Source organism: Paraburkholderia sp. RAU2J (genome assembly GCF_003634845.1).
GTDB classification, from domain to species: domain Bacteria; phylum Pseudomonadota; class Gammaproteobacteria; order Burkholderiales; family Burkholderiaceae; genus Paraburkholderia; species Paraburkholderia fynbosensis.
The window spans coordinates 1,948,516-2,063,424 of sequence record NZ_RBXG01000001.1 but is presented as its reverse complement, the minus strand read 5'-3'; the positions used below and the strand labels follow the sequence as shown (position 1 = coordinate 2,063,424).

The window sequence follows — 114,909 nt, the reverse complement described above, 5'->3', positions numbered from 1 at the left end:
ATGCAGACGGATGCATTCTGCGTCGGCCATCGCCGCAACCGGCCCGCGCGCGACACGTGGTTTGTGCCGGGCGCTCGCATCCATAAGGACGAACCGCTCGACTCGACACTGGGCGCATTCGCGCCCATTCACGCGCTGCCCTCTGCGGTCCTCAATGCCAAAAGACAGAAATCCCAACAGTAATGGCAAAATCAGCGCACACTACCTCATTGCTCCTGTGAGGAGCAAAAAACGCCAATTGGGAGTCCATCATGGCAAAAGGTCAGATGCGCAGTAACCGCGAAGTGAAGAAACCGAAGCAGGAGAAGAAACCGCAACCTGCCACGTCGCCGTCGGGCGGGACACCGATTCGCGTAGCACCGAGCGTTGCGGCAACCCAGAAGAAGCACTAAACGCGAGCCGGCCCGCCTTCACAAGGCGGGCCGCTTTACTTCTGCTTGACTTCAGCTTGACTTCCGCGTTACTTCGCCGCCCGCAGCGGCTACCTGGAAATATCCTCCAGCGCGACATCGCGTGTTTTCGGTCCCAGCGTGCCGATGGCGATCATCACCACCGCCATCGCGCCGGAAATGAACACGAACACCCCGTTCACGCCAAAGCGGCTCAAACACCCCGCGATCACGAACGCCGAGAACACCGCTGAAAGCCGGCTCCACGAATAGACGAATCCCACCGCCCGCGCGCGAATGCTGGTCGGAAACAGTTCCGCCTGATACGCGTGATAGCTGTATGAAATGATGTTGCCCGCCAGCACGAGACACACGCCGAGACTCACCAGCAACACGGTCTCGCGCGCCTGGCTGAAGGCCAGCCCGCACACCACGTTCACCCCCGCCATGAAGATGATCACCGTCTTGCGCTCGAAGCGGTCGGCGATCAGCAAGCCCAGCAGCGGCCCGAGCGGCGCGGCGAGCGCGATGACGCTCGCGTACATCAGGCTCGTCGTGACCGTGATGCCTTGCTTGATCAGCAACGTCGGAATCCAGTTTGCGAAGCCGTAGTAGCCCATGGTCTGGAACACGTGGAAGATGATCAGCATCAGCGTGCGCCGGCGATAGGGCGGCGCGAGCAGATCGCGAAACGCCGCACGCGCGCGCACCGGCTCGGGCGACGCGGGCTGCGGCAGCGGCCGGCCGTATTCGCGCTCGACGCGCGCTTCGAGCCGCTTCATCACCGCGTCGGCTTCCCCGATGCGGCCTTTTTGCGCAAGCCAGCGCGGGCTCTCCGGCAAACGCAAGCGGATCCACCACACCACGATCGCGCCGACCACGCCGGTCAACACGACGAGGCGCCAGCCGTCGAGGCCGAAGTAACGGTGCGGCACCAGCAGATATGACAGAAACGCGACGATCGGCACCGCGCAGAAGCCGACCGCCTGCGAGCACGCCGACGCGCGGCCGCGAATATGCTTCGGCACGAGCTCGGAGATGTACGTGCCGATCGTGACGATCTCGACGCCAATGCCGATGCCCGCGATGAAGCGCCACAGATTGAGCCCGAACGCGGTGTCCTGAAAAGCCATGATGATGTTGGCCGCGGTGTACCACAGCAGCGACCACGTGAAGATGGCCCGTCGCCCGAAACGGTCGGCGAGAAAACCGCACGCCGCCGTGCCGATGAACAGGCCCGCAAACAACGCGGCGATGAAGCTCGCGACGCCGCTGGTGCCGAACAGACCATGGGTAGTCGCGGTGAGAATGCCGCTGCGCACGAGTCCCGGCGCAATGTAGCCGGAGAACATCAGGTCGTACAGTTCGAAGAAGAGGCCGAGGCTCAGCAGCATCACCAGCTTCCAGATCGAACGGGTGGCGGGCAGGCGATCGAGCCGCGCGGAAATGCGCGCGCCTTCCAGCGCGATCTGCCCGGCGTGGTCGGCCGCCGCTGCGCCTGCGCCTGTATCCTTGTCCGTGTCCGCGGGCAGGCCGCCCAGTGCGGCGGCATCGCCGAGTGCCGTCGCATACACCGCTTGATTCGACGATTTCATCGCCTGTCTCCAATCCAACGCAAATGATTGCGGAACGCCGGTCTATCGCCGGATGAAATTTGAGGGGACTACATTGGCGGCGCCGGACAGCACACCGCGCCTCGACCGTCGCGCCGCGTTTGCCCTATCCGGCACCATGCGCAGGTCACGCCGCTTCGCGCGGCGCCCGAGCCGCACCACCGCCCAGCGCCGCGATCTGCGCGTCGTCATAACCGAGACCGCGCAGCACGTCGGCGGTGTGCTCGCCGATCTTCGCGATCGGCTGACGCGGCTGCAAACGCGCGCCGTCCATCGAAATCGGCAGCAAGGGCATGGCGGTCTCGCTGCCGTCGTCGAGCGTCAGGCGCGCAAGCCCACCGCTTTTGTTCAGATGCGGATCGTCGAACAATGCTTCCGGCTTCGTGATCGACGCGAACGGAATATGGTCGCGCTCGAACAGCGGCACGAGCGCCGCGCCTTCGAATCGACACAAGGTTTCGCCGAGCGTTTTCAGCAGCCACTCACGCGCCAGCACGCGATCGTTGTTGGTCGCCAGACGCGGATCGGCAATCAGGTCGGCGCGGCCGAGAATCGCGCACAACGCGCGCCACTGACCGTCGCCGGTCGCGGCGATGAACATCTGCTCGCCGTTGGCGAGCGTGAACACGTCGTACACGGCCCACGCGCTGATGCGCTCCGGCATCGGCGCGGCGGGCACGCCGGTCGCGGCGAACTGCTGCATGTGCTGCGCGCACAGCAGCACACAGTTCTCGAACAGCGCGCTCTGCACTTCCTTGCCGCGTCCGCTCGCATGCCGTTCGTGCAGCGCGGCGAGCACGCCGATCGCGCCGAACATGCCGCCCATGATGTCGTTGACCGAACTGCCCGCGCGCAGCGGCCGGCCGACCGGTCCGGTCATGTACGCGAGGCCCGCCATCATCTGTACGACTTCGTCGAGCGCGAGGCGGTGTTCGTACGGGCCGTTCAGAAAACCCTTGTGCGACACGTAGATCAGCTTCGGATTGCGCTCGCGCAGTGTCGCGTAATCGAGCCCGAGACTCGCCATGCGGCCCGGCTTGAAGTTTTCGACGAACACGTCGGCGGTATCGACGAGCCTGTGCAGCGCGGCGAGTCCCGCTTCGCTGTCGAGATCGAGCGCGACGCTCTTCTTGTTGCGATTGAAGGTGCGGAAAAAACCCGCACCGGTGCCGAGCAGACGGCGCGTGCCGTCGCCGCGCGGCGGCTCGACCTTGATCACTTCGGCGCCGAGGTCGCCGAGAATCATCCCGCAGGTCGGGCCCATCACCATATGCGACAACTCGATCACGCGAATACCCGCGAGCGGCAACGCGCCCTGCTGCGGCGCGGACGACGCGGAATCGGAAGTGGACGAAAGCGGAGTCATTGCAGCACCTGCGGTTAGGAAGCGGGTTAGAAAGATGCGCATGCCTGACGGCCGGCGGCGAACTGCTTCGGCAAACCGGCGCGTGCCAGGTAGCCGTACAGCGGCTCGCCGGGCAACGCATCGGCGAGCACGGCGCGCGAGGCGAGCAGCTTCGTGAGATCGATACCGGTGTCGTAGCCCATGCTGTCGAGCATGAACACGAGGTCTTCGGTATTGACGTTGCCGGTCGCGCCCGGCGCATGCGGACAACCGCCGAGGCCGGCCAGCGACGCGTCGAATTCGCGGATGCCGTGTTGCAGGGCAACCAGCGTGTTGGCGAGGCCGAGGCCGCGCGTGTCGTGGAAATGCAGCGAGCGCAGCCGCGCGCCCGCGACGTCGCGCACCAGTCCGATGATCTCGCCGACCTGGCGCGGCGTCGCCTCGCCGGTGGTGTCGCCGAGCGCGATCGCGTCGGCGCCCGCCTGCAGCGCGGCGCGCGCGATCGCGGCGATATCCGCGTACAGCACCGCGCCTTGCAGCGTGCAGCCGAACACCGTCGACAAACCGGCGATCAGTTCGACGCGCCGCATCCCGCCGTTCGATGCGGCATCGATCGCCTCGCGCATCGCAGCGAACGCGTCGATCATGTCGGCGGGCGTCTTGCGTACGTTGGCGAGGCTATGCGCGGCGCTCACCGATATCGGCGCGACGATCCGGTGTACGCCGCTGTCGAGCGCGCGTTGCGCGCCCTTCAGATTCGGCACCAGGGCCGTCACGATCAGATCGTCGTAGCTGAGCGCATGGGCGATGACTTCACCGGCATCGGCCATTTGCGGCAGCAGTTTCGCGGGCACGAACGACGCGACTTCCATATGCCGCACGCCGGCTGCATAGGCGGCGTCGATCCAGCGCCGTTTGAACTCGGTGGGCATCGTGCGGGCGATGCTTTGCAGGCCGTCGCGCATGCCGACTTCGGTCACGACGACGCGCTCCTGGGTGTCACTCATGGTCTTTGATCCCGGTGTCGGATTGCGCTGGAGAGGCGGAAATGAAGCAACTGGATGAGAGCGTGCCCGCGCACGGGCGCGCGCGGAAGTCTGCGTTGACGACGCCGTCCATCGCGGCTCGCGATGGCAGCGCCGGCCTGCTGGGCGGGCGTTTGCGCGCCGGGAGGGGAAACCCTTAAGGGGTTTTCAGAAGAGGTGTGTGCGGGGATTCAGGGGGTCATGCTGAGCCGCAGCGGACAAGCGGCGTGCACGATCAATGTCGGCGCACGCGTGGTCACGAAGCGCGCGCGCCTGCCATGTGAGTGCGGTGAAGGCGCGATCCACGCGTCAGACCGCGCCCAGCAAATGCGTCAGCAGATGTGACGCCGCCAGCGTCAGCGCATTCCGATCCCGCATACAGATCACGAAGCGCCGCTCGGCCCATGCCTCGCGCAACGGCACGGCGACGATGCCGTATTCATCGGCGGCATGGCCGGGCAATGCCTCGAGCGGCAGGATCGCCACCGCGAGCCCGGCCTGGATGAAGCGATAGGCGGCATCGAACGTCGACACGTAGGTTCGATAGTTCAGCTCGCCGCCCTTCTCCACCGCGATGCGCTGCATCAGCGCATTCACCGACGCATTCGACGCGAGTCCGAGGTGATCGAAGGCGAGCGTCTGCTCGAAGCCGACGGCGGCCTCACCGGCAAGCAGATGCGCGCGCGGCACGATCAGCGCGAGATGATCGGCGCGATACGGCAGGACGTCGAGACTGCCCATCGGCACGACGTCGCGGCAGATGCCGAGATCGGCCACGCCCTCTTCCAGACCACGCACGATTTCGCCACTCACTCGCTCCTCGACATCGACGCGAATTCCCGGATTGGCCTTCAGGAACACCGACAAGGCCTCGGGCAAGAACTCCACCATCGACGACACGTTCGCCAGCACCCGCACATGTCCGCGCGCGCCGGCCGCGTACTCGCTGAGTTCGGCCTGCAGCCGTTCATGGCCGCGCATGATGAGCCGCGCATGGCGCAGCAGCGCCTCGCCAGCGGCGGTCGCGCGCACGCCGCGCTGGCTGCGCGAGAGCAACGCGACATCGACCAGCGCCTCGAGATCGGCGAGCCGCTTGCTGACCGCCGACGGCGCGATGAACTCGCGTTCGGCCGCGCGTGCGATCGTCCCTTCCTCGCACACGGCGATGAACAAGCGCAGCGTCACCTGATCGATCTGCCACATGAGCGGGCGCGCTCCCGAAATTTGCAGTGGCAAAATTATGCCCGAGGAAGGCGCGCGTCGAACCGATCCCAGGGTATCCACGGCCGGTGCGCGAGCCGGATGGCGCAGGCTCGCCGGGGCGCGGGCTTACGGGGCTCGATCCGGCGCAAAAGCGGCTTTCGGCAAGCTCGCGCGGCCTTGCCCGCGCCTGCCGGTCTGGCTATGCTGACGGACGCGCCGATTGCCGCCTTCGCACGAGCAACGCCGCGTGGGCGCAAGGCTCTGCGTACGAGCGGCAAGATGGCAAGAGCGGCAAGAGCACCACGAACACGAACGGCACGAGCCGACGAACCGCCGCGAAACGCCGCGACGCGCCGCGAACTGCGAACCACGCACCACAAGCCGCCGCAACGAAACGATTCACCCTGCGTCACGAACCTGAACCACCGCTCAAGGGCTTTCCCATGTCGACCACCAGTCTTTTCTTCACGGCCGCGGGCGTCGGCCTTGCGATTGCCGCGCCGGTCGGCCCGATGGGCATGCTGTGCATCCGCCGCACGTTGACGGGCGGCCCGCGCGCGGGACTGGCGATCGGCTTCGGCATTGCAACCGGCGATGCGCTCTACGGCCTGATTGCGGCGCTGGGCCTCGTCGGTATTTCGCAGTTCATGCTTGCCTACGATCGCCCGCTGCATCTGCTCGCGGGTCTGTTCCTGCTCTATCTCGGCGTGCGCACGCTGCTGCAGAAGCCTTCCGCCGACACCTCGAACGGCAACGGCAACGGCGACGGCAAGCTCGCGCAGGTGGGCCGCGCGGGCGCCTTGCGCGCATATGCGAGCGCCTTGCTGCTCACGCTGACCAATCCGCAAACCGTCATCATGTTCGCCGCGCTGTTCACGACGCTCGCGCCGCGCGGCGCCTTCTCCCCGGCCATTGCGCTGACCACGGTGGGCGGCGTGTTCGTCGGCTCGATCGCGTGGTGGTGCGTGCTCGTGAGCGTGGTGTCGCTAGCGCGTCACGCGATCGGCAGCCGGCTGCGCCTCGCGATCGACCGCGTGGTCGGCTTCACGCTGGCGGCGTTCGGCGTCGTCGAGATTCGCCGCGCGCTTTGAACGGGACTCGCCACGGAACGCGCAGCGCGCTCGCGCTCGACCGTATTCCGTACGCAAGCGCGGCAGTTTTGCGACAATAGCGGCTTTCGCCGCGCCGCGGCGGCCCGTGGCGCGCCTGCGGTGCACCTGTGCCGAGCCGCACTGCGCGCCGCTGCCTGGGGCGCGTGGCGGCCCACACGCGCCGGCCGCGCCGTCCGATCCTTCCACCCATCCGACCGTCAGCGGTCTGCTCAATGGCACTTCCCCACATCGAACTGCTGTACTCCGTCTCCGGCCTGTTCGTCGGCTTTCTGGTCGGATTGACGGGCGTCGGCGGCGGCTCGCTAATGACGCCGATCCTGGTTTTGCTGTTCAACGTGCATCCGGCCACCGCGGTCGGCACCGACCTGCTGTACGCGGCCGCCACCAAGGCGACCGGCACGCTCGTGCACGGCCTGAAGGGTTCCGTCGACTGGCAGATCACCCTGCGCCTCGCCGCCGGCAGCGTGCCTGCCGCGACGATCACGCTGGTCCTGCTGCATCGCTACGGGATGGACACGCCGGGCGCGAGCCGGCTGATCCAGATCGTGCTCGGCGCGGCGCTGCTGGTCACGGCGGTGGCGCTGGTGTTCCGGCCGCAGCTCGCGGCGCTCGGCGCGCGCGGCCAACGTGCGCCGAACCAGGGACGCACGCTCGCGCTGACCGTGCTGACCGGCGCGATACTCGGCGTGCTGGTGTCGCTGACGTCGGTAGGCGCGGGCGCGATCGGCGTGACCGTGTTGCTGCTGCTGTATCCGTTGCTGCCGACCACACGCATCGTCGGCTCGGACATCGCGCATGCGGTGCCGCTCACGCTGCTGGCGGGCGCGGGTCATTGGCTGCTGGGTTCGGTCGACTGGTCGATGCTGGCGTCGCTGCTGGTGGGATCGCTGCCGGGTATCGCGATCGGCAGCTACCTGTCGTCGCGCGCGCCGGATGCGCTGCTGCGCAACCTGCTCGCGGCCACGCTGACGCTGGTGGGTGTGCGGCTCGTGATGGCGTGATGCATCGGCGCAGGCGCTGATGTGAGGGCCGACCCAAGGGGCAATTGACGCGCTAACCTCGGCATCGGCCGAGCCGGCAAGCTGAGCCCTAACGTCAGCATCGACGTGAGCGCCAGCCGGCGCCGACATCAACAGAGCGCCGCCCCCGCCTCTACTTGAAGAATCTGCTGGTCAGATCGGCTTCGAACTGCCTGATCCATTGGCCATCACTGTCGCGATACGACTGCGTCCAGCCGGCGCGCCGCACGGTGACGAGACGTTCGTGCGCGGGCTCGCCGGCCTTCGCGCAGGCACTGATGTCGAAGTGCACCGGCGCGAAGCCGTGCCGCGCGCACACCAGCTCGAAAGCCGCCCGATCGCCGATCGGCAGATCGGTGTAGCGCAAAAACGTGGTTCCCATGACATTGACTCCGATTCCCATGCGTCCACAGTACGCTTCGCGCGACGTCAGTTCTGTGTCGCAACGCACGGAGAAGTCTTCGCAGCATCGACGGCAGCCAATATGCCACCCGGAAACCATCAGCGCGGTTCCCAATAAGCATCGCGCCAAAAAATCAGGGCAAAAAAGGCCCCGGCATTGTGCCGGAGCCTTGGGACACACCTGCTTCACGATCGCGCACGCCGTGTCGAGCCGCCGCCGCCCTCTTGCACCCGCGAGCCACCGCGTGCATCGGTCAAGTCCGCCGGGCGCAGCCGGATTCGTGCCGCGCGCGCATGACAGACTGATTACTGTTGCATCACGGTCAGCTTGTTCGACACCGACTTCACGCCCTCGACGCCCTTCGCGGCTTCGCCGGCGGCATCGATCTGGCCTTGGTCGGGCACCGTGCCCGACAGCGTCACCGCGCCAGAGCGAGCACGCACGGAAATGTTCGACACGTCGAGGCCTTGCGTCTTGGTGAGGGCGCCCCGAACCTTGCGGCCCAGTTCGTTGTTCGCCCGCTTGCCGGCCTTGACCGTTGCCGCCGCCGACGACGGCGCATCGTTCGACTGGGCGTAGACGTTGCACGCCAGCACCATTGCCACGACCGAACCCAGCGTTTTCAGATAACCGACAGATTTCATGGTTTCTCTTCTCCTTGGTTTCAACATTGGACCGCGTGTACAAGCGGTTTCGTTACGACTACCGGCGGCCCTGCGCGAGGGGACACGCAGCGAGGTGCGTCCCGGCGCCGGCCGGCTTTGGCTGCAACACGTATGCGAGAGGCGGGAGAAACCGGCTGCCGTTTGCCGCATGCGATGACGGACATGCCTGCGGTACGGAACCGGCAAGCCGCGACGTTCGAGAGCGTGCCCGGTTCTGGTGTGGTGCCGGGTCACGCCGCGCAAACCCTGGTTCGCGGCAGCGATCCTCAATTTAATCCAGGCGGCCCGGAAGCGCAAAGGTTTAGAGGCTGTTGCGAAATTAGTTAAACACCGGTTTGAGACGCGTCCAGCAAATCAAGGCACAAGCGAGAGACAGGAAGGCCTCGTGAACATGAGCATGGCGTTCGTAGCGAATCTTCAGGCGTCGAAACGAGTGAAGCCATGCAATCGAACGCTCGACTGGCCAACGCGTTTTGCCCAGACCACTGCCGTGAGGCGAACCGATTTTTGCGAGCACCGGCGTGATGCCGCGTTCCCGCAAGCGCTGCCGATGAGGCTCGGAACTGTAGCCTCGGTCGCCCTGAACGATTTGTGGTTTATGCAGGGGACGCCCCCGCTTGCCCCGAATGTGCGGAATGGCCTCGACCAACGAATCAAGCTGGGTAATGTCGTGGCGGTTTGCGCCGGTCAGGATGACCGCGAGCGGGATGCCTTGCGCGTCGACGATGAGGTGGTGTTTGCTCCCGAGCTTGCGCCGGTCCGTGGGATTCGGGCCGGTTTTTTTCCCGCCAGCACGGCACGAATCGATGAGCTGTCCACGAGCGCTCGGGACAAATCGATTTCGCCACGACGACGCAATTCGGCCAGCAGCGTTTCGTGGATGCGTTGCCAGACGCCTGCTTCCTGCCATGCGACGAGCCGTCGCCAGCAGGCAGTGCCTGAGCCGCACCCCATCTCCTGCGGCAGCAGATTCCACGCGATGCCTGAGCGTAGTACGAACACGATGCCCGTCAGCACAGCGCGGTCGGGTGTCGGCTTGCGCCCCGCATATTGTCGATTGCGAGGTGCTCGCGCAGGCAGAAGTGGTTCGATAAGTGACCACAGTTCGTCGTCTATGAGTTCTTTAGGCATCGCTTCCTGTCAGGCAAAACAAGACAGAAAGTTAACACCAAGTCAGAAAAGTTAACAGACCAGAAAATTAATTTCGCAACAGCCTCTTAGTCATCCGCGCGGCATGCGGCGGCGTCGGGTGTGGGACTTGCCACGCATTTGCGACGCATTTGCGCGACGCATTCGCCACGCATGTGCCAGGCGTGTGACAGCCGCGCCGTCCGGGCAATGAACACCTCCGGCATGCACACCGCCTGCACGCCATGTTCATACTGCGGTCACACCGCGTTCACCATTTGTTACGGGTTTGTCGGCGTCTGGCGCCACCGCGCGTTTCGCCGTCCTATGAATCTCAGGTACCATCGGCGCGACGCGCGCGACCGCGCGGTTTGCACGATATCCGCCACGGCCGGCACGCCTGGCCTCGCTCGCTCCGAGCGCCTCGCTCAGGTTCGTGCGCCGCCCCTGTCCACTTTCGACCGTAGCCCTCACGTCATCCGATGAAGCCCGCCACCGGCCGCAAAGGCCCTCCCCGTCTCGTCGCCCGGTTTGTCGCAATCTCCTGGCGCGACCTGGCGGTCTCGTTCGGACCGCTCGTGCTGCTCGTCGTCGTCGCGATCTGGGCCGCCGTGCGGCTGATCCAGCCCGCCCCGCCCAGCACGCTGACGATCACCACCGGCCCCGTGGGCAGCACCTTCTGGAACGCGGCGCAGAAGTACAAGACGATTCTCGCGCGTAACCGCATCATGGTGAATGTGCTGGCCTCGGAAGGGTCGCTGCAGAACCTCAAGCGGCTGTCGGACCCGCAGGCGAACGTCGATGTCGGCTTCGTGCAGGGCGGTGTGGCGCCCGGGGCGGTGAACAAAAACCTGATGTCGCTCGGCAGCGTCGCGTATGTGCCGCTGGCGATCTTCTATCACGGCCCGCCCGTCATGTGGCTGTCCGAGTTGAAGGGCCAGCGGCTGGCGGTCGGCGCCGAGGGCAGCGGCACGCGCGAGCTGGCGCTCGCGCTCCTCAAGGCCAACGGCATCGTGCCGGGCGCCGCGACCAAACTGCTGCCACTATCGGGCGATGCCGCCGCCGACGCGCTCATCTCAGGCAAGGTCGACGCGGCCTTCCTCGCCGGCGATTCCGCGCAGCCGGCGGTCATGGGCAAGCTGTATCGCACGCCGAACGTGCGTTTCTACGATTTCACGCAGGCCGAGGCGTACACGCGCCGCTTTCCGTATCTGACCCAGCTGAAAATGCCGATGGGGTCGTTCGACCTCGGCAAGAATCTGCCTTCGGCATCGATCGGCATCGTCGCGCCGACCGCCGAGCTGGTGGCGCGCGACTCGCTGCATCCCGCGTTGTCGGATTTGCTGATCGAAGCCGCGCGCGAGGTGCACGGCGGCGCGAGCATCATGCAGCGCGCCGGCGAATTCCCCGCGCCGATCGCACACGACTTCCCGCTCAGCGACGACGCCGCGCGCTACTACAAGTCGGGCAAGAGCTTCCTCTACCGGACCCTGCCGTTCTGGGTCGCGAGTCTCGCCGACCGGCTGCTGGTGATCGTGGTGCCGCTTGTCGTGCTGCTGGTGCCGGCCTTGCGCGTCGTGCCGGGGCTCTATGCGTGGCGGGTCAAATCGCGGATTTATCGCTGGTACGGCTCGCTGATCGCGATCGAGCGCAGCGCGCTCAGCGAACATTCGCCCGCCGAGCGCGCGTCGTTGATCGAACGGCTCGACGCGATCGAGGAATCGGTCAACGGATTGAAGATGCCGCTCGCGTATGCGGATCAGTTTTATGTGCTGCGCGAGCATATCGGCTTCGTGCGCCGGCGGCTGACGCAAAGCCGCGAGGGCCAGCGTGACGAAGCGGAGGATGCGGACGACGGCCGGCCGGACGACGAATCGCGCGAGCAAGACGCGCGCGGCCCGGCTGCGGCCAGTGGCGGCGAAGTCGCGCCGCTCTCGGCCCGTGGTGAGGCCAATGACACGCATCAGACACATGAAGCGGCGGAACTCGGCGCGACGCCCGGCCCCGCTGCCGACCCGGCCAACCCTGGCGGGAGCGCCGCCAAACCATATTGAACGGTGCAAGCCGTGGCTGCACCGCGTAAGATCATCACAATTTTGACGTTGTAGCGAACGCATCGTCAGACAGGCAATTCGGGAGACATTTATGACCGTTGGCATCGACGCCAAGCAACCGCTGTGGTTTTACGACTTCGTCTCGCCGTTCACGTACCTGTTGCTCGAGCAACACGACAAATGGCCCGGCTTCGACTTTGCATTCACGCCGGTGGTGCTGAACGACCTGTACGCTCACTGGGGACAGCGGCCCGCTTACAGCGTGCCCGCCAAGCGCACCTTCATGTACCGGCACGCGCTGTTTCGCGCGGAACAGCTCGGCATTCCGTACAAGATGCCGCCGGCGCATCCGTTCGATTCGATGAAGGCGCTGCTGCTGGCCACGGCCGCGAACGGCGACATCAGCTTCGTGCGCGAGATTTTCCGCTTCATCTGGCGCGAAGGGCGCGATCCGTCGAACGATGCGGACTTCGCCGAACTGTGCGAACGCGTCGGTATGCCGGACGGCCCGGAGCGCATCAAAAGCGAGGCAGTGAAAGCGCAATTGCAGCGCAATACGGCCGATGCGATCGGGCTCGGGGTGTATGGCGTGCCGACCTTTCGTCTGAACGATCAGCTGTTCTGGGGCGAAGACGCGCTGCCGATGGTGCTGTACTGCGCGCGCACGCCGAACTGGCTCGAATCGCGGGAAGTGAAGCGGATCAGTTCGCTGCCGTCGGGGCTGGTGGACTAGCTGGCGGAGCGAGGGGGGCGACGCGCAGGCTTCAGGCGGCTGGCGGCGTGGTTTGCCGTTCCTGGCGCCTGCGTCGCAGTCTGCTCGGCTTCGGGCTTCGGCTTCGGCTTGGGGTTCAACCGAATCGCACCGAAACAACCCCCGCTGATGCCGGCCATACCGCGCCTGCTATGCCGCTACACCGCAAACGGGCCTAAGGTTATAACCTTTGCGCCCCGCGCGCGGGCCGTGTCGCGAGCCGGCTTCGTGCCGCGCTTCATCCGGGCCGCTCCGCCCGCACCGCCCCGCTCAAACCATGGATGACGACGACACCGCCGCCTCACTCGATATCTGGCTCGTGCGCGTGCTGCGCACGCTGCTGGTCGAGCGCAGCGTCACGCAGACCGCGCTGCGTCTGAATCAGACCCAGCCGGCCATCAGCACCGCGCTGCGCAAACTGCGCGAGACGCTGAACGACCCGATCCTCGTGCGCGGCAAATCCGGCATGGTGCCGACCGAATATGGCGAATCGCTGCTGGCGAGTGCGCAACGCGTGCTGCGCGAAGTCGATTTCGTCGCGACGCCGCATGGCGACTTCGATCCCGCCCGCTCACGCCGCACCTTTCGCGTGGCCGCGCCGGATTATCTGAACGACTTCTTCATGCCGACCGTGATCGCGCAATTTCGCGAAGCGGCGCCGCATGCGCGGCTCGAAATCGAATCGCTGGGTCCGCTGCTCGATCACTCGGCCGCGCTCGACGCCGGCGAACTCGATCTGGTGATCGGCAACTGGCCGAAACCGGATGCACGGTTCGAGCGCAGCGATCTGTTCTCCGATACCGTCGTGTGCCTGATGCGCGCCGATCATCCGCTGACCCGCGCGCCGCTCACGCGCGACGCGTATCTCGCCGCGCCCCATCTCGCGCCGACGCCGTACAGCGGCGCGCGCGGCGGCGCGATCGACACCGGTTTCGCGCGCGCGCACGCCGAGCGGCGGATCGTCGCGACGCTGCCCTACTTTGGGCTGGTGCCGCAGACGCTGCTGCAATCGGATCTGATCTTCACGACGACGCGCCGCTTTGCGATGCACTATGCGGACATGCTGCCGCTCGCGGTGGTCGAGGTGCCGATCGCTTTTCCGCGCATCAAGTGCTATCAGCTATGGCATCCGCAGCCGGACCGGCCGAGCGATGTCGGCTGGCTGCGGGCGTTGATGTCCGAGGTATCGGATGGACTGGTCGCGCAGAAGGTCAGGCGCGTGAAGCGGCCTCGGCAAAAAGAAGAGCCGGGCAAGCCGAAGTGAAGGTTTTTTGCGGCAATCACGTTTGGCTTTGCACGTCCGCATGTGCCGCGCTCTCGTGAATGCCTACGGCGGTGCGCCGCCTCGTCAAACCGTCGCGCAGATCTTTTGCGTCGCGACCTGCGCCACCACCTGGCGGGTCCTGATCTGCAGCAACTCCGCGCACACCGCAACCGCGATCGCCGGCGGCGCCTTGTCGACGATGCCGTCCACGCCGATCGGACACGTCATCTCCACCAGCCGATCCGCTTGCACGCCGCGTTGGAGCAACCGCCGCTCGAATTTCACCCGCTTGGTCTGCGAACCGATCATGCCGAAGTAGGTGAAATCGCGCCGCCGCATGATGCGTGCGGCAAGCGAGAAATCGAGCGCGTGGTTATGCGTCATCACGAGAAAGTAGGCGCCGGGCGGCGCCGCATCGACGATTGCATCCGGCGTGTCGGTCGCTTCGATCTGCACGTTGGCGGGCGTCTCGTCGGGGAACAGTTCGTCGCGCTCGTCGACCCACTGGACGAGGCACGGCAAGCTGCCGAGCAGCCTGACGAGCGCATGCCCGACATGCCCCGCGCCGAACAGCACGATATGCATCGGCGCCGGACGCGGCATCTGCGCGGCGCTGCGCCGGCCGATCTGAACGGACGAGAAATCGTTCATGGCGAGCCTCCCTGTGTGTAGATTGTGCACGCGCGTCGTGCCGCGCTCATTGCCGCGCCGCCGCAGCGGCGCGCACCGCGCCGACCGCCTTGAGAATTTCCTCGCTGGTCGCCGGCGCATTCAGCGGCGGATTGACCTTGTGATCGCCGACCGCCGACACCGCATCGCGCACCGCAAAGAACACCGAGAACGGCAGCAGCAACGGCGGCTCGCCGGTCGCTTTCGAACGATGGATGCTGTCCTCGGCATTGCGGTTCTTGAAAAGGCGCACACGGAAGTCCGGCGGCGTATCGTTCACCGTCGGAATCTTGTAGGTCGACGGCGCGTGCGTCATCAGCTTGCCGCCCGCGTTCCACCACAACTCCTCGGTCGTGAGCCAGCCCATCCCCTGGATGAACGCGCCTTCCACCTGGCCGACGTCGAGCGCCGGGTTCAGTGACGCGCCCACGTCATGCAACGCGTCCGCGCGCAGCACGCGCATTTCGCCGGTCAGCGTGTCGATCACCACTTCCGACACCGCCGCGCCGTACGAGTAGTAAGAGAACGGCCGGCCTTGCAGCTTCGACTGATCCCAGTAGAGCTTCGGCGTCGCGTAGAAGCCATCCGACCAGAGTTGGACCCGCGCGATGTAGGCCTTCGCGATCACCTCTTCGAACGGCACGACCACGTCGCCGACCACCACGCGCTCGTGCGCGAAGCGCACGTCGGCGGCGTTCACCTGTCCGGCGCCGAAACGCTCGGCGGCGAATGCTGAGAGGCGTTCGCGCAACTGGCGCGCGGCATCCTGCGCGGCCTTGCCGTTCAGATCGGACCCGGTCGATGCAGCGGTGGCCGACGTATTGGCGATCTTGCTGGTGTCGGTCGCCGTCACGCGAATGCGCTTGAAGCCCACGCCCAGTTCATGCGCGACCACCTGCGCGACCTTGGTGTTCAAGCCCTGGCCCATTTCGGTGCCGCCGTGATTCACCAGCACCGAACCGTCGGTGTAGATATGCACGAGCGCGCCGGCCTGGTTGAAGTGCGTCACGTTGAACGCGATGCCGAATTTGACCGGCGTCAGCGCGAGGCCCTTTTTCAGCACTTCGTTGTTCGCGTTGAATTCGTCGATCGCCGCGCGGCGCGCGCGGTATTCGCTGGTCGCTTCGAGTTCGTCGATCAGTTCGTGAATCACGTTGTCTTCGACGATCTGGCCATACGGCGTCTGGTTGCGCTCGGTCTTGCCATACAGATTGCGGCGGCGCACGTCGAGCGCATCGACGCCCACCGAGCGCGCGACGTTGTCCATGATGTATTCGATCGCGAACGCGCCTTGCGGGCCGCCGAAGCCGCGGAACGCGGTATTCGACTGCGTGTTGGTCTTGCCGCAGAAGCCGTCGATGGTCACGTCCGGGAGCCAGTACGCGTTGTCGAAGTGGCACAGCGCGCGCGTCATCACCGGGCCGGACAGGTCGGCGGAAAAGCCGCAGCGCGAGGTCATGTCGACGGACACGCCGTCGATCACGCCCCGGTCGTCGTAGCCCACTTCATACGTGTAGTGAAAATCGTGGCGCTTGCCGGTGACCATCATGTCGTCGTCGCGGTCGGGGCGCAGTTTCACCGGGCACAGCAGCTTCCACGCGGCGAGCGCCGCGCAGCACGCGAACAGGCCCGATTGCGATTCCTTGCCGCCGAAGCCGCCGCCCATGCGCCGGCATTCGACCAGCACGTTGTGGGACGCCACGCCCAGCGCGTGAGCGATCATGTGCTGCATTTCGGTCGGGTGCTGCGTCGAACAGTAGACGTGCATGCCGTCGTCGTCCTTCGGCACCGCGTACGAAATCTGCCCTTCCAGATAGAACTGCTCCTGGCCGCCGAGCAGCATCTCGCCGGCCTCGCGATGCGCGGCGCGTGCGATCTTCGTCGCGGCTTCACCGCGTGCGAGCTTCATCGGCGGCAACACGTGCTGGTTCGCGGCGCGCGCCTGCTGCGCGGTCAGAATCGCCGGCAATTCCTCGTAGACGATCTCGGCGCGGCGCGCGGCAAGCCGCGCGGTTTCGTGCGAGGTCGCGACCACGATGAAGATCGGCTGGCCGATGTATTGCACGAGCCCGTCGGCGAGAATCGGATCGTCGCCGTGGACGATCGGGCCCACGTCGTTGACGCCGGGGATGTCGTCGGCGGTGAAGATGGCGACCACGCCGGGTGTGGCGCGCACCTTGTCCACCGAGATCGACACGATCTTCGCATGCGCTTTCGACGACAGCCCGAGCGCGGCGTGCAACGTGCCGGCGAGCGTCGGGATGTCGTCGGTATAGGTGGCGCGGCCGCTCACATGCAGATGCGCGGACTCGTGCGGACGCGACACGTGGACCTGGGTGAAGTCGTCGAGATCCTGAAGGTCTTTCAGGAACGGCTCGGCTTGCTGATTCATTGTGATGTTCTCCGTATCCTACGTAGGCTGACCGCGGATCAGGCGCTCGCGGCGGCAGGCGCGCTCGCGGCGGCGACCGCGCGCACGTCGAGCGTGCTCTTGGGCAGCGGATTGTGCGGACGCGTTTCGAGCCAGAAGCGGTACAGCGTGTTCTTCGCGGCTTCGAGCCGGTAGTCGCTGGTCGCGCGCATGTCGGACAGCGGCGCATAGTCGTTGCCGAGCGCGAGCATCGCGGCCTGCGCGGTGGCTTCGTGCCATTCGGCATCGCCCAGCACGGCTTCGGCATGCGTCGCGCGTTTGGGTGTCGCGGCCATCCCGCCGAACGCGACGCGCGGCTCGCGAATCAGCTTGCCGTCGGCGATGAACGAGAACGCGGCGCACACCGCCGAGATATCCGAATCGAAACGCTTCGAGAGCTTGTAGGTGCGAAATTGCAGATTCGCGCGCGCGCCGGTGCGCGTTGGCACTTTCAGCCCGACGACGAACTCGTGCTCCGCCATGTCCTTCTTCTGATAAGCGAGGTACAGGTCTTCGAGCGGCATCTCGCGCTCGATCTCGCCGCCGCGCACGATCACTCGCGCGCCGAGCGCGATCAGACCCGGCATGGAATCGCCGATCGGCGAGCCGTTGGCGATATTGCCGCCGAGCGTGCCGGCATTGCGAATCGGCAGCGAAGCGAAGCGCTGCCACATCTCGGTCAATTCGGGGTACTGCTTCGCAATCTCCGCATAAGCCTTCTCGACGCTCACGCCCGCGCCGATCTCGATCCACTCGCCGTTGGTTTCGAGCTTCTGCAATTCGGCGATCTGGCCCACGTAGACGAGGTGGCCCAGCTCGCGCATCTGTTTCGTGACCCACAGGCCGATGTCGGTGCTGCCGGCGAGAATGCGCGCGGCCGGTTGGGCTTCCTTGATCTTCGCGAGCGCAGCGACGCTGCGCGGGGCGTCGAACTGCTGGCCGGCGTGCTCATAGTGGAAGGTGTTCTCGCGCGCCAGCGTGGCGAGCGTGGCGGCGAGCGCGGCGACGTTCACCGGCGCTTTCGGCGCGGGCGCGTCGAACATGCGCACGGCCGCATCGACGATCGGCCGATAGCCGGTGCAGCGGCACAGGTTGCCGGTCAATGCATTGCTGATCGCTGCGCGCGACGGCACCGTGCGGTTCGCGCAACCCTGCTCGTGGCCGTGCTTCTCGTACAGCGACCACATCGACATGATGAAACCCGGCGTGCAGAAGCCACATTGCGAGCCGTGGCATTCCACCATCGCCTCCTGCACCGGATGCAGCGAACCATCGGGCTGACGCAGATCCTCGACGGTGTAGAGCGCTTTGCCGTCGAGCGTCGGCACGAACTGGATGCAGGCGTTGACCGTCTTGAAGTCGACGCCGCCCGCTTCGTTGCGCTCGCCGAGCACGACCGTGCACGCGCCGCAATCGCCTTCGGCGCAGCCTTCCTTGGTTCCGGTGCAATGCGCGTCCTCGCGCAGATACTGCAGCACCGTGCGGGTGACGGGCGCGTCCTTGATCTCACGGATCGCGTTGCGGTGATAGAAGCGAATCGGCTCAGTCATGTCTCTTACTCTCGGATTAATCTCGAATGTTCTGTGTCCGTGGGGACGTGCTGCAGCGATGGTTTGAAAGCTATCACCGTCAATAAAGGCAACCCATAGCGTGGATCGCATGGGGGACATATTCGCCAGGCGATATAGAGGGTCGTTTGGGAGCGGGTTGGCTTATGTTGGAATGAGCTTTTTGCCGTGTATTGGTTCTTTTTGCAGAATATTGGTCATTGCCAATCATGGCATGCTCCGCTCGCCAGACAAAAATACGGACACTGAACAGGCGAAATCCGGCCACTATGTGGGTTCGCGACGCTGACCCGACGGTCAGCAAATTATGCAAATGCAGCAAAGGAATCGGTTCCATGGGAAAATCATGCCTTCCCGCCGAATTCAAGTCTCGTTTTCCCCATGTCCACTGACTCCGCGCCACCTCGCAGCGAATTTGCGACGACCCTGCAGATCATTCCGGTCGTCTTTTTCACCTTTCTTTGTTATCTGACGATCGGCATTCCGCTGGCGGTGCTGCCCGGCTATGTCCACGGCGACCTCGGCTACAGCGCGGTGCTGGCCGGCGCGGCCATCAGCGTGCAATACCTGGCGACGCTGGCCTCGCGCCCGCTCGCCGGCCGCTGCGCCGATACGCTGGGGCCGAAGCGCACGGTGTCGATCGGTCTGCTGGGTTGCGGCGCGAGCGGCGTCCTGCTGCTGCTCGCCGTGTTGTGCGGCGATTGGCCGGTGCTGAGTCTCACACTGCTGGTGTTCAGCCGGCTGGTGCTCGGCTTCGGCGAAAGCCTGTGCGGCACCGGCGCGATTCTGTGGGGCATCGGCCGGGTCGGCACGAGCAACAACGCCCGGGTGATTTCGTGGAACGGCATCGCGACGTATGGCGCGCTGGCGATCGGTGCGCCGCTCGGCGTCGCGATCGCACACGCGATCGGCTTTGCCGCGCTCGGCATTCTGGTGATTGCGCTGGCCGCGCTCGGTTTCTATCTGGCTCGCCAGATCGCGCCGGTACCGCTCGTCCACGGCGAGCGGATGTCGTATCGCAGCGTGTTCACGCGGGTGCTGCCGCATGGCATCGGCCTTGCGCTCGGCTCGGCCGGGTTCGGCTCGATCGCGACTTTCATCACGCTGTTTTATGCGGCGAAGAACTGGCCGAATGCGGCTTTGTCGCTCACGGTGTTCGGCACGCTGTTCATCGGCGCGCGCCTGCTGTTCGCCAACACGATCAAGACCTACGGCGGCTTTCGCGTTGCGATTGCCTCGTTCTCGTTCGAATGCGTCGGCCTGCTGATGTTGTGGCTCGCGCCCGAGCCGCATATCGCCCTGGCCGGCGCCGCGTTGACCGGCTTCGGCTTCGCGCTGGTGTTTCCGGCGCTCGGCGTCGAAGCGGTCGGACTCGTGCCACCTGCGAGCCGCGGTGCGGCGCTGTCGGCGTACTCCGTGTTTCTCGACCTGTCGCTCGGCATCACCGGGCCGCTGGCCGGTTATATCGCCGGGGAATTCGGCTATGGGTCGGTGTTCCTGTTCGCCGCGGTTGCTGCTGCGGCGGCGGTCGTGCTGTCGACCGTGCTCTATCTGCGCAACGCCAAGGTGACTGGCCAGCCCGCCGCGCTGTGACAGAATTGTTTTTTGCCTGCGCTTGGCGCAGGCAAAAAACTACTTTCCTTCCGACAACCCGCGTTCGAGCGCCGCCACGCCGGCCGGCAAATCGACCTTCACGCCGAGATCCACCATCGTCCTGCCGAGCGCATGCACGGTGCGGAAAAGATTGTGTTCGCGGCATTGCTCGCCCATCTGTCCGATCCGGACGATCGGCAAACCAAACGAGCCCGAAATTTCCACCTGATGTTGCCGCGAAATATGCGAGCAGACATCCGCGGGAGTCAAACCGCCCGGCACTTCGATGCCGACCACCGAGTTCAGGCGGCATGCTTTTGGCGCATACAACTGCAAGCCGAGCGCCGTCACGCCGTCCTGCAACGCCAGCGAACATTTCAGATGCCGTGCGAAACGCTTTTCGAGCGTCTCCGCGCACACCAGCCGCAACGCCTCGTGCAACGCGAGCACGCCCGAGACCGGCGCGGTGTAGTGATAGCCGGCGTTATGCCAGAAGTTCTCCGCGAGCGATGCATCCAGGCACCAATGCGCATTCGCTGCGGTGCGTCCTTTGACGCGCGCCCAGGCCGCATCGGAAAACGCGATCAGCGACACGCCCGGGATCGACGACAAACCCTTCTGCCCGCCCGTGATGACCGCGTCGATGCCCCACGCGTCCATCTCCAGCGGCATCGTGCTCAGCGTGCACACCGCGTCGACGATCACCAGCGCGCCGGAGGCTTTCGCGAGCGCGGCAATATCCTTCAGGTGGTAATTCCACACCGTGTTCGACGTCTCGCCCTGCACGACCGTGACAACTTCGGGACGCTCGCGGCGAATCGCATCGGCGATCTGTTCGAGGCTCGCCACCGAGCGGTCCGCGACTTCGAGCGTGCTCACTTTCGCGCCCACACGCCGGCCCATTTCGCCCATGCGGTCGCTGAAGAAGCCGTTCTTGATGCACAGCACGCGCGTGCCTTCCCACGCGAGGTTGGAGATCGCCATCTCCATCGCGGCCGATCCCGGTCCCGCCACGCCCAGCACCCACTTCGATTGCGTCTGGAACACGTAGCGCGCCATCGTCTTCACCTGAGTGATCACCTTCACCATCGCGCCGCCCAGGTGATTGATCACGATCGTGTTGGCCTTGGCCACGGCGGCGGGAATCGGCACGGGGCCGGCGCCCATCATCAGAAGCGGCTCTTCGGGAAGGATGGCGTCGAGCGATTCGACAACCGGACAGGGCACTACGGAAGCAACGGCAGAAGGTGATGAAGTCGGCATGATCGGTACGTGAATGTCAGGGTGCGGAGGAACGCGTGGCCTCACCGTCCATGACGCCGGTGAGGCCACTCGTCCGATCATTCACTGATCCACGCGATTGCGCAAGTTTTTTGACTATGCCTGATGAGGCGACGGCGCCAGCGGCACCGCCGCCTCCTGCGTCATTTCACCTTGGTTTTGTCGAGCTTCTTGCCGGTCGCCGCGTTGAAGCGCTCCACATACTCCTCCATCAGCTTGCGCAGCGCACGGCCGATTTTCCGGTAGTCGGCCTCGTTGAGATTGGCGAGCGACACGCGCCCCGACGGATGCTGGGTCCCGAAGCCTCGGCCAGGCAGCAGCACGACCCGCGCTTCGCGCGCGAGTCGGAACAGCAACTCGGACGGCTCCGTGTTCTTGTAAAGCCACTCGACGAACTCACGGCCATACGCCCGCTCGCCGAGGAATTCGACGTCGAGAATCGTGTAGTAGTCGACCTGGTTCGGATCGTCGTCCTCGAACGAGATGCCGACCTCTTCGTAAAGCGCGCGCTTGCGGCTGCGGATCAGGCGCTTCAACGCGTTCTTGTAGGCGTCGGGCGTGTCCATCAGCGAGAACAGCGAAAACAGCACCATCTGCACCTGCTGAGGCGTCGACAAACCCGCTGTATGGTTCAGCGCGACGGTGCGGCTGTCGGCCACGAGACGGTCGATGAACTTGAGCTTGTCCGGCTCGGTCGTGATCGACTCGTAACGCTCGTGCAACTGCTTCTTCGCGTCTTTCGGCAACTCGGCGATCAGCCTGTCGAGCACGTTGTCGCGATGCGTGGCGATCGTCCCCAGACGCCAGCCGGTCGCGCCGAAATACTTCGAATACGAGTACACGAGGATGGTGTTCTTCGGTGCGAGCGCGAACAGCGACACGAAGTTGTCGGCGAAGGTGCCGTACACGTCGTCGGTGAGCAGAATCAGATCCGGCCGCTCTTTCACGATGTCGGCAATGTACTGAAGGCTTTCGTCGTCGATCCTCACCGACGGCGGATTGCTCGGGTTCACGAGGAAGAACGCCTTCACTTTCGGATCGCGCAGCTTGTCGAGTTCCTCCTTCGAGTACTGCCAGCCGTTGGCGACATCGGCTTCGAGATTCACGACGTTCAGCTGGTAGTCGTTCAGACGCGGAATCTCGATGTACGGTGTGAAGATCGGCATGCCGAGCGCGATCGTGTCGCCCGGCTTGATCAGGTGATTCTCGCGCATCGTGTTGAAGATGTACGTCATCGCGGCCGTGCCGCCTTCCACCGCGAAGACGTCGAACTCGCCGATGAACGGCTGATCGCCGATCATCTCGCGGCGCAGATACTGCCCGACGATCAGTTCGGATAGCTTGAGCATGCGGTCGGGCACCGGATAGTTCGACGCGAGAATCCCCTCGCACATTTCATACAGGAAGTCGCCGGCCGAGTAGCCCAGCTGATCGCGCACATACGACACCGCACCGCGCAGGAAGTCGATGCCCGCGACGCCCTTGTTCTCGCGCAGGAACAGATCGAAGCGTTCCGTCAGGCCTTCGCGCTTCGGAAACCCGCCGATGCCTTCCGGCATAAACGCAAACGAGCGCTCCGATTCGCGCATCGCAAAGAGGCCGAGTTGCCAGAACCCGTGACGCGGAATGGTCGCGAGAAAGTTCGGATTGCCGCGCCCGGCGTTGAGCATCGACGCGTTGGCGGGCCGCTCCACGGCGCCGCCGCCGGCGGCCTTGATCAACTCGTCCTTCAGTTCGAACGGGCTGAGCGCGGACAGTCCGGGTTGCGCCATGTCCCCTTGTTTCTTGTCGCTCTTCTCTTTTGCCATGATGGGTTCTCCAATGAGCCAAGTGAAAGACACCGGCGTATCGAACCATTGCCTGGTTGCAGCCGGCGTAACAGAGATCGATGGATGCGCGCGCTACACGTGCGCCGCACGTGTGAGCTGCACGCCCTCTACACGAGCCCGACCACGAGCGGCCCGAGCAAGGTCAGCGCGACATTCGCGATCGCATAGGTGATCGCGAACGGCACGGTCGGCACCGCGCTTTCCGCCTTGTCGAGCACGCCGCCGAAGGCCGGGTTGGCGCTGCGCGAGCCCGACAGCGCCCCGGCCAGAAGCGCCGCATTGTTGTACTTGAGCACGTAGCGGCCGAACAGCATGGTCAGCAGCAGCGGGAACAACGTTACGAACACGCCGAGCAGGAAGATCGTCACGCCGCTCTGCTTGACCGTCACCACCGCCTGCAAGCCGGAGTTCAGGCCCACCACCGCGACGAACGCGGCGAGCCCGAAGTCCTTGAGCAATTGCGACGCGGCCGACGGCATCACGCCATACATCGGATGCTTGCCGCGCATCCAGCCGAACAGCAGCCCGGCCAGCAGACAGCCGCCACCCGAGCCGAGCGTGAGCGGAATGCCACCGACGTTGAGGACGATCAGCCCGATCAGCAAGCCCAGCACGAGGCCGACGCCCATGTAGATGAAGTCGGTCTTGTTGCTGTAGGGCAATTCGTAGCCGGCGGCGTCGACTGCGCGCTTGGTGTCTTTCGGCGAACCGTAGAAGGTGATGACGTCGCCGTGCTCGACTTTGGTTTCCGGCAGAATCGGCAGCGGCTGGCCCGCGCGCGTGATGCTCTGGATGTAGACGCCGTGGCGCATGTCGCGATCCACGAGTTCGCGCGCAGCGGCGAGCGTCGTGTGGTTCATGCCCTTCTTGGTGAAGACGCCTTGGCGTGTCTGCATGACGACGCCGACGTCGCCGGTGCTGGCGACTTCATTGCCGTTCGCGCCGAAGGCGACCACCGCCTCGCGGCGGCCCACCACCAGCACCACGTCGTCGGGCTCGAGCATCAGATCGGGCGTCGCCTCGAGCGTCTTGCCGTCGCGCTTGATGCGCTCGATCGTCAGGTAATCCTCATGCAGCGTCTCGACGGCCTTCACCGTCTTGCCCGCGCTGACGTCGATCTTGTACGCCCGTCCCACCAACTCCGGCAGCGCGAGAATCTGCCCCGGCCCGCGTGCCGGCGCACCCGCCGCCAGTTCGCGTTCCGCTTCGATCGAGGCCTCCCGCAGACCTTGCCCCATGAACTTCGGCAGGATGTTCACGCACACGATGATCGCGCCGAGCGAGCCGAACACGTAAGTCACCGCGTAGGCAATCGCCACGTCCGATTGCAGCGACTTGACCTGATCGGCCGGCAGCCCGAGGCGCGCGATCGCATCGCCCGCCGTACCGATAATCGCCGATTGCGTCAGCGCGCCGCCGGCGAGTCCGGCCGCGAGTCCCTTGTTCAGGTGGAACAGCTTCGCGCATACCACCACGGTAACGAGCGCGCTGACGGCGAGGAACACCGCCATCGCGATCTCACGCAGCGTCTTGCGATTCAGCGAATTAAAAAAGCCAGGACCGGAGTCGTAGCCGACCGCGTAGATGAACACGGCGAACATGACCGACTTCACACCGTTGTCGATCGTCACGCCCGCCTGGCTGATCACCACCGCCGCCAGCAACGAGCCGCCGACGCCGCCCAGCTGGAACTTACCGAAGTTGATCTGCCCGATGAAGTAGCCGACCGCAAGCGACAGAAACAGCGCAATCTCGGGGGATTTCTGAAAGATATGGTGTAGCCAGTCCATCGTGCCCTCGCTAATTAATTGGCGATACTGAGTACTGGGTGCTACCTGCGCATGCGCTGCGCGGCCATGTCCTGCTCCGCTGGTCGCGTGCTTCATGCCACATGCCTGATGCCACAGCCGCCGCGCAAGGCCTGGTCCGCCGCGCGCGGCCATGCGCTCGCCCCTCTGGCCGCGCCGGGTCGACCTGCCTACGCCTACCCGACTTTGCCCGCGAGGCCCACCACCACAGGCCCCATCAGAGGCAACAGAATGTTCGAGAGTGCGTAGGTGATCGTGTAGCCGATCACCGGCGTCGAGTTGCCGGTCACGCCCACCAGTGCGCTGATGGCCGGGGTGCTGCATTGCTGCCCGGCGATGGCGCCGAGCAGCATCGGCGCTTCGAGCTTCAGGAACATGTGGCCAATCCACAGCGACAGCAGGCCCGGCACCAGCACCATCAAAACGCCTGCAACGGGCAGCGCGAGGCCGTACTCGCGCACCAGCTTGATCGCGTCCGGCCCCGCCGACAAACCCACAGCGGCGATGAAAGTGGCGAGGCCGAAGTCCTTGAGGATTTGCGCGGCCGCCGACGGCAGCGAGCCGACCAGCGGATGGCGCGAACGGATCCAGCCGAACAGCAGGCCGGACAGCAGACAGCCACCGCCCGTGCCGAGCGCGATCGACACGCCGCCGATCTGTCCGCCGAGACGGCCGATCGCCATGCCGACCAGCACGCCGAGGCCGAGATAGACGAAGTCGGTTTTCTCGGTCGCGGGGAGCACGTAGCCGAGCCGCTTCGCGCCGCGCTCGACATTGGCCTTCGCGCCGACCAGCGTCAGCACGTCGCCGCGATTGAGCTCGGTGCCGGGCAGCGCGGGCACCGTGGTTTCGAGCCGTGTGACGGCTGCGATGTAGACGCCGCGGCCATCCTCCGGTTTCGCCTGGTCACGCACCTGCGCAATCGTGCGGCCATGCAGGTCACCCCGCGTCAACACGACGTCGAGCTTCTCGGCGAAGACCTGGCCGAAGCCCGCGCCATCCACCTCTTCGCCGAGACCGGCCGCCGCCGCGACCACCGCTTCGCGCCGCCCCGCCACGAGGGTGAGATCGCCTGCCGCGAGGCGCAATGGCGGTTCGACCGGCATGTTCGCGCCGTTGCGCTGAAGCTGTTCGATGGTGAGGTTGAAGCCGTGCTGCTGTTCGAACTCCCGGATCGTGACGCCGGCCGCCGCGCTCACCCGGAACACGCGGCCCACGAGCGCCGGCGCCGCTGCCCGCTGCCCCTCGCTGAACGCCCCCTCGCCGCCGAGCTTGCGCCACACGCGCTCCGCTTCGTCACGCAGATTGATACGCAGCAACAGCGGCGCGAACTGGCTGGTGAACAGCACGATGGTGACCAGGCCGAATAGGTAGCTCACGCTGTAGGCGGTCACGATGTTGGCCTGCAGGCGCAAGGTTTCGGCGTCGCCGAGACCGAGCTTGCCGATCGCCTCGGACGCCGTGCCGATCACCGCCGACTCCGTCGCGGCGCCCGCGAGCAAACCCGCCGCCGTGCCGATGTCGAGTCGCAGCACGCTCACCGCGATCATGATCAGCACGAGCACCGACACGATCTCGATGATCGACAGCAACCCATAGCGCCAGCCCCGGCCGATGTTGGCGAAAAACTGCGGGCCGCCGGTAAAGCCGAGCGCGAAGATGAACAGCGCGAACGCGATGTTCTTCAGATCGGGAGCGAGGCGCGCGCCCGTCTGACCCAATATCAATGCGACAATCAAGGTGCCGCATACGCCACCGAGCTGAATCGGTCCCACCCGAAACGAGCCAATAAAATATCCAATTGCAAGGCTTGCGAACAGCGCGATCTCCGGTTGCGATTTCAGCAATTCACCGATCATGTTGTCTCCCCGATTAACGGGTTTGTTAGCAACACACTGAAGACACTCACTGGGAATTCGAATAAACCCCGCTGACCGGGGTGGATCAGGCAATCCAACGGCCGCTGGTGCGAGCTAGGCGAACGCGGGTTATGGCAAGGGAATGATGCAGCAGGCATTGCGGCGGGAACGCCGGGCCGCAGCGAAGGGGCAAGAAAGTTTTTCCGCTGGCTCGACAGTCACGCTTTCCTCGCGAAGTTGCCTAACGCTGTGAAAAAAACATTATTTGCTGACAGCCTATTTCTTACAGCATGATTTGTCATGCTTATGGATTGCCTTTTAATAAATATTGTAGTTCGGCACCCCTGTCAATATTATTTTCATTTCGGCAAGTCGAGTTCACGAAATACGATCCTGGGTAAAGACGAATGAATAGGGTGGCGGGCACTTCGTCCGAAGGTAACTATTCCGAGGGGTAATTTATACTGGCTGTGAGCGGCCGTGCCCGTGAATCCGCCTCTTCAAAGCCGAACCGTCTTCTTCGGAGTACCGACATGCGCATGATCCTGTTCAGCAGCCGCCAGTACGACAGCGACACGTTCACCGAAGCTAATGCCGCCCACGGCTATGAGCTGCATTTCCAGGAGTCTCATCTCGACACCGAAACGGCGATCCTCGCACTTGGCTACGAAGTGGCGTGCCCGTTCGTCAACGACAACGTCGACGCCGCCGTGCTCGAGCGGCTCCATGCAGGCGGCACGCGTCTGATCGCGCTACGCTCCGCAGGCTTCAATCACGTCGACCTCGCGGCGGCCGAACGGCTCGGCATGACGGTCACACGGGTGCCGGCCTACTCGCCGCACGCGGTCGCCGAACATGCGGTCGGGCTGATCCTCGCGCTGAACCGGCGTCTGCCGCGCGCCGCGGCGCGCACCCGCGAAGGCGACTTCTCTCTACATGGGCTGCTCGGTTTCGATCTGCACGGCAAGACCGTGGGTGTGGTCGGCACCGGCATGATCGGCCGGGTGTTCGGGCGCATCATGGCGGGCTTCGGCATGCGCGTGCTCGCGCATGATCCCGGCGCGCCCGCCGACGACCTGCTCGCGCTCGGCGCGCGCTATGTACCGCTCGACACGCTGCTCGCCGAATCCGACGTCGTCAGTCTGCACTGTCCGCTCGTGCCGGCCACCTATCATCTGATCGACGGACCCGCACTCGCGAAGATGAAACGCGGCGCGATGCTGGTCAACACCGGCCGCGGCGGACTCGTCGAGGCCAATGCGCTGATCGGCGCGTTGAAGGACGGCCAGCTCGGCCATCTCGGGCTCGACGTGTACGAGGAGGAAAGCGGCATCTTCTTCGAGGATCACTCGAATCTGCCGTTGCAGGACGACGTGCTCGCGCGGCTGTTGATGTTCCCGAACGTGACCGTCACCGCGCACCAGGCGTTCTTCACGCGCGAGGCGATGAGCGAGATCGCGCAGACCACGCTCGGCAACGTCGCGGCATGGCAGGCCGGCACGCCGCGCAACGCGGTGCGTGCGGCGGGGTAGGCTGGGGGCGTGTCTTGTGTGTTGAGGGCTTGGTCGTGCATCGAGCGACTCATGCCGGGCGTCATGCCCAGTGCTGCACTGGCAGGGCCGCCGCGGTGGGTCGCAGGTCGACGCGTTGGAGTTGGGGGGCTTGCGCATTTAGCCGCGCGTCGTGCGCCTCGTGGCGTGGTGCCCCGCACCCCGTGCAGCATCGACACCATCACACACCGAGCTATACGCCTTTATCACCGGCCGGCGGGATCGCGCGAATCTCGGTACGGGCATCGTCCGCCGCGCCGCAGACTTCGCGCAGCAACGCCGCTTCGCGCTCATGTACTTCCACCGGACACCAGCGCGCGCCCGCATCGGCCAGATAACGCGCGCGATGCTGGCCATTGCGAAACGCCACCACCCCTTCGCGCTCCAGACCCAGCCAGCCGAGCAACCCCGGCGCGCGGCGCATCGAGATCGTCACGTACGGCATCTGCGGAATGCGCTCGCTCTCGGGATCGAGAAACTCACGAATGCCGCGCACCTTGCCCGAATGCCATTCGGCAACCGGTTTCAGCACGTAGTCCGTGTTGTCGCGATCCGCGCAGACGAGCAGCTTGCGCATGTCGACCAGCACGACCTGATGCCGTGTGCCGTCGGTGACGAAGACGCGCTTCAGGCGTACATGGTCGTACCATGAGTGTTCGTGCAACGGCACGATCCAGACGGTTTCGGCACGCCCCGAAGGAAGTCCATCGGGAGGACTCGCCAACATGGCGGCTGGCGGTGGATTGGACAAGGGCAAAGGCAGGCTCGATAAGCTGGCAAACCAACGCCAGCGCGTGAATAGAGCGCCCACGCTACGAGTCGACTGTGAAAGATGCATGACAGGCCACGGAATTAATTGCTCTGCATGAGCACGCTGCACAAACGCCCGACACGCACGGGCGGACCTTGACCATAGAAGACGATGATAACCCCTCAAAATTTCAGTGAGTACGTGCGCATCGAAGCCGACGAGGACAGCGGCGTCGCGACCATCATTCTGGAGCGGCCCGCGCGGCGCAACGCGCTCGACCGTCCGGCCGCCGAAGCATTGAGCGCCGCGTTCAGCCGCTTCGAAGCGGAGCCGGCCTGGCGCGCGGCAGTGCTGTTCGGCGCGGGCGGCACGTTTTGCGCGGGCGCGGACCTGAGCGCGCTCGCCGACGACACCCGCCGCAACGAACTGCATGCCGACGGCAGCGGCCCCGGTCCGATGGGTCCGACGCGAATGAGCTTCAGCAAGCCGGTGATCGCGGCGATTGCGGGTTACGCGGTGGCGGGCGGCCTGGAACTGGCGGCGCTATGCGATCTGCGGGTCGTCGAGGACGATGCGGTGCTCGGCGTGTTCTGCCGGCGCGTCGGCATTCCGCTGATCGACGGCGGCACGATCCGCTTGCCGCGATTGATCGGGCTGTCGCGGGCACTGGATCTGATCCTGACCGGGCGCGCGGTGAGCGCCGACGAAGCGCTTGCCATAGGGCTTGCGAATCGCATCGTAGCGAAGGGCGCGGCGCGCGCGGCGGCCGAGCGGCTGGCTGCGGAGCTAGCTGCATTTCCTCAGGCGGCATTGCTCGCCGACCGCCGCTCGGCGCTGGAAAACAGCCCGCTCGACGATCTCGCTGAAGCGCTTCGGCGCGAAGGCGCCGGCGGATATCGGGCAGTCTTTGAAGAAGGGCTCGCCGGGGCGGCGCGGTTCATCAACGGTGTCGATTGAGGTGGGTCAGGCCCGTGGGGGCGATTTGCGCGATCCGCCTGATCCGCCGCCTCCTTTTCACAAAAAACAACATCCCTCTCGACGATCTGCATCGCGGTTTTGACTTAGGTAGAATCCCCTACTGCTTCCCCCGCACAGCGCTGGCGTTCTCGTCCCGAAAACGCGCGCCTGCCGCGCGACACTCCTCGTCGCGCCGCTTCACGCTCCGTCACCATGCCTTTACCCCTGCTTGCCCTTGCCGTCGCCGCGTTTGGAATCGGTACCACCGAATTCGTGATCATGGGGCTGCTGCCCGACGTCGCGCGCGATCTGTCCGTGTCGATTCCGGCTGCCGGCATGCTGGTGTCGGCCTATGCGCTCGGCGTCACGATCGGCGCGCCGATCGTCGCGATCGCGGTCGCCAACATGCCGCGCAAGAAGGCGCTGATGAGTTTGATCGGCGTGTTCATCGTCGGCAATCTGCTGTGCGCGGTTGCGCCGGGTTACGCGGTGCTGATGGCCGCGCGCATCGTCACGGCGTTCTGTCATGGGGCGTTCTTCGGCATCGGCTCGGTGGTGGCCGCGGGGCTCGTCGCGCCAAACCGCCGCGCACAAGCCATCGCGCTGATGTTCACCGGCCTCACGCTCGCCAACGTGCTCGGCGTGCCGCTCGGCACGGCGCTCGGCCAGGCCGTGGGCTGGCGCGCGACCTTCTGGGCGGTGACGGGCATCGGCCTCGTCGCGGCGGCCGCGCTCGCCGTGTGCCTGCCGGCGAAGATCGAGATGCAGAAGGCGAGTCTCGTCCACGAGTTCAGCGTGCTGAAAAACCCGCAGGTGCTGATGGTGCTCGGCATCAGCGTGCTCGCGTCGGCGAGCCTCTTTTCCACCTTCACCTACATCACGCCGATTCTCGAGGACGTGGCCGGCTTCACGCCGCACGCGGTCACGCTGGTGCTGCTGCTGTTCGGCCTCGGGCTGACGGTCGGCAGCACGCTCGGCGGCAAGCTTGCCGACTGGCGGCTGATGCCGTCGCTGGTCGCGTTCCTGCTGGCGATCGTCGTGATCCTGACCGTCTTCGCAGGCACGATGCACGCGCAGATTCCGGCGATGATCACGATTTTCGTGTGGGGCATCCTCGCTTTCGCGATCGTGCCGCCGCTGCAGATGCTGATCGTCGATCGCGCGAGCAGTGCGCCGAATCTCGCATCCACCTTGAACCAGGGCGCCTTCAACCTCGGCAACGCGACGGGTGCATGGCTCGGCGGGATGGCGATCGGCGCGGGCGCGCCGCTCACGGCGCTGCCGTGGGTCGGCGTGGCGACCTCGATCGGCGCGCTGCTGCTGACGCTGTGGTCGGTGTCGATCGACCGGCGCGCGCAGAAGATGGCGGTGGCGGGTTAAGGTCACGCACATTGCGGACTGTTAGCCTTGCGCCTGCGCAAGGCGCCTGTGGCGAGCGTTCTGTCTTGCCCCTTTGCGCAGCGCCCGTTGGCGCGCGTGCCGCAAGCCCCGCACCATGCCAACGCCCGTCAGCCGTAGTAGCATCCCGGCCGATGAAAGTCATCTTCACTCGCGATTTCCTCGCCCTGATCCTCAGCGTCGCCGTCGTCGGACTCGGCAGCGGCGCCACGCTGCCGCTGACCGCCCTCGCACTGACGCAAGTCGGCTTCGGCACCGACGTCGTCGGCCTGCTGAGCGCCGCGCAAGCGGGCGGCGGCCTCGTCGTCGTGCCGTTGGCCGGCCGGATCGCGGCGCGTTTCGGCGGCCGCGAGGTGATCGTCGGCGCGGTGCTGGTGGTCGCGCTCGCCACCGCGCTCATGCAGCTCACATCGAACCTGTGGCTGTGGGCGGTGTTGCGCGTGCTGTGCGGCGCGGCGCTGATGCTGCTGTTCACGATCGGCGAGGCCTGGGTCAACCAGCTGGCCGACGACGCGTCGCGCGGCCGCGTGATCGCGATCTACGCGACCAACTTCACGCTGTTCCAGATGTCGGGCCCGGTGCTCGTGAGCCAGATCGCGGGCTTCACGCATTCGCGCTTTCTGATTTGCGGCGCAATATTCCTGCTCGCGCTGCCCATGCTCGCCGCGATCCGCACGACGCCGCGAGCCTCCGGCGATGAGCACGCCGCCCACGGCAACTGGCGCCATGTGCTGCCGCAGATGCCTGCCCTCGTCGTCGGTACCGGCTTCTTCGCCCTGTTCGACACGATCGCGCTGTCGCTGCTGCCGCTCTTCGCGATGTCGCACGGCATCGCGAGCGAGGTGGCGGTGCTGTTCGCGTCGGCGCTGCTGCTCGGTGATACGACGATGCAGTTTCCGATCGGCTGGCTCGCTGACCGGCTCGGCCGTGAACGCGTGCATATCGGCTGCGGGCTCGTCGTCGTGGCGTTGCTGCCGTTGCTGCCTTGGGCGATCAGGTCGCCGTGGCTGTGCTGGCCGCTGTTGTACGTGCTCGGTGCGGCCGCGGGCGCGATCTATACGCTGTCGCTGGTCGCCTGCGGCGAGCGCTTTCGCGGCGTGGCGTTAGTGTCGGCGAGTTCGCTGGTGGGCGCGTCGTGGAGCGCGGCCAGTTTCGGCGGCCCGCTGGTCGCCGGCGCGCTGATGAAGGGTGTCGGCAACGACGCGATGGTCGGCGTGCTGCTGTTCGCGGCGCTCGCGTTTCTCGCCGCCGCCTGGTGGGAAAAGCGCCGCGCGCCGCTGCGAGCCGCCGGCTGACGGGCGAGCGTTGACGGCCGTGCGCCATCACGCTGGCGGACGACGGCCGCACACCGCCGGCCGGCAGGCAACGGCCGACAGCTGCGCGTCCCGGCCCCGGCTCGCGCGCAACGCCTGGCGACTGCGCGCTCGATGCGATCTTGCGCTCAGCACGCTTGATGCTAGTCTTGAGCCATATTGCACGGCACTCTGCTGAACGGCCCATGCTTCATGGGCCGCCGTATGCAATGGGGAGCTCGCTATGCAAACCGTGCACAAGCCGCGCCGTTTTTACCTGTTGAGCGCGTTCATCGTCTTGAGCGCCCTGCTGTTCGCTGATTGCGGCGGCGGAAGCGGAGATACGAGCGGCGCAGCGAGCAGCGGCGGCAGTACCGGCGGGACCGGCAGCGGCGGCGGCGGCACCGGCACCGGCACCGGCTCGGGCACGGGCGGCGCCGGCACCTCGTCGGGCGGCGGCACCTCCATGGCCGCGACGCACGATGTACTGACCTACCATAACGACATCGGCCGCACGGGCCAGAATCTCAACGAGACCATCCTCACGCCCGCCAACGTCAACGCGACGACGTTCGGCAAGGTCGGCTATTTCGCCGCCGACGGCAAGGTCGACGCGCAACCGCTCTTTGTCGAATCACTGGCGATCGCGGGCGGCACGCACAACGTGCTGTACGTCGTGACCGAGCACGACAGCGTATACGCGTTCGACGCAGACAGCGGCGCACAGCTATGGCGGGTCAGCACGCTCCGCGCCAACGAAACGCCCAGCGACGACCTCGGTTGCAGCCAGATCACGAAGGAAATCGGCATCACGTCGACGCCGGTCATCGACCGCTCGCGCGGCGCGCACGGCACGATCTACGTGGTCGCGATGTCGAAGGACACGAGCGGCGCCTACCACCAGCGCGTGCACGCGCTCGATCTCGCGACCGGCGCGGAACGACTGAACGGACCCACGGAAGTGACCGCCAGCTACCCCGGCAGCGGCGCGAACAGTTTCAATGGCAACGTGCTGTTCGCGCCGTCGTCGTATGCCGAGCGCGCGGGCCTGCTGCAGCTCGGCGGCGTGGTCTACACGACGTGGACCTCGCATTGCGACGACGGCGCCTACACCGGCTGGATCATGGGCTATAGCGCCGACACCCTGCAGCAGACTTCCGTGTTCAACGTTACGCCGAACGGCTCAGGCGGCGCGATCTGGATGAGCGGCGCCGGCCCGGCGTCGGATGGCGCAAACATCTACCTGCTCGACGGCAACGGCACGTTCGACATCACGATGACCGCCGGCGGCTTTCCCGCGCAACACAACTTCGGCAATTCGTATCTGAAACTCGGCACGGCGGGCACTCTTGCGGTCGCGGATTACTTCGCGATGTCCAATACCGTTCAGCAGTCCAATGCCGACCAAGACCTCGGCTCCGGCGGCGCGATCGTACTGCCCGATCTCACCGATGCGAACGGCGTGGTCCAGCACCTCACGCTCGGCGCGGGCAAGGACGGCATCATCTATGTGCTGAACCGCGACTCGATGGGCAAGTTCAATGCCGCGAGCAACAACATCTATCAGGAGATTCAGGGAGTGTTGGCCGGCGGAGAATTCGCCATGCCCGCGTACTTCAACGGCCGCCTCTATTTCGGCTCGGTCGGCGACAATCTCAAGGCGTTCACGGTGACCCTTGCGCGGCTGTCGACGGCGCCGAGCGCGCAGACGTCGATGACGTTCGCCTACCCCGGCACCACGCCGAGCATCTCCGCCAATGGCACGGCGAATGGCATTGTGTGGGCCGCGGAAAACGGCGCCACGGCGGCGCTGCATGCGTTCGATCCGGCCAATCTCGCCGTCGAGCTCTACAACAGCAATCAGATGGGCACCCGCGATCAGTTCGGCGCGGGCAACAAGTTCATCACGCCGATGATCGCCAACGGCAAGGTATACGTCGGGACGACGAACGGTGTCGCGGTGTTTGGTTTGCTGAAGGGGTGAGTCGGTCTGGGCGTGGCGGGAGTGACCCGACATGCGCCACAGCCCGAGCTCTGCCTGCGCCCCTAACGCCGCGCCGGAAGAATCTCCCCTACGCACGTGCCAAATCCCACGCGATAGCCATCACCCTGGCAGCACCCGGCCAGCGTCAACTCGTCCCCGTCCTCGATGAACGTGCGTGTGCCGCCTTCGTTCAACTCCAGCGGCTTCTTGCCATTCCATGTCAGTTCGAGCAGGCTGCCGTACGAATCGTCGGTCGGGCCGCTGATCGTGCCGGAGCCCATCAGATCGCCCACCCGCGTATTGCAGCCCGAGACCGTGTGATGCGCGAGTTGCTGCGCCATCGTCCAGTACATGTGCCTGAAGTTGGTTCGCGCGATCGTGCTCGCCTGCTTCGCCTGTTGCGGGCGCAGCGTCACTTCGAGATGGATGTCGAACGCATGCTCGCCATCGTGGCGCAGGTATGCGAGCGGTTGCGGCTCCTGCACGGGCTGCGCGACGCGGAACGGTTCGAGCGCGTCCAGTGTGACGATCCACGGCGAAATCGTGGTCGCAAAGGTCTTCGCGTTGAACGGGCCGAGCGGTACGTATTCCCATTGCTGGATGTCTCGCGCGCTCCAGTCGTTGAGCAGCACCATGCCGAAAATATGCGCTTCGGCGTCGGCGCACGCGACCGGCTCGCCCAACGCATTGCCCGCGCCGATCACGAAGCCCGTTTCCAGTTCGATATCCAGCTTGCGGCACGCGCCGAACACCGGACGCTCCTGATCCGGCAGCTTCAACTGGCCGTTGGGACGCCGCACGGGCGTGCCGCTCACCACCACCGACGACGCCCGTCCGTTGTACCCGATCGGCATCTCCGACCAGTTCGGCAGCAGCGCATTCTTCGGATCGCGAAACATCGAGCCGACATTGGTCGCGTGTTCTTTCGACGAATAGAAATCGGTGTAGCCAGGAATCTGCACCGGCAGATGCAGTTGCGCATCGGCCTGGCGCACCAGTACCTTCGCGCGCAACGCGGTGTCGTCGCGCAACGTCGCGGTGTCGCGTGCCAACAGCGTGCTCAGCTGGATGCGCACGCTGCGCCATGCGTCGCGGCCAAGCGCGATGAAGTCGTTCAGCGTGTCGCTGGCGACGGCGCGGGCAAACACATCGCCCTGCGCGGACACGTTCAGCAACCCCGCCGCCTGTAACGCGGCGAGGTCGACGATCTGGTCGCCGATCGCCACGCCCGGGCGCCGCGCGTCGTTGCGCCGGTCGCTAAAAATGCCGAACGGCAGGTTCTGGATCGAAAAATCGCTGGCCGGATCGTTGGCCGACTCGACCCAGCTTTTGCGCGACGAATCGAGCGTCGCCTGGAGATCGCTCGATGCGTTCATCGTTGCTCCGGATTGAAGTGTTTCTTGAGACCTTGCCAGCACTCGTAGTAATGCGCCTGCAATTGCGCAGTGTCGAGCGCGAAGCGGGTGGGCTTGATCAGCGTGCGCGTCTCGAACATGAAGGCCATCGTGTCGCCGACTTTCTTCGGCGTCGACGTATCGCCGTTCGAGGCTTTTTCGAACGTGTCGGCGTCCGGGCCATGCCCCGACATGCAGTTGTGCAGACTCGCACCGCCCGGTACGAAGCCCTCGGCCTTTGCGTCGTACACGCCGTGCACGAGCCCCATGAACTCGCTCGCGACGTTGCGATGAAACCACGGCGGGCGGAACGTATCTTCGGCGGCGAGCCAGCGCGGCGGGAAGATCACGAAGTCGATCGTGTCGACGCCCGGCGTGTCGCTTTGCGATTGCAGCACCAGAAAGATCGACGGGTCCGGGTGATCGAAGCTGATCGAGCCGATCGTGTTGAAGCGCCGCAGGTCGTATTTGTACGGCGCGTAGTTGCCGTGCCACGCGACCACGTCGAGCGGCGAATGGCCGATGTCCGCGCGCCACAGCTTGCCGTTCAGCTTCGCGACGAGTTCGAAGTCGCCTTCGCGGTCTTCGTAAGCGGCATGCGGCGTGAGGAAGTCGCGCGGATTGGCGAGACCGTTCGAGCCGATCGGCCCGAGGTCCGGCAAGCGCAGCAGCGCGCCGAAGTTCTCGCAGATATAGCCGCGCGCCGCGCCGTCCGGCAGGCTCACCGCGAAGCGTACGCCGCGCGGGATCACCGCGATTTCGAACGGCGCGAGTTCGATGCGGCCCATTTCGGTCGCGATCTCGAGGCGGCCCTCCTGCGGCACGATCAGCAATTCGCCGTCGGCGTTATAGAAGAAGCGCTCGTGCATCGAGCGGTTCGCCGCGTACAGATGAATCGCGCAGCCATTCATCGCTTCGGCCGCGCCATTGCCGGCCATCGTCACCCAGCCGTCGATGAAATCGCTCGGCTCGGTGGGCATCGGCAACGGGTCCCAGCGCAACTGGTTCGGCGGCGTCGGCGGCACGTCGGCGAAATTGGCGACGAGCCGCTCCGACGGCAGCGGCGTGAACGGCTTGTGCATCGCCGCCGGACGAATCCGATATAGCCACGCGCGGCGGTTATGGCCGCGCGGCGCGGTGAAGGCGGTGCCCGACAACTGTTCCGCATACAGGCCATAGGCCGCGCGCTGCGGCGAATTGCGCCCTTCCGGCAATGCGCCGGGCAGCGCCTCGGTCGCGAACTCGTTCGCGAAGCCCGATTGATAGCCCGGCGCGATTTCGAGCCGCGAACCGGCGGCAGGCGCACGATGCGGCGGCGTACGTGTTGGGGTGTCCATACAAGGTTCTCCGTTGATGCCCGACTCTTTTCCTCACATTCGACTGCAATGCGGACAAGCCGGCCAGCGGGATCAGTACCCGCCTCGCAATTTACGAATAGTAAAACGAATTATGAATAGTGAAATTAACGTATACCCTGAAACTCCACAGCCGCAGCCGCTACCGTTCGTGCGAGCGCATGAGCGGCGGATAACGTTATGAGCATTTTGTTCATGTGCGCGGATTGCGGACTGCTACCATCAACGCATGCGGCAATCGAGTCGCGTTGCCGAGCGCCGAGTGCGCATTCACCGTCGCCATCCATTCGCCTCCATGATTCCGCCGACCATCCCCGACCTCGTTACCCGCGCCGCCGCTCACCCTTTTCTCGGCGAACATCTGGCGATGGGGCAAGGCATGCATAGCGACATCGCGCTCGCGCGGTTCGAGGACATTCAACTCGCGAGCGCCTACGAGCCGATCTTCGATATCAGCGTGCATGCGTTGGCGCAGTCGCTGTCGTCGGGGGCCGAAGGGGTGGACCGTTTCGGCGACGAACTCGGCTTCCAGGCCATCACCTATCAACTCGGCGCGGCGCCGTTCGAGGTGTTCGATCCGTTCGACCGCATCGGCAACGATCAGGAACTGGTCGCGCTCGACCGGATGTCACGCGCGTTGCACGCGATCAATTTCTTCGGCGCGCAACGGCATGGGCTGCTGTTTCTGCGCGTGCACGAGCGTTTGCTCAAGAGCGTGAAGTACGACCACGGGCTGCATTTCTCGACCGTGCTGATGTCGTTCGGCTTGAACCCGTCGCGGGTGGTGATCGAGTTGCCGGCGGCGGCGGTCGCGCACAAGACCTTTCTCGGCTATCTGACGAGGAGCTACCAGCACTACGGCTTCAAGGTGGCGGGCAATCTGTCCAACGCGGGGCAGATTCTGTCGGTATCGGAAACGGCGCGGCTCGACTTCATCAAAATGGATGCCGCCAGCGCGCTGCGCGACGCGACGGTGAAGCCGCTCGTCGGTTATGCGGGCCGGCTGCGGATTCCGCTGATTTTCAATCGCGTGATGGACGAAGCGCAGTTTCTCGCGTTGCAGCAGTACGACGTGCGCTTCGTGCAAGGGCCGTTATTCACGGCGCACTATCACGACCGGGCGGTCTGATAGCGCGAGAGCGTGAGGTGGGCCAGGCACGCGATGCACGATGCGTGCGTCCCGCTTCAGCTTGCCTCAACCGGCTTCACGGCTTCAGCCCGGTTCGCCCAGACGCCGCGCGAGCGCCTTCAAACGCGGCGCAACATTTTCGCGAAACACCTCCTCTCCCATCGACGACGCCGGCCCGCTGCAACTGAGCACCAGCCAGCGCCCGTCGCGCGGTTCGCGAAACGGCACCGCGACCGCGTTCACATCGTCGTGCCACGCACGAAACGAATAACAGCAGCGCTCGGTGGCGAATGCTTCGATTTCTTTTTCGGCATCGGCCACCAGCGTCGCGCCGACCTTCCCCGCGGCCTTGCGGAGTTCCGCCAGCAACGCAGCGCGCGCGTCGGCCGGCTGGACCGCCAGGTACGCGCGGCCCATCGAACTCGTCAGCATCGACAGTTTCGAGCCGGATGCGAGGCCGAGCGTCAGCGCGGTTTCGCTGCGGATCGTCTCGAGATAGATCATGTCAAGGCCGTCGCGGCACCCGAGCGACACCGCCGCGCCCACTTCGCGGGCAAACGCGCGCATATGCGGGCGGGCGAGTTCGAGCGTGTCGGTGCCCGACAGCAGCGCGAAACCGAGCGACAGCACGCCGGCATCGAGCGCATATTTGCCGTGGGACTCATCGAGCCGCAGATAGCCGAGTACCGTCAGCGTGTAGGCGAGACGGTTGACGGTCGCCTTCGGCAAGCCCGTGCGCGCGACGAAATCGCGGTTGGCGAGCATCGTTTCGCCAGGCTTGAACGCGCGCAGCAGATCCAGCCCGCGTGCCAGGGCGACGACGAATTTGCGCTCGTCGAGGGGTTCGGAGAAAGTGGATGTGTGCGTCATCGGGTGGTACACTCGGTCGTCGTTTGCAAAACATTGTTTCGCTTAGCGGAACTTAAGTCAAGCTTGGATAGAGCAAGAGATCTGGAGATACGTCATGGCCGAAGCCGCGCAGTTTTACTGGGAAGACCCGCTGCTGCTGGATCAGCAGCTCACCGAAGACGAACGCATGGTGCGCGACGCCGCCGCGGCCTATGCGCAGGACAAGTTGCAGCCGCGCGTGCTCGAAGCGTTCCGTCATGAGAAAACCGACATCGAGATCTTTCGGGAGATGGGCGAACTCGGCCTGCTCGGCCCGACGATTCCCGAGCAATACGGCGGCCCCGGCCTGAACTACGTCGCGTATGGGCTGATCGCGCGTGAAGTGGAGCGCGTCGATTCCGGCTATCGCTCGATGATGTCGGTGCAGTCGTCGCTGGTGATGGTGCCGATCCACGAATTCGGCTCCGACGCGCAGAAGCAGAAGTACCTGCCGAAGCTCGCCTCCGGCGAATGGATCGGCTGCTTCGGCCTGACCGAGCCGAATCACGGCTCCGATCCGGGCAGCATGGTCACGCGGGCGAAGAAAGTCGACGGCGGCTATTCGCTGTCGGGCTCGAAGATGTGGATCACCAATTCGCCGATCGCCGACGTGTTCGTCGTGTGGGCGAAGCTCGAGGAAGACGGCAAGGACACGATTCGCGGTTTCATCCTGGAGAAGGGCTGGAAGGGACTGTCCGCGCCGACCATCCATAGCAAGGTGGGCTTGCGCGCGTCGATCACCGGCGAGATCGTGATGGACGAAGTGTTCGTGCCGGAAGAAAACCGTCTGCCGAATGTCGGCGGTCTGCGCGGCCCGTTCACGTGTCTGAACTCGGCGCGCTACGGCATCGCCTGGGGCGCGCTCGGCGCGGCCGAAGCCTGCTGGCACACTGCACGTCAGTACGTGCTCGATCGCAAGCAGTTCGGCCGGCCGCTCGCCGCGAACCAGTTGATCCAGAAGAAGCTCGCCGACATGCAGACCGAAATCACGCTCGGCCTGCAAGGCGTGCTGCGCCTCGGCCGCATGAAGGACGAAGGCACCGCCGCCGTCGAGATCACGTCGATCATGAAGCGCAACTCATGCGGTAAGGCGCTGGACATTGCGCGCCTCGCGCGCGACATGCTCGGCGGCAACGGCATTTCGGACGAGTTCGGCATCGCCCGGCATCTCGTGAACCTCGAAGTGGTGAACACCTACGAAGGCACGCACGACATTCACGCGTTGATCCTCGGTCGCGCTCAGACGGGTATTCAGGCGTTTTTCTGATGGCGTTGCTGAGGCGTTGCTGAGGCGTTGATTGTTTGTTGCGTCGAGCAAAGCGGGATCACGCCGCTCAATGACAAAACAAAAGGCCGGTTCATGCTGAACCGGCCTTTTTCGTTGCGACGCCGTGCTATCGCGTTATCGCCAATCGCGCCTTCCGAGGCGCATCAGGCGCTTAGTTGTTCGGCTGCGGTGTCATGCGCAGGTAGGGACGCAGCGCCTTGTAGCCCTTCGGGAATTTCTGCTTGATGACTTCCTCGTCCTTCAGCGACGGAACGATCACCACGTCATCGCCCTGCTTCCAGTTGCCCGGCGTCGCGACAGAGTGGTTGTCGGTCAGCTGCAGCGAGTCGATCACGCGCAGCACTTCGTCGAAGTTGCGGCCGGTGCTGGCCGGATACGCCATGGTGAGACGCACCTTCTTCTTCGGATCGATCATGAACAGCGAACGAACCGTGAAGGTTTCGCTCGCGTTCGGGTGAATCATGTCGTACAGCTCGGCGACCTTGCGATCACCATCGGCGAGAATCGGGAAGCCCACGCTGGCGGCTTGAGTCTCGTTGACGTCCTTGATCCACTCCTTGTGCGATTCCGCGCTGTCGACCGACAGCGCAATCGTCTTCACTCCGCGTTTTTCGAATTCGTCGGCGAGTTTGGCGGTCAGGCCGAGTTCAGTTGTGCAGACCGGCGTGAAGTCGGCGGATGCGAAAACAGCACGCCCCAACTATCGCCGAGCCATTCGTGAAACTTGATGCGGCCAACACTCGACTCCTGCTCAAAATCCGGCGCGATATCGCCAAGACGTAGACTCATCGTGGCTCCTCCTTTGGGTATCAATTCGGCTATCGGATTCGGCGCGAGCATTTGCCGCCACATCCCGCAAAACATAAAGCATCAGGCAGGCACAGTCCGTGACGAAGGAACATTGGCGTCACTCCTTTATGCGTTTTTGTAATTTTCGCCGATTTGGTTGAAACTTTGCGGGACAGATCAACTCCATCTGAAGCAAACTTTGGTTGGGGCTACCCTTCAGCGTGTGTTTTTCGTACTTTGGGTAACCGGGAATGGTTCGTGCATCGATGCGAATCGACCGGGCACTGCGCTCGCCAGCGGCCGTTTCTTTGGTTACGATTCACGCGTGGCGTGAGATAAAGGGGAGCTGTCCATGTCGGAAATCAACAAGGAGAGATTGATGTCGGATATCAAAACCGTCCTCGCGGACGCCGAGGATCTGCTGAAACAAGCCGCGAGCGCCACGGGCGAGCGCGCGTCGGAACTGCGTGAAACGGCGCTCACGCGCCTGAAGCAGGCGAAGGAGAAGGCGGCTGACGTGCAGGTCGTCGTGGTCGAGAAAGGTAAGAAGGCGGCCCGCGCCACCGACGACTACGTGCACGAGCATCCGTGGGCGTCCATCGGCATTGCCGCGGGTGCCGGCGTGCTGCTGGGGCTATTGATCAACCGCAAGTAACGCTGGTGCGGCTGTCGGACGAAGCTGGTCCGGCGCATCAGTATTCGAGCTGACCGGCGCACGCCTGGCCGGTCCGCTTCTCTTGGCGCGCATCCTTCTCACGCGCCTTCACGCGCAACGCCCACAGCCATGACGATCGACACCCAATCGCAGCGCGGAGAACATAGTCCGTTGCGCCGCATTATCGGTTCCGTATTTGCAATTCTGCAGACGCGGCTTGAACTGGTCGGCATCGAACTCGCCGAAGAAAAAGACCGCCTGCTCGGCGTGCTGTTTCTCGGCCTCGCGGCGATGATGCTGGCCACCATGGCGCTGATCGCCCTGACCGCGTTGATTGCCATCGCATTCTGGGACACCTACCGATGGCAGGCGCTCGCCGGCATCACGGCGGTCTACGCGATTGCCGGCCTCGCCTGTGCCCTTAAAGCGCGCAGCGGTTTGCGCAATGCGCCGCTGGTGTTCGAAGCGACCATCGCCGAGTTCGAGAAAGACCGCGAGGTGTTCCGCAAGCCGTGACATGCAAGGCGTGACGGGCGAGCTTCAACGTCCCGCGCCTTCATTGAGAATCTCAAGCAAACATGTAGTGCCGTTTAGTCTCGTCGTTAGCCTCGTCGCCTAGTTGCGCCGTTGACTGTCCCACCCACACTGCCGCCGACACGCCATGAGCCATTCCGATACCGCATTTCGTAACACGCGCCACCACGCCAAAGAGCTGAGCGCGCCGCACTTGCGCGCGCTGCGCAAGGAATTGCTGCTGGTGCGTGCGGATGTCGAGCGCATGGAACTCGCTCAGGCGACCCTCGATTTGCGGCAGGCGGTCACGCACTTCAGCTGGCTGAGATTCATCCTGCCGGGCTTTGGCGGCATGCGGACCGGCAGTGGGTCGAAGGCACACTTCGTCAATGCAGGCACCATCGGCGCGTTGCTCAAGCAGTATCCGTTCATCAGCTCGGTCATTTCGATGCTGATCGCCAAACCACTGCGCGCGACCGTCGTCGCTGGTGCAAAACCCGCTCTCAAATGGGGCAGCCTGGGGCTCGCGGCTTGGGAAGCGTATCGGATCTGGCAGCAGATGAAACGCGATTCCGGCTCGTCTGCCGGCGCTAAGGCCGAGTCGACGGATAGCGGGTATTAAGTTGTTGCGACGAAGTGGGCTCGTGGCTGGGCGCTCAGTTGCCGAGTTGCGAAGTCCCCGCTGAGTCGTCATTACTCTAAGTCGTATTCCAGCATTCGCTGCTTGCCGGGGTCGCCCCGCCAGCAACACTTCTATTGCTTCGCTGGCCCGTCGCATCAAGCGCAAACGTGCCACACGGATCATCGGCCATCGGCCCCGATTGTTCCGGCGCTGCCTCGATTGCATAGCCGCCGTTTGCATCGTCCGCCGGCAACACATGCAAGCGATAAATGGGCGTACCGAATTGCGGCGCCTGGTCCAAACCCGGCGGCAGCGTCGACACGCCGTCGCTTGCCGCGCCCTCGACGAATTGCGCTGCCCGATACAACGCGGACGCCGCATCGATACGATGGGTTCGCGCCACATGATTGCGATACGAAGGCACGGCAAACGCGGCCAGCGTGGCGGCTATCGCCAGCGCGATCATCAGTTCGAGCAACGTGAATGCGGATGTGTACGTTCTCCTCATGCGTCTCCCGTCAAAATGGTCTTGCAGCGACACGTCGCCAATGACGCTCGATCGTCTCGCCGTCGATCACCAGTTCCATCTGAAGCCATACCTGCGACTCGCTCGTCCGGCCGAAACCGCGCGAGGTCAGTAAATACGCGCGAGCTTCAGCGCGGGTGGAGAGACGCCACGCCTCGATCAGACATTGCGGCGCGCGCAACGAGCCTGGCCATTGCGCGACCGGCGTGACGGCGCCGGCTTCGAATGCGCTTTCGAGTTTCCATTGCGCCGGCTCGCCATACGCGGCTTGCGGCGCTGCGGGGGCGTCGGCACCGGCAGCAATGACGCTTCGGGCGCACAGGTTCAGCGCCGAGTCCGCAGCGTGGAAAGCCTGCAAATAGTCACGCACGTTGGTGGTTGCGCGAGCAGCGGCGAGCGATGTTTCGAACCAGGCCGCCGAGGTCGCCAGCATCATGGCTGAAATCAGCAGCACGATTGGCAGAACGACGCCGCTGTGACGCATAAGCGAAACATGACTACCGAGGCTAAGTCGAACCAAGCGTACGGGTTGCGGCTCATTCTTACGCTGCTCGTGCTTCCCATGCGTGCGGCGCAGCGCCACCGTTGCGGGTCGCTCAATCACAGTGAAGCCTCCGCTTGATCGCGTAGCGCCACGCGTCGCGAAAAAGCTTGTCGCGGCCGCTGGTCGGCACCGAGCGTGCTGACCCCGTCGCAATCGACGTAGCGTGAGCGCTGCCCCTCTGGCGTACCGCGTACCAGCACGCAAAGGTCGACGGCCACGATAGCCGCCCATTGATCAGCCTGAACCACTGAAGCGTCCAGCGCGTCAGGAGCGCCGGGCAGCCAGTATTTGATCCGCACTCGCTCGACGCCCTCGACCAGCGGCTGCGCGGACCCCGGGTTGCCATTGCCTTCGCAGTAAAGCTCCGGCTCGCCGCTCGACGGGCTGACGTTGGCAAAGTACCGATTGACCACCAGCGCGCCCTGCTCGGCGAGCATCGCGGTATTGCCTGTCACGGCTTGTCCAAGGCAGTCAGTTGCCTGCCCGCTCGTCGATGGCCACGTGGACACGCTATCCCCTACATAGCGGAGCGCGACGCCATCCGATCCGCCGGACAGTTTTGTGCACGCAATGCTGTCTTCCGCGCCCGTCGGGCGTCCACCCGAACATCCGAATAACGCCGGCGGACCGTCGTAATGCAGAACATCCGCAGGCACGAAGCCGGCCATTTGCAGTTGCTGGCCGATCAGCGTCAGCGCGGTCAAACCGGCTTCGCGAATTCGCATCGCGTTGCTCGCGTGCTCGAACGCGCTGCGCTGCGTCGTATAGAGCGACACGGCGCCCGCCGTCACCACGAGCCCCAACGCCATGGCGATCACAAACTCGAGCAACGTGTGACCGGAAGCTGAATGCCAGCGCCGCATCATTTCGCAAACGCCAACGCGACGCATGACGAGCCGGCGGGAACATCCGCGCCGCCACAGGACTCCGGCTTGTCGATCACGTCATCGGTGCGCGGCATATCGCGCACGGCCGCCCACGTCACAAGCGCTGCCGACACGCCCGCGCTCTCGCCCACCGACGCTTCGCCATGTGGCAGAAGGACGTTTGCCCGTGCGCTCCATTGCCGGGTTGCAGCATCCGTTGTCGAAGTTGTGCACGCCGCCTCGGCGACGGAATCAGCGATCCACGCCGCGTGTTCGCGCATCGACATCGCGCGCGCTTCCCGTGCGGTCCATAGTTGACCGGCGATCAAGCCTAGCGCTGTTACAGCGATCAACGCGACGGCCAGCATGACCTCGATCAAGGAACTGCCCCGGCACGTCGCTGCGCAGCGGCGCGAGCTGTGGGTTGGCGAACGGCGCATCATGACGCCGCTCCGCAGGCACCCTCGGCGAGCCGCGCGCGACCGCCCGCCGCAATGCGGATGCAGCGGCGCCACTTATCGCCTTGCGTCGCCTTGGTAGGTGTGCGCGGCGCGATATCGAAACTGCGGAACGCACCGATCAGTTGGCCCGCCGGCGGCGTGAACGTGAGATTCGTCTGCACGCCGCTAATACTCACCGCAGCAAGCAGCGGTTGTGCGCGCAGCAACGAAAGCGTGCCGCCACGCTCCGCCAGTACAGCCCAGCCGCACGACCAGTCGGCGATGCCGTCGCCACAAGGCTGTCCCGTGGCAAGGCAAGCTCGCGCCGCATCGATGCGGCACACGGTGACGCGTGCGCCGCGGCGCAACGCTTCGCTGCGCGCGTAGGCGAGCGTCGACACAAGCGCCCTCGCACGTGCGTCGACCTGATCGCGCACGTGCCACGCGACGAACGACGGCGTGGCCATGACCGCGATCACCGCCAGCAGCGCGACCACGGCCAGCGTCTCGACAAGCGTGAAGCCGCCGCGCGACGGCCAGCAAAGCGCATCGTTTTTCATCTGCATCCCTGATCGTTTGGAAGAATGCAGCCAATCTAGCGATTCGCAACCGGCTCAACAATCGGCCGGATGGCCAGGTGGTATTCGGACGCTATCCCGCACGAAAATGCACGCGACGAACCATTACGGAGCGGGAGAGACTGATGCGCGAATTAACGCGTGGGACCACGGCTACGCAGGAACAACGCGCGGCGCGACGGCAGTCAGCGCTTACGCGCAGGCTTGGGCGGAGAAGAGGCGCGGCGAAATTCTTCGATCACGTCTTCGAATTCGGAGACGTCTTCGAAGCGCCGGTACACGGAGGCGAAACGAACGTAGGCAATGGTGTCGAGCGCACGCAACTCGTTCATGACGAGTTCGCCGAGGCGCTCGCTGCGCACCTCGCGCTCGCCGCTGCCGAGCAATTGATACTCGATGCGGGCGACCGCCGCGTCGATCGCGTCCGCCGCCACCGGGCGCTTGCGCAGCGCCAGTTGCATGCTCGCGACGATCTTGCGGCGGTCGAATTCAGTGCGGCTGCCATCCTTCTTGACGACCGACGGCAACGCCAGCTCGACCCGCTCATACGTCGTGAAACGTTTGTCGCAGGCCGGGCAGCGGCGGCGCCGGCGAATCGTCGCGCCGTCTTCGGATACGCGCGAATCGACAACCTGCGTATCGGCGTGGCGGCAGAAGGGGCAATGCATGACGGCTTACTTGTAGACCGGGAAACGCTGCGTCAACTCGGCGACCTGGCCGCGCACGCGCTCGATCGTGGCGGCGTCTTCCGGATTGTCCAGCACGTCGGCAATCAGGTTACCCACCAGCTCGGCTTCCTTGACGCCGAAGCCACGCGTGGTCATGGCCGGCGAGCCGAGACGCACGCCGCTCGTCACGAACGGCTTTTCCGGATCGTTCGGAATCGCGTTCTTGTTGACGGTGATGTGCGCCGCGCCGAGGGCCGCTTCCGCTGCCTTGCCGGTGATCTTCTTCGCGCGCAGGTCGACCAGCATCACGTGGCTTTCGGTGCGGCCCGACACGATGCGCAGACCACGCTTGACCAGCGTTTCAGCCAGCACGCGCGCGTTTTCGACGACCTGCTGCTGGTACGCCTTGAATTCCGGCGACAGCGCTTCCTTGAACGCGACGGCCTTGCCGGCGATCACGTGCATCAGCGGACCACCCTGGATGCCCGGGAAGATTGCCGAGTTGATCTGCTTCTCGAACTCGGCCTTCATCAGGATCACGCCGCCGCGTGGGCCGCGCAGGCTCTTATGCGTGGTCGTGGTGACGAAGTCCGCGTGCGGCACCGGGTTCGGGTAGACGCCCGCGGCGATCAGACCGGCGTAGTGCGCCATGTCGACCATGAAGTACGCGCCGACCGACTTGGCGATCTTCGACAGACGTTCGAAATCGATGCGCAGCGCAAAAGCGGACGCGCCCGCGACGATCAACTTCGGCTTGTGTTCCTGAGCGAGCTTTTCCGCGGCGTCGTAGTCGATGTCTTCGGCTTCGTTCAGGCCGTAGCTCACCACGTTGAACCACTTGCCCGACATGTTGACCGGCGAACCGTGGGTCAGGTGGCCGCCATGCGCGAGGCTCATGCCCATGATCGTGTCGCCCGGCTTGAGCATCGCGAAGAACACGCCCTGGTTCGCCTGCGAGCCGGAGTTCGGTTGCACGTTGGCCGCATCGGCGCCGAACAGCTGCTTCACACGGTCGATCGCGAGCTGCTCGGCGATGTCGACGTATTCGCAGCCGCCGTAGTAGCGCTTGCCCGGATACCCTTCGGCGTACTTGTTGGTGAGTTGCGAGCCTTGCGCAGCCATCACAGCCGGGCTCGTGTAGTTTTCCGACGCGATCAGTTCGATGTGCTCTTCCTGGCGGCGGTTTTCCTGCTCAATGACCTTCCAGAGTTCAGGATCGACGTTGGCGATGGTGCTTTGGGCTCTGTCAAACATACGGATTCCGTTGAGTGTGTTCAGGTTGACCGGATCATGCGCCGAATCTTGCGTAGAGGGTACGCAGCGCTGCTGGCGGCTGGGCCAGCCCTGACGTGGCGAACGGAGAGTCGCCGCACACGCGAGGCAGGACAGCCACCGTCAGCGCAGATAAACGCGCGCGGATCACGGCTGCCCAGGCGAACGGCAAAACGGCACCCTGCGCTTCACGGTGGGTTGTTCCACCTTGAACCCGATTGGTTGAATCGGTTCTATCGCCAGTTACGCAGGGTCGAGCGCGTTAGTTTATTGGAAGAGGATCGAATAGGCAACCGGCTTCCGGGCGCGGTCGCGCGGGCCAGCGGGCCGGGCCGCCGCGGCGCCTCCTGCAGTGCGCAAACGACATCCGTGAGCGCACCGGGAACCCGCTGCGCGCCCCTGCCACAGCCCCTCATGCGGTTGGTTCATCCTTGCCGCGGCGCCGCATTGGAAGTAGGCTTGGGGCCTTTCTCTCTTACCGACCAGGGAACTGCAATGATCGTGTTCGTCACCGGAGCGTCCGCGGGATTCGGCGCCGCTATCGCCCGGGCCTTCGTTAAAGGCGGCCATCGCGTCGTCGCGACCGCGCGCCGCAAAGACCGTCTGCAAGCGCTCGCCGACGAACTCGGCGACGCGCTGCTGCCGTACGAGCTCGACGTGCGCGACCGCGCCGCCGTCGAAGCGGCGCCCGCCGCGCTGCCGGCCGAGTTCGCCGCGATCGACGTGCTGGTCAATAACGCCGGCCTCGCACTCGGTGTCGAACCAGCGCAAAAGGCCAGTCTCGACGAATGGAACACCATGATCGAGACTAACTGCACGGGCCTCGTGCAGGTCACGCATGCGCTGCTGCCCGGCATGATCGAACGCAATCGCGGGCACATCTTCAATCTGGGCTCGGTGGCGGGCCGCTGGCCTTACGCGGGCGGCAACGTGTACGGCGCGACCAAGGCGTTCGTGCGCCAGTTCAGCCTGAACCTGCGCGCCGATCTGGCCGGCACCGCGCTGCGCGTCACTGATATCGAGCCGGGCCTGTGCGGCGGCACCGAATTCTCGAACGTGCGTTATCGCGGCGACGATGAAAAAGCGGACAAAGTGTACGAAAACGTCCAGCCGCTGACGGCCGAAGACATCGCGGATTCGATCTACTGGATCGCCACCCGTCCGGCCCACGTCAACGTCAACACGATCGAACTCATGCCGGTGGCGCAATCGTTCGCCGGCTTGTCGATTCATCGCGGCTGAAGCCCGCCAGACGGGGCGCACACTTTGAAACAGACCACGCGGTGTGCGTTCCGGTAAAATGCGCCGCATGAATATATCGACCAGCCAGCCTGGCGCGGAAATCGGCTACACGTGGTCCATCCGCGTGTACTACGAAGATACCGATGCCGGCGGCATCGTGTTCTACGCCAACTACCTGAAATTTTTCGAACGGGCGCGCACCGAGTGGCTGCGCGCGTGCGGCGTCGACCAGAGCCGGCTCGCGGATGAAACAGGCGCAATTTTTATCGTGCGCAGCACCGCGCTGGACTATCGGGCCCCCGCCCGGCTTGACGACGTGGTCAAAATCGTCAGCCGGATCGAGCGTCTCGGCAGGGCTTCGGTAGACTTCGCCCAGGAAGCGTGGCGTGAAGGCACGCTGCTTGCTACCGGTTCGATCCGGGTCGGCTGCGTCGACCGCGTTGCGCTGCGGCCGGCCGCGATTCCTCCTCCGGTTCTGGCCGCTTTGCGGCGCGGGCCCGGCATGGGCGATGCCGGCTTGTCAACGGACAACGCCTGAATCCCGTTGATTCGGGGCCAGTGAACTCATACCGATCAAGCAACACCAAGCATGGTTCGGCTTGCAATACCGCCGAAGCTTCCGTTTTGCCTACGGCAAGCATCGAGCGGCCTTGCAGCTGGACGCCCCCTTCCCGGGACGCTAAAACAAACCTTTATGAACACTACACAAGATCTGTCGATCATTTCTTTAGTACTCAACGCGAGTCTGCTGGCTCAGGCCGTGATGGCCCTGCTGCTGTTGCTGTCGCTGCTATCCTGGACTTTCATCTTCCGCAAGTGGTTTGCGATCCGCCGTGCGCGCGCGCAAACTGAACGCTTCGAACGCGATTTCTGGTCAGGCGGCGACCTGCAGGCGCTGTATCAGAGCGCCGCGAACAACCGCCATACGATCGGCGCGCTCGAACGGATTTTCGAGTCCGGCATGCGCGAGTTTCTGAAGGGCAAGGAAAAGCGCCTGAACGATCCGGGCGCGATTCTCGATGGCGCACGGCGTGCAATGCGGGCCGCGTTCCAACGTGAAATGGACGTGCTCGAAGCCAATCTCGCGTTTCTCGCGTCGGTCGGCTCGGTCAGCCCTTATATCGGTCTGTTCGGCACGGTGTGGGGGATCATGAACGCGTTCCGCGGGCTCGCCAACGTCCAGCAGGCTACGCTTGCGAACGTCGCGCCGGGCATCGCCGAAGCGTTGACCGCCACCGCGATCGGCCTGTTCGCCGCCATTCCGGCGGTGGTCGCGTACAACCGCTACGCGCACGACATCGACCGTCTGGCGATCCGCTTCGAGACCTTCATCGAAGAGTTCTCGAACATCCTGCAGCGCCAGGCACAGTAAGGAGGCCACGATGGCAGGCTCCCGCTCCTCCAGCATGCGCGGCTCCCGTTCGCGCCGCGCGATGGCCGACATCAACGTCGTGCCGTACATCGACGTGATGCTCGTACTGCTCGTGATCTTCATGGTCACCGCGCCGCTCGTCGCTCCGTCGATCGTCAATCTGCCGACCGTCGGGGGCGCCGCGCCGCAGCAGCAAACCCCGCCCGTCATCGTCAACATTCGCGCGGACGGCAACATGAGCGTCAAGTACAAAGACGATTCCGGCGCGCAGCAGCAGGAAAACATGTCGAAAGCCGACCTGAACGCCTTTATCGCCGACCGGGCGCCATCGCATCCTGACCAGCCCGTCGTGATCGCCGCCGACAAAACCGTGAAGTACGAAGCCGTGATGAACGTGATGTCCGCGCTGAAAGCCCGCGGCGTCAAGCGTGTTGGATTGCTCGTCAAATCGCAATGATCCGCAAGAACTCCGAATACCCGCTCCAGCCACCGCGTGAACGCGGCACCGGGCGAGCCTTTGCGTTCGCACTGGTGATGCATGCGCTGCTCGGGTTCTTCCTGTATCACGGCATCCAGTGGCAAAACAGTACGCCCGAGGGCGCGGAGGCCGAGTTGTGGACCGAGGTGCCGGACACGGCGATCCCGCGTCCCGTCCCGCCGCCGCCCGTACCGGTCGCCCCTGCGCCGCCGGTGCGCGACGAGCAGGCCGACATCGCGCTACAGGAAAAGAAGCGTCAGCAGCAGGAAGCGGCGCGCGAGGCGCAACTGGCCGAGCAGCAGCGTCAGCAGAAGCTGCAGGCGCAGCAGGAAGCCGAGGAGAAGCGGCAGCAGCAACTGGCGGCCGACCAGGCCGCGCAGAAGGCCGCGGCAGCCAAACTGAAACAGCAGCAGCAACAACAGCAGGCCGAGAAGCAGAAGCAGCAGCAACTGGCCGAACAGCAAAAGCAGCAGCAGTTGAAAGAACAGCAGCAGGAGCAGCAGAAGCAGGCCGAAGCTGAAGCGCAGAAGAAAGCCGACGCGCAGAAAGCCGCGAAGGCCAAGGCGCAAGCCGACGCTGCAGCGCAAGCGAAGAAGCTCGATGCCGAACGGCGCGCGCGCCTCGCGCAGATGCAGGGTGCGGTTGGCGGAACGAGCTCGTCCAGCAATGGGCTCGGCAAGAGCGGCACGGGCAGTGGCTCGGGTGGCACGGCGGCATCGCCGGGTTACGCGGACAAGGTGCGTCGCGCAGTGCTGCCGAATGTCTCGTGGGGCGGCGAAACGGAAGGTCTGGAAACCGTGATCTCGGTGCGCTGTTCGCCGACCGGCACTTTGCTGAGCGCAACGATCTCTCGCAGCAGCGGCAACGCCGCGTGGGACGCCGCTGCATTGCGGGCGGTCCATCGCACCGATCCGATGCCGCTGGACACCAATGGCAAGACGCCGGAAAGCTTTTTGATTACGCTGCGTCCGGCTAGTTGATGGCAGCAATTTGACAGTCAGTCGACGGCAGACGCTGCGCCCGCTCACGGGGCGCGCTCGGGAACGAATTAGGCGTTTTCCGGTCTGTCTGCTGTCGTGAAGTGTAGTAAAACCGTTTTTGGGGAATCCATACAGCATGAGTTTGATGACCAAGCTAGGCCTGCGGACACTCGTAGCATCGTGCCTGATCGCCGTTGGCGGCGCCGCCAACGCACAACTCAACGTCCTCGTGACGGGCGTCGGCTCCACCCAGTTTCCGATCGCCACGGCGAATTTCGCCAATGAGGCGAACTCGCCGCAGCAGGTCAGCACGATCGTGCGTCAGGATCTGCAACGCAGCGGCAAATTCACCAACATCGACGCGGGCTCCACGCCGGTGTCGGAATCGGATTCCGTCGACCTCGGCGCGTGGAAAGCCAAGGGCGCCAACGCGTTCGTGGCGGGCAGCGTGAACCGCCTGCCGAACGGTCAGTACGAAGTGCGTTTCAAGCTGTACGACACGGTCAAGGGCGAAAGCCTCGGCGGCCTCGTGCTGGTGAGTCCGGAAAGCGGCTTGCGCATGAGCGCGCACAAGGTCGCAGACTATATCTACGCGAAGCTGATGGGCGGCCGAGGCGTGTTCGCCACGCGCCTGTCGTACGTCATCAAGACGGGTGGCCGCTACCAGTTGCAGATCTCCGATTCGGACGGCCAGGACGCGCACATCGCTCTGTCGAGCCCCGAGCCGATCATTTCGCCCGCGTGGTCGCCTGACGGCACCAAGGTCGCCTACGTCTCGTTCGAAAAGAAGAAGCCGATCGTCTACATCCACGACCTGCCCACGGGCCGTCGCGTGGTCGTGTCGGATCAGAAGGGCAACAACAGTGCGCCGGCGTGGTCGCCGGACGGACGCACGCTTGCCGTCGCGCTCTCGCGCACCGGCAACACGCAGATTTTCGCCGTCAACGCGGACGGCAGCGGTCTGCGTCGTCTCACGCAAGGCAGCTCGATCGACACCGAGCCGACCTTCTCTCCTGATGGCCAGTCGATCTATTTCACCAGCGACCGTGGCGGCGCACCGCAAATCTACAAGATGTCGGCGCAAGGCGAACGCGCCGGCTCCGCGCAGCGCGTCACCTTCACGGGCAGCTACAACACCAGCCCGCGCGTGAGCCCGGACGGCAAACAGCTCGCTTACATCTCGCGCGTCGGCGGCGGGTTCAAGCTCTATATCCAGGACCTGCAAGGCGGAACGGCCACGGGCCTGACGGACACGACACATGACGAATCGCCGAGCTTCGCGGCGAACGGTCAGTACATTCTTTACGCCACACAGGTGAACGGCCGTGGCGTGTTGGCCGCAGTATCGACCGACGGTCGCACTCGGCAGGTCCTGTCCGTTCAGGGGGGCAGCGTACGCGAGCCGTCCTGGGGCCCGTTTATGCAATAACGTTTGATGCAATAACACAAGGAGAGTAACCAAAATGATGTCCAAACTTCGCTATGTATTTGCTGTTCTGATGGTCGGCGCGCTGGCCGCATGTCACTCGGGCGTCAAGCTCGACGAAAACGCCGGCAAGGGCGGTGCAGTGTCGACCCAGCCGAACCCGAACGATGTCGCACAGGTCAACGTCGACCCGCTCAACGATCCGAACAGCCCGCTCGCCAAGCGCAGCATCTATTTCGACTTCGACAGCTACTCGGTCAAGGACGACTACCAGCCGCTGCTGCAACAACACGCGCAATACCTGAAGAGCCACCCGCAACGCCACGTTCTGATCCAGGGCAACACCGACGAACGCGGCACCAGCGAATACAATCTGGCGCTCGGCCAGAAGCGTGCTGAAGCCGTGCGTCGTTCGCTGTCGCTGATGGGCGTGACGGACTCGCAAATGGAAGCCGTGAGCCTCGGCAAGGAAAAGCCGCAAGCTACGGGTCATGACGAAGCGTCGTGGGCACAGAACCGCCGCGCAGACCTCGTGTATCAACAGTAAGTCAACGGGTGATGAGCCGAATGACGCATCGTTTCTCCTGGCTGCGGTTTGCCGCAGCGGCCTGCGTCGCGGGCACGGCCTTCGCGGCCGTGCCCGCGCATGCGGGCATCTTCGACGACGATCAGGCCCGCCAGGCCATCCTCGATCTGCGCTCGAAGACCGATAGTTTGTCGAGCCAGCTGTCGGCCGCACAACGCACGATCCTCGATCAGTCCAACCGTCTCGACCAGCTGAACCAGCAGGTCGCGACGCTGCGCGGGCAGAACGAGGACATGGCGAATCAGCTCACCACGCTGCAGAAGCAGCAGAAGGACTACTACACCGATCTGGACACGCGCCTGAAGAAATTCGAGCCGCAGCAACAGACGGTGGACGGCGTCCAGGGCGAGGTGCAGCCGGGCGAAACCGAGTCGTTCAATGCGGCTTCGCAGCAGTTCCGCAGCGGCGATTTCAAGAACGCCGCGGCGTCGTTCCGCAGCTTCATCTCCAAGTATCCGAACAGCCCTTATCAGCCGACCGCGCAGTACTGGCTCGGCAACGCGCTGTATGCATTGCGCGACTACAAGGGTTCGACGGCCGTTTGGCAAGGTGTGGTGGCCAAGTATCCGCAGCATCCGCGTGCGCCGGAAGCGTTGCTGGCAATTGCGAACAATCAGATCGAGCAAGGTCAGAAGGCCGCGGCCAAGAAGACGCTGGAGCAGATCGTCGCGCAATACGCGGGCTCGGACGTTGCGCAGTCGGCTCAGAGCAAGCTGTCGCAGATCAAGTAGTCGTAGTCGATGTCGGGTAGTTGGCAGTCACGCGCAGTGTCCGATGTCATAGCCACGCGCGCCTCTCGCTCGAAGGCCGGGTAGCGATACCCAGCCTTCTACTAACTGAAGTGTCGATAGCTTGATTAGCCACACTGGGTTGACAGCCCACCAAGGCTATCGATATAATTTCGCTTCTCTTTTGGGTCGTTAGCTCAGCTGGTAGAGCAGCGGACTTTTAATCCGTTGGTCACAGGTTCGAATCCCGTACGGCCTACCAAAAGATTCGAGGGCTTACATGCATTCGCATGTAGGCCCTTTTCTTTTTGCCTCACGCTTTAGCTCGCGGCTCTAGCGCCTTCCTCGTTCATTCCCCCAAATAGTTCGACTCCCCACAGACCACTCAAGGTCTGCGCATGCATGATCGCTTGGCGGCGCCTGTAGAGCGCTCCGGAATAGACCATGAAGACCATGAGACCGGGGCGTCAAGGGCAATGATCCCTGCTGCCCGACCGCCTAGGGATGCCCGTGAAAACGATAAGAGTAATCTCGGTAATTGGCTTGGCATTCTCGATCGAGACCTCGCACGCACAGGAAATATTCGTGCAGGGAGGCACGCTTGGCATCGGTGCCGGCGCGGCACTGAGTCTCACGTCATGGTTCGGCGTGCATGCGGACTTCAATGCATTCAAGTTCTCGCATGACTTTACCGTGGGCGGGAATCGCTACGAGGACTACGTGCGTCTGCGTCAGGGCGGCATCTACGGTGACTTCTTCCCGTGGGCGAATAGCGGCTTTCGCCTCACGGCCGGCGTTCGCTTTACGGGCAATGAAGTCAGCGGCGATTCCGTTCCTACTAACGGCACCTACACGTTCAAAGGTCAAACCTCGCCCGCCTTTCCGGGCGAGTATGCGACCGCCACCGCCAGGCACCCGCCCGTGATGCCATATCTGGGTATTGGCTACGGCCTGCACCCCGGCAGAAAAGGGTTCGGCCTCGTCGTCGATCTGGGCGTCGCTTATGGCATCCCGCGCTCTTCATACACGCTGTCGCCCGCCCTTGCCGAGGCTGCCGGCCCCGCGCTGAGCCAGCAGATCATCGCGACGGGGCTTCAACAACTGCAAGAGAAAGCGTCTCCCTATCGCTGGTATCCCACGTTGCAGATCGGCGTTTCGTACCGCTTCTGATTGGCCCAGCTAAGGGACGCGGGCATGGCTCCGTCGACGGCGACAACGCTTACATCGCAATCGCATACAAACGATTTAACCGCGGTCATCTGCGTTCAAAGCTGAGTGCCGAAACATGCCCTCCTTTCTCGCTGGTTAAAGGACCAACGAAGCTCGACGCACTCCATTCGGCTCTATTGCATTCCTCACCATCCGATTGACACATTTCTACGATTCAAACCAACGTTTCACACCAAAAATCAGCGTCTTTCCAGGTCTTTCGCTTCCCACCAATAACATCGAACCCCGGTGATTTATCGAGATGGAAAGATATGCAATGATCGCCGCCGATCCGGCAAGACACACTGGAGCCATGCGTCGACAGACGCTTCGGCAATGCCGCGAAACCCTGCGCTTTCATTGCATCGATATGGCCAATTTTCTGTTCGATCTCGTTTCGAACCTCGCTTTACTCGCGGTCGTCGTGATCGCATGTGAGGTGTACAACCGGCTTACACCCGGTCCAGCAATCAATGGCGCGCACGTATTCGCCGCGCTGGCACTGGCCGCGCTGCTGCTCGATGCGGCGCTGACCTTTCTCGTGTTCGCCGACGCGCAGAACCGCTACGGCCAGTTCAGCACGCCGGCCGCGTTTTCCTTCCGCGCTGCCGCCTACGTGATCGCGATCGTCATTGCTTTCGCGTGGCATCACGTGACGCGCCGCAAGCGTGCCGCGATAACCACCACCGACAAAACGCTCGTCATCCACACCTCTCCCTATTCGCAATCGCATCTGCGCATGTAAGCCCACTCCAGGCATACGCGTCTCGGCGCGACTCGTCGCCGACCGCTAATCGACGTCACCAACTTGCTCCAAAGGCATCGCGCAAACGCGCTCACGCGCCCCGCGTACAGCAAGCCGTCGCCTCTTTTAAGGCGGCCGCCTGTTCTCCCGCTCTCTCCCGCCAGGCTTCGCGTTCGGAAGACGGGAACGGTCCTTGCACATGCGCGCGCCGTCGCCTATAACTCCCGAAGACCGCGCGTTGCCGTTTGCGTCCGCCGTCGGGCATTGCCGCTGTATTGCGCCACCGTTGTTCAATCAGTCGAAGGCAACTTATCCCACGAGGGACATCTTGGATCTCGATACCGTACGCGTGTTCATCATGACCCGAGGCATCGACCTCGGTACCAAGGTTCTCGGCGCGATTGTTCTGTGGATCGTCGGCCGCTGGATCATCGGTCTGATCATCGGCTTGCTGCGCAAGGTGCTCGCGCGCAATGGCCGGGTCGATCCCACTCTCGCTCACTATCTCGGCTCGATTCTCGGCGGCTTGCTGAACCTGCTGCTGATCCTCGCGATCCTGCAGATATTCGGTGTCCAGACGACTTCGTTCGCCGCGTTGCTCGCCGGTCTCGGCCTCGCGATCGGCACCGCCTGGGGCGGCCTGCTTGCGCACTTCGCGGCCGGCGTCTTCATGCAGGTATTGCGGCCGTTCAAGGTCGGCGACTTCGTCACCGCGGGGGGCGTCACCGGCACGGTCTCGGAGCTGGGCCTGTTCGGCACCACCATCGTGACGCCGGACAACGTGACCACCATCGTCGGCAACAACAAGGTCTTCTCGGACACGATCTCGAACTTCAGTGTGTTGCCGGTACGGCGTGTCGAGCTGACCGCGAAGATCGCCAACGGCGTCGACCCCACTGACGCGATGAACCGGCTGAGGGCGGCCATCGTGCAGATTCCGAATGTCGCCGAGAGCCCCGCGCCCGACATCGAAGTGCTGAGTTTCACGCCGGAAGGACCCTTGCTGTGCGTGCGCCCCTACACGGCCAATGATCACTATTGGCAGGTCTATTTCGACACGAATCGCGCGATCGTCCAGACCTTCAAGGAAGCCGGCTACCCGACACCGGAAACACCGCTGGCGCCGCGCGCGGTCGGCCCGGGCGCGACGGGAACCGCGGCCGGTTGAGAGAGAAGGTCGCACCGCATCGCCGGCGATTCAAAGCATCGCAAAATGAAAAAGGCGTCGCGAGATTCGCGACGCCTTTTGTTCATCTGCCTACGCACGCATCTGCAATGACGCGTCAGCGGCTATTGGCCTTGGCCCCACCCTTGCGCATCATCTTCCACAACGCGCCGAGCAGAACCGGCACGATGGCCGCGCCGATACCCACCAGCACGATCACGTTCAGATACTGACGGATGAACGGAATATTGCCGAAGAAATAACCGAGCAGCACGAGCAGCAACACCCATAGCAGCGCGCCGAGGACGTTGAACAACTGGAACCGGCTCACGGTCATCGACGAAGCGCCGGCCACGAACGGCGCGAAGGTTCGCACAACGGGAATGAAACGCGCGAGCACGATGGTCTTGCCGCCATGCTTTTCATAGAAGTTATGCGTCTTCTGCAGCGCGCTGCGGTCGAGGAAGCGTTCGAGAAAAGGAATATGCGAATCGAACACCCGCGGCCCGATGGCCCGTCCGATCATGTAGTTGACGGTATTGCCGGCGATCGCGGCGAGGAACAGCAGCACGATCAGCAGACCGAGGTTCAACTGGCCCGTCGCACAGAATGCGCCGCCGATGAACAACAACGAATCGCCCGGCAAGAACGGCAGAATGACGAGGCCGGTTTCGCTGAACACGATCAGGAACAGCACCGCATAGACCCAGGCGCCGTACACATGGATGAAGTCTCCGAGGAACTTGTCGATGTGCAACACAAGGTTGACGAAATGTAGCAGCGTGTCCAAGGAGCGTCCTCTGTTAAGGGAATGTGAACGTGGTGAAAACAGCCTTGCCGGCAGGCCCGCGATGAAGACGGCAAGCCCATGCTCGCCGCCGGAAATTGACCGCGTCATGATACCGAAAGTGCCCGGCCGCAATTAAAAATCCGTTGCCGGTGGCTCGTGTGCCGAATCGCTATAATTTCGCCATGTCAGAATTCTCCGAAACGCCTGCCGATTCCGCCGCGGCCGCCGTGCCCGCCGCCGCGCCCGCACCGCGCCCGTTGCGCGCGATCCAGCCCCTTCCCGATCAGCTGATCAGCCAGATCGCCGCCGGCGAAGTGGTGGAGCGGCCCGCGTCGGTGGTCAAGGAGTTGTTGGAAAACGCGCTCGACGCGGGCGCGCAGACGCTGCGCATCCTGCTCGATGAAGGCGGCGTCAAACGCATTTCGATCACCGACGACGGCTGCGGCATTCCCGAGGGCGAACTGGCGCTCGCGCTGATGCGCCATGCGACCAGCAAGATCCGCTCGCTCGCCGAACTGGAAGCGGTCGCCACGCTCGGTTTCCGTGGCGAGGCGTTGGCGTCGATCGCGTCGGTCGCACAGCTGACCATCACGAGCCGCACCGCCGAAGCGCCGCATGCCGTGCGCGTCGACGCACAAACCGGCGTACTGAGCCCCGCGGCCGGCACCCAGGGCACGACGATCGAAGTGCGCGAGCTGTACTACAACACGCCCGCGCGCCGCAAATTCCTCAAAAGCGAACAGACCGAACTCGGCCATTGCCTCGAACAGATTCGGCGCGCGGCTTTGGCGCGGCCCGACGTCGCGATTTCGGTACTGCACAACGGCAAGGCGGTCGAACACTGGAATGCGAGCGAGCCGCCGGTGCGGGTCGCGAAAATTCTCGGCGAGACCTTCGCGACGGCGCACCTGCCACTCGACGAATCCGCCGGACCGCTGGCCGTCTACGGCTGCGCGGGCTTGCCGACCGCGAGCCGCGGGCGTGCCGATCAGCAATACTTTTTCGTCAACGGCCGCTTCGTGCGCGACAAGCTGCTCACGCACGCGGTGCGCGCCGCTTATGAAGACGTGCTGCATGGCGACCGCTATCCGTCTTATGTGCTGTTCCTCGATCTGCCGCCTGAGGGCGTCGATGTGAACGTGCATCCGTCGAAGATCGAAGTGCGGTTTCGGGATTCGCGCTCGATTCACCAGTTCGTGTTCCACGCGGTGCAGCGCGCGCTGGCGCGGCATGCGGGCGCATCGCCGGAAACGACGGCGGGTGGTCATGCGACGCACCTGGAGCCGATGGCAGGCGGCCCGGCTTCGTTCGGCGCGACGCCGCTGGGCGGCGCGGCGGGCATGGCCGCCGGTGCGGGCTTCGGCGGCTCGGCAGGCGGACTGGCGCGTGGCGGATCAAGCAGCGGTTTCGGCCCGTCGTCACAGCCCGGCAACACCTGGATGCGCCAGGCGCGCATGACGCAAGGCACGCTGCCGGTCGCGCAACCACTCGCGTTTTACGACGCGCTGTTCGGCCGCAAGGACAGCCATGCCGGCACCGCGGAAGGCGCGACCCTGCTGGAGGCGCGAGACTCGGCGGCGCAAACGCCATCGCCGTATAACGCGTCGGCCCCCTATCCGCCGCCGGCCTTCAACGTCACCGACGAACAACCGCTCGGCTTCGCGCTCGGCCAGATTCACGGCATCTACGTGCTCGCGCAGAACGCGCACGGGCTGGTGATCGTGGACATGCACGCCGCGCACGAGCGCATCCTGTACGAGCAGTTCAAGAACGCGCTGGCCGATCGCGCGATCGCCGTGCAGCCGCTGCTGATCCCGCAGACGATGCAGGCCGATCCGATCGAAATCGGCACGGTGGAAGAAGAGCGCGACACGCTCGACGCGCTCGGCTTCGACCTTGCCGTGCTGTCGCCGACCACGCTGGCGATCCGCGCCGTGCCCGCGCTGCTCAAGGACGCCGATCTGCAGGCGCTGGCGCGCGCGGTGCTCGCCGATCTGCATGAGTTCGGCGGCTCGCGCGTGCTGACCGAGCGTCAGCACGAACTGCTCGGCACGCTCGCCTGCCATCACGCGGTGCGTGCGAACCGGCGTCTGACGCTCGACGAAATGAACGCGCTGCTGCGCCAGATGGAAGCGACCGAGCGCGCCGATCAATGCAACCACGGGCGTCCGACGTGGTATCAACTGACGCTGTCCGACCTCGATCGGCTGTTCATGCGCGGGCAGTGACGGTGCGCTCGCTGATTTTGCTTCGACCCGTGCGGGCTTGCTCATGACGCCACGCAACGTTGCCACGCCGATCCCTTGCCTGCTCGGCCCGACTGCCTCCGGCAAAACCGCCGCCGCGCTGGAGCTCGCCGCACGGAGGCCGGTGGAAATCATCAGCGTCGATTCGGCGCTGGTCTATCGCGAGATGGATATCGGCACTGCCAAGCCGACTGCAGAAGAACGCGCCGTGGCACCACATCATCTGATCGACATCGTCGATCCGACCGACGCCTATTCGGCTGCGCAGTTTCGCGCCGACACGTTGCGGCTGACCGGCGAAATCCACGCGCGCGGACGGCTGCCGTTGCTGGTCGGCGGCACCATGCTGTACTACAAGGCGCTCACGCAGGGGCTCAACGACCTGCCCGCCGCCGACCCCGAGGTGCGCGCCGCGCTCGATGCCGACGCCGCCCGCGAAGGCTGGCCGGCCCTGCACGAACGGCTTGCGACCGTCGACCCGGTGACGGCCGCTCGCCTCGCGCCCAACGATTCGCAGCGGATTCAGCGCGCGCTCGAAGTATTCATGCTGACCGGCCAGGCGATGTCGGCATGGCTTGCCGCCCCCGCGCGGCCGGACGACGCCGCGGCGGCATGGCGCTTCGTGCCGATCGCGCTGGAGCCGTCCGATCGCAGCGTCTTGCACGCGCGCATCGAGCAGCGCTTCGATGCGATGCTGGCCAGCGGTTTCGTCGATGAAGTCGTGAAGCTGCGCGAACGCGGGGATCTGCGGCCCGAGATGCCGTCGATGCGCTGTGTCGGCTATCGGCAGGTCTGGGAATATCTGGACGGCGCGGTCGATTATCCGACGATGCGCGACAAGGGAATCTTTGCGACCCGGCAGTTGTGCAAGCGGCAGCTCACGTGGCTGCGAAGCATGACAGAGCGGGTGGTGGTGGACTGCTGCGATCCGCACGCTACCGCGCGGGTGCTCGATCAGATCGAGGCGTTGATTTGAGGCGTTGATGTATCGAACCCGCGCGGCGCGCATGCAATCCGCATGCTTGCCGCGCGGGCAATAGCATCCGTTAGATCACGACGGTCTGCGCTTCACCGGCTGCGCCTTCGCGAATCGTGCCGATCTTCCAGACCTGCTCACCGGCTGCCGACAGCAAACCGATCGCCGCTTCGGCGTCGGCTGCGGACACCACCACCGCCATGCCGATGCCGCAGTTGAACACGCGGTGCATTTCCGCATCGGCGACGCCGCCGTGCTTCTGCAGCCACGAGAACAGCGGCGGCAGCGGCCACGCGCGGTGATCCAGCTCGGCCGTCAGACCTTCACGCAGCACGCGCGGAATATTTTCGACCAGCCCGCCGCCGGTGATGTGCGCCATGCCCTTCACGGCGATCTGCTGCATCAGCGACAGCAACGGCTTCACGTAAATGTGAGTCGGCGCCATCAGCGCGTCGGCGAGCGAACGGCCGTCGAAGTCCGCATTCAGATCCGGCTGCGCGCGCTCGATGATCTTACGCACCAGTGAAAAACCGTTCGAATGAATGCCGCTCGATGCCAGACCTAGCACCACGTCGCCCGGAGCGATCGTGCTGCCGTCGATGATCTTGCTCTTTTCCACCGCGCCGACCGCGAACCCGGCAAGGTCGTACTCCCCGTCCGGATACATGCCCGGCATTTCCGCCGTTTCGCCGCCGATCAGCGCGCAACCCGACAGTTCGCAGCCATGCGCGATACCCTTGACGACCGTGGCCGCCGTGCCGACGTCCAGCTTGCCGCACGCGAAGTAGTCGAGGAAGAACAGCGGCTCGGCACCTTGCACGAGAATGTCGTTCACGCTCATCGCGACCAGATCCTGGCCGACGGTGTCATGCTTGTTCAGTTGAAACGCGAGGCGCAGTTTGGTGCCGACGCCGTCGGTGCCGGACACGAGCACCGGCTCCTTGTATTTCTTCGGCACTTCGAACAGTGCGCCGAACCCGCCGATGCCACCCAGCACGCCCTCGCGCATCGTCTTTTTGGCAAAGGGCTTGATCGCGTCGACAAGGGCGTCGCCCGCGTCGATGTCCACGCCGGCGTCGCGATACGACAAACCTTGGGCCGAATCAGTTGAAGGCTGGGCGGATTTCGGGTGATTCATGGGGAAGAGCTCGAAGGTCGGTAAAATGCGATTTTACCCGATGCTGGCCGACTGGCTGGAATTTGATCATCCGGTTCCGACTACACCTGGGAAAACCCGTTTTGCAACAAAATTCCTCGATTCTGACGCCCGTTCAGCGCCGCGCCCTCATCTGGCTGGTGATCGCGCTCTGCACCGGCATTCTGCTCTGGCTGTTGAGTCCCGTCCTCACCCCGTTCCTGCTGAGCGCGATCCTCGCCTACATCCTGCATCCGGGCGTCGCGTGGATGGTGCGTCGGCGCGTGCCGCGCGCCCTCGCGGCACTGCTGATGATCCTGTTCTTCACGCTGCTGATGACCATGCTCTTCCTACTGGTGCTCGCGGTGGTCCAGAAAGAAGGGCCGCAATTGCGGCAGCAGGTGCCGGTGTTCTTCGCGCATGTGAGCGCGTGGCTGCAACCCAAGCTGGCCATGCTGGGTCTGGCCGACTCGCTCGATTTCGCCAGCATCCGCGACCTCGTGATGGGGCAGCTCGAAGGCAGCGCGAAAACGGTCGCGCAGTACGCGTGGACCTCGATCCGCACGAGCGGCAATCTGATGATGGCGCTGGTCGGCAACCTCGTGCTGGTGCCGCTCGTACTGTTCTATCTGCTGTTCGACTGGAACCGCATGCTCGCGCGCCTGCAAATGATGGTGCCGCGCCGCTGGCTCGACAAGACGCTGCAACTCGCGCGCGACATGGACCAGATGCTGTCGCAATACCTGCGCGGCCAGTTGCTGGTGATGGCCGTGCTGGCGGTGTACTACTCGGTCGCGCTGAGCCTCGCCGGCTTCGAGATCGCGCTGCCGGTCGGCATTTTTACCGGGCTCGCGGTGTTCATCCCGTACCTTGGTTTTGCGACGGGACTCGTGCTGGCGCTGCTCGCGGCGCTGCTGCAATTCGGCGACTGGTATGGCTTCGGCGCAGTCGCGCTGATTTACGGCTTCGCGCAGATCGCCGAAAGTTTTTATCTGACGCCGCGTCTCGTCGGCGAACGGATCGGGCTGCACCCGCTCGCGGTCATCTTCGCGCTGCTTGCGTTCGGTCAGCTGTTCGGCTTTTTCGGCGTGTTGCTTGCGTTGCCGGTCAGCGCGATTCTGTCGGTGGCGATCCGCGAATTGCGGCAAAGCTATCTGGCCAGCGCGCTTTACAACAACTAACCGCTTACTGACGTTTCAGGGCCCGAGGTCCGGGCCGCTACGGCCTTAGCCTCATTTTCGGCAGTCATCTACTGTGCTTCGTCAACTGACGCTCGATCTCGGCACTCCGCCGCCATCGACATTCGACAATTTCTTCGCCGGCGCGAACGCGGAGCTGGTCACGCGCCTGCGTGAGCTCGACAACGCGCTCGCCGCCGGGCCGGTCGCCGATCGCACCTTCTATGTCTGGGGCGAGTCCGGCAGCGGCCGCACGCATCTGTTGCAGGCGCTCGTGCACGAAGCGCCGCCGGGGCATGCGCGCTTCGCCGGGCCGCAGAGCAGCCTGGCCGCGTTCGGCTTCGACCCGCGCGTGGCGCTCTACGCGATCGACGACTGCGACGCGCTGTCCGCCGCGCAGCAGATCGCCGTGTTCAACCTGTTCAACGAAGTGCGCGCGCATCCCACCAGCGCGCTAGTCGCCGCGGGCAACGCTCCGCCGATCGGCATGACCGTGCGCGAGGATCTGCGCACCCGGCTCGGCTGGGGCCTCGTCTTCCATCTCGCGCCGCTGCCGGACGAAGGCAAGGCGGCGGTGCTCAAGCTCGCCGCGCGCGAGCGCGGCATCATGCTCGCCGACGACGTGCCCGCCTACCTGCTCACGCATTTTCGCCGCGACATGCCGAGCCTGATGGCGCTGCTCGACGCGCTCGACCGCTTCTCGCTCGAACAGAAACGCGCGGTCACGCTGCCGCTTCTGCGCACCATGCTGGCGTCGCCCGACGCCGACGAACGGCGCGCCGCGCCCGGCTCGTCGGCGGGTTCGCACGCCGCGTCATCCGCTTCAAGTAAAATAGGCCCCCATGGCTAACCTCGCACTCTTCGATCTCGACCACACGCTCATCCCCACCGACAGCGACCACGAATGGGGCCGCTTCATGGTGAAACAAGGCATGGTCGACGCCGAAAATTTCGCCCGTGAAAATGACCGCTTTTTCGCCGACTACAAAGCCGGCAAGCTCGACATTCACGCCTATCTGATCGCCATGCTCACGCCGCTCGCGAAATACACGCGCGCGCAACTCGCCGACATTCACGCGCAGTACATGCACGAAGTCATCACGCCGGCCATTTTTCCGGTCGCGCTGGAGCTGGTGAAGCAACACCGTGAAGCCGGCGACCTCTGCTGCGTGGTCACGGCCACCAACGAATTCATCACGCGCCCGATCGCGCAGGCCTTCGGCGTCGACATGCTGATCGCCTGCGAAGTGGAAACCGTCGACGGCCAGCCGCATTCGCCGTACACCGGCCGCCCCACCGGCACGCCGAGCTACAAGGAAGGCAAGATCGTCCGTACCGAAGCGTGGCTCGCCGCGCTCGGCAAAACCTGGAGCGACTTCGAGCGCAGCTATTTCTATAGCGATTCGCACAACGACATCCCGTTGCTCGAAAAAGTCACCGACCCCATCGCGACCAATCCGGACGACACATTGCGCGCCCATGCGCAAGCCAAAGGCTGGCGCATCCTCGAACTCTTTCAACCCTCGTGATCAAAAAACTCATTCGCAAGCTATTCGGCCAGGACGCGGCGCCCGCTGACGGCAACCTGCCCGCCGAAGCCGAAGCAGACGTAACCGGCCGCGCTCCCGCGCGCACGAAGTCCGCCACCGAAGGCGCGGCCAAACCGCGCCGCAAAACGATCCGCGCGCCTGGCGCGGCCGTCAAGGCCGTGCGCGATCCGGACGTGCCGGTCATCATTCCGCACGACGTGCACGGCATCGATCCCGCGCTGATCTCGAGGAACGCGATTCGCGTGACCGAAGGTCTGCAGCAGGCGGGCCATCGCGCGTTCATCGTCGGCGGTGCGGTGCGCGATCTGCTGCTCGGCATCAAACCGAAAGACTTCGACGTCGCCACCGACGCCACGCCCGAACAGGTGCAGAAGCTGTTCCGCCGCGCGCGCATCATCGGCCGCCGGTTTCAGATCGTGCACGTGCAGTTCGGCCAGGAGATCATCGAAACCTCGACGTTCCGTGCGCTGGTCGATCCGCCCGCAGCGGACGCGGCGCCGCCGCGCCGCCTCAAGCGCGACGAGCTCGACCGCCGCACCCACGCGGTGGACGCGAGCGGCCGCGTGCTGCGCGACAACGTGTGGGGCGAGCAGCACGAAGACGCCACGCGCCGCGACTTCACGATCAACGCGATGTATTACGACCCGGCCACGCAAACCGTGCTGGACTACCACAACGGCATGGCCGACATGCGCGCGCGTCTGTTGCGCATGATCGGCGACCCGGCCACGCGCTATCGCGAAGATCCGGTGCGCATGCTGCGCGTGGTGCGTTTCGCCGCGAAGCTCGAGTTCGAGATCGAAGACAGCACGCGCGCACCGATCGTCAAGATGGCCGATCTGATCAACAACGTGCCCGCCGCGCGTCTCTTTGACGAGATGCTCAAGCTGATGCTGTCCGGTCACGCGCTCGCCTGCCTGAAGCGCCTGCGCCAGGAAGGGCTGCATCACGGTCTGTTGCCGCTCCTCGACGTGGTGCTCGAACAGCCCATCGGCGAGAAATTCATCACGTTGGCGCTCTCCAATACCGATGCGCGCGTGCGCGCCGGCAAGCCGGTGTCGCCGGGCTTCCTGTTCGCCACGCTGCTGTGGCACGACGTGCAACAGCGCTGGCAGAAATTCGAAGCGGACGGCGATTATCCGGTGCCCGCGTTGCATCGCGCGATGGACGAAGTCCTCGACATGCAAACCGAGAAGCTCGCGATCCACAAGCGCTTCTCGTCGGATATGCGCGAAATCTGGGGCCTGCAGCTGCGCCTCGAAAAACGCTCGGGAAGAAGCGCGCTGAAGCTGCTGGAACACCAAAGATTTAGAGCGGGGTATGATTTCCTCCTGTTGCGCTGCGAATCGGGCGAACTCGATGAGTCGGTCGGTGCGTGGTGGACGGAGTTCATCGAAGGAGACATCGCCGCGCGCGAGGTATTGCTCACGCAAGGCGGAAAGGACCGAAGCCCCAGAAAACGACGGCGGCGCAGCAGTGGCGCGAAAAACCGCAAACCGGGCGACGGAATGGAGGGCGGCACGCCAGCCGAACGCACGGACAACGACGCGGGCCATGACGGCTCGCACGACGACTGACCACGCGTTGGCTGAAGCCGTCGAACGATAGCTGCAGGAAGTTATGCCATGACGGTTGCTTATCTCGGCCTCGGCGCGAATCTCGGGGACGCGCGCCAGACCCTGAAAGACGCAGTGGTGTGCCTCGCACAACAGCACACCATCTCCGTGCTCGCCAAGTCGAGCCTGTATCGCACTGCCCCTATCGACGCGGGCGGTGACGACTATTTCAACTGCGTCGTGAAGGTGGACACGACGCTCCCCGTGCGGCATCTGCTCGCGCTGTGCCACAAGATCGAGCATCAGTTCGGCCGCGAGCGGCCGTTTCGCAACGCGCCGCGCACGCTCGATCTGGACATCCTGCTTTATGGCGATCAATCGATCGACGAAGCCGATCTGATCGTCCCGCATCCCCGCTTGACCGAGCGCGCGTTCGCGCTGGTGCCGCTCGTCGAAATCGACGCGGCGCTGATCATTCCACAACACGGCCGCGCTGATGCGCTGCTCGCCGGCGTCAGCGATCAACGCATCGAGAGAGTGAACGGCCCGTGTCAGTGTCCGATGCTCAATGCATTGACAGGCGCCACCACCGCCGATAAAGGCCGCTGCGAATGAGCTCGCCGCCGCTCACGGTCACCGCGCCGCAACTGCGCCCGCCGTTCGGGTATCTCGCGATCGAGGGGCCGATCGGCGTCGGCAAGACTTCGCTCGCGCGACGGCTCGCACAGCGCTGGTCGATGCAGGAGTTGTTCGAACGGCCGCAGGACAATCCCTTTCTCGAACGCTTTTATCGCGATACCGCGCGTTTTGCGTTGCCCACGCAACTGCACTTCGCACTGCAGCGCGCACAGCAGGCGCAGGAAGTGAGCGCGGCGCACGGCTCGGGCACCCCGCTCATCGCCGATTTCATGACGCAGAAGAACGACATCTTCGCGCGTCTGACCTTGCAGGATGACGAGTGGCAGTTGTACCGCGCGCTCGCCGCGCGGCTCGACGTCAGTGCGCCGACGCCTGATTTCGTGGTCTATCTGCAGGCGAGCCCCGAAGTGCTGTTCGCGCGCATCCAGAAGCGCGCCGTGCCGATGGAGTTGCAGATTTCCGACGCGTATCTGCGCGCGCTGTGCGACGCGTACAACGAATTCTTCTATCACTACGACCGCACGCCCGTGCTGACGGTCAACGCCGAACACCTGAATCCGCTCGATTCCGATGCGGACCTTGCGCTGCTCACCGAACGCATCGAAAGCATGCGCGGCCGCAAGGAATTCTTCGTCAAAGGCACGTCGCTCTGAGCGGCGCGGCCACCTCTTTTTTCCAATGGATTGACCCATGACCTATTTGCAGGAAGCGAGCCGGAACGCGATCACCGTGCCGAAACTGCAGGCGATGCGCGACGCCGGTGAAAAAATCGCGATGCTCACCTGTTACGACGCGAGCTTCGCCGCTCTACTGGATCGCGCCGGCGTCGACGTGCTGTTGATCGGCGATTCGCTCGGCAACGTGCTGCAAGGCCAGACGACCACGCTGCCGGTGTCGCTCACCGACATCGCGTACCACACGGCCAGCGTGGCGCGCGCGCGGCCCGCGGCGCTGGTGGTCGCCGATCTGCCGTTCGGCACCTATGGCACGCCGGAAGACGCGTTTCGCAGCTCGGTGGAACTGATGCGCGCCGGCGCACAGATGGTGAAGCTCGAAGGTGGAGTATGGCTCGCGGACACAGTGCGCTTTCTGGTCGAGCGTTCGATTCCGGTGTGTGCGCACGTCGGTCTCACGCCGCAGTCCGTGCATGCGTTCGGCGGCTTCAAGGTGCAAGGCAAGACCGAAGCGGGTGCGAGCCAGTTGCTGCGCGACTCGCTCGCGATGCAGGCGGCCGGCGCACAACTGATCGTGATGGAGGCGATTCCGACGCAGCTCGCCAGCGAAGTCACGAAGCAGTTGCGCATCCCGACAATCGGCATCGGCGCGGGGCTCGACTGCTCGGGTCAGGTGCTGGTGCTGCACGACATGCTCGGGATTTTCCCCGGCAAGCGCCCGCGCTTCGTGAAGGACTTCATGGAGGGGCAGCCGAGCATTCTGGCGGCTGTCGAAGCGTATGTGCGTGCGGTGAAGGACGGTTCGTTTCCTGGGCCCGAGCATACGTTCTGATGGATGGCGGCGCTTAGGTGTTGGCGCCGCCGCGCCGCTGTTCGTTTGTTTTTGAATGTTGTTTGCGCGCGAGCGGTGTTCGTTCACACCGCAGCTTGGTCCGCGTTCTAGCGGACTAAGCGCGCCTCCAGCGCGCCACGCAACGCGTTGCAGATCAGGAGCGCCTCGGCGTTCAGCACATCCGCCTGCGTCAGGACTTTTTCAGCCGCTTGCAGGCCCGACGCCTCGTCTAGCAATACGCCTCGCATCACACCGGGCAGCACGCCCGACGCGAGCGGCGGCGTCCACCAGCGCCCTGCCAGCTTCACAAACACGTTCGACCGGCCGCCTTCGGTCAACTCGCCTCGTTCGTTGAAGAACAGCGTATCGAACGCCCCCTTTGCTTCGGCTTCACGCCAGCCACGGTCATAATCGGCGCGGCGGGTGGTCTTGTGGTGCAGCAGCGGGTCGCCGGCTTCGGTTGCGAGAAACGCGTGGTCAGGACCGAGCAGCACGCCGACGCTTGATTCCGTCAGCGGGCTCAGGACTGCAGCAGTGATTTGCACTGTGCCGTCCTTGCGCAGCGCGAGCCGCATGCGGTGCGCAATGTGCGCCGGCAGCGAAGCGCATTCTGCGGCGATTTGCGCGCGAACCGCGTCGATGTCGTCGAGCCCGAAGCCGAGCGCTGCGGCACTCGACGAAAGCCGTTGAAGATGACGTGCGAGATGCCGCACCCCCTCTTCCCGCGTCGCGTACATCGTTTCGAAGAGTTCAAAGCCCGGATCGGCGCCGGTCAGGAATCTGGCTTTCAATTGACACTCCGCGTATTCGTCGGCAGCCACGCTGTCGAGGACAATGCCCGCGCCGATACCCAACTTGCCTTGCAAGGCGCCGGTTTGCGCGGACCGGTTCAAAGTCAGCGTCCGGATGGCGACGGACAGGCAGAAGTCGCCGCAGACGGATTCGGGTGTGATGGGTGCGGCGGCGGCAAAAGTGTGCTCGTCAGGGGCATTCGTGGAGGCTTCCAATGGCGCATCGAGCCACCCGATCGCCCCGGTATAAAGACCGCGCGGCGTACTCTCGAGCTCGTCGATCAACTGCATCGTGCGATGCTTCGGTGCGCCGGTGATCGAGCCGCACGGAAACAGCGCGCGCAGGATGCCGGCGAACGACGTGCCGGGCCGCAACGCCGCCTCCACCGTCGAGGTCATCTGCCAGACCGACGCATAAGGCTCGACCGAAAAGAGCGCCGGCACCTTGACCGAGCCTGTCTGCGCGACCCGCGACAGATCGTTGCGCAACAGATCGACGATCATCACGTTTTCGGCGCGATTTTTTGGATCGTTGCCAAGAAACTCGGCCGTACGCCGGTCGGCGGCCGGATCGTCCGAGCGCGGCGCGGTGCCTTTCATCGGCCGCGCGCGCAACTTCGCGCCCTGCTTCTCGATGAAGAGTTCCGGCGAGCATGACAACACCCAGCTGCCGCCCGGCAACGCGATGAACGCGCCGAACGGAACCGGCTGTCGAGCCCGCAAGCGCCGATAGAGCGCAGTGGGCGAGCCGAACACGTCGAAGCCGAGCCGGTATGTGTAATTGATCTGATACGAATCACCCGCGCGCAGGGCGGCGTGAATCGCATCGATCGCCGCGTCGAATTGCGCGCGATCGACGCTCGCGCGCACATGGGCGGTGCCCGCCACCGACGGCTGCGCCGCATCGCCGTCGCGCGCCATGAGCCACGCGTCGACCTCTTCGCGCGAACGCCTGTCGCAGCGTTCGAACAATAAAAAACGCAGCGTGGCGTCGCCACGCTGCGTTTTCAGAGACCTGTCCACCTCTTCGCCGAGAACAAGCGGCCGGCCAAACTCATAGTCGGCGAGCACGACGGCATGCAAACCATCCCGCGTATCGGCAACGACGCTCTCGCACACGGCTTCGAGCTGCGCGACGTCCGCGCAAACCCGTTCACGCGCGAAACCCGTGTACAGACGACTCGAGCGGCGCGCCGTCGTCGCGTCGCAATCATCGAGCAGTGCGAACACTGCGCCGCGTTCATCTGCCGTCATGCTTACCGCCAACTTCAAACTGCCATTAATCGAAGAAGCTCTTCACCCGATCGAACCAGCTTTTGCTTTGCGGGCTATGCCGCGCGCCGCCTTCCACCAGCGCCTTTTCGAACTGTTGCAGCAAGTCGCGCTGCGTTTCGTTCAGCTTGACCGGTGTTTCGACTTGCACGTGTACGTACAGATCGCCGGCAATGCTCGAACGCAGCCCTTTGATGCCCTTACCACGCAAACGGAACGTCTTGCCCGATTGCGTGCCTTCCGGCACGGTGAAGCTGGCGCGTCCCGCGAGCGTCGGCACTTCGATTTCGCCGCCGAGCGCCGCCGTGGTGAACGGAATCGGCATCTGGCAATGAAGGTCGTCACCATCGCGCTCGAACACCGAGTGCTGCTTGATGTGAATCTCGACGTACAGATCGCCCGACGGACCGCCGTTGATGCCCGGCTCGCCGTTACCGGCCGAGCGGATGCGCATGCCGTCGTCGATACCCGCCGGAATCTTCACTTCCAGCGTCTTGGTTTCCTTCACCTTGCCCGCGCCGTGGCAGTGGCCGCACGGTTCGGGGATATAGGTGCCGGTGCCATGGCACTTCGGGCAGGTCTGCTGAATGCTGAAAAAACCTTGCGACATCCGCACCGAACCCGAGCCGCTGCAGGTCGGGCAGGTTTCCGGCTTGGTGCCGGGCTTCGCGCCCGAGCCGTGACAGACTTCGCACGAGACCCAGCTCGGCACGCGAATCTGCGTGTCGTAACCGTGAGCGGCCTGCTCCAGCGTGATTTCCATGCTGTAGCGCAGATCGGCGCCGCGGTACACCTGCGGGCCGGCCCGACCGCCGCCACGCGCGGCGCCACCGGCCGCCTGGCCGAAGATATCGCCGAAAATATCGCCGAACGCGTCGGCAAACCCGCCGAATCCTTGCGCACCGCCTGCGCCCATGTTCGGATCGACGCCCGCGTGGCCGTACTGATCGTATGCGGCACGCTTTTGCGAGTCCGAAAGCATTTCGTAGGCTTCCTTCACCTCTTTGAAATGCTCTTCCGCATCCTTGTGGCCCGGATTGCGGTCGGGGTGATGCTTCATCGCGAGCTTGCGATAAGCCTTCTTGATTTCGTCGTCGCTCGCGTTCTTTGCGACGCCCAGAACCTCGTAGTAATCCCGTTTCGCCATATCGGTTCAACGCCACTCGCGCAATGCAACGCTGTGGCTCCTCTTGAATGCTGGAGTCTCACGACTCGTCCGGCCGCTGTTTTCACCCGCTTCGACACGGCTCAAAACAACGCCCTCCATAAAACAAATGTGCCCGGGGAGCCCCAAAAGGCTCGCCAGGCGTGATAACCGCTCTTGCACGTTGGTCGTCCGGGTGGACGCAGTTCCTTGTGCAGCCCGGCCGCGCACATTGCTGTGCGCGGCTTTACGGTCGAAATGCGACCTGGCTTTAGTCCTTCTTCACTTCCTTGAACTCGGCGTCGACCACATCGTCCTGCTGCTGGCTCGCGCCACCAGCCGATGCACCCGCACCTGCCGCGCCTGCTGCGGCGGCTTCCGCACCTTGCGCAGCCTGCATGTCGGCGTACATCTTTTCGCCCATCTTCTGCGAGGCGGTTGCCACCACTTCGATCTTGGCTTCGATCGCGGCCTTGTCGCTCGAACCGCTCTTCAGCGTTTCTTCGAGGTCCTTCAGCGCGGCTTCGATCTTTTCCTTCTCGCCCGCTTCCAGCTTGTCGCCGTATTCGGTGAGTGCCTTCTTCGTGCTGTGGACCAGCGCGTCGCCCTGGTTGCGGGCATCGGCCAGCTCACGCAGCTTGTGATCTTCTTCCGCGTTCGCTTCGGCGTCCTTCACCATCTTCTCGATTTCGGCTTCGGACAGACCCGAGTTCGCCTTGATCGTAATGCGGTTTTCCTTGCCGGTCGCCTTGTCCTTCGCGCCGACGTGCAGAATGCCGTTCGCGTCGATGTCGAAGCTCACTTCGATCTGCGGCATGCCGCGCGGTGCCGGCGGAATGCCTTCGAGGTTGAACTCGCCCAGCAGCTTGTTGCCCGCTGCCATTTCGCGTTCGCCCTGGAACACCTTGATCGTCACAGCGCTCTGATTGTCGTCAGCCGTCGAGTAGACCTGAGCGTGCTTGGTCGGGATCGTGGTGTTCTTGTTGATCATCTTCGTCATCACGCCGCCGAGCGTTTCGATGCCGAGCGACAGCGGGGTCACGTCGAGCAGCAGAACGTCCTTGCGGTCGCCCGACAGAACCTGGCCTTGAATCGCGGCGCCCACGGCCACGGCTTCGTCCGGGTTCACGTCACGGCGCGGATCCTTGCCGAAGAACTCCTTGACCTTTTCCTGCACCTTCGGCATGCGGGTCATACCGCCGACCAGAATCACGTCGTCGATTTCGCCGACCTTCACGCCTGCGTCCTTGATCGCCACGCGGCACGGTTCGATCGTGCGTTCGATCAGCTCTTCAACCAGCGCTTCCAGCTTCGCACGCGTAATTTTCAGGTTCAAATGCTTCGGACCCGATGCGTCTGCGGTGATGTACGGCAGGTTGATTTCGGTCTGCTGGCTCGACGACAGTTCGATCTTCGCCTTTTCAGCCGATTCCTTCAGGCGTTGCAGCGCGAGCACGTCCTTCGACAGATCGACGCCTTGCTCTTTTTTGAACTCGCCGATGATGTAATCGATGATGCGCTGGTCGAAGTCTTCGCCGCCGAGGAACGTATCGCCGTTCGTGGACAGGACTTCGAACTGCATTTCACCGTCGACGTCAGCGATTTCGATAATAGAAATGTCGAACGTACCGCCGCCCAGGTCGTACACCGCGATCTTGCGGTCGCCCTTTTCAGCCTTGTCGAGGCCGAATGCCAGAGCGGCTGCGGTCGGTTCGTTGATGATCCGCTTCACTTCCAGACCGGCGATGCGGCCTGCGTCCTTGGTTGCCTGACGCTGGCTGTCGTTGAAGTACGCGGGAACCGTAATCACGGCTTCGGTGACCGGCTCGCCGAGGTAGTCTTCAGCGGTCTTCTTCATCTTGCGCAGCACTTCCGCGGAGATTTGCGGCGGCGCCAGTTTCTGATCGCGCACTTCGACCCACGCGTCGCCGTTGTCGGCCTTTATGATCTTGTACGGCATCAGGCCGATGTCCTTCTGCACTTCTTTTTCTTCGAAGCGGCGGCCGATCAGGCGCTTGACCGCGTACAGCGTGTTCCTCGGATTCGTGACCGACTGACGCTTCGCGGGCGCGCCGACCAGAATCTCGCTGTCTTCCATGTAAGCGATGATCGACGGCGTGGTGCGCGCACCTTCCGAGTTCTCGATCACCTTGACCGAGTTGCCTTCCATGATCGCCACGCACGAGTTGGTCGTGCCGAGGTCGATGCCAATGATTTTGCCCATTTTTCTAATCTCCTAACTTTGGTCGCTGCGGGAATCGCCTATTTGCCCATCCGGCGGTCGGGCGATCCGCTCTCAATTCATGCCTGCACTCAACATAAGTGCGTCCGCATCGTTTTCAAGACCTCTTTTACGATGCGGTCTTTATTTTTTTCAATCGGTCGAACTTTTTCCCGAATTCGTTCCATCGACTTGCCGCCCTGGCCGCGGGAACGGCGGGCCGGAGCTTTTCCCGGGCCGCTGCGACCGCTACCTCGAATTGCCTCGCCTGTGCCGACCAGACGCCCGGCCTGGCCACTCGCCGCGGTAAAAGAAAAACCACTGCGCACGCCATGAAGCATGAAACGCCTGCCCGTTTCGCGATGCTCGTGGACCTTGCTGTAAAACCGTTTGAGGCCGACCGCGCGGATCGCGTCCGGCTGCGCCAGCATCGCTTTCCTGGCAAGCTCGAAGTTGAAGCCGTCGAGACGCCGGAACAACGCCACGGGCAATCATCTCCAGTCTCAGCGGTCGTCGGCCGACGGAGATGCTCGCCATCGCGGCAGACGCCAGATAGAACGGCTTGCGAAGCCTCGTGCCGCTTTACTTCGGCGCCGCGACTGTCACGAGTGCGGGACGCAGCACGCGATCGGCAATCACGAAGCCTTTTTGCAGCACGGCGACGACGGTGTTCGGCTCCTGATCGGCCGGCACCATCGAAATGGCCTGATGGCGGTGCGGGTCGAACTTCTCGCCAACCGGATTCAAGGCGACGACGCGGCCCTTTTCCAGTGCGCCGGTCAATTGGCGCAGCGTCAGCTCGACGCCCTCGCGCACCTTCTGCAGGTCGTCGGACGAGTGAGCAACGGCCGCCTCGAGGCTGTCGACCACCGGCAGCAGATGCTCCGCAAAACTTTCGATCGCAAACTTATGCGCTTTGGCGACGTCTTCCTGCGCACGACGGCGCACGTTCTCGGTTTCGGCCTTTGCGCGCAAAAAGCTCTCCTGCAACTCGGCGATCTTCGCCTGCGCTTCGGCGAGCGCAGTCTGCTCGGCGCTTGCCGGCGCATCCGCTGCGGCGTTCACAGCCGGATCCTGGGGCGCTGCGGCCTCGGCGGCCTGGCGCGCGGTTTCGTCGGCGGGCGTGGGGTTCTGGCTCGTCGGGTTCTCTTGCGTGTTTTCCATGTCGCTGAAAGTCGTTAAAAGGTAAAAATCAACGGTAGCGCGAGCTACGTAAAAATATCGCGATTTGCGCGTTGCAAAACCGCGACAGGCGGCTCGCCTCACCACCGCATATCAAAAGGCCAGATGGGGCCGCAAGGCTCCCTTTCAAGCGGATTCGCGCGTTCTTTTCGCACCATCGACGAGCGGCGGCAATGTGCCGTTACAACCATTAATGCGACGCAATCAGATTGAGATTGAGTGCGACCAGCAAGTGGCCTATGCTCCAATAAAGCATCGGAAAAGACACGTTAACCCTAATCTGACGTTGACCTTACCGAATTTGCAATTCAACCTGATTCGCCCGTTTTAGTAATCGAATCATCCTTGGGGGAGTACCGTGAAACTGACCTTGGCAATCGGGGTGGTCGCACTGGTACTGGTGGCGGGCACCACGACCATCTGCATGTCCGGAGCGGTCAATGACCATACAACCGAGTATGGCGGCGTGCATCAACTGTTCAATTCCCACCTGAAAATTTGTCGATAACGCGCCGGTCGCGCTTGGTCGGCCGGCCGTGCATTTCAGCCGCGGGTTCGCGGTACGTCCTGCGCCGCTCCTGCTCGACCTGCCGCTTGACCTTGCTTTGCGCGGTCTCGGCATAGAGCGTCTGCGCGACGCTCGCGGGGCCACGCACGTCGCAGACGCCCAGCACTTCCACCTGCCACACGATCCGTTCGATCTCGATCTCGACCAGGTCGCCCACCCGGACGTCCTTGGCCGGCTTGACGCTGGCCCCGCCGATGCGCACATGGCCTTTGTCGACCGCGTCGGCCGCGAGCGAGCGCGTCTTGAAGAAGCGCGCGGCCCACAGCCACTTGTCGATGCGCAGCTTCGCGCCCGCTTCAGTGGAAATCCTGTAGTTCATGAACCTGCCCCTGTGGCGTGCGGCACCGGCACCGCCTGCACCGGCCAGCCCTGGAGATTCTGCGCGACGATCTCGCCGAGCGCCGCAATCCACGGTTGCGACGCGTTCACGCAGGCGATGCGGTGAAACTCCTTGCCGCCCGCCTGCAGGAACACGTCCCGCACTTCCATGCCGATTTCCTCGATCGTTTCAAGGCAGTCGGCGGTAAAGCCCGGGCAGAACACATCGGCGCGTCGCACACCCGCCGCGCCCAGCTCCTTGAGCGTAGGCGCCGTGTACGGCTGCAGCCATTCGGCCTTGCCGAAGCGCGACTGGAAGGTGACGCGGCATTCCACCGGCGTCAGCCCGAGCGCTTGAGTCAACAACGCCGCGGTCTGCTGGCATTGCTCGTGGTACGGATCGCCCAGGTCCAGCGTGCGCTTGGGCACACCGTGAAAACTCAGCACCAGCTTGTCGCCCGCCGCGAAGTCCGGCCGGCCGTGCTGATGCCAATAGTGATGCACCTGGGCGGCCAGCGCGGCAATGTAGGCGGGATGATCCGCGTATTGGCGCACCGTGCGGATTTCCGGCTGATTGCGCATCCGCTTGAGGGCCGAGAAGGCGTCGTCGAACGCCGTGGCCGTGGTCGACGACGAGTATTGCGGATACATGGGCACGAGCAGTACGCGCTCGGCGCCGGCCAGCTTCAACTGGTTCAGCATGGCCGGAATGCCCGGCGTGCCGTAGCGCATCGCGTAGTCGACCAGCACCGTGTAGTCATTCAATTGCAGCAAATGGCGCAAGCCCTCCACCTGCTTTTCCGTGTAGACGCGCAACGGCGAGCCTTCGGGCATCCACACCGCCGCGTACTTCCTGGCGGAACTGCGTCCGCGAAACGGCAAAATCAGCACACGCAAAATGATCTGCCACAGCAGCGCCGGAATTTCGACCACCCGTGGATCGGACAGGAATTGCGCGAGATAACGGCGCACCGCGCGCGGCGTCGGCGCGTCGGGTGTGCCGAGATTGATCAGCAGCACGGCGACACGATGTGAGGTGGCGTTCTGTGAAGGCCGCTCGAGGTCGAAGCGCATAGGCAGCGGAAGTCACCGCTTTACGCGGAGAGTCGATTCAGTGGAGATTCATTATAGCGGCGCGGTCCGTGGCCCGGTTCGCCGGACGCCCCTGGCCGTTCGGCCGATAGGCAAACCGCGCGCGCTCACGCATCATTGCCAGCACGGCTCGCCGCAGCGGGATTGGCAGGCGGTTATTGCTGACTCAGAGTGAGCGAAAGCAGACGCGCGGTGATGTCGACAATTGGAATTACACGGTTGTAGGCCATGCGGGTCGGCCCGATCACGCCGAGCGTGCCGACGATCTTGCCGTTCACCTCGTACGGCGCGGTGACGACGCTCATCTCTTCGATCGGCACCAGGTTCGACTCGCCGCCGATAAAAATCTGCACCCCCGCCGCGTGACTCGACACGTCGAGCAATTGAAGGAGACTGGTCTTTTGGTCGAACACATCGAACAGCTTGCGCAGACGTGCCATGTCCGACGAGAGGTCGGCGACTTCGAGCAGATTGCGCTCGCCGGAAATCAGCACCGTCTCGCCGGTGTCGGATTCGTCCGTGCTCGCCGTGACCGCCGCGTGCATCAGCGTGGTCATGTCGCCACGCAGCTCGTCGATTTCTTCGCGCAGGCGGCGGCGCACGTCGTCGAACGAGAGGCCCGCGAAGTGCGCGTTGATGTAATTGGAGGCTTCAACCAGCTGCGACGGCGAGAAATCGCGCTGGGTGGCCATGATGCGATTCTGCACGTCGCCTTCGGGCGTCACGATGATGAGCAAGATGCGTTTGTCCGACAAACGCATGAACTCGATCTGCTTGAACACGTGGCTGCGCCGCGGCGTGAGCACCACCCCGGCGAACTGCGACAGGTTGGACAGCACGCTGGCCGCCGCCGCGACGATCTTTTGCGGCTCACCCGCCTGCAGCGTAGTCTTGACGGTACGCATCACCGCCTCTTCGTCCGCGGCGGACTCCACTGTGAGCATCGTGTCGACGAACAGACGGTAGCCACGCGGCGTAGGAATGCGGCCCGCGGAAGTATGCGGACTGATCACGAGCCCTAGGTCCTCGAGATCGGACATCACGTTGCGGATCGTTGCCGGGCTCAGTTCGAGCCCCGAGTATCGTGACAGCGTGCGCGAGCCGACCGGCTGACCTTCGGCGATGTAGCGCTCGATCAGCGTTTTGAGGAGGGTTTGTGCGCGAGGATCTAGCATGAGGAAAAATTTTAGCTTAATGCCGGGACTACCGCGAGCGCTAACGGCGCCTGCCCGCGACGAATACGCCACTGCTTGCCGGGGCGGCGTCCGGCCGGCGCTCTGGCGCAACACTGCGCAGCGCGCCGAGCCCCTCTTGCGCCGGAATTCGCAAGCTCCTTACGGCCAGCGTCGGCGCAGCCTGATCGGCGGCGCCCCCTCACACTTTAATCGGCGCGCATGTCATCAAGGCTTCACCATTCTAACGATAATCGCGGCATGCGCCGGCGGCCCGCCATGCCGGGCCGCCACCGGGTCTGTCTGCGGTTCTTTTCAGGCCCCACCTATGGTGTAATGCCGGCATGCAAGTGACCAGCCAGTTCAAGACCGTCGCGCTCGTCGGGCGCAACAATACGCCAGGTATCGGCGAGCCGCTGACCGCGCTCGCCTCGTGCATCGCGAAACGCGGCTTCGAAGTCGTGTTCGAGGCGGACACCGCCGCGGAAATCGGCATCACCGACTATCCGGCGCTGCGTCCCGCCGAGATCGGCGCGCGTGCCGACGTCGCCGTCGTGCTGGGCGGCGACGGCACGATGCTCGGCATCGGCCGTCAGCTTGCGCCGTACCGCACGCCGCTCATCGGCATCAACCATGGGCGGCTCGGTTTCATCACAGACATCCCGATCTCCGACATGCGCGAGATCGTGCCGCAAATGCTGTCCGGCCATTTCGAGCGCGAAGAACGCCTGCTGCTCGAAGCGCGCATCATGCGCGACGGCAATCCGATCTACCACGCGCTGGCCTTCAACGACGTGGTGGTCAACCGCAGCGGCTTTTCAGGGATGGCGGAACTGCACGTCTCGGTGGACGGGCGCTTCATGTACAACCAGCGCTCGGACGGCCTGATCGTCGCCACGCCGACCGGCTCGACCGCTTATGCGCTGTCGTCGCAGGGGCCGATCCTGCACCCGCAATTGCAGGGCATCGTGCTCGTGCCGATCGCGCCGCACGCGCTGTCGAACCGGCCGATCGTGCTGCCGGACGACTCGAAGGTGAGCATCCAGATCGTCTCCGGGCGCGAAGTGAACGTCAATTTCGACATGCAGTCGTTCACCTCGCTCGAGTTGAGCGACACGATCGAGGTGCGCCGCTCGCGTCATACGGTGCCGATGCTGCATCCGGTCGGCTACAGCCACTACGCCACGTTGCGCAAGAAGCTGCACTGGAACGAATACCCGTCGCACGAAGAAGATCCCAAGCCCTGAGCGGCGTAGTCACGCTGGAACGCCAAGGCCCAAGCTACCGCCGCTGCCGAAACTGAATTTCAAGCTCATCAGACGACCTCCATGCTTCGCCACCTCTCGATACGCGACTTCGTCATCGTCGCCGCGCTCGACCTCGAATTCGACAGCGGCTTTACTGTTTTCTCGGGCGAAACCGGCGCCGGCAAGTCGATCCTGATCGACGCGCTGGCGCTCGCACTCGGCGCGCGCGCCGACGCGAGCGTCGTACGCACCGGCGAGAGCCGCGCCGACATCACTGCAGAGTTCGAGACCCATGCGCAGGTCGAGCAATGGCTCGACGAGCAGGCGCTCGGCGCGGCGACCGACAGCGACGCGCATGACGGCACCGTGATGCTGCGGCGCGTGGTGGACGCCAACGGCCGCTCGCGCGCGTTCATCAACGGCACGGCGGCGACACTCGCGCAGTTGCGCGAGGTGGGCGAGATGCTGGTGGACATTCACGGCCAGCACGCGCACCAGTTGCTGATGCGCCCCGACGCGCAACGCCAACTGTTCGATACCCACGCGGGTCTGTCCGACACCGCCGCCGCCGTCACGCGCGGGTGGCGCACGTGGCGCGAGAGGGTTCAGGCGGTCGAGCACGCGCAGACCCGCGACCGCGAGTTGCAGCTGGAGCGCGAGCGCCTCGCCTGGCAGCTCACCGAACTGGACAAGCTCGCGCCGCGACCGGGCGAGTGGGAAGAGGTCAACGCCGAGCACCATCGTTTGTCACACTCGGCCAATCTGATCGACGGCGTGCAAGGCGCGCTCGGCGCGCTGTCCGAGTCCGACGAGGCGATGATCACCCACCTTGCGTCGATCGTGTCGAAGGTGCGCAACCTGGCCGAGATCGATCCTGCGCTGAACGACGTCCTCGCCGCGCTCGAACCCGCCGAAATCCAGTTGCAGGAAGCGGCGTACTCGCTGAGTCATTACGCGCAAAAGCTCGAACTCGATCCTGAGCGCCTCGCGCAAGTCGAAAAGCGCCTCGACGCGCTACATTCGGCCGCGCGCAAATTCCGCCTGCAGCCGCAGACGCTCCCCGAGGAACATCAGGCGCGGCGCGCGCAACTGGATGCGCTCGACGCCGCCGCCGATCTCGACAGCCTGCACGCCGCAGAGGCGAAGGCCAGGGAAGCGTACCTGGCCGAGGCGAAGAAACTCTCGAAGGCGCGTGCGAAAGCCGGCACCGCCTTGGGCGCGGCGGTCACCACCGGCATGCAGGAACTGTCGATGAAAGGCGGCAGCTTCGAAGTCGCGCTGGTGCCGCTACCCGAAGGCGGCGCGCATGGTTTGGAGCAGGTCGAGTTCCGCGTCGCGGGTCACGCCGGCGTGCCGCCGCGGCCGCTCGCCAAGGTCGCCTCGGGCGGCGAACTGGCGCGTATCAGCCTCGCGCTCGCGGTCATCGCCAGCGCGGCCAGCCCGACACCCACGCTGATCTTCGACGAAGTGGATACGGGCATCGGCGGCGGCGTCGCCGAAGTGGTCGGGCGGTTGTTGCATCAGCTCGGGCAAGCACGCCAGGTGCTGTGCGTGACCCACTTGCCGCAAGTCGCCGCGCGCGGCGACCACCATTTCCAGGTGGCGAAAGCCGGCAACGGTAAAGGCGGCACGGTGAGCAGCGTAATCTCACTCGACAGGGCGAGCCGCGTCGAGGAAGTCGCGCGGATGCTCGGCGGCCTGGAAATCACCGCGACCACGCGCAAGCACGCGAAGGAAATGCTGGCCGCCTGAAACGGCGCAGCCGGGAGGGCGCTCACCCTCGCGCTTGCCCCGGCCGTCGACCAATACTTCTGCACGTCGTGAGCCAGGCGGGGATCGATTACGCCCGCCGCCCCGCTCTCACGTCGCGCGGCACAGCCTCACCCGAACACCCGCTTCCACAACGCCAGCACCGCTTCACGCTCGGTGCCGACCAGCGCCGGATCGACGCGCGCCTTCTCCATCCCGTCGAGCCGCAGCTTGTGCTGCAACTTGCGATACGTGCGATACGCCGCGCCGACCGTCTCGGCTTCTTCCTCGCTCATCAGGCCGAAGCGCGACACTTCGCGCAGCAACGCGATGTTGCCGGTATTGCGGATCAGCTCGGGATCGCGGGCCGCGTGCAGCAGCACCCAGTACTGCACGGTGAATTCGATATCGACCATCCCGCCACGGTCGTGCTTCAGATCGAACAGCGCCGGCGTGTGGTTCGGATGCCCCGCCCTGACGCGCTCGCGCATCTCGACGATCTCCTTCGCGAGCGGCGCCGCGTCGCGCGGCGTGGTCAACACCTGTTCGCGGATCGCCTCGAACTTCGCGCCGATCTCGGCATCGCCCGCGCAGTAGCGCGCGCGGGTCAGCGCCTGGTGCTCCCAGACCCACGCGGTGTTGGCCGCGTCGCCTTCGCGCAACTGGTAGCGGCGGAACGCGTCCAGGTCGGTGACGAGCAGACCCGATTCGCCGTTCGGCCGCAAGCGCAGGTCGACATCGAACAACGTGCCGGCGCCGGTCGCGGTGGTCAGCCAGGTGATCAGGCGGCGGGTGTAGGTGGCGTAGACGTCGGCCGCGGCGTCGTCGGCATCGTCGTACAGGAAGATCACGTCGAGGTCGGACGCGTAGCCCAGCTCCTTGCCGCCCAGCTTGCCGTAGGCGATCACCGCAAAGCGCGGCACCTCGCGGTGACGCTTCGACAACTGGTTCCAGACCGCTTCGAGCGTGACGTCGAGCACGGCGTCGGCGAGCTCCGACAGCCGGTCGCTCACGTGCTCGACGCTCAGCTTGCCGGCGAGATCAATCAGCAGAATGCGGAACACCTCGGCCTGGTGCGCGTGGCGCAGCAGATCCATCTGCTGCTCCACGCCGTCGGCGGCGGCCAGCCGCAAGCGCAGCGTGCGCTTGAACTCGGGCCAGTCGAACGGGCTGTTGATCGCTTCGTCGTCCAGCAGTTCGTCGAGCAGTTGCGGGTGGCGAATCAGATAACCGGCCGCCCAGCGCGAGCCGCCCAGCACCGACAGGACCTGATGCAGCGCCTGCGGATACTCGGTCAACAGCGCGAGGTAGGCGCCGCGCCGGCTCACCGCTTCGAGCAGATCGAACAGGCGCGCGACCGTGTCGTCGCGCCGCTCGGGCGGCTCGAGCGTACGCGCGGCTTCTAGCGCTCGCTGCGCGACAATATCGAAACGTTGCCGGCTACGCTCGGCGAGCCCCGTGTAACGCGACGACTGCCACACCGCGCGCAAGCGCGCGAGCAGATCGCCCGGCTCGGCCACACCGAGTTCGATGAGACGCGCGCGCAATGCTTCATCGGCGCTGTCGTCAGCGAGCGCGCTGCTCCACACCCATGCGGCGGCGCCGTCTTCAGGCGCACCGCAGCCGTCGCGGCCGCTCACCTTGTCGGCGAAAATCTGGTCGAACTGTTGCTCGACGAATTCGCGATGCGCATCGAGCTTCGCCATCAGTGCCGCGTAGTCGTCGCAACCCATCGTGCGCGAAAGCGCGGCGCGCTCTTCCGGGTCGACCGGCATCGCGTGGGTTTGCGCATCGTTGCGGTATTGCAGACGGTGCTCGAGTTCGCGCAGGAACCGGTAGGCGACCGACAGCTTCTCGCACACCGACGTATCCAGCAGCCCATGAGCGGCGGCGTGCCGCAACACGGCGAGCGTCGGCCGCACGCGAAAGCCCGCGTCCTGGCCGCCGCGAATCAGCTGGAACACCTGCGCGCTGAATTCGATTTCGCGGATGCCCCCGCGCCCGAGCTTGATGTCGTCGGCCTTGTCGGGCCGCATCGACGCGCGGCGCTGCGCCTCCTGGCGAATCTGCAGATGCAGCGCGCGAATCGCGCTGATCACGCCGAAGTCGAGATAGCGACGATAGACGAACGGCGTGACAATCGCGTCGAGCTGCTTCTGCAACCGCTGCGCCGCGTCGCTCGCGCCTTCCGACACGAGGCGCCCCTTGATCCACGCATAGCGCTCCCACTCGCGGCCCTGCACGTAGAAATACTCTTCGAGCATGCCGACGCTGCACACGAGCGGCCCGGAGTCGCCGTTCGGCCGCAGGCGCATGTCGACCCGGAACACGTAGCCGTCGGCGGTCACTTCGGCGAGCGCGCCGATCAAACGCTTACCGAGGCGTGTGAAGAAGTCCTGCGTCGCGATCGGCGAACGCTGGCCGCCCGCCGTCTCGCCGTCCTCTTCATAGACGAAGATCAGGTCGATGTCCGACGACACGTTCAGCTCGCGCCCACCCAGCTTGCCCATGCCGACCACGCCGAGCGTGAGCCGCTCGCCCTGCGGGCCGCGTGGTTCGCCGTAGAGCGTTTCCAGCTCGGCGGACAGCACCGCGAGCGCACGCTGGATTGTCGTCTCCGCCAGATCGGTCATCGCCCCGGTCACTTCGGCGATGTCCGCCTTACCTGCCAGATCGCGCTCCATCACCGCGCAAAACACCTCGGTGCGCAGTTGGCGCAAGGCCCGTTTGAGTGCATCCTCGTTAAGTGGCGCGCCGGCTGCGCCGGCCGCTTCGGCGCACAACGCGTCGAAACGCGCGTCGATGCGCTCGCGGGTCAGCGGCGCGCCCGCCAGCGCCGCCACGTGCGCGACGAGTGACGGACGGGCTGCCGCGGCGCGCGCGGCGTAGTGTGAATAGCTGGAACTCAGGAGTGTCGCGTCAGTCATCAAAGGTCTGGCTCGCTCGTTGCTTGGATAGCGTGGTTCGATCCGCTGTAACACCTCGATCCGGGGCGCCGATGCAGGCCGTGAGGCGGCGTGCAGACAGGGTTTGCCGGAAGTCCGCCGACCCTTTGCCGTGTGTTACATTTCGTCGTTAATCCGCAAAACTACCATATCGCCCACGCGCCGCCGCATGTCCGAGCGAAACGAATCCGCCGAGCACCACGAACCCGGGCAGGTCGGACCTGTGAGCGGACACGACCACATCGTGCTGCGTCGGACTTTGCGCGTCGTCCTCGTCATCGCGCTGGTCCTCTACTTCATCGCCACGACGCTGTTTCTCGGCTTGCGCTACGTCGTGCTGCCGCGCATCGACTCGTTCCGCCCGCGCATCGAAGCGGTCGTTTCCGAGAAGCTGCGCACGCAGTTCACCATCGGCAAGCTGGCGCCGCATTGGAGCGGTTTTCAGCCGGGCGTCGACGTGACCAACCTCGTGATCCGCGATCACGAAGGCAAACCCGCGCTGACGATTCCGCACGCCACCGCCGCGCTGTCTTGGCGATCGCTCTGGCAGTTTCATCCGGCGCTCTCCAGCTTGATCGTCGATCAACCCGACGTGCTGGTCTCGCGCAACGCCGACGGCGTGCTGTCGGTCGCGGGCGTGCCGGTGCCGACCCGGCATAGCGGCAACGACACGCTCTCCACCTGGCTGCTGCGCCAGCAAGCGATCGTGCTGCGCGGCGGCGTGCTGCGCTGGCGCGATGCGCAACACGCGGCGCCGGAACTCGCGCTGCGCGACATCCGCATCGCGATCCTGAACGATGGCTACGATCACCGGCTCGCGCTGCAGGCGCCCGCCGAAGGCCAGGTGCTGCACGGCCCGATCGACTTCCGCACGCATTTCAGGCACGCGCCGCTCAGCGCGATCGGCAAGCCGATCAATTGGACCGGGCAGGTGTACATGTCGACGGGCCCGGTCGATCTGCCGACGCTCGCGCGCTACATCGACTTCCCGATCGAGACGTTTGCCGGCCGCATCGACAACGCGATCTGGGGCGACTTCGCCGAGGGCCGCATGAAGACGGCGAGCGGCAAGCTGACCGGCGCCGACGTCGCGCTGCGGGTGCGTCCAACGCAGCCCAAGCTGCTGCTGCCGGTCGCGCATTTCTCGTGGCACCTCGATCTCGCCCAGCAGGGCGACTACCGGCTGCAACTCACCGACCTGCGCGCCGAACTCGGCCAGCCACCGCTCGAGGACGGCACGCCGCTCACCCGCACGCTCCAGTTCGCGACGCTCGACGGCCGCTACCGGAGGGCGTCGCAGCAGCATGGGCAACTCGTGAGCGTCACCGGCGACCGCGTCGACCTGGGCATCCTCGCGGAATTCAGCCGCGCGCTGCCGCTGCCGCGGCGTCTGCTGAACAACCTGGTGCGCTTTAATCCGCGCGGCCTGATGGCCAACTACGTGATCGAGGTCGAGCGCGGCAAGCCGGAGTCGGGCGAAGTGGGCGGCGATCGTCACACGACCGGCGCGGAGCCGATCGAGCGCTATCGCTTCAAGGGTGATCTGCAGGGCATCAGCGTGGCCGCCCAGGAACCGCCGCCGGGACTCACCGCGCGCAACCACCCGCGCGCGGGCATCCCCGGCATCGAAAATGTGTGGGGCAGCGTCGACGCCGACGAAAACCATGGCACCGCGCTTCTCGACACGTCCAATGTGGCCATCACGCTGCCGGGCGTGTTCGACGATCCGCGCCTGAAGCTCGACCGTTTGCATGGCCGCGCCGACTGGACCATCACGCCGAAGGCGCCCGGCGAGAACCGTCCGGGGTTTGCGGTGAAGGTGGCCGATTTCGCGGTCTCGAACGCGGACGTCGCGGCCACCGCGAGCGCGAGCTACAGCAACCCCGGCCACGGCCGCGGCTCGCTCGATCTGAAGGCCGACTTCCAGCGCGCCCAGGTGCCGCGCATCACCCGCTATCTGCCGACCAGCATCAGCGAAAAGCTGCGCATCTATCTGGGCCACGGGCTGCAGGCGGGCATCTCGCAGGGCGCGACGATCGAAGTGCATGGCGACCTGACCAAATTCCCGTACTCGCGCGATCCCGACGCCGGCATCTTCCATATCGTCGCGCCGTTCAAGGGCGGCAAATTCGATCCTTCGCCCTACCCGCCGCGCAATATGCGCAACGGCACGCCGAACGTGTGGCCGCCGCTCGACGGCATCGACGGCGTGTTCGAACTCAAGCAGAACGTGATGCGCTTTGACATCGCCCGCGGGCGGTACAGGCGCGTCGCGCTGACCGGCGTCAACGGCAGGATCGACGACCTCGGCAACCGGGGCTCGAATCTCGTCATCCAGGGTAATGGGCGCGGGCCGCTCGCCGACATGCTCGACTACGTGAACGACAGCTCGCTCGGCATCATGGCCCGGCACCAGACGGAAAAGATTCGCGCCGAAGGACCCGCGTCACTCGCGCTCAAGCTGACGGTGCCGCGCACGCCGAAACCGCATATCGGCGTGGAAGGCGCGGTCGGCTTCCTGAACAACCGGCTGAGCGTGCCGCGCGTGCCGCCGCTGTCGCAACTGAACGGCCGGGTGCGTTTCACCGAACGTACGGCCCAGCTCGACCGGCTCTCCGGGCAGTTCCTCGGCGGCGACGTGCATGCCAACGGCGGGCTGCGGCAGAACGGCACGTACGCGCTGGCGCTCAACGGCCATATCGCCGTCGACGCGGCGCGCGGCCTCGATCTGCATGGTCCGGCAGCGCAGGTGCTGACGCGCCTGAGCGGCACGGCGCCCTACGCGCTGAACGTGCGCGGCGCCAAGGGCAGCTTGCCGGAAGTGACCGCGAACTCCGATCTGACCGGCCTCGCGCTCGACTTCCCGGCGCCGTTCGCCAAGCCGGCCGGCGAGGCGATGCCGCTGCACTTCGCCGTCAACCCGTCCGCCGCGCCGGGCGAAGCCGGTCTGGAACGCGCCGACCTGACCTTCGGCCCGATCGCCGCCGCGTATCTGTTGCGTTATCAGCCCAAAGCGCTGCCGACGGTCGTGCGCGGCGCGATCGGCGTGAACAGGCCCGCCGATCTGCCATCCGACGGCGTGGTCGCCGCCGTCGACCTGCCGGCGTTCGACGCCGACGCGTGGCGCGCGCTCGTCATGCAGATGCGCACCCAGGGCGCGGCTTCGAACTCCCCGCCGGGGACCCCGCCCACTGCGCCCCCGGCGCCCCCTGCGCCCGCGGCCGCCACGCCGCCGGCTGCGCCGAATCCGGCCGTCACACAATTCCTGCCGAACCGCTTCGCGCTGCACATCGATACGCTGACGCTGCTCAAGCGCCACTGGGACGACGTGATCGTCGGCGCGTCGCATGCGGAGGGCAAATGGCAGGCGAACATCGCGTCGAACCAGGTGTCCGGCCACGTGTCGTGGCTGCCGGGCGCCACTCGCGGATCGCCGGGCACGCTGCAGGCGCGCTTTGCGCGCGTCGTGATTCCGTCGGTCGAGGACAAGGACCTGCTCGGCCCGGCGATGTCGGCGCCCGCGCAGAACATGCCGTCGATCGATCTGGTGGTCAACGAGCTGATCGTGCGCGAGCGCAACGTCGGCCGGCTCGAAGTCGACGCGCACAACTTCGAAGAGGACGGCGTGCCGGTCTGGCAGCTCGACAAGCTCGACATCACGAATCCCGCCGCCACGCTCAGCGCCACCGCGAACTGGCGCACCTCGACGGGACTGGGCGCCGCCGCCGACGAAAGCACGCCGCGCCGCACCGTGTTCGATTTCAAGCTCGACATCAAGGACGCCGGCGCGCTGATCGAACGCTTCGGCCTGCCGCGCACGATCAAGGGCGGCACGGGCTCGCTGTCGGGCAAGCTGGCATGGCTCGGCGCCCCGGCCGTGATCGACTTTCCGACGCTCAACGGCAATCTGGCGGCGGACCTGCACCATGGCCAGATCCTCAAGATCGACCCGGGCGTCGCCACGCTGCTGGGCGTGCTCAGCCTGCAAAGCCTCGCGCGTATCGCCACGCTGGATTTCCGCGACGTGATCGGCGAAGGGCTGCCGTTTTCCAGCGTCACCGCCACCGCGCAGATTCACGACGGCATCGGCCGCACGGACAACTTCACGATGGTGACCGCGCCGGCGCGCGTCGACATGACGGGCACGGTCGATCTCGTGCAGAAGTCCCAGGACATGCATCTCCACGTCACGCCGACCGTGAGCGTGGGCGCCGGCGTGATCGCCGCGGCGGTCATCAATCCGTTCTTCGGGCTGGGCGCGCTGTTGGCTGATCTCGCACTCACCCACTCGGTCTCGCACGTGTTCGCGCGCGAATACGCGATCACCGGTTCGTGGTCGAAACCGCACGTCGAGCGGGTGACGGGCGATCGCGGTAATATGGACGTTCCGGCTTCGACTGTTGAAGCGCACTGAGTTTTATCCGGCCCCCGGATTGCTTTTTTGGCCGGCCGAGCGCCCAGTGCCGCGACGGCGGCCCCAGCCCGCCCTGAACGACGTAAGCGGCGCAGCGGTTCGCGCCGCCGCCTTGCCGGGAGTTTTCCGAAACGCTCATGAGCGAAACACACGTCCTTCCCCCCTCATCCACCGCGGCGTCCAGCGGTTCCCTGCCAAGCACCTTCCGGATCGCCGCGCTGCAGATGGTGAGCACGCCGGATCGCGAACGCAATCTGGCCGAAGCGCAGCGCCTGATCGCCGAAGCCGCCGCCGACGGCGCGCAACTCGTGCTGCTGCCCGAATACTTCTGCTTCATGGGCTTCAAGGACACCGACAAGCTGGCGGTACGCGAGCCCTACAAGGACGGCCCGATCCAGCGTTTCCTCGCCGATGCCGCCCGCCGCCACCAGATCTGGCTGATCGGCGGTACGCTGCCGATCACCGCGCCGGAAGCATCGCGCGTACTGAACACCACGCTGGTGTTCGACCCGCAAGGCAACGAAGCCGCGCGCTACGACAAGATTCATCTGTTCAACTTCGAGAAGGGCGAAGAATCGTTCGACGAGGCGCGCACCATCTGCCCCGGCGGCGAGGTCCGCAGCTTCGAGGCGCCGTTCGGCCGCGTGGGCCTGTCGGTCTGCTACGATCTGCGCTTTCCGGAGCTGTACCGGCGCATGGGCGATTGCGCGCTGATCGTGGTGCCATCCGCCTTTACCTACACCACCGGGCGCGCGCATTGGGAAACGCTGCTGCGCGCCCGGGCGGTCGAAAACCAGTGTTACGTGCTGGCCGCGGCGCAAGGCGGCAAACATGAGAACGGCCGCCGCACCTGGGGCCACAGCATGCTGATCGACCCATGGGGCGACATCATCGCGGTGCGCGACGAAGGCGCCGGCGTGGTCGCCGGCAATCTCGAGCGTGCGCGCATCGAAGAAGTGCGGCAGAGCTTGCCCGCCTGGCGTCATCGTGTGCTCAGTTGAAACGACATTGAAACTGCGGCGCCCGTCACTCATATGGTGGCTCCGGCGCTAACCGACTCCTATCGAGCAGAACATACTTCGCATGAACATCATCGAACCCGGTATCCGTAATCTCGCCACCGCCAAGGACATCCTCCTGACGCCCTACGGTCTCGACGAATCCCTGCTCACCCGCACGCTCGCCGAAATCTTCACGCACAAGATCGATTACGCGGACCTGTACTTCCAGTACACGCGCAGCGAAGCGTGGAGTCTCGAAGAAGGCATCGTGAAGTCGGGCAGCTTCAGCATCGACCAGGGCGTCGGCGTGCGCGCCGTGTCGGGCGACCGCACCGCTTTCGCGTACTCGGACGACCTGTCGCCTGAAGCGATTCGTCAGGCGGCGCTCGCCACCCGCTCGATTGCCAAGGCGGGTGGCGGCAAGCAGAAGATCAAGGTAGCTACGTCGCTGACCGGCATCGCCGGACGCGACTTGTACCTGCCGTCCGATCCGCTCCATTCGCTCGACGCGACCGCCAAGGTCAAGCTGCTCGAGCGCATCGAACAGATGGCGCGCGGCCGCGATCCGCGCATCCAGCAGGTGATGGCGGGCCTCGCCGGCGAATACGACGTGGTGCTGGTCGCGCGCAGCGACGGCGGCTTCGCGGCCGACATCCGGCCGCTCGTGCGCGTGTCGGTCACGGTGATCGCCGAGCAGAACGGCCGCCGCGAAATCGGCAGCGGCGGCGGCGGCGGGCGTTTCGATTACGGCTATTTCACCGACGAAGTGCTGTCGCGCTACGTCGACGACGCGGTGCATGCGGCGCTGGTCAACCTCGACGCGCGTCCGGCGCCGGCCGGCGCGATGACCGTCGTGCTCGGACCCGGCTGGCCCGGCGTGCTGCTGCACGAAGCGATCGGCCACGGCCTCGAGGGCGACTTCAACCGCAAGGGCTCGTCGGCATTCGCGGGACGTATCGGCGAACAGGTTGCCGCCAAGGGCGTGACCGTGGTCGACGACGGCACGCTGCCGAATCGCCGCGGCTCGCTCAATATCGACGACGAAGGCAACCCGACCCAGTGCACGACGCTGATCGAGGACGGCATCCTGAAGGGCTACATCCAGGACACGCTGAACGCGCGGCTAATGAAGATGCCGGTCACCGGCAACGCGCGCCGCGAATCGTACGCGGCGCTGCCGATGCCGCGCATGACCAACACGTACATGCTCAACGGCGACAAGGACCCGCAGGAAATTCTCGCGTCGGTGAAGAACGGCTTGTACGCGGTGAACTTCGGCGGCGGCCAGGTCGACATCACGAACGGCAAGTTCGTGTTCTCGGCCTCTGAGGCGTACATGATCGAAAACGGCAAGATCACGTACCCGGTCAAGGGTGCGACGCTGATCGGCAGCGGTCCGGAATCGCTGAAGTACGTCAGCATGATCGGCAACGACATGAAGCTCGATTCGGGCGTCGGCGTGTGCGGCAAGGAAGGCCAGAGCGTCCCGGTGGGCGTCGGCCAGCCGACGCTGCGCATTGACCGGATGACGGTGGGCGGCACGGCCTGATTCTGCGGAAAACGCATACTTCGTGCATGCAATGGGCGAAGTATGCGGGTTTCCCGCATTTTTACACCCCTATGCTTGTCAGCCGAGCTTGAGCGGGTTATAAAGTCACTCACCCTTTTTGACCAGCCACCTCATTTCGCCATGTCCGCCAAGTTTTACTTTTACTTTTTTTGGTATCTCAGACCGCTGGCGGATCGAGAGGGGTGTTAGTGCACGCAGGACACCGAGAATTCCCGAAAACCGCCAGCTAAGCCTGGCGGTTTTTTTTTCGCCTCATACATCTGCAACCGCAGTTGAAATCGCATCTAGAACTTTGTCGTTGAACATTTTTTGATTGTGGTCCGCTCTGGCATCGCTGCCTCATCACAGCCTTCGTTGCCCGCGCGAACACGCTACGAACCGATTCAGGAGAACAACATGCCCCCGCACAACACCGACGATGTCCGCATTCGCGAATTGAAAGAACTCACGCCACCCGCTCACCTGATCCGCGAATTCGCCTGCGACGAAACGGTGTCCGACGTGATCTACAACTCGCGCAACGCGATGCATCGGATTCTGCATGGCATGGAAGACCGGCTGATCGTGATCATCGGCCCGTGCTCGATTCACGATCCGAAGGCGGCGATGGAATACGCCGGACGCCTGATCGAGCAGCGCAAGCGCTTCGCCGGCGAACTCGAAATCGTGATGCGCGTGTACTTTGAAAAGCCGCGCACGACGGTCGGCTGGAAGGGTCTCATCAACGACCCGCATATGGACAACAGCTTCAAGATCAACGACGGCCTGCGCGCCGCGCGCGAACTGCTATTGCGCATCAACGAACTGGGCCTGCCGGCCGGCACCGAATACCTCGACATGATCAGCCCGCAATACATCGCCGATCTGATCTCGTGGGGAGCGATCGGCGCGCGCACCACCGAGTCGCAGGTGCATCGCGAACTCGCCTCGGGACTGTCGTGCCCGGTCGGCTTCAAGAACGGCACGGACGGCAACGTCAAGATCGCGGTCGACGCGATCAAGGCCGCCTCGCAGCCGCACCATTTCCTTTCGGTCACCAAGGGTGGTCACTCGGCGATCGTGTCGACGGCCGGCAATGAGGACTGCCACATCATCCTGCGCGGCGGCAAGACGCCGAACTACGATGCGGACAGCGTCAACGCGGCTTGCGCGGACATCAGCAAGGCCGGTCTCGCAGCACGCCTGATGATCGACGCGAGCCACGCAAACAGTTCGAAGAAGCACGAGAACCAGATTCCGGTGTGCGCGGATATCGGCCGCCAGATTGCTTCGGGCGACGAACGGATTGTCGGCGTGATGGTGGAGTCGCACCTGGTGGCAGGCCGCCAGGATCTGCAGGAAGGTTGCGCACTGACGTACGGCCAGAGCATCACCGATGCGTGCATCGGCTGGGACGAAAGCGTCGCAGTGCTCGAAGGTCTCGCCGAAGCGGTCAAGCAACGGCGCGTTGCGCGCGGCAGCGGCAACTAAAGCGCTGCCACGCTGCCACGCTGCCTTCAGGCAGATCCGTAGAAAGCCCGGCTCGTCGAGCCGGGCTTTTTTTGGCCGAACGGCCGAATGGTGCTTCATATTCCGCCTCTGTACCGTAACAGCTCATCGCCGGTCGCGGACGACTTGACCGGGTGGGATGTTGCGTATAAAATTTTGTACAGAAAAGGCGGTTATGGAGCAGGAAAAAGAAATTCGCTGGTTGGGTTCCAGCTACCGCGATTTACTCGCCTTTCCCGAAGAACCACGTCGTCGCGCGGGATTCCAGCTCGGCAAGATCCAGGCGGGACTCGACCCGGACGACTGGAAGCCGTTCGACTCGATCGGCGCCGGAACTCGCGAAATCCGCATCAGGGATCCTGACGGCATTTTTCGCGTGATGTATGTGACCAAGTACGTCGAAGCGCTGTATGTGCTGCATTGCTTCCAGAAGAAAACGCAGAAGCTGGAGCCGCATGACAGGAAGATTGCCGAGACGCGATACCGCGCCATCATCAACAATAGGAAAACTTAACAAATGACGATCGACACGAAAATTCGTCACGTGACGCGGCCCGGTGCGAATCTGTTCCTCGAACTGGGCTTTTCCGCCGACGAGGCGAAGCGCCTGCACACCGCATCGCAAAAGCAGATCAACGACACGCGGCTGCTGAAAGAGCAATTGATGACCGAACTCTCCAGCTGGATCGAACAACACCATCTGAAGCAAGCTGAGGCCGCCGAGATTCTGATGGTGTCGCGTCCGCGTGTATCCGACGTGGTCAACAAGAAAACCACCAAGTTCACCATCGACACGCTGGTCGAAATGATGAGCCGCATCGGCAAGCCGGTTACGCTGGCCGTCGGCTAACGCGTGCCGCTTGTCCGCACGCTAGCCCGCGTTGCGATCGTGCTGCCACAGCACGTCGGTGCCGCCGTCAGCGCGATTGAGCACGCGCGCGAGCACGAACAGCAAGTCCGATAGCCGGTTCACGTACTGACGCGGCGCCGCGTTGATTGGCTCGTCTTCTCCCAATGCCACGATCGCCCGCTCGGCGCGGCGGCAGACGGTACGGCACACATGCGCAAGCGCCGCCGAGCGCGAGCCGCCCGGCAGAATGAACTCCTTCAGCGGCGGCAATGCCGCGTTGTAATCGGCGAGCCAGCCGTCGAGTTGGGCGAGATGCCGGTCGGTGATCATCGTGTGGCCGGGAATGCAGAGTTCGCCGCCGAGATCGAACAGATCATGCTGGATCGCGATCAGCGCCGCGCGCACCGTGTCAGGCAGCGTTTCGCACAACAGCACACCGAGGTTCGAATTGAGTTCGTCGACGTCGCCAATCGCGGCAATGCGCGCGCTGTCCTTACGTACGCGGCGACCGTCGCCCAGTCCGGTGGTACCGTCGTCGCCCGTGCGGGTCGCGATCTTGCTCAAGCGGTTGCCCATGATGTCTCCCATCCATTCAGTGACGATGCGTCCATGCAAACGGCACGGTTCAGCGCAAAACGGCCGGCTGGCCATCGCGTTTATCCATATTGCGCGCATCGTGAAGTCGCCGCCATTATAGAAGCCGTGGGCGTCCTGACGCCGGCCGGCGGGCGATCGGCGTAAAATGAAATAGCTGCTGCAAACAAGCTGTACACGAAAATTTCAGCGATCGTTTTTCATGGGAGCGGAGTCGGTGCTTTGCGCTAACTCCGGTCGACTGCGTTGCATGGGACCGGACTAAGCGCTAAAGCGCTAACTCCGGTCGACCGCGTTGCATGGGACCGGAGTAAGCGCTAAAGCGCTAACTCCGGTCGACACAGGAGACATGCGTGAATCATCCCGTACCGCCGGCCCCGCTGCGCCGGCCTTTTCCCGCCGAGCTGCTCGACGCGCTCAAAGCGACCTTCAGCGAGCGCGTATCGGTTGCCGAAGCCGTGCGTGCCCACCACGGCCGCGACGAATCGCCGTTCGACCCCCAACTGCCTGACGCCGTCGTGTTCGCGCGCACGACCGAAGACGTGCAAGCCGTCGTCAAACTGTGCGGCCAGTACAACGTGCCGATCATTCCATACGGCAACGGTTCATCGCTCGAAGGACATCTGCTCGCCGTCCAAGGCGGCGTGTCGATCGATCTGTCGGAAATGAACCGCGTGCTGTCGATCAACGCCGAAGACCTCACCGTCACCGTCGAGCCCGGCATTTCGCGCAAGCAGTTGAACGAAGCGCTGCGCGACACCGGCCTGTTCTTTCCGATCGACCCGGGCGCGGACGCGAGCATCGGCGGCATGTCGGCCACGCGCGCGTCGGGCACGAACGCCGTGCGCTACGGCACGATGCGCGAGAACGTGCTCGGCCTGACCGTCGTGCTCGCCGATGGCCGCGTGATCAAGACCGGCACGCGGGCGCGCAAGTCGTCGGCGGGTTACGACCTGACGCGTCTGTTCGTCGGCTCGGAGGGCACGCTCGGCGTGATCACCGAAATCACCGTCCGCCTTTATCCGCAACCGGAAGCGGTCTCCGCCGCGGTATGCGCATTTGCGTCGATGGGCGATGCGGTGCGCGCGGTCATCGAAACGATCCAAATCGGTGTGCCGATCGCGCGCGTCGAGTTCGTCGACTCGCTCGCGATCCGCTCGATCAACCGCCATTCGAATCTGACACTGCGCGAGGCGCCCATGCTGTTCTTCGAATTTCACGGCACCGAGGCCGGTGTGAAGGAACAGGCCGAACTGGTCCAGGAGATCGCCGCGCAGAATGCTGGCGAAGGCTTCGAATGGGCGACGCGCCCGGAAGACCGCAGTCGTCTGTGGAACGCGCGTCACAACGCCTATTTCGCGATGCTGCAACTGAAGCCCGGCTGCCGCGCCGTCACGACCGACGTCTGCGTGCCGATCTCGCGTCTCGCAGAATGCGTGGTGGAAACGGAGCAGGATCTGAAAGCGTCGCCGCTGCCCTGCCCGATCGTCGGCCATGTCGGCGACGGCAACTTCCACGTCGCGATCCTGATCGACCCGAACAAGCCCGAAGAGCTCGCGGAAGCCGAGCGTCTGAACCATCGCATCGTGCAACGCGCGCTGCGCATGGACGGCACCTGCACCGGCGAGCACGGCGTCGGCCTGCACAAGATGGGCTTTCTGCTCGAAGAACACGGCGATGTCGCCGTCGATACGATGCGCTCGATCAAGCACGCACTCGATCCGCGCAACCTGATGAACCCGGGCAAGATTTTTTCCTGGGCAACCTAGCTATGGCATAGGCGTTGTCGGGCGCGGCCGCATTGCATTGGCCGCCGCGCCGGCGTCGAAACAAGGCAGCTCGAAACAAGAGCAAGTCTGGCGAAAGGCACGAGGAGACAAGTCACATGAACGCACCCGCTGAACTGACGCCTGAAGTACTCGCCCAGCGCCAGCGCGAAGTCGTGCAGGCGCTGATGGCCGTGTTGCCGACCCACTGTCTGCTGTATCGCGAGGAAGACACCGTCGCCTATGAATGCGACGGCCTCGCCGCGTACCGGCGTCTGCCGCTCGCGGTCGCGTTGCCGGAGACGGAATCGCAGGTGCAGCGCATCGTGCAGATCTGCCACCGGCTCGACGTGCCGATCGTGCCGCGCGGCGCGGGCACCGGCCTGTCCGGCGGCGCGATGCCGATCCGTCATGGCGTCGTGGTGTCGCTTGCGCGCTTCAGGAAAATCGTCGAAGTCGATTCATACGCGCGAACCGCCACGGTGCAACCGGGCGTGCGCAATCTGTCGATCTCCGAAGCCGCGGCGCCGTACGGCCTGTACTACGCGCCCGACCCGTCGTCGCAGATCGCCTGCACGATCGGCGGCAACGTCTCGGAGAATTCCGGCGGCGTGCATTGCCTCAAGTACGGCCTCACCGTGCACAACGTGCTGCGCGTGCGCGCGGTGACGATGGAAGGCGAGATCGTCGAATTCGGCTCGCTCGCGCCGGACGCGCCCGGACTCGATCTGCTCGCGGTGCTGATCGGCAGCGAGGGCATGTTCGCGATCGTCACCGAAGTCACCGTCAAGCTGATCCCGAAGCCGCAAACGGCGCAGGTCATCATGGCGAGTTTCGACGACGTCGTGAAAGGCGGCGAAGCGGTCGCCTGCATTATCGCGGCGGGCATCATTCCGGCGGGCCTCGAAATGATGGACAAACCGGCCACGCGCGCCGTCGAAGAGTTCGTCAAAGCCGGCTACGATCTCGACGCGGCGGCGATCCTGCTGTGCGAGTCGGACGGCACGCCCGAAGAGGTCGCCGACGAAATCGTGCGCATGACCGCGGTGCTGCGCGAACAGGGCGCGACGCGCATCCAGATTTCGCGCTCCGAGGCGGAGCGGCTACGCTTCTGGTCCGGCCGCAAGAACGCGTTTCCGGCCGCGGGCCGCATCTCCCCGGACTACTACTGCATGGACGGCACCGTGCCGCGCCGCAGTATCGGGCCGCTGCTCGCGCGCATCGAAGCGATGGAGCAAACCTACCGCCTGCGCTGCATCAACGTCTTCCACGCGGGCGACGGCAACATGCATCCGCTGATCCTCTTCAACGGCAACGACCAGGACGAGTGGCACCGCGCCGAGGCGTTCGGGTCCGACATCCTCGAAGCGTGCGTCGAACTGGGCGGCACGGTGACGGGCGAGCATGGCGTCGGCATCGAGAAGATCAATTCGATGTGCGTGCAGTTTTCGCCCGAAGAGCGCGACACGTTCCACGCGGTCAAGCGCGCTTTCGACGCGCCCGGTCTGCTCAACCCGGACAAGGGCATTCCCACGCGAGCGCGCTGCGCCGAATACGGCAAGATGCACGTGCGCGGCGGCTTGCTGCCTCACCCTGAGCTGCCGCGCTTCTAGCAGTAAGCAGGCGCATGGCCACGCCGCTGCGGCGGCGCTTCCCGGTCCTCGACCCTGATTACCCGATGCGGGTCCGCTCCTGGTTGCCAGCGAGCCCCCGCCCGGTACAATCAAACGAAACACAACGAAGCAGGACACCATGGAAGAGGACGACATCGTCGCCGTATGGTCGGAACGCGTGCGTTCGGCCAGCGCCGAGGGACGCGCGTTGCGCATCCGTGGCGGCGGGACCAAAGACTGGTATGGTCAGACGCTGGAAGGTGACATCCTCGACACGCGCGCTTATCGCGGCATCATCGCGTACGATCCAGCGGAGCTGGTCGTCACCGCCCGCGCGGGCACGCCCCTGCTGGAGATCGAAGCCGCGCTCGCCGAGCACGATCAGATGCTCGCCTTCGAGCCGCCGCACTTCGGCCCGCAGGCCACCTTCGGCGGCTGCATCGCGGCCGGCATCGCCGGGCCGCGCCGCCCTGCCGCAGGCGCGGCGCGCGACTTCGTGCTCGGCGCGGTCATCATGAACGGTCAGGGCCAGAAACTCCATTTCGGCGGCCAGGTGGTGAAAAACGTCGCTGGTTACGACGTTTCGCGTCTGATGGCCGGCTCGCTCGGCACGCTCGGCCTGATCCTCGAATTGTCGATCAAGGTGCTGCCGCTGCCGCAGGCCGAAGCCACGCTCAAGTTCGACATGAACGGCACCGACGCGGTCCGTAAGCTGAACGAATGGGGCGGCCGCCCGCTGCCGATCACCGCGAGCGCATGGCGTCACGGCACGCTCGCCGTGCGCCTCGCGGGCGCCGAAGCGGCGGTCAAGTCGGCGCGCACGTCGCTCGGCGGCGAAGTCGTCGATGCGGTCGAAGCGGAGCGTTTCTGGGCCGGCCTGCGCGAGCAGACCGACTCGTTCTTCGCGGCCATTCCGCCGAAGGCCGCGCTTTGGCGTCTCGCGCTGCCGTCGATCACCGAACCTTTGCAACTGCCCGGCGCGCAACTGATGGAATGGGGCGGCGGCCAGCGCTGGTGGATCACCGACACCGACGCGCAAACCGTGCGTATCAGCGCGAAACAGGCCGGCGGTCATGCCACGATCTTCCGCACCGGCTACGGTTACGACCGCAGCGCCGGTGTGTTCACGCCGCTGCCCGCGCCGCTGATGAAAATCCATCGCGGCCTGAAAAGCGCTTTCGACCCGGCCCGCATCTTCAATCGCGGCCGTCTCTACCCCGACTTCTGAGCGACGCGATGCAAACCAACCTCGCGGACTTCATTCGCAATACGCCCGATGGCGACGAAGCCGATGCCATCCTGCGCAATTGCGTACATTGTGGTTTCTGCACGGCCACCTGCCCGACCTACCAGTTGCTCGGCGACGAACTCGATGGGCCGCGCGGGCGCATCTATCTGATCAAGCAGATGGTCGAAGGCGCGCCGGTCACGCGCAGTACCCAGCTTCACCTCGACCGGTGCCTGACCTGCCGCAACTGCGAATCGACCTGCCCGTCCGGCGTGCAATACGGCCGGCTGGTGGAAATCGGCCGCAAGCTCACCGAAGAAAAAGTCACGCGCCCGCTCGGTCAGCGGATGCTGCGCCGGGTGCTCGCGAGCGTCGTGCCGAACAGCGCGGTCTTCACGCCGACCATGCGCCTGGGCCAGCACTTTCGCCGCGTGCTGCCGAAGAAACTGCGCGACAAGGTGCCCGCGCGGCAGCGACCGCTCGAATGGCCCACCGCGAAACATGAGCGCAAGATGCTGATGCTCGCGGGTTGCGTGCAACCGTCGATGATGCCGAACGTGAACATCGCCACGGCGCGCGTGCTCGATGCGCTTGGCGTCGAAACGGTGATCGCGCCCGACGCCGGCTGCTGCGGCGCGATCCGCCTGCATCTGGGCTACAACGACGAGGCGCTCGACGACCTGCGCGTCAATATCGACGCATGGTGGCCGTACGTCGAGCAGGGCGCGGAGGCGATCGTGATGAACGCGTCCGGCTGCGGCGCGACGGTCAAGGAATACGCGCACCTGCTGCGCCACGATCCGGCCTATGCGGAGAAGGCGCGCCGCATCGTCGAATTGACGCGCGACATTTCGGAGATCCTGCCCGAGTTCGAGCAAGCGCTCACCGCCGTCACGCGCCGCCGCTCGGTGCATACCGTGGCGTTTCATCCACCCTGCACGCTGCAGCATGGCCAGCAGGTGCGCGGCAAGGTCGAGCATCTGCTCACCGCGCTCGGCGTCGAAGTGCGTCTGCCCGTCGACAGTCATCTTTGCTGCGGCTCGGCCGGCACCTATTCGCTGACGCAGCCGAAGCTGTCGTACGCACTGCGCGATCAGAAGCTCGAACGGCTGCAGGCACTGGAGCCGCAGGTGATCGTGTCGGCGAACGTCGGCTGCATTGCGCATCTGCAAAGCGGCACATCGACGCCGGTCGCGCATTGGATCGAATTGGTCGAGCACATGCTGTCCGTATAATCGGGTCATCGCTTCTCGCTGAACCACCGGTTACGTTCCATGCCCGATCTGATTCACAACCTCGAAGCGGTGCGGGAGCGCATCGCCACGGCCGCGCACGCGGCAGGACGCGACGCGCGTTCGGTCATGCTGCTCGCGGTCTCGAAGACCTTCCCAGCCGAAGACGTGCGCGCGGCTCATGCGGCCGGCCAGCGCGTGTTCGGCGAGAACTACGTGCAGGAGGCTCTCGCCAAGATCGAGTCGCTCGCCGATCTGCGCGCGTCGCTCGAATGGCATTTCATCGGCCCCTTGCAATCGAACAAGACGCGGCCGGTCGCCGAGCATTTCGACTGGGTGCATTCGGTCGATCGCCTGAAGATCGCGCAGCGGCTGTCCGAGCAGCGCCCTGACAATCTGCCGCCGCTGAACGTGTGCCTGCAGGTCAACGTCAGCGGCGAGGCATCCAAGAGCGGCGTCGGCATTGCCGAGGCGGTCGAAGTCGCGCAGGCAATCGCCGCGCTGCCGAAACTGAATTTGCGCGGGCTGATGTCGATTCCCGAACCGGCGGGCGATATCGATGCGCAACGCGCGCCGCATCGCCAACTGCGCGAGTTGTTCGAGCGGCTGCGCGACGACGGACTCGAGCTCGACACGTTGTCGATGGGCATGTCGAGCGACCTTGAAGCAGCCGTGCTCGAAGGCGCGACAATCGTGCGAGTCGGCACCGCGATCTTCGGCGCGCGGGATTACGCTCACTGACCTTTCCGGGCCGTCCAGGCTCTTCACCGAAACTCATTCGGAATATCATGAAAATTGCTTTTATCGGCGGCGGCAACATGGCTGCGGCGTTGATCGGCGGCCTCATCAAGCGCGGCGTCGCGCCTGCGGACCTCTACGCGATCGATCCCAACGAAGACGCGCGCAAGCGCAATGAGCAGCAGTTCGGTATCCGCACCGGTGCGGGCGCAGACGCCGCGCTCGCAGCGTACGACGCCGTCGTGCTGGCGGTGAAACCGCAGATCGTGAAGAGCGTCGCTCAAGCGCTGGCGCCGCATCTGAAAGCGTCGCAACTGGCGATCAGCATCGTCGCGGGCATTCGCATGGGCGACATGTCGCGCTGGCTGAACGGCCACGGCCGCATCGTGCGCGTGATGCCGAATACGCCGGCGCTGATCGGCATGGGCGTGACGGGCCTCGTCGCGACTGGCAGCGTCGACGAAGCGGGTCGCGCGCTCGCGTCGCAGGTGCTCGGCGCGGTCGGCGAAACGGTCTGGTTCGACGACGAAGCGAAAATCGACGCCGTCACCGCGATTTCGGGCAGCGGTCCGGCCTACGTGTTCTATTTCATCGAAGCACTGCAGGAAGCCGCACGCCAACTCGGCATGGATGAAGCGCAGGGCCGCGCGCTGGCCGTCGCGACTTTCACCGGCGCGGCGCAACTGGCGGCGAATTCGGACGAGCCGCCGAGCGTGCTGCGCGAACGCGTGACCTCGAAGGGTGGCACGACCGCCGCGGCGCTGACGTCGTTCGACGCGAGCGGCATCAAGGACGCGATCGTGCGCGGCGCGCTCGCCGCCGATGCGCGCGCGAAGGAAATGGGCGAGGAGTTCGGCAAGCAGTAAGTGCGGGTGAGGGTAGTGCGTTGGCGGCGGCCTAGTGGGCTGCCGCGTTTGAGGAAGCTCTAGCGGCACCGTGGTTAGAGCCGCGATTGACCAACCTTTAGCGGCACCGTGGCGAGAACGAAGCACTGCGGAATTAAAACGACGCAGCGCTTCGCTCCACAACGCAGCCCGTTGCTACCAATCCGCTACAAGTCCACTGCGATTGCGCTGCAACTCTTCGCGGCGCACGCTCCACTCGGAGCCAAACCGCTGCCCTGCGGACGTGCAGCAAAAATCACAACGAAGCCACCGCATAATGCGCAGCAATCCCGGCAAACAGCGCGCCGCCCAGCCAGTTGTTATGCCGGAAAGCGGCGAAGCACGCCATCCGCTCGCGGTCGCGGATGAGCGTGTAGTGATAGACCGCGCAGGCCGCCGCCGCGGCCCAACCCACCCAGTACAGCGCGCCGAAGCCGAGCATCACACCGATGCCGACGTAGATGCCGAGCGTCACCGCATAGCACAGCATGATCGCGGCCACGTCGAAGCGGCCGAACGTGAGCGCCGACGTGCGGATGCCGATCTTGATGTCGTCGTCGCGATCGACCATCGCATATTCGGTGTCGTACGCGACCGACCAGAACACGTTGGCGAGCAGCATCACCCACGCGAGCATCGGCACGTGGCCCTGAATCGCGGCGAACGCCATCGGAATGCCGAAGCCGAACGCGATCCCGAGATACGCCTGCGGAATCGCGAAGAACCGCTTGGTGAACGGGTACGAACCGGCGACGAACAGCGCCGCTACCGAAAGCTCCCTGGTCAGCGTGTTCAGCGGCAAAATCAACAGAAACGCCAGCAGCGACAACCCGGCCGCCAGCGCCACCGCTTCCCACGCCTTGATCTTGCCCGACGTGATCGGCCGATTTTCGGTGCGCTTCACGTAGCGGTCGAAATCACGATCCGCATAGTCGTTGATCGCGCAGCCCGCCGAGCGCATCAGCACCGTGCCCACCGTGAAGATCACCAGCAGCGGCCAGGACGGATGTCCGTCGGACGCGATCCACAGCGCGTTGAGTGTCGGCCACAGCAGCAACAGGCTGCCGATCGGCTTGTCCATGCGCACGAGGCGCAGATACAGGGGAAGTCGGGCGAACATGGCGGAATCGGTGAAGTGGATGAAGTGCGCAAACGTTGCGGCTATTTTACGGGATGCGCGCGGGCGGCTGCTTTACGGGCGGGCGCGCTCCGAAACGCGAGGCCTTGCGCGCGGCTCGCTGAGCGGCACCGCAAAAAACAAAGCCTCCCGCGAAGGGAGGCTTTGTGCCGTCTCAGTGCAAACAGCGCAACGTCGGCGCCTGAGCGGAGCGGCTCGCTCGCGAGGCGGCGACGCTCAAGCGAGCATCGCGCGCAGCATCCACGCGGTCTTTTCGTGCGTTTGCATGCGTTGCGTCAGCAGGTCGGCGGTCGGCTCGTCGTTGGCGGCTTCCGTCGACGGGAAAATCGCGCGCGCGGTGCGCACCACGGCCTCCTGGCCTTCCACCAGCTGGCGGATCATTTCTTCCGCGGCCGGCACGCCGTCCGCTTCCGGAATCGACGACAGCTTCGCGAAATCCTTGTAGCTGCCCGGCGCATGCACGCCCAGCGCGCGGATCCGTTCAGCGATCGAATCGACTGCCAGCGCCAGTTCGTTGTATTGCGTTTCGAACATCAGATGCAGCGTGTTGAACATCGGACCCGTCACGTTCCAGTGGAAGTTGTGGGTCTTCAGGTACAGCGTGTAGGTGTCGGCGAGCAAACGCGACAGACCTTCTGCAATCTTCTTGCGATCCTTGTCGCTGATCCCGATATTGACGTGCTGTACGGCTGCGGCTTCTTTCTTGGCCATGACGACTCCTTCGAAGAGTGATACGAACCGGTCGGCAAAGTGACGGTTTGCGCAAGGCAAACGCGAAACATCGAACGCTCGACAGTTTAGCCTGGAAAACTGCTGCGTCCGCGTGACACATGGCCACTTGCCGCTTTGACGGGTTGACTGCGATCAACCGCCCAGCGTGTGTTGCAGCGCCTGCGCGACGAGCACCGCCCACCCGCTCGCGACGATCGCGAAACCGGCTGCCTTGCGCACGCCGAATGCCCGCGTGAGTGTCTGCCGCCGTTGCGCACCGCGTGCTGCCGGCGAGCCGCCAAGCGTGGCCATCATCATCTGAATCATGATCGTACTCCCGCGATTCGTATCGATACCAGCGGGACGCCGCTGCGCCCCGCTTTGCTGCATCGCTTCAACTACCGTTGCTTACTTCTTGACGCTTTCCGCCAGTTCGGCCAAAGCGGCGATCACGCCTTCCGCATAGGCCGGGTCGGCGCGGCGGAAATGCTCGATCTGACGCGCGACGATGTCCTGCGGCACACCATCGATGTGGCGCGCGATGTTGCCGAACAACCGCTGGCGCTGTGCCGCATCGAACAGCGCGAACAGCATGCCCGGCTGCGTGTAGTAGTCGTCGTCAGCGCGATGATCGTAGCGATCCACGGCGCCTGCCGCGAGCGGCGGCTCCGACGCGTTCGCGTCCTGCGCGAAGTCGCCGAAACGGTTCGGCTCGTAGTTCACGTTGCCGCCGAGATTGCCGTCCGTGCGCAGCGCGCCGTCGCGATGGAAAGAATGCGCGCTCGGCACGCGCGGCGCATTCACCGGAATCTGATGGTGATTGATGCCGAGGCGATAGCGCTGCGTGTCGCCATACGAGAACAGCCGCCCTTGCAACAGACGATCCGGCGAAAAGCCGATACCCGGCACCACGTTGGCCGGCGTGAATGCGGCTTGCTCGACGTCCGCGAAATAGTTTGCCGCGTTGCGGTTCAACTCGATCGTGCCGACGTCGATCAGCGGATAGTCCTTCTGCGACCACACCTTCGTGATGTCGAACGGATTGAAGCGATAGTTCGCCGCGTCCGCTTCCGGCATCACCTGAATCGCGAAGCGCCATGCCGGGAAGTTGCCCGCGTCGATGTTGCCGACCAGATCACGCTGCGCACTCTCGCGGTCCTGCGCAACCACTTGCGCGGCTTCCGCATCGGTGAAGTTCTCGATACCTTGCATCGACTTGAAGTGGAACTTGACCCAGAACCGCTCGTTATTCGCGTTGATGAACGAGTACGTGTGCGAACCGAAGCCGTGCATCTGCCGATAGTTCTTCGGAATGCCGCGGTCGCTCATCAGAATCGTCACCTGATGCAGCGACTCCGGATGACGCGACCAGAAGTCCCACGCGGCGACGTTGCTGCGCATGTTGGTGTACGGATCGCGCTTCTGCGTGTGGATGAAGTCCGGAAATTTCAGCGGATCGCGGATGAAGAACACCGGCGTGTTATTGCCGACCACGTCCCAGTTGCCCTCTTCGGTGTAGAACTTGATCGAGAAGCCGCGCACGTCGCGCTCGGCGTCGGCCGCGCCACGCTCGCCCGCCACCGTCGAAAAGCGCATGAAAAGCGGCGTTTCCTTGCCGAGCGCCGCGAACACCTTCGCCTTCGTGTAGCGCGAGATGTCGTGCGTGACCTTCAGCGTGCCGAATGCGCCCGAACCCTTGGCGTGAACGCGGCGCTCGGGAATCACTTCGCGGTCGAAGTGAGCGAGCTTTTCGAGCAGCCAGACGTCTTGCAGCACGACCGGACCGCGCGGGCCGGCGGTCATCGAATTCTGGTTGTCGGCGATCGGTGCGCCGGCAGCATGGGTGAGCTTGCGTTCGGACATGGGTAACTCCTGTGATTTTTCTTGAAAGAGAGCGGGCAGACGCGGCATGAATGCCGCAGCCGCTGCGTTAAGCGGACAAGGCCCGATCGACCAGCAACGACAACGCGACCGTGCGCATGCTCGGCGCCGAAGCTGTCGCGCGGACGGCGGCTGCGGCAGCCGGTTGGGCGACAAGCGCGTGAATTTGCTGCGAGTCCGGTTGCATCATGATTTCCTCCTGGGCCTTATCGGAAGGGATCGGGCGATCCATGGAGGAAACTATACCAATGCTATTAAAAATAGGTATTTGATTAATTTTATCTATTTGATAGGCGACACGCGGACCCGGGAAAGCGCGGGACTGCACTTCGAAAGATTGCGGCGCGCGCGAGGGCGTGCGCCGTGCCGAGGGTCGGCCACAGGCACCGACCGGCACAGAGAAGGAAGAGATGGAACGCTAGTTGACCGCGACCGGCAGATCGAGCTTCTTGACGCCCGGCAGATCGCAGGCGCTGATCGCATCGCAAATGGCGTCGATCGCGGGCATGCGCGTGAAGCTCTTGCGCCACGCGAGCACGACGCGGCGATCCGGCACGGGCTCGTCGAACGCGACATAGCTGAGCAGGCCCGCGTCGATGCCGCCCGCGTGCGGCTTGACCTCATGCACCGACATGCGCGGCAGCACGGTGATCCCGACGCCGCTCGCGACCATGTGTCGAATGGTCTCCAGCGACGACCCTTCGAAGGTCTTCTGGATGCCGTCCGCGTTCTGCGAAAAACGCATCAGTTCCGGGCACACGCCCAGCACGTGATCGCGGAAGCAGTGGCCGCTGCCGAGCAGCAGCATGGTTTCCTGCTTCAGGTCGTCGGCGTCGATTTTCTGCCGGTTTTCCCACGCGTGGCCCGACGGCAGCGCGACGACGAACGGCTCGTCGTACAGCGGGCGCAGCATCAAACCGGTTTCGGGAAACGGCAACGCCATGATGGCGACGTCGATTTCACCCTGCTTGAGCAGTTCGATCAGCTTGAGCGTGAAATTTTCCTGCAGCATCAAGGGCATCTGCGGGACGCGCTTGATCATCTGCTTGACGAGCGTGGGCAGCAGGTACGGCCCGATCGTATAGATCACGCCGAGCCGCAACGGTCCGACCAGCGGGTCCTTGCCCTGCTTGGCGATTTCCTTGATCGCGAGCGTCTGTTCGAGCACGCGCTGCGCCTGCGTGACGATCTGTTCGCCGATCGGCGTGACGCTGACCTCGCTGGTGCCGCGCTCGAAGATCTGCACATTCAGCTCGTCTTCGAGCTTCTTGATAGCGACCGACAACGTCGGCTGGCTGACGAAACACGCTTCGGCGGCCCGGCCGAAGTGCCGCTCGCGGGCAACCGCCACGATGTATTTCAATTCGGTGAGCGTCATTGGGGGACCAATCAGTGCAATGAATTCGATAGGTTCTAGTTATACACCCTATGGGGTCGGTTCGCCACCTCTTGTTTCGGGGCTGACGCACGAGTCGTGCAGCGGCTTTTCAACGACGTCAAACCCGTTTCACGCTTTCAGATAGTGCTCACGCGCCCCGAGCCACCGTGCCAGATGCTGCAACACCACCTCCGGATAGTGCTCGAGCAGCACCGCGGCGGCCTCGCGCGCGGGTTCGATCAGCCACTGGTCGTTTTCAAGGTCGGCGAACCGCAGCATCGCCGCGCCCGACTGGCGCGCGCCCAGGAACTCGCCCGGTCCGCGAATCTCGAGATCGCGCCGGGCGATCTCGAAGCCGTCCGTCGTTTCGCGCATGGTCTGCAGGCGCGCGCGCGCGGTCATCGACAACGGCCCGGTGTAAAGCAGGACGCACACCGACGCCGCACTGCCGCGCCCCACCCGTCCGCGTAGCTGGTGCAGCTGCGCGAGGCCGAAGCGCTCCGCATGCTCGATCACCATCAGCGACGCATTCGGCACGTCGACGCCCACTTCGATCACCGTTGTCGCGACCAGCAGCTGCACCTCGTTGCGGGTGAACGCGTCCATCACCGCAGCCTTCTCGGCGGGGGCGAGACGTCCATGCACGAGGCCGACCTTCAGCTCGGGCAGCGCGGCCACCAGTGTCTCGTAGGTCTCGACCGCGGTCTGCAATTGCAAGGTTTCGCTTTCCTCGATCAGCGGACACACCCAGTACACCTGACGCCCGCTCAGCGCCGCCTCGCGCACCCGGCCGATCACTTCCTCGCGCCGCGCGTCGGAGACGAGCTTGGTCAGGATCGGCGTGCGGCCCGGCGGCAATTCGTCGATGGTCGAGACGTCGAGGTCGGCGTAGTAGGTCATTGCGAGCGTGCGCGGAATCGGGGTCGCGGACATCATCAGTTGATGCGGCTGGAAGTCGCGCGCGCCGTCGGCGGCGTTGAGCGCCTTGGCGCGCAGCGCGAGCCGTTGCGCGACGCCGAAGCGGTGCTGCTCGTCGACGATCACGAGCCCGAGGCGGGCGAATTCCACCGCGTCCTGAATGATCGCGTGCGTGCCGATCACGAGTTGCGCGGTGCCGAGCGCGGCGGCTTCGATCGCGGCGCGCTTCTCTTTGGTCTTTAGACTGCCCGCCAGCCACGCGACGCTCACGCCGAGCGGCTCCAGCCAGCCGCGCAATTTGCGCGCGTGCTGTTCGGCGAGGATTTCGGTCGGCGCCATCAGCGCGGCCTGGTAGCCGGCGTCGATGGCCTGCGCGGCGGCCAGCGCGGCGACGATCGTCTTGCCGCTGCCGACGTCGCCTTGCAAGAGCCGCTGCATCGGATGCGGCTGGGTCAGATCGAGCGCGATCTCGCCGCCGACACGCTCCTGCGCCCTCGTCAGCGAAAATGGCAGGGCCTTCAGCAGTCGCGCCACCAAGGCCGACTCGTCGCCCTGCTTGCGGCGCGGCATGGCGGGCGCGGCCCGGGTGCGGCGCTCGTCGTGTGCGCGCTTGAGCGACATCTGCTGCGCGAGCAGCTCCTCGAACTTGATGCGCACCCACGCCGGATGCGTGCCGTCGATCAGCGCGGTCTCGTCGGACTGCACGCCGGGGTGATGCAGCGTGCGCACCGCATCCATCAGCGACGGCACGCCGAGCGGCTGGAGATGCGCCCGCGCGACCGGCTCGGGCAGCAACTCCGGCAACGACGTGCGCGACAAGGCGTTGTCGATCGCCTTGCGCAGATAGGCCTGCGTGACGCCCGCAGTGCTCGGGTAGACGGGCGTCAGCGCCTGCGGCAGCGGCGTGTCCTCGTCGACCACGCGCACCGCCGGATGCACCATCTCCATGCCGAAGAAGCCGCCGCGCACGTCGCCGCGCACCCGCAGCCGCGCGCCGATCGCCATCTGCTTGACCTGCGAGCCGTAGAAGTTCAGAAAGCGCAGGACGAGTTCGTCGCCGGCGTCGTCGTGCAGCTTTACCAGCAACTGACGGCGCGGGCGATAGGCGATCTCGTTGTCGAACACCACGCCTTCGGTTTGCGCTATGCCGCCAGGCAGCAGGTGGCCAATCGGCGTCAGCGAGGTTTCGTCCTCGTAGCGCATCGGCAGATGCAGCACGAGGTCGATCGCGCGCGTGAGGCCGAGTTTGGCGAGCTTGTCGGCGGTTTTGACGGGGGGTTTGGCGGTGCGTTTTTCCGCGCCTGCGTCGACGCCTTTCTCGGCGCCCCTCGCGGCGGCTTTGGCGGCGGCTTTGGCGGCGGACTTCGGCGTGGACTTGCCAGCGGGCTTGTCACCGAAGGGGCCGGCCGCGCCGAACGGCGCCGTCGCGCCGGCTGATCCTGCAGGCTTGTCGCCGGCCAGGCCCGCTTCCGGCGCGCCCTTTTCGCTCGCCGGCGTCGCGCCCGCCCCCACCTCGCTCGCCTGCTGCGCCGCGTTGCCTCGCGCGACGCGGCGCTTCGGTTCGGCGCTCACTTCGTCGGTAGCGGAGGGCAAACGGCGGTCGGACAAAGGCATGGGCTGCTTCGCAAGTACAATATCGGCTGTCAAAGGGTTCGCCGCCGACGGGGTTCACCGCAGGCGCGTGGGCTAGCGGGCCGCTCTGGCGTCCCGCAATCATAGCCGCCCGGCTCCGGCTTCGGCTCAATTCAGTCTCAATTCGCTTCCAGTCGTTCGCATGTTTACGCTTTCCGATTTCGATTTCGATCTGCCGCCCGAACTGATCGCGCAAGTCGCCCTGCCCGAGCGCAGCGCCAGCCGTCTGCTCGAGGTGGACAACACGGGCGGCACCGATGCCGCGCGTCTGATCGACCGCCGCTTCGCCGAGTTGCCCGAGTGCATCGCGCCCGGCGATCTGCTGGTCTTCAACGATACCAAAGTCCTGAAGGCGCGCTTCCTCGGCCAGAAGGCCAGTGGCGGCAAGGTCGAGGTGCTGGTGGAGCGCCTCACCGGCGAGCGCACGGCGCTCGCGCAGATCCGCGCGAGCAAGAGCCCGCAGCCGGGCACCACGATCCGTCTCGCGGACGCGTTCGATGTCACGCTCGGCGAGCGGGTGGAGCCGTTCTACACGCTGCATTTCCCCGACGAGTGCCTGACGCTGATCGAGCAGTTCGGCCGGCTGCCGCTGCCGCCGTACATCGAGCACGACCCCGATTCGACCGACGAGACCCGCTATCAGACCGTGTTCGCGCAGAATCCCGGCGCGGTCGCGGCCCCCACCGCCGGCCTGCATTTCGACGACGCGCTGCTCGCGCAACTCGACGCCCGCGGCACGGAACGCGCAACGCTGACGCTGCACGTCGGCGCGGGCACGTTCCAGCCGGTGCGGGTCGAGAATCTCGCCGAGCACAAGATGCACAGCGAGTGGTATCACCTGCCGCAGTCGCTCGCCGACAGGATCGCGGCGACCAAGGCTCGCGGCAATCGCGTGATCGCGGTGGGCACGACGTCGATGCGCGCGCTCGAAGCCGCCGCGCGCGACGCCGAAGCCGCCGGCCGGCCGCTCGCCGCGGCCAGCACGGAAACCGACATCTTCATCACGCCGGGCTATCAGTTCCGCGTGGTCGACCGGCTGGTGACGAATTTCCATTTGCCGAAGTCGACGTTGCTGATGCTGGTATCGGCCTTCGCCGGCGTCGAGACGATTCGCGCGGCGTACCGTCATGCGATCGAAGAGCGTTACCGGTTCTTCAGTTACGGCGATGCGATGCTGCTCACGCGCCGCGACGTCTGAAACAGCCTGGCCGTTTGAAGTTTTGGCAGTTCCCAGGCCGCCGCGAACATTCGCGGCGGCGTTTCAACGTTTGGGGCTGTCGATCAGAGTCAGCGCCTTAGCGCTTTCCCGGCCCCATGCAGAATCACCAATCCGAAGTCCGTTTCAACATTCGCGCCGGACTGTTTTCCGGTAGCCCAGGAGTTACTCAATGACCCTCGGTCATCAATCGCAAGAGACCACCACCGAGCGCCCCGCCAACGGCCTCAAATTCGAACTGCTCGGCACCGACGGCCAGGCGCGGCGCGGGCGCGTCACGCTGAATCATGGCGTGGTGGAAACGCCGATCTTCATGCCGGTCGGCACCTACGGCACGGTGAAGGCGGTCCAGCCGCGCGAACTGGAAGAAATGCACGCGCAGATCATTCTGGGCAACACCTTCCACCTGTGGCTGCGCCCGGGCCTGGAAACCATCGAAGCCCACGGCGGCCTGCACGGCTTCATGGGCTGGAAGAAGCCGATCCTGACGGACTCCGGCGGCTTCCAGGTGTTCTCGCTCGGCGACCTGCGCAAGATCACCGAAGACGGCGTCACGTTCGCGTCGCCGATCAACGGCGACAAGCTGTTCCTGTCGCCGGAAGTGTCGATGCAGGTTCAGAAGGTGCTGAACTCGGACATCGTCATGCAGTTCGACGAATGCACGCCATACGCGACCAACAACGTGCCGACCTCGCACAAGGACGCGGCCGACTCGATGCGCATGTCGATGCGCTGGGCGCAGCGCTCGATCGACGAGTTCGGGCGGCTCGGCAATCCGAACGCGCTGTTCGGCATCGTCCAGGGCGGCATGTTCGAGGACCTGCGCGACGAGTCGCTCGCGGGTCTCGCGGAGATGGATTTCCACGGCCTCGCGATCGGCGGGCTGTCGGTCGGCGAGCCGAAGGAAGACATGATGCGCGTGCTGAACCACATCGGCCCGAAGCTGCCGGCCGACAAGCCGCACTACCTGATGGGCGTCGGCACGCCGGAAGATCTGGTGGCCGGGGTCGCTGCCGGCGTCGACATGTTCGACTGCGTGATGCCGACCCGCAACGCGCGCAACGGCTGGCTGTTCACGCGTTTCGGCGACATCAAGATCCGCAATGCCACGCACAGGAACTCGCTGCGCCCGCTCGACGAGCAATGCGGCTGCTACACCTGCCGCCATTTCACGCGCGGTTATCTGCATCACCTGCACCGGGTCGGCGAAATCCTCGGCGCGCAGCTGAACACGATCCACAACCTGCACTACTACCTCGAACTGATGCAGGAAATGCGCGACGCGATCGACGCGAAGATGTTCGAGCCGTTCCGCAAACGCTTCCACGAGAACCGCGCGCGCGGCGTCGAACAGGCGCCCTGACGGGGTCCGGCGCGCGGATTCAACCGAAGAATCCGCGCGCCGCGACCCGAAAACCTTACAATCCACTTTCGCGGACGGCGTAAAAAGGCTTTAAACGGTTGATCGCAAAGCCGATTCGCCGCGCCGACGCGCATCAGGCCGGTGGTAGAATAATCGGCTGATTTTTTTGATCGTTTGACTGATAACGGAGAGACCAACGTGTCGTTCATTTCCAATGCCTTTGCCCAAGGCACAGCAACAGGTGGCATTGAATCGAACCTGATGAGCTTCCTGCCGCTGATCCTGATGTTCGGCGTACTGTACTTCATCATGATTCGCCCGCAAATGAAGCGCCAGAAGGAGCATCGCAGCATGCTCGCCGCCATGGCCAAGGGCGACGAAGTGGTGACGAACGGCGGCATCGTCGGTAAGGTAACCAAGGTGGGTGAAGCCTACGTCGGCGTCGAAATCTCGGAAGGCACGGAAATCACCGTGCAGAAAGCGTCGATCACGACGATTCTCCCGAAGGGCACGATCAAGTCGCTGTAAGGCCTGCTCTCTCGCGTCCGGCGCGGCCTCGCCGGCGATTCACGCCACCCCGTGCTGAACCGCCCGCGCTCATCGCCGGACGCATCGCTTCCAAGCCAACCTTCCCGTTGGACCACTCATGAATCGCTACCCCCTCTGGAAATACGCCGTGATGCTGGTGGCTCTGGTCATCGGCCTCGTGTACACGCTGCCCAACCTGTTCGGCGAAGCACCGGCGGTGCAGGTGTCGAGCGGCAAGGCAACGGTCCGGCTCGACTCGACCACGCTGGCTGCAGTCGAAGCCGCGCTCGCCGCCAATCAGATCAAGCCGACCGCCGTCACGTTCGACAATTCGACGACCAACGCGAACATTCGCGTGCGTCTGACGAACACCGACATGCAATTGCGCGTCAAGGATCTGCTGCAGAAAACGCTGAACAGCGATCCGACCGATCCGCAGTTCATCGTCGCGCTGAACCTGCAAAGCGCATCGCCTACCTGGCTCTCGGCGCTGCACGCGCTGCCCATGTACCTCGGTCTCGATCTGCGCGGCGGTGTGCACTTCCTGCTGCAGGTGGACATGGCCGGCGCGCTCAACAAGAAGCTCGACTCGGACGCCTCGGACGTGCGCACGCTGCTGCGCGACAACAACGTGCGCGACGGCGGCGTGAATCGCGTGGGCCAGTCGGTGGTGGTCAATCTGGCCGATCAGGCCACGGCGGACGCGGCGCTCAAGCTGCTCGGCCGCGGCATTAGCGAACTCCAGTGGTCCTCGCAGGCGGGCCAGGACGGCGGTGTGCAACTGGTCGGCACCTTCACGCCCGCGGTGCAACGCGCCGTGCAGGACGCCGCGCTCAAGCAGAACATCACCACGCTGCATAACCGCGTGAACGAACTCGGCGTGGCCGAGCCGGTGATCCAGCAGCAAGGCTCGGATCGCATCGTGGTCGAGCTGCCGGGCGTGCAGGACACGGCGAAGGCGAAGGACATCATCGGCCGCACGGCGACGCTCGAAGCGCGCCTGGCCGACCCGGTCAACACGCATCCGAATCCGTCCGACCCTGTGCCGCCGGGCGACGAACTGTTCACCCAGGGCAACCAGACGCCGGTGTTGCTGCGCAAGCAGGTCATC

Annotated in this window: 98 protein-coding genes, 1 tRNA gene, 3 pseudogenes and 1 riboswitch (2 of these 103 cut by a window edge); of the genes and pseudogenes, 57 read left to right on the top strand and 45 right to left on the bottom strand. The window is 64.7% G+C overall.

Annotation, left to right across the window (positions count from 1 at the left end; translation table 11 throughout):
* Both B0G69_RS41730 and B0G69_RS41350 read left to right on the top strand, forming a co-directional pair.
* Positions 1 to 129: pseudogene (locus tag B0G69_RS41730) on the top strand (hypothetical protein) (its annotated part extends 67 nt beyond the left edge of the window); the annotation flags it as partial.
* A gap of 122 nt (positions 130 to 251) precedes the next feature.
* Positions 252 to 392: a hypothetical protein gene (locus tag B0G69_RS41350; protein ID WP_199731168.1), complete on the top strand. Its 141-nt coding sequence runs from the start codon at positions 252 to 254 to the stop codon at positions 390 to 392.
* Between the two features lie 89 nt (positions 393 to 481).
* On the opposite strand, the gene B0G69_RS09495 is transcribed toward B0G69_RS41350, so the two are convergent.
* From B0G69_RS09495 to B0G69_RS09480, 4 genes are all read right to left on the bottom strand, one after another.
* Positions 482 to 1,984 carry an MFS transporter gene (locus B0G69_RS09495; protein ID WP_121316642.1) on the bottom strand — a complete coding sequence of 501 codons (1,503 nt, stop codon included), beginning with the start codon at positions 1,982 to 1,984 and terminating at the stop codon, positions 482 to 484.
* 145 nt (positions 1,985 to 2,129) lie between these two features.
* Positions 2,130 to 3,368, bottom strand: coding sequence for a CaiB/BaiF CoA-transferase family protein (locus B0G69_RS09490; RefSeq protein WP_121316641.1), 1,239 nt, complete (start codon positions 3,366 to 3,368; stop codon positions 2,130 to 2,132).
* A gap of 26 nt (positions 3,369 to 3,394) precedes the next feature.
* Positions 3,395 to 4,354: a hydroxymethylglutaryl-CoA lyase gene (locus B0G69_RS09485; RefSeq protein WP_121316640.1), complete on the bottom strand. Its 960-nt coding sequence runs from the start codon at positions 4,352 to 4,354 to the stop codon at positions 3,395 to 3,397.
* A 327-nt stretch (positions 4,355 to 4,681) separates the two neighbouring features.
* Positions 4,682 to 5,575, bottom strand: coding sequence for a LysR family transcriptional regulator (locus B0G69_RS09480; protein ID WP_121316639.1), 894 nt, complete (start codon positions 5,573 to 5,575; stop codon positions 4,682 to 4,684).
* A 443-nt stretch (positions 5,576 to 6,018) separates the two neighbouring features.
* On the opposite strand from B0G69_RS09480, the gene B0G69_RS09475 reads away from it, so the two are divergent.
* Both B0G69_RS09475 and B0G69_RS09470 read left to right on the top strand, forming a co-directional pair.
* The gene (locus B0G69_RS09475; RefSeq protein WP_121319266.1) at positions 6,019 to 6,666 is read left to right on the top strand and encodes a LysE family transporter; all 648 of its coding nucleotides are present in this window, start codon (positions 6,019 to 6,021) and stop codon (positions 6,664 to 6,666) included.
* A gap of 233 nt (positions 6,667 to 6,899) precedes the next feature.
* Positions 6,900 to 7,688, top strand: coding sequence for a sulfite exporter TauE/SafE family protein (locus B0G69_RS09470; protein WP_121316638.1), 789 nt, complete (start codon positions 6,900 to 6,902; stop codon positions 7,686 to 7,688).
* Between the two features lie 151 nt (positions 7,689 to 7,839).
* On the opposite strand, the gene B0G69_RS09465 is transcribed toward B0G69_RS09470, so the two are convergent.
* The 3 genes from B0G69_RS09465 to B0G69_RS09455 all read right to left on the bottom strand — a co-directional run bounded on the left by B0G69_RS09465 (position 7,840) and on the right by B0G69_RS09455 (position 9,905).
* Entirely contained in the window at positions 7,840 to 8,088 is a 249-nt protein-coding gene (locus B0G69_RS09465; protein ID WP_121316637.1) for a hypothetical protein, read from the bottom strand.
* Positions 8,089 to 8,414: 326 nt separating this feature from the next.
* Positions 8,415 to 8,753, bottom strand: coding sequence for a BON domain-containing protein (locus B0G69_RS09460; protein WP_121316636.1), 339 nt, complete (start codon positions 8,751 to 8,753; stop codon positions 8,415 to 8,417).
* 340 nt (positions 8,754 to 9,093) lie between these two features.
* A protein-coding gene (locus tag B0G69_RS09455) for an IS5 family transposase (protein ID WP_121316635.1) occupies positions 9,094 to 9,905 on the bottom strand; the annotation gives its coding sequence in 2 pieces (ribosomal slippage) (positions 9,094 to 9,566 and positions 9,566 to 9,905; 813 coding nt in all).
* 479 nt (positions 9,906 to 10,384) lie between these two features.
* On the opposite strand from B0G69_RS09455, the gene B0G69_RS09450 reads away from it, so the two are divergent.
* From B0G69_RS09450 to B0G69_RS09440, 3 genes are all read left to right on the top strand, one after another.
* Complete coding sequence (locus B0G69_RS09450; protein ID WP_241991285.1) at positions 10,385 to 11,956, top strand: TAXI family TRAP transporter solute-binding subunit; 1,572 nt, start codon at positions 10,385 to 10,387, stop codon at positions 11,954 to 11,956.
* A gap of 91 nt (positions 11,957 to 12,047) precedes the next feature.
* A complete protein-coding gene (locus B0G69_RS09445; protein WP_121316634.1) occupies positions 12,048 to 12,689 on the top strand; it encodes a 2-hydroxychromene-2-carboxylate isomerase in 642 nt (213 codons plus the stop codon).
* 295 nt (positions 12,690 to 12,984) lie between these two features.
* The gene (locus B0G69_RS09440) at positions 12,985 to 13,971 is read left to right on the top strand and encodes a LysR substrate-binding domain-containing protein (RefSeq protein ID WP_121316633.1); all 987 of its coding nucleotides are present in this window, start codon (positions 12,985 to 12,987) and stop codon (positions 13,969 to 13,971) included.
* Between the two features lie 84 nt (positions 13,972 to 14,055).
* On the opposite strand, the gene xdhC is transcribed toward B0G69_RS09440, so the two are convergent.
* Genes xdhC through xdhA form a run of 3 tightly spaced genes read right to left on the bottom strand, consistent with a single transcriptional unit; the run spans position 14,056 to position 18,600 of the window.
* Positions 14,056 to 14,622 (bottom strand): xanthine dehydrogenase accessory protein XdhC, encoded by a 567-nt coding sequence (xdhC, locus tag B0G69_RS09435; RefSeq protein ID WP_121316632.1) that lies wholly within the window; start codon positions 14,620 to 14,622, stop codon positions 14,056 to 14,058.
* 46 nt (positions 14,623 to 14,668) lie between these two features.
* Positions 14,669 to 17,032 (bottom strand): xanthine dehydrogenase molybdopterin binding subunit, encoded by a 2,364-nt coding sequence (xdhB, locus tag B0G69_RS09430; protein ID WP_121316631.1) that lies wholly within the window; start codon positions 17,030 to 17,032, stop codon positions 14,669 to 14,671.
* A gap of 38 nt (positions 17,033 to 17,070) precedes the next feature.
* On the bottom strand, positions 17,071 to 18,600 hold the full coding sequence (xdhA, locus tag B0G69_RS09425) for a xanthine dehydrogenase small subunit (protein ID WP_121316630.1): 1,530 nt from the start codon (positions 18,598 to 18,600) through the stop codon (positions 17,071 to 17,073).
* A gap of 399 nt (positions 18,601 to 18,999) precedes the next feature.
* Between xdhA and B0G69_RS09420 the strand changes: the two genes are divergently transcribed.
* Positions 19,000 to 20,211 carry an MFS transporter gene (locus B0G69_RS09420; RefSeq protein ID WP_121316629.1) on the top strand — a complete coding sequence of 404 codons (1,212 nt, stop codon included), beginning with the start codon at positions 19,000 to 19,002 and terminating at the stop codon, positions 20,209 to 20,211.
* A 39-nt stretch (positions 20,212 to 20,250) separates the two neighbouring features.
* Here B0G69_RS09420 and B0G69_RS09415 read toward each other — a convergent pair whose 3' ends face one another.
* The 4 genes from B0G69_RS09415 to aspT (B0G69_RS09400) all read right to left on the bottom strand — a co-directional run bounded on the left by B0G69_RS09415 (position 20,251) and on the right by aspT (B0G69_RS09400) (position 26,988).
* Entirely contained in the window at positions 20,251 to 21,474 is a 1,224-nt protein-coding gene (locus tag B0G69_RS09415; protein ID WP_121316628.1) for an alanine--glyoxylate aminotransferase family protein, read from the bottom strand.
* Between the two features lie 161 nt (positions 21,475 to 21,635).
* Positions 21,636 to 23,300, bottom strand: a complete 1,665-nt coding sequence (locus B0G69_RS09410; protein ID WP_121316627.1) for a bifunctional aspartate transaminase/aspartate 4-decarboxylase — start codon at positions 23,298 to 23,300, stop codon at positions 21,636 to 21,638.
* Positions 23,301 to 23,428: 128 nt separating this feature from the next.
* Entirely contained in the window at positions 23,429 to 25,111 is a 1,683-nt protein-coding gene (gene aspT / locus B0G69_RS09405) for an aspartate-alanine antiporter (protein ID WP_121316626.1), read from the bottom strand.
* 194 nt (positions 25,112 to 25,305) lie between these two features.
* The gene (gene aspT, locus B0G69_RS09400) at positions 25,306 to 26,988 is read right to left on the bottom strand and encodes an aspartate-alanine antiporter (protein WP_121316625.1); all 1,683 of its coding nucleotides are present in this window, start codon (positions 26,986 to 26,988) and stop codon (positions 25,306 to 25,308) included.
* Between the two features lie 533 nt (positions 26,989 to 27,521).
* Here aspT (B0G69_RS09400) and B0G69_RS09395 point away from each other — a divergent pair.
* Complete coding sequence (locus B0G69_RS09395) at positions 27,522 to 28,520, top strand: 2-hydroxyacid dehydrogenase (protein WP_121316624.1); 999 nt, start codon at positions 27,522 to 27,524, stop codon at positions 28,518 to 28,520.
* A gap of 211 nt (positions 28,521 to 28,731) precedes the next feature.
* Here the strand turns inward: B0G69_RS09395 and B0G69_RS09390 are convergent, their stop codons facing one another.
* Positions 28,732 to 29,376, bottom strand: a complete 645-nt coding sequence (locus B0G69_RS09390; protein ID WP_121316623.1) for a hypothetical protein — start codon at positions 29,374 to 29,376, stop codon at positions 28,732 to 28,734.
* Between the two features lie 84 nt (positions 29,377 to 29,460).
* Here B0G69_RS09390 and B0G69_RS09385 point away from each other — a divergent pair, with 84 nt between their 5' ends.
* From B0G69_RS09385 to B0G69_RS09370, 4 genes are all read left to right on the top strand, one after another.
* On the top strand, positions 29,461 to 30,246 hold the full coding sequence (locus tag B0G69_RS09385) for a crotonase/enoyl-CoA hydratase family protein (RefSeq protein ID WP_121316622.1): 786 nt from the start codon (positions 29,461 to 29,463) through the stop codon (positions 30,244 to 30,246).
* A gap of 213 nt (positions 30,247 to 30,459) precedes the next feature.
* Positions 30,460 to 31,626 carry an MFS transporter gene (locus B0G69_RS09380; protein ID WP_121316621.1) on the top strand — a complete coding sequence of 389 codons (1,167 nt, stop codon included), beginning with the start codon at positions 30,460 to 30,462 and terminating at the stop codon, positions 31,624 to 31,626.
* A gap of 152 nt (positions 31,627 to 31,778) precedes the next feature.
* The gene (locus tag B0G69_RS09375) at positions 31,779 to 32,939 is read left to right on the top strand and encodes an MFS transporter (RefSeq protein ID WP_121316620.1); all 1,161 of its coding nucleotides are present in this window, start codon (positions 31,779 to 31,781) and stop codon (positions 32,937 to 32,939) included.
* Positions 32,940 to 33,180: 241 nt separating this feature from the next.
* Complete coding sequence (locus tag B0G69_RS09370; RefSeq protein WP_121316619.1) at positions 33,181 to 34,920, top strand: PQQ-binding-like beta-propeller repeat protein; 1,740 nt, start codon at positions 33,181 to 33,183, stop codon at positions 34,918 to 34,920.
* A gap of 62 nt (positions 34,921 to 34,982) precedes the next feature.
* On the opposite strand, the gene fahA is transcribed toward B0G69_RS09370, so the two are convergent.
* On the bottom strand, positions 34,983 to 36,296 hold the full coding sequence (fahA, locus tag B0G69_RS09365) for a fumarylacetoacetase (protein ID WP_121316618.1): 1,314 nt from the start codon (positions 36,294 to 36,296) through the stop codon (positions 34,983 to 34,985).
* Positions 36,293 to 37,651, bottom strand: coding sequence for a homogentisate 1,2-dioxygenase (hmgA, locus tag B0G69_RS09360; protein ID WP_241991284.1), 1,359 nt, complete (start codon positions 37,649 to 37,651; stop codon positions 36,293 to 36,295). Before hmgA ends, fahA begins: the two co-directional genes overlap by 4 nt.
* A gap of 313 nt (positions 37,652 to 37,964) precedes the next feature.
* Here hmgA and B0G69_RS09355 point away from each other — a divergent pair, with 313 nt between their 5' ends.
* Positions 37,965 to 38,798: an EAL domain-containing protein gene (locus B0G69_RS09355; RefSeq protein WP_121316617.1), complete on the top strand. Its 834-nt coding sequence runs from the start codon at positions 37,965 to 37,967 to the stop codon at positions 38,796 to 38,798.
* Between the two features lie 84 nt (positions 38,799 to 38,882).
* Here B0G69_RS09355 and B0G69_RS09350 read toward each other — a convergent pair whose 3' ends face one another.
* Positions 38,883 to 39,668: an IclR family transcriptional regulator gene (locus tag B0G69_RS09350; protein WP_121316616.1), complete on the bottom strand. Its 786-nt coding sequence runs from the start codon at positions 39,666 to 39,668 to the stop codon at positions 38,883 to 38,885.
* 94 nt (positions 39,669 to 39,762) lie between these two features.
* Between B0G69_RS09350 and B0G69_RS09345 the strand changes: the two genes are divergently transcribed.
* Positions 39,763 to 40,953 (top strand): acyl-CoA dehydrogenase, encoded by a 1,191-nt coding sequence (locus tag B0G69_RS09345; RefSeq protein ID WP_121316615.1) that lies wholly within the window; start codon positions 39,763 to 39,765, stop codon positions 40,951 to 40,953.
* Between the two features lie 172 nt (positions 40,954 to 41,125).
* Here the strand turns inward: B0G69_RS09345 and B0G69_RS09340 are convergent.
* A pseudogene (locus B0G69_RS09340) lies at positions 41,126 to 41,763 on the bottom strand (peroxiredoxin).
* A 352-nt stretch (positions 41,764 to 42,115) separates the two neighbouring features.
* On the opposite strand from B0G69_RS09340, the gene B0G69_RS09335 reads away from it, so the two are divergent.
* The 3 genes from B0G69_RS09335 to B0G69_RS09325 all read left to right on the top strand — a co-directional run bounded on the left by B0G69_RS09335 (position 42,116) and on the right by B0G69_RS09325 (position 43,553).
* Complete coding sequence (locus B0G69_RS09335) at positions 42,116 to 42,418, top strand: DUF883 family protein (RefSeq protein WP_007179108.1); 303 nt, start codon at positions 42,116 to 42,118, stop codon at positions 42,416 to 42,418.
* A gap of 129 nt (positions 42,419 to 42,547) precedes the next feature.
* Complete coding sequence (locus B0G69_RS09330; protein ID WP_121316614.1) at positions 42,548 to 42,934, top strand: phage holin family protein; 387 nt, start codon at positions 42,548 to 42,550, stop codon at positions 42,932 to 42,934.
* Positions 42,935 to 43,079: 145 nt separating this feature from the next.
* Positions 43,080 to 43,553, top strand: a complete 474-nt coding sequence (locus tag B0G69_RS09325) for a DUF3318 domain-containing protein (protein WP_121316613.1) — start codon at positions 43,080 to 43,082, stop codon at positions 43,551 to 43,553.
* Positions 43,554 to 43,629: 76 nt separating this feature from the next.
* Here the strand turns inward: B0G69_RS09325 and B0G69_RS09320 are convergent, their stop codons facing one another.
* The 7 genes from B0G69_RS09320 to glyA form a co-directional block, all read right to left on the bottom strand.
* Positions 43,630 to 44,061: a type IV pilin protein gene (locus B0G69_RS09320; protein ID WP_121316612.1), complete on the bottom strand. Its 432-nt coding sequence runs from the start codon at positions 44,059 to 44,061 to the stop codon at positions 43,630 to 43,632.
* A gap of 10 nt (positions 44,062 to 44,071) precedes the next feature.
* Positions 44,072 to 44,563: a pilus assembly protein gene (locus B0G69_RS09315; protein ID WP_121316611.1), complete on the bottom strand. Its 492-nt coding sequence runs from the start codon at positions 44,561 to 44,563 to the stop codon at positions 44,072 to 44,074.
* Between the two features lie 116 nt (positions 44,564 to 44,679).
* Positions 44,680 to 45,486, bottom strand: coding sequence for a PilW family protein (locus B0G69_RS09310; RefSeq protein WP_121319262.1), 807 nt, complete (start codon positions 45,484 to 45,486; stop codon positions 44,680 to 44,682).
* Positions 45,486 to 45,929 carry a hypothetical protein gene (locus tag B0G69_RS09305; RefSeq protein WP_121319260.1) on the bottom strand — a complete coding sequence of 148 codons (444 nt, stop codon included), beginning with the start codon at positions 45,927 to 45,929 and terminating at the stop codon, positions 45,486 to 45,488. The genes B0G69_RS09310 and B0G69_RS09305 overlap by 1 nt, the downstream gene beginning before the upstream one ends.
* The gene (locus B0G69_RS09300) at positions 45,929 to 46,489 is read right to left on the bottom strand and encodes a GspH/FimT family pseudopilin (RefSeq protein ID WP_121319258.1); all 561 of its coding nucleotides are present in this window, start codon (positions 46,487 to 46,489) and stop codon (positions 45,929 to 45,931) included. The genes B0G69_RS09305 and B0G69_RS09300 overlap by 1 nt, the downstream gene beginning before the upstream one ends.
* A 203-nt stretch (positions 46,490 to 46,692) precedes the next feature.
* Complete coding sequence (gene nrdR, locus B0G69_RS09295) at positions 46,693 to 47,175, bottom strand: transcriptional regulator NrdR (protein ID WP_042328342.1); 483 nt, start codon at positions 47,173 to 47,175, stop codon at positions 46,693 to 46,695.
* 6 nt (positions 47,176 to 47,181) lie between these two features.
* The gene (gene glyA / locus B0G69_RS09290; protein ID WP_121316610.1) at positions 47,182 to 48,429 is read right to left on the bottom strand and encodes a serine hydroxymethyltransferase; all 1,248 of its coding nucleotides are present in this window, start codon (positions 48,427 to 48,429) and stop codon (positions 47,182 to 47,184) included.
* Positions 48,430 to 48,595: 166 nt separating this feature from the next.
* A riboswitch (ZMP/ZTP riboswitch) is annotated at positions 48,596 to 48,704 on the bottom strand.
* A gap of 238 nt (positions 48,705 to 48,942) precedes the next feature.
* Here glyA and ydfG point away from each other — a divergent pair.
* The 12 genes from ydfG to B0G69_RS09225 all read left to right on the top strand — a co-directional run bounded on the left by ydfG (position 48,943) and on the right by B0G69_RS09225 (position 58,381).
* The gene (ydfG, locus tag B0G69_RS09280) at positions 48,943 to 49,689 is read left to right on the top strand and encodes a bifunctional NADP-dependent 3-hydroxy acid dehydrogenase/3-hydroxypropionate dehydrogenase YdfG (RefSeq protein ID WP_121316609.1); all 747 of its coding nucleotides are present in this window, start codon (positions 48,943 to 48,945) and stop codon (positions 49,687 to 49,689) included.
* 58 nt (positions 49,690 to 49,747) lie between these two features.
* Positions 49,748 to 50,227, top strand: coding sequence for a tol-pal system-associated acyl-CoA thioesterase (ybgC, locus tag B0G69_RS09275; RefSeq protein ID WP_121316608.1), 480 nt, complete (start codon positions 49,748 to 49,750; stop codon positions 50,225 to 50,227).
* 156 nt (positions 50,228 to 50,383) lie between these two features.
* On the top strand, positions 50,384 to 51,061 hold the full coding sequence (gene tolQ / locus B0G69_RS09270; protein WP_121316607.1) for a protein TolQ: 678 nt from the start codon (positions 50,384 to 50,386) through the stop codon (positions 51,059 to 51,061).
* A 10-nt stretch (positions 51,062 to 51,071) separates the two neighbouring features.
* Entirely contained in the window at positions 51,072 to 51,518 is a 447-nt protein-coding gene (gene tolR, locus B0G69_RS09265; protein ID WP_121316606.1) for a protein TolR, read from the top strand.
* A complete protein-coding gene (gene tolA / locus B0G69_RS09260) occupies positions 51,515 to 52,519 on the top strand; it encodes a cell envelope integrity protein TolA (protein WP_121316605.1) in 1,005 nt (334 codons plus the stop codon). The genes tolR and tolA overlap by 4 nt, the downstream gene beginning before the upstream one ends.
* 136 nt (positions 52,520 to 52,655) lie before the next feature.
* Positions 52,656 to 53,948 carry a Tol-Pal system beta propeller repeat protein TolB gene (gene tolB / locus B0G69_RS09255; RefSeq protein ID WP_121316604.1) on the top strand — a complete coding sequence of 431 codons (1,293 nt, stop codon included), beginning with the start codon at positions 52,656 to 52,658 and terminating at the stop codon, positions 53,946 to 53,948.
* Positions 53,949 to 53,982: 34 nt separating this feature from the next.
* Positions 53,983 to 54,492, top strand: a complete 510-nt coding sequence (gene pal / locus B0G69_RS09250; protein WP_121316603.1) for a peptidoglycan-associated lipoprotein Pal — start codon at positions 53,983 to 53,985, stop codon at positions 54,490 to 54,492.
* 20 nt (positions 54,493 to 54,512) lie between these two features.
* Positions 54,513 to 55,262, top strand: coding sequence for a tol-pal system protein YbgF (ybgF, locus tag B0G69_RS09245; protein ID WP_121316602.1), 750 nt, complete (start codon positions 54,513 to 54,515; stop codon positions 55,260 to 55,262).
* 183 nt (positions 55,263 to 55,445) lie between these two features.
* Positions 55,446 to 55,521, top strand: a tRNA-Lys gene (locus tag B0G69_RS09240).
* Between the two features lie 242 nt (positions 55,522 to 55,763).
* Entirely contained in the window at positions 55,764 to 56,429 is a 666-nt protein-coding gene (locus tag B0G69_RS09235; RefSeq protein WP_121316601.1) for a TonB-dependent receptor, read from the top strand.
* Between the two features lie 409 nt (positions 56,430 to 56,838).
* Positions 56,839 to 57,213: a hypothetical protein gene (locus B0G69_RS09230; protein WP_121319256.1), complete on the top strand. Its 375-nt coding sequence runs from the start codon at positions 56,839 to 56,841 to the stop codon at positions 57,211 to 57,213.
* Between the two features lie 328 nt (positions 57,214 to 57,541).
* On the top strand, positions 57,542 to 58,381 hold the full coding sequence (locus tag B0G69_RS09225; RefSeq protein ID WP_121316600.1) for a mechanosensitive ion channel family protein: 840 nt from the start codon (positions 57,542 to 57,544) through the stop codon (positions 58,379 to 58,381).
* A 115-nt stretch (positions 58,382 to 58,496) separates the two neighbouring features.
* On the opposite strand, the gene B0G69_RS09220 is transcribed toward B0G69_RS09225, so the two are convergent.
* Positions 58,497 to 59,168 (bottom strand): VTT domain-containing protein, encoded by a 672-nt coding sequence (locus B0G69_RS09220; protein WP_121316599.1) that lies wholly within the window; start codon positions 59,166 to 59,168, stop codon positions 58,497 to 58,499.
* 182 nt (positions 59,169 to 59,350) lie between these two features.
* On the opposite strand from B0G69_RS09220, the gene mutL reads away from it, so the two are divergent.
* Together mutL and miaA are read left to right on the top strand one after the other, a co-directional pair.
* Positions 59,351 to 61,396, top strand: a complete 2,046-nt coding sequence (gene mutL / locus B0G69_RS09215; RefSeq protein ID WP_121319254.1) for a DNA mismatch repair endonuclease MutL — start codon at positions 59,351 to 59,353, stop codon at positions 61,394 to 61,396.
* Positions 61,397 to 61,439: 43 nt separating this feature from the next.
* Entirely contained in the window at positions 61,440 to 62,390 is a 951-nt protein-coding gene (miaA, locus tag B0G69_RS09210) for a tRNA (adenosine(37)-N6)-dimethylallyltransferase MiaA (protein WP_121316598.1), read from the top strand.
* Between the two features lie 70 nt (positions 62,391 to 62,460).
* Here the strand turns inward: miaA and purM are convergent, their stop codons facing one another.
* Positions 62,461 to 63,528, bottom strand: a complete 1,068-nt coding sequence (purM, locus tag B0G69_RS09205) for a phosphoribosylformylglycinamidine cyclo-ligase (protein ID WP_121316597.1) — start codon at positions 63,526 to 63,528, stop codon at positions 62,461 to 62,463.
* A 101-nt stretch (positions 63,529 to 63,629) separates the two neighbouring features.
* Between purM and B0G69_RS09200 the strand changes: the two genes are divergently transcribed.
* From B0G69_RS09200 to panB, 7 genes are all read left to right on the top strand, one after another.
* On the top strand, positions 63,630 to 64,706 hold the full coding sequence (locus B0G69_RS09200) for an AI-2E family transporter (RefSeq protein ID WP_121316596.1): 1,077 nt from the start codon (positions 63,630 to 63,632) through the stop codon (positions 64,704 to 64,706).
* A gap of 73 nt (positions 64,707 to 64,779) precedes the next feature.
* A complete protein-coding gene (gene hda / locus B0G69_RS09195; RefSeq protein WP_121316595.1) occupies positions 64,780 to 65,553 on the top strand; it encodes a DnaA regulatory inactivator Hda in 774 nt (257 codons plus the stop codon).
* Positions 65,546 to 66,232 carry an HAD family hydrolase gene (locus tag B0G69_RS09190; RefSeq protein WP_121316594.1) on the top strand — a complete coding sequence of 229 codons (687 nt, stop codon included), beginning with the start codon at positions 65,546 to 65,548 and terminating at the stop codon, positions 66,230 to 66,232. Before hda ends, B0G69_RS09190 begins: the two co-directional genes overlap by 8 nt.
* A complete protein-coding gene (gene pcnB / locus B0G69_RS09185) occupies positions 66,229 to 67,830 on the top strand; it encodes a polynucleotide adenylyltransferase PcnB (protein ID WP_121316593.1) in 1,602 nt (533 codons plus the stop codon). The genes B0G69_RS09190 and pcnB overlap by 4 nt, the downstream gene beginning before the upstream one ends.
* A gap of 48 nt (positions 67,831 to 67,878) precedes the next feature.
* Positions 67,879 to 68,424 carry a 2-amino-4-hydroxy-6-hydroxymethyldihydropteridine diphosphokinase gene (gene folK / locus B0G69_RS09180; protein WP_121316592.1) on the top strand — a complete coding sequence of 182 codons (546 nt, stop codon included), beginning with the start codon at positions 67,879 to 67,881 and terminating at the stop codon, positions 68,422 to 68,424.
* Entirely contained in the window at positions 68,421 to 69,101 is a 681-nt protein-coding gene (locus tag B0G69_RS09175; RefSeq protein ID WP_121316591.1) for a deoxynucleoside kinase, read from the top strand. Before folK ends, B0G69_RS09175 begins: the two co-directional genes overlap by 4 nt.
* A gap of 37 nt (positions 69,102 to 69,138) precedes the next feature.
* Positions 69,139 to 69,954, top strand: a complete 816-nt coding sequence (gene panB, locus B0G69_RS09170; RefSeq protein ID WP_121316590.1) for a 3-methyl-2-oxobutanoate hydroxymethyltransferase — start codon at positions 69,139 to 69,141, stop codon at positions 69,952 to 69,954.
* Between the two features lie 107 nt (positions 69,955 to 70,061).
* Here panB and pabB read toward each other — a convergent pair whose 3' ends face one another.
* The 8 genes and pseudogenes from pabB to hrcA all read right to left on the bottom strand — a co-directional run bounded on the left by pabB (position 70,062) and on the right by hrcA (position 79,717).
* A complete protein-coding gene (gene pabB, locus B0G69_RS09165) occupies positions 70,062 to 71,999 on the bottom strand; it encodes an aminodeoxychorismate synthase component I (RefSeq protein ID WP_121316589.1) in 1,938 nt (645 codons plus the stop codon).
* Between the two features lie 25 nt (positions 72,000 to 72,024).
* Positions 72,025 to 73,164 carry a molecular chaperone DnaJ gene (gene dnaJ, locus B0G69_RS09160; RefSeq protein ID WP_121316588.1) on the bottom strand — a complete coding sequence of 380 codons (1,140 nt, stop codon included), beginning with the start codon at positions 73,162 to 73,164 and terminating at the stop codon, positions 72,025 to 72,027.
* A 268-nt stretch (positions 73,165 to 73,432) separates the two neighbouring features.
* Entirely contained in the window at positions 73,433 to 75,385 is a 1,953-nt protein-coding gene (gene dnaK, locus B0G69_RS09155; RefSeq protein ID WP_121316587.1) for a molecular chaperone DnaK, read from the bottom strand.
* Positions 75,386 to 75,535: 150 nt separating this feature from the next.
* Positions 75,536 to 75,849: pseudogene (locus B0G69_RS09150) on the bottom strand (thioredoxin); the annotation flags it as partial.
* A gap of 115 nt (positions 75,850 to 75,964) precedes the next feature.
* On the bottom strand, positions 75,965 to 76,546 hold the full coding sequence (gene grpE / locus B0G69_RS09145) for a nucleotide exchange factor GrpE (protein WP_121316585.1): 582 nt from the start codon (positions 76,544 to 76,546) through the stop codon (positions 75,965 to 75,967).
* A 497-nt stretch (positions 76,547 to 77,043) separates the two neighbouring features.
* On the bottom strand, positions 77,044 to 77,451 hold the full coding sequence (locus B0G69_RS09140) for an RNA-binding S4 domain-containing protein (RefSeq protein WP_121316584.1): 408 nt from the start codon (positions 77,449 to 77,451) through the stop codon (positions 77,044 to 77,046).
* A complete protein-coding gene (gene hemH, locus B0G69_RS09135; RefSeq protein WP_121316583.1) occupies positions 77,448 to 78,524 on the bottom strand; it encodes a ferrochelatase in 1,077 nt (358 codons plus the stop codon). The genes B0G69_RS09140 and hemH overlap by 4 nt, the downstream gene beginning before the upstream one ends.
* A gap of 173 nt (positions 78,525 to 78,697) precedes the next feature.
* Positions 78,698 to 79,717: a heat-inducible transcriptional repressor HrcA gene (gene hrcA, locus B0G69_RS09130; RefSeq protein WP_120346113.1), complete on the bottom strand. Its 1,020-nt coding sequence runs from the start codon at positions 79,715 to 79,717 to the stop codon at positions 78,698 to 78,700.
* A gap of 341 nt (positions 79,718 to 80,058) precedes the next feature.
* Here hrcA and B0G69_RS09125 point away from each other — a divergent pair, with 341 nt between their 5' ends.
* Positions 80,059 to 80,961 (top strand): NAD kinase, encoded by a 903-nt coding sequence (locus B0G69_RS09125; protein WP_121316582.1) that lies wholly within the window; start codon positions 80,059 to 80,061, stop codon positions 80,959 to 80,961.
* 81 nt (positions 80,962 to 81,042) lie between these two features.
* Positions 81,043 to 82,713: a DNA repair protein RecN gene (gene recN / locus B0G69_RS09120; RefSeq protein ID WP_121316581.1), complete on the top strand. Its 1,671-nt coding sequence runs from the start codon at positions 81,043 to 81,045 to the stop codon at positions 82,711 to 82,713.
* A 128-nt stretch (positions 82,714 to 82,841) separates the two neighbouring features.
* On the opposite strand, the gene glnE is transcribed toward recN, so the two are convergent.
* Positions 82,842 to 85,691: a bifunctional [glutamate--ammonia ligase]-adenylyl-L-tyrosine phosphorylase/[glutamate--ammonia-ligase] adenylyltransferase gene (glnE, locus tag B0G69_RS09115; protein WP_199731166.1), complete on the bottom strand. Its 2,850-nt coding sequence runs from the start codon at positions 85,689 to 85,691 to the stop codon at positions 82,842 to 82,844.
* Between the two features lie 133 nt (positions 85,692 to 85,824).
* Between glnE and B0G69_RS09110 the strand changes: the two genes are divergently transcribed.
* The 6 genes from B0G69_RS09110 (at position 85,825) to B0G69_RS09085 (ending at position 94,978) form a co-directional block, all read left to right on the top strand.
* Positions 85,825 to 90,069 carry a YhdP family protein gene (locus tag B0G69_RS09110; RefSeq protein WP_121316580.1) on the top strand — a complete coding sequence of 1,415 codons (4,245 nt, stop codon included), beginning with the start codon at positions 85,825 to 85,827 and terminating at the stop codon, positions 90,067 to 90,069.
* Positions 90,070 to 90,206: 137 nt separating this feature from the next.
* Complete coding sequence (locus B0G69_RS09105; protein WP_199731163.1) at positions 90,207 to 91,070, top strand: carbon-nitrogen hydrolase family protein; 864 nt, start codon at positions 90,207 to 90,209, stop codon at positions 91,068 to 91,070.
* Positions 91,071 to 91,152: 82 nt separating this feature from the next.
* A complete protein-coding gene (tldD, locus tag B0G69_RS09100) occupies positions 91,153 to 92,619 on the top strand; it encodes a metalloprotease TldD (protein ID WP_121316579.1) in 1,467 nt (488 codons plus the stop codon).
* 417 nt (positions 92,620 to 93,036) lie between these two features.
* Positions 93,037 to 94,110 (top strand): 3-deoxy-7-phosphoheptulonate synthase AroG, encoded by a 1,074-nt coding sequence (gene aroG / locus B0G69_RS09095; protein WP_121316578.1) that lies wholly within the window; start codon positions 93,037 to 93,039, stop codon positions 94,108 to 94,110.
* Between the two features lie 193 nt (positions 94,111 to 94,303).
* Positions 94,304 to 94,642 carry a type II toxin-antitoxin system RelE/ParE family toxin gene (locus tag B0G69_RS09090; RefSeq protein ID WP_121316577.1) on the top strand — a complete coding sequence of 113 codons (339 nt, stop codon included), beginning with the start codon at positions 94,304 to 94,306 and terminating at the stop codon, positions 94,640 to 94,642.
* A gap of 3 nt (positions 94,643 to 94,645) precedes the next feature.
* Positions 94,646 to 94,978, top strand: a complete 333-nt coding sequence (locus B0G69_RS09085) for an XRE family transcriptional regulator (protein WP_121316576.1) — start codon at positions 94,646 to 94,648, stop codon at positions 94,976 to 94,978.
* Positions 94,979 to 94,999: 21 nt separating this feature from the next.
* On the opposite strand, the gene B0G69_RS09080 is transcribed toward B0G69_RS09085, so the two are convergent.
* Positions 95,000 to 95,554, bottom strand: a complete 555-nt coding sequence (locus B0G69_RS09080) for a cob(I)yrinic acid a,c-diamide adenosyltransferase (protein WP_121319248.1) — start codon at positions 95,552 to 95,554, stop codon at positions 95,000 to 95,002.
* A 371-nt stretch (positions 95,555 to 95,925) separates the two neighbouring features.
* On the opposite strand from B0G69_RS09080, the gene B0G69_RS09075 reads away from it, so the two are divergent.
* The 6 genes from B0G69_RS09075 (at position 95,926) to proC (ending at position 103,015) form a co-directional block, all read left to right on the top strand.
* Entirely contained in the window at positions 95,926 to 97,341 is a 1,416-nt protein-coding gene (locus tag B0G69_RS09075) for an FAD-linked oxidase C-terminal domain-containing protein (RefSeq protein ID WP_121316575.1), read from the top strand.
* A gap of 116 nt (positions 97,342 to 97,457) precedes the next feature.
* Positions 97,458 to 98,951, top strand: a complete 1,494-nt coding sequence (locus tag B0G69_RS09070; protein WP_121316574.1) for an FAD-linked oxidase C-terminal domain-containing protein — start codon at positions 97,458 to 97,460, stop codon at positions 98,949 to 98,951.
* Between the two features lie 139 nt (positions 98,952 to 99,090).
* Positions 99,091 to 100,179 carry a glycolate oxidase subunit GlcE gene (glcE, locus tag B0G69_RS09065; RefSeq protein ID WP_121316573.1) on the top strand — a complete coding sequence of 363 codons (1,089 nt, stop codon included), beginning with the start codon at positions 99,091 to 99,093 and terminating at the stop codon, positions 100,177 to 100,179.
* An 8-nt stretch (positions 100,180 to 100,187) separates the two neighbouring features.
* Positions 100,188 to 101,414, top strand: coding sequence for a glycolate oxidase subunit GlcF (glcF, locus tag B0G69_RS09060; RefSeq protein ID WP_121316572.1), 1,227 nt, complete (start codon positions 100,188 to 100,190; stop codon positions 101,412 to 101,414).
* Between the two features lie 39 nt (positions 101,415 to 101,453).
* Positions 101,454 to 102,152 carry a YggS family pyridoxal phosphate-dependent enzyme gene (locus B0G69_RS09055; protein ID WP_121316571.1) on the top strand — a complete coding sequence of 233 codons (699 nt, stop codon included), beginning with the start codon at positions 101,454 to 101,456 and terminating at the stop codon, positions 102,150 to 102,152.
* A gap of 47 nt (positions 102,153 to 102,199) precedes the next feature.
* Entirely contained in the window at positions 102,200 to 103,015 is an 816-nt protein-coding gene (proC, locus tag B0G69_RS09050; RefSeq protein WP_121316570.1) for a pyrroline-5-carboxylate reductase, read from the top strand.
* Positions 103,016 to 103,289: 274 nt separating this feature from the next.
* Here proC and ubiA read toward each other — a convergent pair whose 3' ends face one another.
* From ubiA to recG, 7 genes are all read right to left on the bottom strand, one after another.
* A complete protein-coding gene (gene ubiA / locus B0G69_RS09045; RefSeq protein WP_121316569.1) occupies positions 103,290 to 104,153 on the bottom strand; it encodes a 4-hydroxybenzoate octaprenyltransferase in 864 nt (287 codons plus the stop codon).
* A 234-nt stretch (positions 104,154 to 104,387) separates the two neighbouring features.
* Positions 104,388 to 104,882 carry a Dps family protein gene (locus tag B0G69_RS09040; protein WP_121316568.1) on the bottom strand — a complete coding sequence of 165 codons (495 nt, stop codon included), beginning with the start codon at positions 104,880 to 104,882 and terminating at the stop codon, positions 104,388 to 104,390.
* A gap of 153 nt (positions 104,883 to 105,035) precedes the next feature.
* The gene (locus tag B0G69_RS41345; protein ID WP_199731162.1) at positions 105,036 to 105,209 is read right to left on the bottom strand and encodes a hypothetical protein; all 174 of its coding nucleotides are present in this window, start codon (positions 105,207 to 105,209) and stop codon (positions 105,036 to 105,038) included.
* An 81-nt stretch (positions 105,210 to 105,290) separates the two neighbouring features.
* The gene (locus B0G69_RS09030) at positions 105,291 to 106,745 is read right to left on the bottom strand and encodes a catalase (RefSeq protein ID WP_121316566.1); all 1,455 of its coding nucleotides are present in this window, start codon (positions 106,743 to 106,745) and stop codon (positions 105,291 to 105,293) included.
* Positions 106,746 to 106,812: 67 nt separating this feature from the next.
* Positions 106,813 to 106,953: a hypothetical protein gene (locus B0G69_RS40980; RefSeq protein WP_158608928.1), complete on the bottom strand. Its 141-nt coding sequence runs from the start codon at positions 106,951 to 106,953 to the stop codon at positions 106,813 to 106,815.
* Positions 106,954 to 107,181: 228 nt separating this feature from the next.
* Complete coding sequence (locus B0G69_RS09025; protein WP_121316565.1) at positions 107,182 to 108,141, bottom strand: LysR substrate-binding domain-containing protein; 960 nt, start codon at positions 108,139 to 108,141, stop codon at positions 107,182 to 107,184.
* A gap of 129 nt (positions 108,142 to 108,270) precedes the next feature.
* A complete protein-coding gene (recG, locus tag B0G69_RS09020; protein WP_121316564.1) occupies positions 108,271 to 110,673 on the bottom strand; it encodes an ATP-dependent DNA helicase RecG in 2,403 nt (800 codons plus the stop codon).
* 160 nt (positions 110,674 to 110,833) lie between these two features.
* Between recG and queA the strand changes: the two genes are divergently transcribed.
* The 4 genes from queA to secD form a co-directional block, all read left to right on the top strand.
* On the top strand, positions 110,834 to 111,889 hold the full coding sequence (queA, locus tag B0G69_RS09015) for a tRNA preQ1(34) S-adenosylmethionine ribosyltransferase-isomerase QueA (RefSeq protein ID WP_121316563.1): 1,056 nt from the start codon (positions 110,834 to 110,836) through the stop codon (positions 111,887 to 111,889).
* Between the two features lie 190 nt (positions 111,890 to 112,079).
* On the top strand, positions 112,080 to 113,270 hold the full coding sequence (tgt, locus tag B0G69_RS09010; RefSeq protein ID WP_121316562.1) for a tRNA guanosine(34) transglycosylase Tgt: 1,191 nt from the start codon (positions 112,080 to 112,082) through the stop codon (positions 113,268 to 113,270).
* Positions 113,271 to 113,468: 198 nt separating this feature from the next.
* Entirely contained in the window at positions 113,469 to 113,798 is a 330-nt protein-coding gene (yajC, locus tag B0G69_RS09005) for a preprotein translocase subunit YajC (protein WP_121316561.1), read from the top strand.
* A 118-nt stretch (positions 113,799 to 113,916) separates the two neighbouring features.
* Positions 113,917 to 114,909, top strand: partial view of a protein translocase subunit SecD gene (gene secD, locus B0G69_RS09000; RefSeq protein ID WP_121316560.1) — the start only. Its footprint extends 1,056 nt past the window's final position; the window shows 993 of its 2,049 coding nt (coding positions 1-993); the start codon lies at positions 113,917 to 113,919; the stop codon falls past the right edge of the window.

Excerpts from the sequence above, each read along its gene's own strand:
- B0G69_RS09235 (WP_121316601.1), top strand. The coding sequence starts at position 55,764 with ATGCCCGTGAAAACGATAAGAGTAATCTCGGTAATTGGCTTGGCATTC.
- B0G69_RS09375 (WP_121316620.1), top strand. The coding sequence starts at position 31,779 with ATGAAAGTCATCTTCACTCGCGATTTCCTCGCCCTGATCCTCAGCGTC.
- B0G69_RS09140 (WP_121316584.1), bottom strand. The coding sequence starts at position 77,451 with ATGAACTACAGGATTTCCACTGAAGCGGGCGCGAAGCTGCGCATCGAC.
- B0G69_RS09350 (WP_121316616.1), bottom strand. The coding sequence starts at position 39,668 with ATGACGCACACATCCACTTTCTCCGAACCCCTCGACGAGCGCAAATTC.
- B0G69_RS09305 (WP_121319260.1), bottom strand. The coding sequence starts at position 45,929 with ATGCGCCGTTCGCCAACCCACAGCTCGCGCCGCTGCGCAGCGACGTGC.
- xdhA (WP_121316630.1), bottom strand. The coding sequence starts at position 18,600 with ATGACTGAGCCGATTCGCTTCTATCACCGCAACGCGATCCGTGAGATC.
- panB (WP_121316590.1), top strand. The coding sequence starts at position 69,139 with ATGACCTATTTGCAGGAAGCGAGCCGGAACGCGATCACCGTGCCGAAA.
- B0G69_RS09370 (WP_121316619.1), top strand. The coding sequence starts at position 33,181 with ATGCAAACCGTGCACAAGCCGCGCCGTTTTTACCTGTTGAGCGCGTTC.
- B0G69_RS09480 (WP_121316639.1), bottom strand. The coding sequence starts at position 5,575 with ATGTGGCAGATCGATCAGGTGACGCTGCGCTTGTTCATCGCCGTGTGC.
- grpE (WP_121316585.1), bottom strand. The coding sequence starts at position 76,546 with ATGGAAAACACGCAAGAGAACCCGACGAGCCAGAACCCCACGCCCGCC.
- B0G69_RS09230 (WP_121319256.1), top strand. The coding sequence starts at position 56,839 with ATGGCCAATTTTCTGTTCGATCTCGTTTCGAACCTCGCTTTACTCGCG.
- miaA (WP_121316598.1), top strand. The coding sequence starts at position 61,440 with ATGACGCCACGCAACGTTGCCACGCCGATCCCTTGCCTGCTCGGCCCG.
- ubiA (WP_121316569.1), bottom strand. The coding sequence starts at position 104,153 with ATGTTCGCCCGACTTCCCCTGTATCTGCGCCTCGTGCGCATGGACAAG.
- aroG (WP_121316578.1), top strand. The coding sequence starts at position 93,037 with ATGCCCCCGCACAACACCGACGATGTCCGCATTCGCGAATTGAAAGAA.
- glcE (WP_121316573.1), top strand. The coding sequence starts at position 99,091 with ATGGAAGAGGACGACATCGTCGCCGTATGGTCGGAACGCGTGCGTTCG.
- proC (WP_121316570.1), top strand. The coding sequence starts at position 102,200 with ATGAAAATTGCTTTTATCGGCGGCGGCAACATGGCTGCGGCGTTGATC.
- tldD (WP_121316579.1), top strand. The coding sequence starts at position 91,153 with ATGAACATCATCGAACCCGGTATCCGTAATCTCGCCACCGCCAAGGAC.
- B0G69_RS09485 (WP_121316640.1), bottom strand. The coding sequence starts at position 4,354 with ATGAGTGACACCCAGGAGCGCGTCGTCGTGACCGAAGTCGGCATGCGC.
- aspT (WP_121316626.1), bottom strand. The coding sequence starts at position 25,111 with ATGGACTGGCTACACCATATCTTTCAGAAATCCCCCGAGATTGCGCTG.
- pabB (WP_121316589.1), bottom strand. The coding sequence starts at position 71,999 with ATGACGGCAGATGAACGCGGCGCAGTGTTCGCACTGCTCGATGATTGC.
- mutL (WP_121319254.1), top strand. The coding sequence starts at position 59,351 with ATGTCAGAATTCTCCGAAACGCCTGCCGATTCCGCCGCGGCCGCCGTG.
- B0G69_RS09380 (WP_121316621.1), top strand. The coding sequence starts at position 30,460 with ATGCCTTTACCCCTGCTTGCCCTTGCCGTCGCCGCGTTTGGAATCGGT.
- glyA (WP_121316610.1), bottom strand. The coding sequence starts at position 48,429 with ATGTTTGACAGAGCCCAAAGCACCATCGCCAACGTCGATCCTGAACTC.
- tgt (WP_121316562.1), top strand. The coding sequence starts at position 112,080 with ATGACCCTCGGTCATCAATCGCAAGAGACCACCACCGAGCGCCCCGCC.
- B0G69_RS09475 (WP_121319266.1), top strand. The coding sequence starts at position 6,019 with ATGTCGACCACCAGTCTTTTCTTCACGGCCGCGGGCGTCGGCCTTGCG.
- B0G69_RS09495 (WP_121316642.1), bottom strand. The coding sequence starts at position 1,984 with ATGAAATCGTCGAATCAAGCGGTGTATGCGACGGCACTCGGCGATGCC.
- B0G69_RS09175 (WP_121316591.1), top strand. The coding sequence starts at position 68,421 with ATGAGCTCGCCGCCGCTCACGGTCACCGCGCCGCAACTGCGCCCGCCG.
- hmgA (WP_241991284.1), bottom strand. The coding sequence starts at position 37,651 with ATGGACACCCCAACACGTACGCCGCCGCATCGTGCGCCTGCCGCCGGT.
- tolA (WP_121316605.1), top strand. The coding sequence starts at position 51,515 with ATGATCCGCAAGAACTCCGAATACCCGCTCCAGCCACCGCGTGAACGC.
- B0G69_RS09450 (WP_241991285.1), top strand. The coding sequence starts at position 10,385 with ATGAAGCCCGCCACCGGCCGCAAAGGCCCTCCCCGTCTCGTCGCCCGG.
- hrcA (WP_120346113.1), bottom strand. The coding sequence starts at position 79,717 with ATGCTAGATCCTCGCGCACAAACCCTCCTCAAAACGCTGATCGAGCGC.
- B0G69_RS09335 (WP_007179108.1), top strand. The coding sequence starts at position 42,116 with ATGTCGGAAATCAACAAGGAGAGATTGATGTCGGATATCAAAACCGTC.
- B0G69_RS09190 (WP_121316594.1), top strand. The coding sequence starts at position 65,546 with ATGGCTAACCTCGCACTCTTCGATCTCGACCACACGCTCATCCCCACC.
- tolQ (WP_121316607.1), top strand. The coding sequence starts at position 50,384 with ATGAACACTACACAAGATCTGTCGATCATTTCTTTAGTACTCAACGCG.
- B0G69_RS09330 (WP_121316614.1), top strand. The coding sequence starts at position 42,548 with ATGACGATCGACACCCAATCGCAGCGCGGAGAACATAGTCCGTTGCGC.
- B0G69_RS09490 (WP_121316641.1), bottom strand. The coding sequence starts at position 3,368 with ATGACTCCGCTTTCGTCCACTTCCGATTCCGCGTCGTCCGCGCCGCAG.
- B0G69_RS09025 (WP_121316565.1), bottom strand. The coding sequence starts at position 108,141 with ATGACGCTCACCGAATTGAAATACATCGTGGCGGTTGCCCGCGAGCGG.
- B0G69_RS09345 (WP_121316615.1), top strand. The coding sequence starts at position 39,763 with ATGGCCGAAGCCGCGCAGTTTTACTGGGAAGACCCGCTGCTGCTGGAT.
- B0G69_RS09465 (WP_121316637.1), bottom strand. The coding sequence starts at position 8,088 with ATGGGAACCACGTTTTTGCGCTACACCGATCTGCCGATCGGCGATCGG.
- B0G69_RS09410 (WP_121316627.1), bottom strand. The coding sequence starts at position 23,300 with ATGGCAAAAGAGAAGAGCGACAAGAAACAAGGGGACATGGCGCAACCC.
- recG (WP_121316564.1), bottom strand. The coding sequence starts at position 110,673 with ATGCCTTTGTCCGACCGCCGTTTGCCCTCCGCTACCGACGAAGTGAGC.
- nrdR (WP_042328342.1), bottom strand. The coding sequence starts at position 47,175 with ATGCATTGCCCCTTCTGCCGCCACGCCGATACGCAGGTTGTCGATTCG.
- pal (WP_121316603.1), top strand. The coding sequence starts at position 53,983 with ATGATGTCCAAACTTCGCTATGTATTTGCTGTTCTGATGGTCGGCGCG.
- B0G69_RS09355 (WP_121316617.1), top strand. The coding sequence starts at position 37,965 with ATGATTCCGCCGACCATCCCCGACCTCGTTACCCGCGCCGCCGCTCAC.
- B0G69_RS41350 (WP_199731168.1), top strand. The coding sequence starts at position 252 with ATGGCAAAAGGTCAGATGCGCAGTAACCGCGAAGTGAAGAAACCGAAG.
- B0G69_RS09300 (WP_121319258.1), bottom strand. The coding sequence starts at position 46,489 with ATGAAAAACGATGCGCTTTGCTGGCCGTCGCGCGGCGGCTTCACGCTT.
- xdhC (WP_121316632.1), bottom strand. The coding sequence starts at position 14,622 with ATGAACGATTTCTCGTCCGTTCAGATCGGCCGGCGCAGCGCCGCGCAG.
- tolR (WP_121316606.1), top strand. The coding sequence starts at position 51,072 with ATGGCAGGCTCCCGCTCCTCCAGCATGCGCGGCTCCCGTTCGCGCCGC.
- B0G69_RS09315 (WP_121316611.1), bottom strand. The coding sequence starts at position 44,563 with ATGCGTCACAGCGGCGTCGTTCTGCCAATCGTGCTGCTGATTTCAGCC.
- B0G69_RS09040 (WP_121316568.1), bottom strand. The coding sequence starts at position 104,882 with ATGGCCAAGAAAGAAGCCGCAGCCGTACAGCACGTCAATATCGGGATC.
- B0G69_RS09310 (WP_121319262.1), bottom strand. The coding sequence starts at position 45,486 with ATGCGGCGCTGGCATTCAGCTTCCGGTCACACGTTGCTCGAGTTTGTG.
- B0G69_RS09460 (WP_121316636.1), bottom strand. The coding sequence starts at position 8,753 with ATGAAATCTGTCGGTTATCTGAAAACGCTGGGTTCGGTCGTGGCAATG.
- fahA (WP_121316618.1), bottom strand. The coding sequence starts at position 36,296 with ATGAACGCATCGAGCGATCTCCAGGCGACGCTCGATTCGTCGCGCAAA.
- B0G69_RS09325 (WP_121316613.1), top strand. The coding sequence starts at position 43,080 with ATGAGCCATTCCGATACCGCATTTCGTAACACGCGCCACCACGCCAAA.
- B0G69_RS09390 (WP_121316623.1), bottom strand. The coding sequence starts at position 29,376 with ATGCATCTTTCACAGTCGACTCGTAGCGTGGGCGCTCTATTCACGCGC.
- dnaK (WP_121316587.1), bottom strand. The coding sequence starts at position 75,385 with ATGGGCAAAATCATTGGCATCGACCTCGGCACGACCAACTCGTGCGTG.
- B0G69_RS09320 (WP_121316612.1), bottom strand. The coding sequence starts at position 44,061 with ATGAGGAGAACGTACACATCCGCATTCACGTTGCTCGAACTGATGATC.
- dnaJ (WP_121316588.1), bottom strand. The coding sequence starts at position 73,164 with ATGGCGAAACGGGATTACTACGAGGTTCTGGGCGTCGCAAAGAACGCG.
- B0G69_RS09415 (WP_121316628.1), bottom strand. The coding sequence starts at position 21,474 with ATGCCGACTTCATCACCTTCTGCCGTTGCTTCCGTAGTGCCCTGTCCG.
- hemH (WP_121316583.1), bottom strand. The coding sequence starts at position 78,524 with ATGCGCTTCGACCTCGAGCGGCCTTCACAGAACGCCACCTCACATCGT.
- ybgC (WP_121316608.1), top strand. The coding sequence starts at position 49,748 with ATGCGCCGCATGAATATATCGACCAGCCAGCCTGGCGCGGAAATCGGC.
- B0G69_RS09125 (WP_121316582.1), top strand. The coding sequence starts at position 80,059 with ATGCAAGTGACCAGCCAGTTCAAGACCGTCGCGCTCGTCGGGCGCAAC.
- B0G69_RS41345 (WP_199731162.1), bottom strand. The coding sequence starts at position 105,209 with ATGATTCAGATGATGATGGCCACGCTTGGCGGCTCGCCGGCAGCACGC.
- B0G69_RS09055 (WP_121316571.1), top strand. The coding sequence starts at position 101,454 with ATGCCCGATCTGATTCACAACCTCGAAGCGGTGCGGGAGCGCATCGCC.
- B0G69_RS09105 (WP_199731163.1), top strand. The coding sequence starts at position 90,207 with ATGAGCGAAACACACGTCCTTCCCCCCTCATCCACCGCGGCGTCCAGC.
- B0G69_RS09470 (WP_121316638.1), top strand. The coding sequence starts at position 6,900 with ATGGCACTTCCCCACATCGAACTGCTGTACTCCGTCTCCGGCCTGTTC.
- B0G69_RS09385 (WP_121316622.1), top strand. The coding sequence starts at position 29,461 with ATGATAACCCCTCAAAATTTCAGTGAGTACGTGCGCATCGAAGCCGAC.
- B0G69_RS09090 (WP_121316577.1), top strand. The coding sequence starts at position 94,304 with ATGGAGCAGGAAAAAGAAATTCGCTGGTTGGGTTCCAGCTACCGCGAT.
- B0G69_RS09440 (WP_121316633.1), top strand. The coding sequence starts at position 12,985 with ATGGATGACGACGACACCGCCGCCTCACTCGATATCTGGCTCGTGCGC.
- B0G69_RS09030 (WP_121316566.1), bottom strand. The coding sequence starts at position 106,745 with ATGTCCGAACGCAAGCTCACCCATGCTGCCGGCGCACCGATCGCCGAC.
- B0G69_RS40980 (WP_158608928.1), bottom strand. The coding sequence starts at position 106,953 with ATGATGCAACCGGACTCGCAGCAAATTCACGCGCTTGTCGCCCAACCG.
- ybgF (WP_121316602.1), top strand. The coding sequence starts at position 54,513 with ATGACGCATCGTTTCTCCTGGCTGCGGTTTGCCGCAGCGGCCTGCGTC.
- B0G69_RS09085 (WP_121316576.1), top strand. The coding sequence starts at position 94,646 with ATGACGATCGACACGAAAATTCGTCACGTGACGCGGCCCGGTGCGAAT.
- B0G69_RS09080 (WP_121319248.1), bottom strand. The coding sequence starts at position 95,554 with ATGGGCAACCGCTTGAGCAAGATCGCGACCCGCACGGGCGACGACGGT.
- queA (WP_121316563.1), top strand. The coding sequence starts at position 110,834 with ATGTTTACGCTTTCCGATTTCGATTTCGATCTGCCGCCCGAACTGATC.
- tolB (WP_121316604.1), top strand. The coding sequence starts at position 52,656 with ATGAGTTTGATGACCAAGCTAGGCCTGCGGACACTCGTAGCATCGTGC.
- glcF (WP_121316572.1), top strand. The coding sequence starts at position 100,188 with ATGCAAACCAACCTCGCGGACTTCATTCGCAATACGCCCGATGGCGAC.
- purM (WP_121316597.1), bottom strand. The coding sequence starts at position 63,528 with ATGAATCACCCGAAATCCGCCCAGCCTTCAACTGATTCGGCCCAAGGT.
- aspT (WP_121316625.1), bottom strand. The coding sequence starts at position 26,988 with ATGATCGGTGAATTGCTGAAATCGCAACCGGAGATCGCGCTGTTCGCA.
- B0G69_RS09070 (WP_121316574.1), top strand. The coding sequence starts at position 97,458 with ATGAACGCACCCGCTGAACTGACGCCTGAAGTACTCGCCCAGCGCCAG.
- ydfG (WP_121316609.1), top strand. The coding sequence starts at position 48,943 with ATGATCGTGTTCGTCACCGGAGCGTCCGCGGGATTCGGCGCCGCTATC.
- B0G69_RS09445 (WP_121316634.1), top strand. The coding sequence starts at position 12,048 with ATGACCGTTGGCATCGACGCCAAGCAACCGCTGTGGTTTTACGACTTC.
- B0G69_RS09395 (WP_121316624.1), top strand. The coding sequence starts at position 27,522 with ATGCGCATGATCCTGTTCAGCAGCCGCCAGTACGACAGCGACACGTTC.
- recN (WP_121316581.1), top strand. The coding sequence starts at position 81,043 with ATGCTTCGCCACCTCTCGATACGCGACTTCGTCATCGTCGCCGCGCTC.
- B0G69_RS09110 (WP_121316580.1), top strand. The coding sequence starts at position 85,825 with ATGTCCGAGCGAAACGAATCCGCCGAGCACCACGAACCCGGGCAGGTC.
- B0G69_RS09420 (WP_121316629.1), top strand. The coding sequence starts at position 19,000 with ATGTCCACTGACTCCGCGCCACCTCGCAGCGAATTTGCGACGACCCTG.
- xdhB (WP_121316631.1), bottom strand. The coding sequence starts at position 17,032 with ATGAATCAGCAAGCCGAGCCGTTCCTGAAAGACCTTCAGGATCTCGAC.
- folK (WP_121316592.1), top strand. The coding sequence starts at position 67,879 with ATGACGGTTGCTTATCTCGGCCTCGGCGCGAATCTCGGGGACGCGCGC.